The sequence below is a fragment of the Pseudomonas sp. TSO6 genome (assembly GCF_056098905.1).
In genome coordinates this window covers 283,632-397,594 of record NZ_JBLZWV010000033.1, presented here as the reverse complement: position 1 = coordinate 397,594, position 113,963 = coordinate 283,632, and the positions used below count along the sequence as shown (strand labels likewise).

General features: G+C 60.7%; 106 protein-coding genes and 1 pseudogene (2 of these 107 cut by a window edge). 54 read left to right on the top strand and 53 right to left on the bottom strand.

The features are described 5' to 3' along the window. The 25 genes from ACN6NG_RS14765 to ACN6NG_RS14645 form a co-directional block, all read left to right on the top strand. A protein-coding gene (locus tag ACN6NG_RS14765; RefSeq protein WP_063424338.1) for a DUF1302 domain-containing protein crosses the window boundary here: on the top strand, window positions 1-917 show its 3' portion. 760 nt of this gene lie to the left of the window's left edge; only the last 917 of its 1,677 coding nucleotides appear in the window; its start codon lies off the left edge, out of view; it ends in the stop codon at window positions 915-917. 139 nt (window positions 918-1,056) lie between these two features. Beyond that, window positions 1,057-2,268, top strand: coding sequence for a thiolase family protein (locus ACN6NG_RS14760; protein WP_353457229.1), 1,212 nt, complete (start codon window positions 1,057-1,059; stop codon window positions 2,266-2,268). A gap of 5 nt (window positions 2,269-2,273) precedes the next feature. Further along, window positions 2,274-3,221, top strand: coding sequence for a bifunctional OB-fold nucleic acid binding domain-containing protein/MaoC family dehydratase (locus ACN6NG_RS14755; protein ID WP_474314717.1), 948 nt, complete (start codon window positions 2,274-2,276; stop codon window positions 3,219-3,221). Window positions 3,222-3,415: 194 nt separating this feature from the next. After that, window positions 3,416-4,321 carry a VOC family protein gene (locus tag ACN6NG_RS14750; protein WP_474314715.1) on the top strand — a complete coding sequence of 302 codons (906 nt, stop codon included), beginning with the start codon at window positions 3,416-3,418 and terminating at the stop codon, window positions 4,319-4,321. Next, window positions 4,318-5,193 (top strand): CoA transferase subunit A, encoded by an 876-nt coding sequence (locus ACN6NG_RS14745; protein WP_474314713.1) that lies wholly within the window; start codon window positions 4,318-4,320, stop codon window positions 5,191-5,193. The genes ACN6NG_RS14750 and ACN6NG_RS14745 overlap by 4 nt, the downstream gene beginning before the upstream one ends. Window positions 5,194-5,204: 11 nt before the next feature. Next, window positions 5,205-6,002, top strand: coding sequence for a CoA-transferase subunit beta (locus ACN6NG_RS14740; protein ID WP_016499763.1), 798 nt, complete (start codon window positions 5,205-5,207; stop codon window positions 6,000-6,002). Window positions 6,003-6,018: 16 nt separating this feature from the next. Then, window positions 6,019-6,930 (top strand): enoyl-CoA hydratase, encoded by a 912-nt coding sequence (locus tag ACN6NG_RS14735; protein WP_024717888.1) that lies wholly within the window; start codon window positions 6,019-6,021, stop codon window positions 6,928-6,930. Further along, a complete protein-coding gene (locus ACN6NG_RS14730; RefSeq protein ID WP_474314709.1) occupies window positions 6,927-8,033 on the top strand; it encodes an NAD(P)H-dependent flavin oxidoreductase in 1,107 nt (368 codons plus the stop codon). The genes ACN6NG_RS14735 and ACN6NG_RS14730 overlap by 4 nt, the downstream gene beginning before the upstream one ends. Beyond that, window positions 8,030-8,782 carry an enoyl-CoA hydratase family protein gene (locus ACN6NG_RS14725; protein WP_043199974.1) on the top strand — a complete coding sequence of 251 codons (753 nt, stop codon included), beginning with the start codon at window positions 8,030-8,032 and terminating at the stop codon, window positions 8,780-8,782. Before ACN6NG_RS14730 ends, ACN6NG_RS14725 begins: the two co-directional genes overlap by 4 nt. Window positions 8,783-8,791: 9 nt before the next feature. Beyond that, window positions 8,792-9,952: an acyl-CoA dehydrogenase family protein gene (locus ACN6NG_RS14720; RefSeq protein ID WP_063424333.1), complete on the top strand. Its 1,161-nt coding sequence runs from the start codon at window positions 8,792-8,794 to the stop codon at window positions 9,950-9,952. Between the two features lie 9 nt (window positions 9,953-9,961). Next, window positions 9,962-11,020 carry an acyl-CoA dehydrogenase family protein gene (locus ACN6NG_RS14715; protein ID WP_474314707.1) on the top strand — a complete coding sequence of 353 codons (1,059 nt, stop codon included), beginning with the start codon at window positions 9,962-9,964 and terminating at the stop codon, window positions 11,018-11,020. Window positions 11,021-11,023: 3 nt separating this feature from the next. Further along, window positions 11,024-12,175, top strand: coding sequence for an acetyl-CoA C-acetyltransferase (locus tag ACN6NG_RS14710; RefSeq protein ID WP_474314704.1), 1,152 nt, complete (start codon window positions 11,024-11,026; stop codon window positions 12,173-12,175). A 33-nt stretch (window positions 12,176-12,208) separates the two neighbouring features. Next, complete coding sequence (locus ACN6NG_RS14705; RefSeq protein WP_028612891.1) at window positions 12,209-13,087, top strand: SDR family oxidoreductase; 879 nt, start codon at window positions 12,209-12,211, stop codon at window positions 13,085-13,087. Window positions 13,088-13,233: 146 nt separating this feature from the next. Further along, window positions 13,234-14,019, top strand: a complete 786-nt coding sequence (locus ACN6NG_RS14700; protein ID WP_474314702.1) for an SDR family oxidoreductase — start codon at window positions 13,234-13,236, stop codon at window positions 14,017-14,019. Window positions 14,020-14,028: 9 nt separating this feature from the next. Further along, a complete protein-coding gene (locus ACN6NG_RS14695) occupies window positions 14,029-14,499 on the top strand; it encodes a MaoC family dehydratase (RefSeq protein ID WP_474314699.1) in 471 nt (156 codons plus the stop codon). Window positions 14,500-14,507: 8 nt separating this feature from the next. Next, complete coding sequence (locus tag ACN6NG_RS14690; RefSeq protein ID WP_061203237.1) at window positions 14,508-15,716, top strand: acetyl-CoA C-acyltransferase; 1,209 nt, start codon at window positions 14,508-14,510, stop codon at window positions 15,714-15,716. 142 nt (window positions 15,717-15,858) lie between these two features. After that, window positions 15,859-16,902, top strand: coding sequence for a WD40/YVTN/BNR-like repeat-containing protein (locus ACN6NG_RS14685; RefSeq protein ID WP_474314817.1), 1,044 nt, complete (start codon window positions 15,859-15,861; stop codon window positions 16,900-16,902). Next, window positions 16,889-19,279: an efflux RND transporter permease subunit gene (locus tag ACN6NG_RS14680; protein ID WP_474314696.1), complete on the top strand. Its 2,391-nt coding sequence runs from the start codon at window positions 16,889-16,891 to the stop codon at window positions 19,277-19,279. Before ACN6NG_RS14685 ends, ACN6NG_RS14680 begins: the two co-directional genes overlap by 14 nt. A 48-nt stretch (window positions 19,280-19,327) precedes the next feature. Next, a complete protein-coding gene (locus ACN6NG_RS14675) occupies window positions 19,328-20,578 on the top strand; it encodes a helix-turn-helix transcriptional regulator (protein ID WP_353457238.1) in 1,251 nt (416 codons plus the stop codon). A gap of 132 nt (window positions 20,579-20,710) precedes the next feature. Continuing rightward, window positions 20,711-21,475: an SDR family oxidoreductase gene (locus ACN6NG_RS14670; RefSeq protein ID WP_059394832.1), complete on the top strand. Its 765-nt coding sequence runs from the start codon at window positions 20,711-20,713 to the stop codon at window positions 21,473-21,475. A 23-nt stretch (window positions 21,476-21,498) separates the two neighbouring features. Next, window positions 21,499-22,332 carry an SDR family NAD(P)-dependent oxidoreductase gene (locus ACN6NG_RS14665; protein WP_063424326.1) on the top strand — a complete coding sequence of 278 codons (834 nt, stop codon included), beginning with the start codon at window positions 21,499-21,501 and terminating at the stop codon, window positions 22,330-22,332. A 122-nt stretch (window positions 22,333-22,454) separates the two neighbouring features. Then, window positions 22,455-23,492: a 3-ketosteroid-9-alpha-monooxygenase, oxygenase component gene (locus ACN6NG_RS14660; RefSeq protein WP_016499746.1), complete on the top strand. Its 1,038-nt coding sequence runs from the start codon at window positions 22,455-22,457 to the stop codon at window positions 23,490-23,492. 24 nt (window positions 23,493-23,516) lie between these two features. Beyond that, on the top strand, window positions 23,517-24,704 hold the full coding sequence (locus ACN6NG_RS14655; protein WP_442120017.1) for an MFS transporter: 1,188 nt from the start codon (window positions 23,517-23,519) through the stop codon (window positions 24,702-24,704). Between the two features lie 129 nt (window positions 24,705-24,833). After that, window positions 24,834-25,655, top strand: a complete 822-nt coding sequence (nfsA, locus tag ACN6NG_RS14650; protein WP_474314692.1) for an oxygen-insensitive NADPH nitroreductase — start codon at window positions 24,834-24,836, stop codon at window positions 25,653-25,655. A gap of 101 nt (window positions 25,656-25,756) precedes the next feature. After that, a complete protein-coding gene (locus ACN6NG_RS14645; protein ID WP_474314690.1) occupies window positions 25,757-27,826 on the top strand; it encodes a hybrid sensor histidine kinase/response regulator in 2,070 nt (689 codons plus the stop codon). A gap of 39 nt (window positions 27,827-27,865) precedes the next feature. Here the strand turns inward: ACN6NG_RS14645 and ACN6NG_RS14640 are convergent, their stop codons facing one another. The 3 genes from ACN6NG_RS14640 to ACN6NG_RS14630 all read right to left on the bottom strand — a co-directional run bounded on the left by ACN6NG_RS14640 (window position 27,866) and on the right by ACN6NG_RS14630 (window position 33,360). After that, complete coding sequence (locus ACN6NG_RS14640; protein ID WP_474314688.1) at window positions 27,866-29,437, bottom strand: sensor domain-containing diguanylate cyclase; 1,572 nt, start codon at window positions 29,435-29,437, stop codon at window positions 27,866-27,868. Window positions 29,438-29,898: 461 nt separating this feature from the next. Continuing rightward, window positions 29,899-32,499: a bifunctional aconitate hydratase 2/2-methylisocitrate dehydratase gene (acnB, locus tag ACN6NG_RS14635; protein WP_474314686.1), complete on the bottom strand. Its 2,601-nt coding sequence runs from the start codon at window positions 32,497-32,499 to the stop codon at window positions 29,899-29,901. A gap of 282 nt (window positions 32,500-32,781) precedes the next feature. Next, on the bottom strand, window positions 32,782-33,360 hold the full coding sequence (locus ACN6NG_RS14630) for a DUF2889 domain-containing protein (protein ID WP_474314683.1): 579 nt from the start codon (window positions 33,358-33,360) through the stop codon (window positions 32,782-32,784). A gap of 175 nt (window positions 33,361-33,535) precedes the next feature. Between ACN6NG_RS14630 and ACN6NG_RS14625 the strand changes: the two genes are divergently transcribed. Together ACN6NG_RS14625 and ACN6NG_RS14620 are read left to right on the top strand one after the other, a co-directional pair. After that, window positions 33,536-34,633 carry a CaiB/BaiF CoA transferase family protein gene (locus tag ACN6NG_RS14625; protein ID WP_474314681.1) on the top strand — a complete coding sequence of 366 codons (1,098 nt, stop codon included), beginning with the start codon at window positions 33,536-33,538 and terminating at the stop codon, window positions 34,631-34,633. 8 nt (window positions 34,634-34,641) lie between these two features. Beyond that, window positions 34,642-35,523: an MBL fold metallo-hydrolase gene (locus tag ACN6NG_RS14620; RefSeq protein WP_474314678.1), complete on the top strand. Its 882-nt coding sequence runs from the start codon at window positions 34,642-34,644 to the stop codon at window positions 35,521-35,523. A gap of 31 nt (window positions 35,524-35,554) precedes the next feature. On the opposite strand, the gene ACN6NG_RS14615 is transcribed toward ACN6NG_RS14620, so the two are convergent. The 9 genes from ACN6NG_RS14615 to ACN6NG_RS14575 form a co-directional block, all read right to left on the bottom strand. Beyond that, window positions 35,555-36,379, bottom strand: coding sequence for an enoyl-CoA hydratase/isomerase family protein (locus ACN6NG_RS14615; RefSeq protein ID WP_474314677.1), 825 nt, complete (start codon window positions 36,377-36,379; stop codon window positions 35,555-35,557). A 57-nt stretch (window positions 36,380-36,436) separates the two neighbouring features. Then, window positions 36,437-37,879, bottom strand: coding sequence for a DUF1254 domain-containing protein (locus ACN6NG_RS14610; protein ID WP_474314675.1), 1,443 nt, complete (start codon window positions 37,877-37,879; stop codon window positions 36,437-36,439). 37 nt (window positions 37,880-37,916) lie between these two features. Next, complete coding sequence (locus ACN6NG_RS14605; protein WP_081237949.1) at window positions 37,917-39,389, bottom strand: DUF1254 domain-containing protein; 1,473 nt, start codon at window positions 39,387-39,389, stop codon at window positions 37,917-37,919. 58 nt (window positions 39,390-39,447) lie between these two features. Beyond that, window positions 39,448-41,016 (bottom strand): long-chain-fatty-acid--CoA ligase, encoded by a 1,569-nt coding sequence (locus ACN6NG_RS14600; protein ID WP_063424315.1) that lies wholly within the window; start codon window positions 41,014-41,016, stop codon window positions 39,448-39,450. A gap of 90 nt (window positions 41,017-41,106) precedes the next feature. After that, entirely contained in the window at window positions 41,107-42,252 is a 1,146-nt protein-coding gene (locus ACN6NG_RS14595) for an acyl-CoA dehydrogenase family protein (protein WP_063424314.1), read from the bottom strand. An 82-nt stretch (window positions 42,253-42,334) separates the two neighbouring features. Then, a complete protein-coding gene (locus ACN6NG_RS14590; protein WP_063424313.1) occupies window positions 42,335-43,165 on the bottom strand; it encodes an SDR family NAD(P)-dependent oxidoreductase in 831 nt (276 codons plus the stop codon). A 35-nt stretch (window positions 43,166-43,200) separates the two neighbouring features. After that, window positions 43,201-43,620, bottom strand: coding sequence for a MaoC family dehydratase (locus tag ACN6NG_RS14585; protein ID WP_063424312.1), 420 nt, complete (start codon window positions 43,618-43,620; stop codon window positions 43,201-43,203). Between the two features lie 10 nt (window positions 43,621-43,630). Then, window positions 43,631-44,068, bottom strand: coding sequence for a MaoC family dehydratase N-terminal domain-containing protein (locus ACN6NG_RS14580; RefSeq protein ID WP_063424311.1), 438 nt, complete (start codon window positions 44,066-44,068; stop codon window positions 43,631-43,633). A gap of 60 nt (window positions 44,069-44,128) precedes the next feature. Beyond that, window positions 44,129-45,316 carry a lipid-transfer protein gene (locus ACN6NG_RS14575; RefSeq protein WP_174369638.1) on the bottom strand — a complete coding sequence of 396 codons (1,188 nt, stop codon included), beginning with the start codon at window positions 45,314-45,316 and terminating at the stop codon, window positions 44,129-44,131. 290 nt (window positions 45,317-45,606) lie between these two features. Here ACN6NG_RS14575 and ACN6NG_RS14570 point away from each other — a divergent pair, with 290 nt between their 5' ends. The 3 genes from ACN6NG_RS14570 to ACN6NG_RS14560 are packed head-to-tail and all read left to right on the top strand — an operon-like array spanning window position 45,607 to window position 48,367. After that, complete coding sequence (locus ACN6NG_RS14570; RefSeq protein ID WP_063424309.1) at window positions 45,607-46,362, top strand: SDR family NAD(P)-dependent oxidoreductase; 756 nt, start codon at window positions 45,607-45,609, stop codon at window positions 46,360-46,362. A gap of 25 nt (window positions 46,363-46,387) precedes the next feature. Continuing rightward, a complete protein-coding gene (locus tag ACN6NG_RS14565) occupies window positions 46,388-47,176 on the top strand; it encodes an enoyl-CoA hydratase/isomerase family protein (RefSeq protein WP_063424308.1) in 789 nt (262 codons plus the stop codon). 39 nt (window positions 47,177-47,215) lie between these two features. Then, window positions 47,216-48,367, top strand: a complete 1,152-nt coding sequence (locus ACN6NG_RS14560) for an acyl-CoA dehydrogenase family protein (RefSeq protein ID WP_474314669.1) — start codon at window positions 47,216-47,218, stop codon at window positions 48,365-48,367. Between the two features lie 48 nt (window positions 48,368-48,415). Here the strand turns inward: ACN6NG_RS14560 and ACN6NG_RS14555 are convergent, their stop codons facing one another. Beyond that, window positions 48,416-51,115 (bottom strand): winged helix-turn-helix domain-containing protein, encoded by a 2,700-nt coding sequence (locus tag ACN6NG_RS14555; RefSeq protein WP_474314667.1) that lies wholly within the window; start codon window positions 51,113-51,115, stop codon window positions 48,416-48,418. Window positions 51,116-51,117: 2 nt separating this feature from the next. Between ACN6NG_RS14555 and ACN6NG_RS14550 the strand changes: the two genes are divergently transcribed. From ACN6NG_RS14550 to ACN6NG_RS14530, 5 genes are all read left to right on the top strand, one after another. After that, the gene (locus tag ACN6NG_RS14550; protein ID WP_474314665.1) at window positions 51,118-52,323 is read left to right on the top strand and encodes an acyl-CoA dehydrogenase family protein; all 1,206 of its coding nucleotides are present in this window, start codon (window positions 51,118-51,120) and stop codon (window positions 52,321-52,323) included. A gap of 265 nt (window positions 52,324-52,588) precedes the next feature. Then, complete coding sequence (locus tag ACN6NG_RS14545) at window positions 52,589-54,253, top strand: DUF1302 domain-containing protein (RefSeq protein ID WP_063424305.1); 1,665 nt, start codon at window positions 52,589-52,591, stop codon at window positions 54,251-54,253. Between the two features lie 17 nt (window positions 54,254-54,270). Continuing rightward, entirely contained in the window at window positions 54,271-55,614 is a 1,344-nt protein-coding gene (locus ACN6NG_RS14540; protein WP_474314663.1) for a DUF1329 domain-containing protein, read from the top strand. A gap of 70 nt (window positions 55,615-55,684) precedes the next feature. Beyond that, the gene (locus ACN6NG_RS14535; protein ID WP_474314661.1) at window positions 55,685-56,704 is read left to right on the top strand and encodes a WD40/YVTN/BNR-like repeat-containing protein; all 1,020 of its coding nucleotides are present in this window, start codon (window positions 55,685-55,687) and stop codon (window positions 56,702-56,704) included. Between the two features lie 25 nt (window positions 56,705-56,729). Then, the gene (locus ACN6NG_RS14530) at window positions 56,730-59,180 is read left to right on the top strand and encodes an efflux RND transporter permease subunit (RefSeq protein WP_474314814.1); all 2,451 of its coding nucleotides are present in this window, start codon (window positions 56,730-56,732) and stop codon (window positions 59,178-59,180) included. A gap of 62 nt (window positions 59,181-59,242) precedes the next feature. On the opposite strand, the gene ACN6NG_RS14525 is transcribed toward ACN6NG_RS14530, so the two are convergent. From ACN6NG_RS14525 to ACN6NG_RS14515, 3 genes are all read right to left on the bottom strand, one after another. Then, window positions 59,243-63,763, bottom strand: coding sequence for an autotransporter outer membrane beta-barrel domain-containing protein (locus tag ACN6NG_RS14525; RefSeq protein WP_474314660.1), 4,521 nt, complete (start codon window positions 63,761-63,763; stop codon window positions 59,243-59,245). 93 nt (window positions 63,764-63,856) lie between these two features. Then, window positions 63,857-65,551, bottom strand: a complete 1,695-nt coding sequence (locus ACN6NG_RS14520; RefSeq protein WP_474314658.1) for a response regulator — start codon at window positions 65,549-65,551, stop codon at window positions 63,857-63,859. Between the two features lie 65 nt (window positions 65,552-65,616). After that, window positions 65,617-65,787, bottom strand: a complete 171-nt coding sequence (locus ACN6NG_RS14515) for a hypothetical protein (RefSeq protein ID WP_019470887.1) — start codon at window positions 65,785-65,787, stop codon at window positions 65,617-65,619. Between the two features lie 181 nt (window positions 65,788-65,968). Between ACN6NG_RS14515 and ACN6NG_RS14510 the strand changes: the two genes are divergently transcribed. The 3 genes from ACN6NG_RS14510 to ACN6NG_RS14500 all read left to right on the top strand — a co-directional run bounded on the left by ACN6NG_RS14510 (window position 65,969) and on the right by ACN6NG_RS14500 (window position 69,036). Further along, window positions 65,969-66,388 carry a PA0061/PA0062 family lipoprotein gene (locus ACN6NG_RS14510; RefSeq protein ID WP_026034397.1) on the top strand — a complete coding sequence of 140 codons (420 nt, stop codon included), beginning with the start codon at window positions 65,969-65,971 and terminating at the stop codon, window positions 66,386-66,388. Between the two features lie 236 nt (window positions 66,389-66,624). Further along, the gene (locus ACN6NG_RS14505) at window positions 66,625-67,980 is read left to right on the top strand and encodes an MFS family transporter (RefSeq protein ID WP_155737835.1); all 1,356 of its coding nucleotides are present in this window, start codon (window positions 66,625-66,627) and stop codon (window positions 67,978-67,980) included. Window positions 67,981-67,992: 12 nt separating this feature from the next. After that, window positions 67,993-69,036, top strand: coding sequence for a hydroxyacid dehydrogenase (locus tag ACN6NG_RS14500; RefSeq protein WP_474314655.1), 1,044 nt, complete (start codon window positions 67,993-67,995; stop codon window positions 69,034-69,036). Between the two features lie 3 nt (window positions 69,037-69,039). On the opposite strand, the gene ACN6NG_RS14495 is transcribed toward ACN6NG_RS14500, so the two are convergent. From ACN6NG_RS14495 to ACN6NG_RS14450, 10 genes are all read right to left on the bottom strand, one after another. Next, window positions 69,040-70,155 (bottom strand): FUSC family protein, encoded by a 1,116-nt coding sequence (locus ACN6NG_RS14495; RefSeq protein ID WP_474314653.1) that lies wholly within the window; start codon window positions 70,153-70,155, stop codon window positions 69,040-69,042. Between the two features lie 50 nt (window positions 70,156-70,205). After that, a complete protein-coding gene (locus ACN6NG_RS14490) occupies window positions 70,206-70,811 on the bottom strand; it encodes a TetR/AcrR family transcriptional regulator (RefSeq protein WP_081237945.1) in 606 nt (201 codons plus the stop codon). A gap of 187 nt (window positions 70,812-70,998) precedes the next feature. Beyond that, the gene (locus tag ACN6NG_RS14485) at window positions 70,999-71,817 is read right to left on the bottom strand and encodes an HpcH/HpaI aldolase/citrate lyase family protein (protein WP_063424296.1); all 819 of its coding nucleotides are present in this window, start codon (window positions 71,815-71,817) and stop codon (window positions 70,999-71,001) included. Then, complete coding sequence (locus ACN6NG_RS14480; RefSeq protein ID WP_063424295.1) at window positions 71,814-72,656, bottom strand: HTD2 family dehydratase; 843 nt, start codon at window positions 72,654-72,656, stop codon at window positions 71,814-71,816. Before ACN6NG_RS14480 ends, ACN6NG_RS14485 begins: the two co-directional genes overlap by 4 nt. 13 nt (window positions 72,657-72,669) lie before the next feature. Next, window positions 72,670-73,599, bottom strand: coding sequence for an electron transfer flavoprotein subunit alpha/FixB family protein (locus tag ACN6NG_RS14475; protein ID WP_063424294.1), 930 nt, complete (start codon window positions 73,597-73,599; stop codon window positions 72,670-72,672). Further along, a complete protein-coding gene (locus tag ACN6NG_RS14470; RefSeq protein ID WP_474314650.1) occupies window positions 73,599-74,348 on the bottom strand; it encodes an electron transfer flavoprotein subunit beta/FixA family protein in 750 nt (249 codons plus the stop codon). The genes ACN6NG_RS14475 and ACN6NG_RS14470 overlap by 1 nt, the downstream gene beginning before the upstream one ends. A 52-nt stretch (window positions 74,349-74,400) precedes the next feature. Continuing rightward, window positions 74,401-75,597, bottom strand: coding sequence for a CaiB/BaiF CoA transferase family protein (locus ACN6NG_RS14465; protein WP_474314647.1), 1,197 nt, complete (start codon window positions 75,595-75,597; stop codon window positions 74,401-74,403). 56 nt (window positions 75,598-75,653) lie between these two features. Continuing rightward, entirely contained in the window at window positions 75,654-76,814 is a 1,161-nt protein-coding gene (locus tag ACN6NG_RS14460) for an acyl-CoA dehydrogenase family protein (RefSeq protein WP_353455484.1), read from the bottom strand. Between the two features lie 75 nt (window positions 76,815-76,889). After that, on the bottom strand, window positions 76,890-77,486 hold the full coding sequence (locus ACN6NG_RS14455; RefSeq protein WP_016499729.1) for a thiamine pyrophosphate-dependent enzyme: 597 nt from the start codon (window positions 77,484-77,486) through the stop codon (window positions 76,890-76,892). Further along, the gene (locus ACN6NG_RS14450; protein ID WP_019470870.1) at window positions 77,474-78,004 is read right to left on the bottom strand and encodes a thiamine pyrophosphate-binding protein; all 531 of its coding nucleotides are present in this window, start codon (window positions 78,002-78,004) and stop codon (window positions 77,474-77,476) included. Before ACN6NG_RS14450 ends, ACN6NG_RS14455 begins: the two co-directional genes overlap by 13 nt. A gap of 490 nt (window positions 78,005-78,494) precedes the next feature. On the opposite strand from ACN6NG_RS14450, the gene ACN6NG_RS14445 reads away from it, so the two are divergent. The 3 genes from ACN6NG_RS14445 to ACN6NG_RS14435 all read left to right on the top strand — a co-directional run bounded on the left by ACN6NG_RS14445 (window position 78,495) and on the right by ACN6NG_RS14435 (window position 82,504). After that, on the top strand, window positions 78,495-79,790 hold the full coding sequence (locus ACN6NG_RS14445) for a dicarboxylate/amino acid:cation symporter (protein WP_474314644.1): 1,296 nt from the start codon (window positions 78,495-78,497) through the stop codon (window positions 79,788-79,790). A 143-nt stretch (window positions 79,791-79,933) separates the two neighbouring features. Next, on the top strand, window positions 79,934-80,857 hold the full coding sequence (locus ACN6NG_RS14440) for a LysR family transcriptional regulator (protein WP_063424289.1): 924 nt from the start codon (window positions 79,934-79,936) through the stop codon (window positions 80,855-80,857). A gap of 276 nt (window positions 80,858-81,133) precedes the next feature. Further along, complete coding sequence (locus ACN6NG_RS14435) at window positions 81,134-82,504, top strand: MFS family transporter (protein ID WP_063424288.1); 1,371 nt, start codon at window positions 81,134-81,136, stop codon at window positions 82,502-82,504. A 45-nt stretch (window positions 82,505-82,549) separates the two neighbouring features. Here the strand turns inward: ACN6NG_RS14435 and ACN6NG_RS14430 are convergent, their stop codons facing one another. The 3 genes from ACN6NG_RS14430 to ACN6NG_RS14420 form a co-directional block, all read right to left on the bottom strand. After that, on the bottom strand, window positions 82,550-84,004 hold the full coding sequence (locus ACN6NG_RS14430) for an alanine/glycine:cation symporter family protein (RefSeq protein WP_063424287.1): 1,455 nt from the start codon (window positions 84,002-84,004) through the stop codon (window positions 82,550-82,552). Between the two features lie 86 nt (window positions 84,005-84,090). Next, window positions 84,091-84,900, bottom strand: a complete 810-nt coding sequence (locus ACN6NG_RS14425; RefSeq protein ID WP_063424286.1) for an alpha/beta fold hydrolase — start codon at window positions 84,898-84,900, stop codon at window positions 84,091-84,093. A gap of 89 nt (window positions 84,901-84,989) precedes the next feature. Continuing rightward, window positions 84,990-85,889: a LysR family transcriptional regulator gene (locus ACN6NG_RS14420; RefSeq protein ID WP_063424285.1), complete on the bottom strand. Its 900-nt coding sequence runs from the start codon at window positions 85,887-85,889 to the stop codon at window positions 84,990-84,992. A gap of 107 nt (window positions 85,890-85,996) precedes the next feature. Here ACN6NG_RS14420 and ACN6NG_RS14415 point away from each other — a divergent pair, with 107 nt between their 5' ends. The 7 genes and pseudogenes from ACN6NG_RS14415 to ACN6NG_RS14385 all read left to right on the top strand — a co-directional run bounded on the left by ACN6NG_RS14415 (window position 85,997) and on the right by ACN6NG_RS14385 (window position 90,310). Then, on the top strand, window positions 85,997-86,659 hold the full coding sequence (locus ACN6NG_RS14415) for an RraA family protein (protein WP_063424284.1): 663 nt from the start codon (window positions 85,997-85,999) through the stop codon (window positions 86,657-86,659). 1 nt (window position 86,660) lies between these two features. Next, entirely contained in the window at window positions 86,661-87,326 is a 666-nt protein-coding gene (locus tag ACN6NG_RS14410; RefSeq protein ID WP_474314640.1) for an RraA family protein, read from the top strand. Further along, the gene (locus ACN6NG_RS14405) at window positions 87,323-87,952 is read left to right on the top strand and encodes an RraA family protein (protein WP_474314638.1); all 630 of its coding nucleotides are present in this window, start codon (window positions 87,323-87,325) and stop codon (window positions 87,950-87,952) included. The genes ACN6NG_RS14410 and ACN6NG_RS14405 overlap by 4 nt, the downstream gene beginning before the upstream one ends. Beyond that, window positions 87,949-89,157, top strand: a complete 1,209-nt coding sequence (locus ACN6NG_RS14400) for a pyridoxal phosphate-dependent aminotransferase (RefSeq protein WP_474314635.1) — start codon at window positions 87,949-87,951, stop codon at window positions 89,155-89,157. Before ACN6NG_RS14405 ends, ACN6NG_RS14400 begins: the two co-directional genes overlap by 4 nt. A gap of 286 nt (window positions 89,158-89,443) precedes the next feature. Continuing rightward, entirely contained in the window at window positions 89,444-89,737 is a 294-nt protein-coding gene (locus ACN6NG_RS14395; protein WP_061203253.1) for a DUF6555 family protein, read from the top strand. 55 nt (window positions 89,738-89,792) lie between these two features. After that, window positions 89,793-89,873 (top strand): annotated as a pseudogene (locus tag ACN6NG_RS14390) (DUF2188 domain-containing protein); the annotation flags it as partial. 56 nt (window positions 89,874-89,929) lie between these two features. Continuing rightward, window positions 89,930-90,310, top strand: coding sequence for an HhH-GDP family DNA glycosylase (locus tag ACN6NG_RS14385; RefSeq protein WP_232106893.1), 381 nt, complete (start codon window positions 89,930-89,932; stop codon window positions 90,308-90,310). Between the two features lie 160 nt (window positions 90,311-90,470). Here the strand turns inward: ACN6NG_RS14385 and ACN6NG_RS14380 are convergent, their stop codons facing one another. After that, window positions 90,471-90,719, bottom strand: a complete 249-nt coding sequence (locus ACN6NG_RS14380; RefSeq protein ID WP_474314632.1) for a hypothetical protein — start codon at window positions 90,717-90,719, stop codon at window positions 90,471-90,473. 182 nt (window positions 90,720-90,901) lie between these two features. Between ACN6NG_RS14380 and ACN6NG_RS14375 the strand changes: the two genes are divergently transcribed. Beyond that, the gene (locus ACN6NG_RS14375; protein ID WP_474314631.1) at window positions 90,902-91,045 is read left to right on the top strand and encodes a hypothetical protein; all 144 of its coding nucleotides are present in this window, start codon (window positions 90,902-90,904) and stop codon (window positions 91,043-91,045) included. Between the two features lie 38 nt (window positions 91,046-91,083). Here ACN6NG_RS14375 and ACN6NG_RS14370 read toward each other — a convergent pair whose 3' ends face one another. The 3 genes from ACN6NG_RS14370 to ACN6NG_RS14360 are packed head-to-tail and all read right to left on the bottom strand — an operon-like array spanning window position 91,084 to window position 92,558. Beyond that, window positions 91,084-91,527 (bottom strand): DUF421 domain-containing protein, encoded by a 444-nt coding sequence (locus ACN6NG_RS14370; RefSeq protein WP_008091015.1) that lies wholly within the window; start codon window positions 91,525-91,527, stop codon window positions 91,084-91,086. Between the two features lie 9 nt (window positions 91,528-91,536). Beyond that, a complete protein-coding gene (locus ACN6NG_RS14365; RefSeq protein WP_061203256.1) occupies window positions 91,537-92,043 on the bottom strand; it encodes a hypothetical protein in 507 nt (168 codons plus the stop codon). Window positions 92,044-92,054: 11 nt separating this feature from the next. Further along, complete coding sequence (locus tag ACN6NG_RS14360; RefSeq protein WP_474314628.1) at window positions 92,055-92,558, bottom strand: CinA family protein; 504 nt, start codon at window positions 92,556-92,558, stop codon at window positions 92,055-92,057. A 181-nt stretch (window positions 92,559-92,739) separates the two neighbouring features. Between ACN6NG_RS14360 and ACN6NG_RS14355 the strand changes: the two genes are divergently transcribed. Further along, a complete protein-coding gene (locus ACN6NG_RS14355; protein ID WP_474314626.1) occupies window positions 92,740-92,904 on the top strand; it encodes a hypothetical protein in 165 nt (54 codons plus the stop codon). Between the two features lie 193 nt (window positions 92,905-93,097). After that, on the top strand, window positions 93,098-94,258 hold the full coding sequence (locus tag ACN6NG_RS14350) for an IS256 family transposase (protein WP_474314624.1): 1,161 nt from the start codon (window positions 93,098-93,100) through the stop codon (window positions 94,256-94,258). Window positions 94,259-94,475: 217 nt separating this feature from the next. On the opposite strand, the gene ACN6NG_RS14345 is transcribed toward ACN6NG_RS14350, so the two are convergent. The 13 genes from ACN6NG_RS14345 to ACN6NG_RS14285 all read right to left on the bottom strand — a co-directional run bounded on the left by ACN6NG_RS14345 (window position 94,476) and on the right by ACN6NG_RS14285 (window position 105,297). After that, on the bottom strand, window positions 94,476-95,648 hold the full coding sequence (locus ACN6NG_RS14345) for a M20 aminoacylase family protein (protein WP_180688097.1): 1,173 nt from the start codon (window positions 95,646-95,648) through the stop codon (window positions 94,476-94,478). A gap of 3 nt (window positions 95,649-95,651) precedes the next feature. Further along, on the bottom strand, window positions 95,652-96,941 hold the full coding sequence (locus ACN6NG_RS14340; RefSeq protein WP_474314622.1) for an MFS transporter: 1,290 nt from the start codon (window positions 96,939-96,941) through the stop codon (window positions 95,652-95,654). Between the two features lie 338 nt (window positions 96,942-97,279). Continuing rightward, on the bottom strand, window positions 97,280-98,197 hold the full coding sequence (locus ACN6NG_RS14335) for a LysR family transcriptional regulator (protein ID WP_014861909.1): 918 nt from the start codon (window positions 98,195-98,197) through the stop codon (window positions 97,280-97,282). 141 nt (window positions 98,198-98,338) lie between these two features. Further along, window positions 98,339-99,256 carry a LysR family transcriptional regulator gene (locus tag ACN6NG_RS14330; protein WP_474314619.1) on the bottom strand — a complete coding sequence of 306 codons (918 nt, stop codon included), beginning with the start codon at window positions 99,254-99,256 and terminating at the stop codon, window positions 98,339-98,341. A gap of 50 nt (window positions 99,257-99,306) precedes the next feature. Further along, window positions 99,307-99,984, bottom strand: coding sequence for an alpha/beta hydrolase (locus ACN6NG_RS14325; protein WP_474314616.1), 678 nt, complete (start codon window positions 99,982-99,984; stop codon window positions 99,307-99,309). Further along, window positions 99,977-100,819: a DODA-type extradiol aromatic ring-opening family dioxygenase gene (locus ACN6NG_RS14320; protein WP_474314614.1), complete on the bottom strand. Its 843-nt coding sequence runs from the start codon at window positions 100,817-100,819 to the stop codon at window positions 99,977-99,979. The genes ACN6NG_RS14325 and ACN6NG_RS14320 overlap by 8 nt, the downstream gene beginning before the upstream one ends. Before the next feature lie 20 nt (window positions 100,820-100,839). Beyond that, on the bottom strand, window positions 100,840-101,469 hold the full coding sequence (locus tag ACN6NG_RS14315) for an NADPH-dependent F420 reductase (RefSeq protein ID WP_047602736.1): 630 nt from the start codon (window positions 101,467-101,469) through the stop codon (window positions 100,840-100,842). A gap of 234 nt (window positions 101,470-101,703) precedes the next feature. After that, on the bottom strand, window positions 101,704-102,660 hold the full coding sequence (locus tag ACN6NG_RS14310; RefSeq protein ID WP_474314612.1) for an alpha/beta fold hydrolase: 957 nt from the start codon (window positions 102,658-102,660) through the stop codon (window positions 101,704-101,706). A 67-nt stretch (window positions 102,661-102,727) separates the two neighbouring features. After that, a complete protein-coding gene (locus ACN6NG_RS14305) occupies window positions 102,728-103,213 on the bottom strand; it encodes a nuclear transport factor 2 family protein (protein ID WP_180688093.1) in 486 nt (161 codons plus the stop codon). Between the two features lie 115 nt (window positions 103,214-103,328). Further along, a complete protein-coding gene (locus ACN6NG_RS14300; RefSeq protein WP_061203265.1) occupies window positions 103,329-103,943 on the bottom strand; it encodes a nitroreductase family protein in 615 nt (204 codons plus the stop codon). Window positions 103,944-103,966: 23 nt separating this feature from the next. After that, complete coding sequence (locus ACN6NG_RS14295) at window positions 103,967-104,320, bottom strand: putative quinol monooxygenase (RefSeq protein WP_047602739.1); 354 nt, start codon at window positions 104,318-104,320, stop codon at window positions 103,967-103,969. 76 nt (window positions 104,321-104,396) lie between these two features. Further along, window positions 104,397-104,594 carry a tautomerase family protein gene (locus ACN6NG_RS14290; RefSeq protein ID WP_014756768.1) on the bottom strand — a complete coding sequence of 66 codons (198 nt, stop codon included), beginning with the start codon at window positions 104,592-104,594 and terminating at the stop codon, window positions 104,397-104,399. A 301-nt stretch (window positions 104,595-104,895) separates the two neighbouring features. Further along, entirely contained in the window at window positions 104,896-105,297 is a 402-nt protein-coding gene (locus ACN6NG_RS14285; RefSeq protein ID WP_014861917.1) for a DoxX family protein, read from the bottom strand. A gap of 138 nt (window positions 105,298-105,435) precedes the next feature. Between ACN6NG_RS14285 and ACN6NG_RS14280 the strand changes: the two genes are divergently transcribed. Then, entirely contained in the window at window positions 105,436-106,335 is a 900-nt protein-coding gene (locus ACN6NG_RS14280; protein ID WP_474314607.1) for a LysR family transcriptional regulator, read from the top strand. Between the two features lie 155 nt (window positions 106,336-106,490). Beyond that, the gene (locus ACN6NG_RS14275) at window positions 106,491-107,285 is read left to right on the top strand and encodes an SDR family NAD(P)-dependent oxidoreductase (RefSeq protein WP_474314605.1); all 795 of its coding nucleotides are present in this window, start codon (window positions 106,491-106,493) and stop codon (window positions 107,283-107,285) included. A gap of 43 nt (window positions 107,286-107,328) precedes the next feature. Here ACN6NG_RS14275 and ACN6NG_RS14270 read toward each other — a convergent pair whose 3' ends face one another. Genes ACN6NG_RS14270 through ACN6NG_RS14255 form a run of 4 tightly spaced genes read right to left on the bottom strand, consistent with a single transcriptional unit; the run spans window position 107,329 to window position 111,021 of the window. Next, entirely contained in the window at window positions 107,329-108,315 is a 987-nt protein-coding gene (locus tag ACN6NG_RS14270) for an LLM class flavin-dependent oxidoreductase (RefSeq protein WP_474314603.1), read from the bottom strand. Between the two features lie 56 nt (window positions 108,316-108,371). Beyond that, window positions 108,372-109,181, bottom strand: coding sequence for a sugar phosphate isomerase/epimerase family protein (locus tag ACN6NG_RS14265; protein WP_474314601.1), 810 nt, complete (start codon window positions 109,179-109,181; stop codon window positions 108,372-108,374). 23 nt (window positions 109,182-109,204) lie between these two features. Beyond that, window positions 109,205-110,005 carry a sugar phosphate isomerase/epimerase family protein gene (locus tag ACN6NG_RS14260; protein WP_474314598.1) on the bottom strand — a complete coding sequence of 267 codons (801 nt, stop codon included), beginning with the start codon at window positions 110,003-110,005 and terminating at the stop codon, window positions 109,205-109,207. Window positions 110,006-110,028: 23 nt separating this feature from the next. Continuing rightward, complete coding sequence (locus ACN6NG_RS14255; RefSeq protein WP_474314595.1) at window positions 110,029-111,021, bottom strand: LLM class oxidoreductase; 993 nt, start codon at window positions 111,019-111,021, stop codon at window positions 110,029-110,031. A gap of 141 nt (window positions 111,022-111,162) precedes the next feature. On the opposite strand from ACN6NG_RS14255, the gene ACN6NG_RS14250 reads away from it, so the two are divergent. Beyond that, the gene (locus ACN6NG_RS14250) at window positions 111,163-112,056 is read left to right on the top strand and encodes a LysR family transcriptional regulator (protein WP_041167392.1); all 894 of its coding nucleotides are present in this window, start codon (window positions 111,163-111,165) and stop codon (window positions 112,054-112,056) included. 19 nt (window positions 112,057-112,075) lie between these two features. On the opposite strand, the gene ACN6NG_RS14245 is transcribed toward ACN6NG_RS14250, so the two are convergent. The 3 genes from ACN6NG_RS14245 to ACN6NG_RS14235 form a co-directional block, all read right to left on the bottom strand. Continuing rightward, on the bottom strand, window positions 112,076-112,402 hold the full coding sequence (locus ACN6NG_RS14245) for an ArsR/SmtB family transcription factor (RefSeq protein WP_041167393.1): 327 nt from the start codon (window positions 112,400-112,402) through the stop codon (window positions 112,076-112,078). A gap of 71 nt (window positions 112,403-112,473) precedes the next feature. After that, the gene (locus tag ACN6NG_RS14240) at window positions 112,474-113,394 is read right to left on the bottom strand and encodes a LysR family transcriptional regulator (RefSeq protein ID WP_119713603.1); all 921 of its coding nucleotides are present in this window, start codon (window positions 113,392-113,394) and stop codon (window positions 112,474-112,476) included. 16 nt (window positions 113,395-113,410) lie between these two features. Continuing rightward, window positions 113,411-113,963: the 3' portion of a LysR family transcriptional regulator gene (locus tag ACN6NG_RS14235; RefSeq protein ID WP_430757507.1), read on the bottom strand. It continues 320 nt past the right edge of the window; the window shows 553 of its 873 coding nt (coding positions 321-873); the start codon falls outside the window, past its right edge; it ends in the stop codon at window positions 113,411-113,413.

Below are 113,963 nucleotides of genomic sequence, written 5' to 3'. Positions count from 1 at the left end.
ATGTGGTCGGGCCAGGGCGAGAATTTCTCATCGGCGCCAATGGGGCGCGTATCAACTACCAGGGCACCGATGAGCCGCGTGACAGCGGTCAGTGGGGGGCACAGGTACGCTTTCGGCCCGTGCCCGCCCTGGAACTGTCACTGTTTCATGTCAATTATCATGACAAGAACCCAGCCACTGCCCTGGTGGGTTACCGGGCCGTCCCGGCCGGGCCAGGCGTGTTCTTCGGCACGCCGGATGGCTACCGCATTACCTACTTTGAAGACATCAAGCTGACCGGGATCAGTGCCTCGACCAAAATCGGCGAGACCCAGATCGGTGGCGAGTGGTCGTATCGCGACGGTGCTCCGGTGATGGTCAACACCGGCCTTGGCCCCACGCCTGCGCGTGGCAAGGGCCAGCAAATGCAGTTGTCGGCAATCCGTATTCTGGGTGACCGGCCTTGGGCGAGCCAGACCTCGCTCACCGCCGAGATCGTGCATGTGCGTGTCGACAGTGTTGACGAAGCCTCGGCCGCGCCGAACCTGTTGGGCCTGGGCAACAGCTTGATTCCGTCCATGCGCCCGCTGGTGCAACCGTCCGACGACTACACCTACAAGACCTCGACTGGCTGGCGCAGCAAGACCGCCAGTGCCTACACCTTGGGTGCGTCCTTCAGCTACCCGGGTGTGTTCGAGGGCTGGGACCTGGAAGTGCCGGTGAACTTCTCCAACGTGTTCAGTGGTGCCACGCCGATGGCCGGGACCATTTCCGGGTTGCAGGGTGATCGCCGGTTGAGCCTGGGCGCGACCTTCAAGTACCTGGGCAACCTGGAAGTCGCCCTGCGGGTTACCGGCTACCTGGGCGACGCTGACCCGGTCAAGCGCCTGCTGGCAGACCGCGACTACGGGACATTCTCGGTCAAATACAGCTTCTGACTGGCGCGACGGCGTCAGGGTTGAGTCAACCCTGGCGCCGGCCGGTGTTCTAGTCAAAATGGACGATCACTCGCCACGGCACCTGTGGCATGGTCGCAAGACAAAAACCTCAAGCACACAGCCTTCGAGTGGGGGATACATGGGTCTTAAAGGTCATGCGGCGATTGTGGGCGCCGCGCAATACAAACCCGAGAAGTACGCCACAGCGCCGCGAATGTTCCATCTTGAGCAAGTGGCCGACCTGGCAGCGCAGGCGCTGCGCGACGCCGGCTTGCGTGCCGAAGACCTGGACGGTCTGGTGATCAATGGCCCGCACTTCCACGAAGCTTCGGTGTTCGTGCCGGCCATGGCTGCCGAATACCTGGGTTTGTCTGTTAATTTCGCCGAAGTGGTCGACCTTGGTGGTTGTACCGCGGTGGGCATGGTCTGGCGCGCGGCTGCGGCGATCGAGCTGGGTCTGTGCCAGGCGGTGCTGTGTGTAATGCCGGCGCGCCTGGCGCCGATGGGCCCCGACGAAGATCCCGGGGCAATGGCCCGCGCCATGCGTTACGGCGGTCACAGCACCGCCTTTGGCGCGCCGGAGGCGGAGTTCGATCTGCCTTATGGCCACATGGGCCAGAACACCGGCTACGCCATGATCGCCCAACGCTACGCCGCGCAGTACGGTTACGACCCGATAGCCATGGCCAAGATTGCCGTTGATCAACGCACCAATGCCTTGGCCAACCCCCAGGCGATGTTCCATGGCCAGCCGTTGACGATCGAGCAGGTGCTGGCGAGCAAGCGCGTGGCTGATCCTTTGCACGTACTCGAGATTGTCATGCCGGTGGCCGGCGGTGCGGCATTGATCATTGCCTCTAAAGAAGTGGCCGCACGTGCACGCAAGCGCCCGGCATTCATCACAGGCTTCGGTGAGCACCTGGCGTTCAAGTCGCCTTCGTATGCCCAGGACATGCTCCACACGCCGATTGGGCCTGCTTCGCGCCGTGCCTTCGAGATGGCCAGGCTCAAACCGGGCGATGTCGATGCGGCGCAGATCTATGACTGTTACACCATTACCGCGTTGCTGACCCTGGAGGACGCCGGGTTCTGTGCCAAGGGTGAGGGCATGCAGTTTGTTCGCGAGCATGACCTGACCTGGCGCGGCGATTTCCCGATGAACACCCACGGTGGCCAGCTCAGTTTCGGCCAGGCCGGCGCTGCCGGGGGCATGTCACAGGTGATCGAGGCTGTCACGCAGATCAGCGGTGAGGCGGGGGAGCGCCAGCTTGAACGCTGCGACGCTGTCTACGTGTCCGGCACCGGTGGCGTGATGAGTGAGCAGGCCGCGTTGATACTTCAGGGAGCATGACCCGCATGTCGAACAATAAGCCAATGCCGGTGCCGACTGAAATATCCGCGCCGTTCTGGGAAGGCCTGAAGGCTCAGCGCCTGTTGATCCAGCACTGCAACGCCTGTGAACATTGGGTGTTCTACCCGCGCAGGCATTGCCCGCGGTGCCTGGCCCATGACCTGAGCTGGCGCGAAGTCAGTGGTGGCGCCACCCTGTACAGCTTCACCGTGGCACGCATTGCCACATTGCCGGATTTTGCCGATGAGATGCCACAAAAGCTGGCCGTCATCGAGCTGGACGAAGGCGTGCGAATCAACACCACCCTGGTGGGGCTTGAAGAGGATCAGATCCGCATCGGCATGCGGCTCAAACCGGTGTTTGCCGAAGTCGACGCCAAGGGTACGCGTTTACTGCGCTTTACCGGTCCGGACCAGGACAGCACGGCGCTACAGCGCTACAACGGCGCGCCTCAGGCGCAAGCGCCGGAGCAGAGTGAAGCCGCAGCTGTACGCTTGGTCGCCATGGATGATGAGGTGGCGCTGCAGAGCCTGGTCAGTGAAACCTTCAGCCCCTGGAGCAACCAGATTGTCATCGATCAAGCCCTGATCGATGCCTTCGCCGCGCTGTCGGGTGATGACTACTGGATTCACACCGATCCGCAGCGTGCACGCAAGGACAGCCCGTTTGGCGGCACCATTGCCCACGGCGCGCTGGTACAGGTGTTGCAGTCGCGGCTCAAGCTGGCGCTGGGTTATGAAATCACCGGTTTCAGCACCATGGTCAACTACGGCTCCGACCGCCTGCGCTTCCCGGCGCCGGTGCCGGCCGGCTCGCGGGTTCATGCGCGGGCCAGGGTCAAGCAGGTGGCGCGGGTCAAGCGCGGCACCCAGTTGACCCTGGAGGTGAATACCCACGTCGTCGGCAGTGATCGCCCCTCGGTCATCAATGACCTGGTGATCCTGTACATGTAACCCCTCCGATGGCGCGAGATTGCCCTGCGATGCGATGTGCCTGGCGCATCACTATCGCGGGGCAAGCCTGTTTCCACCGCCTGCATTTCAGTATTCCCGATAGATCAACTGCTTAGTCTCAACGGACGATGAGCACCAGGCCTGCCCTGAGCACAATGAAGACCAACAAAGGTCCGGTCATTGAGGAGCAGGGCATGATGGATATCCGGGGGCTGAGCTACTTCGTCGCTCAAATCGAAAACCTCAGTCAGTGGCAACGTTATGCCGAAGACGTGCTGGGCATGATGGTGGTACCCGCGCCCGGTGGCGGACTGTACGTGAAGATGGACGAGCGGCCGTTTCGCATGCTCATCGTCGAAGGCGCCGAGGCAGGCTACCTGGCCTCTGGCTGGGAACTGGCCAGCGAGCCGGCATTCAACGCCGCATTGCAGGCACTGGAGCAGAACGGTGTGCGCTGGCAAGCAGGCACTGCCGCCGAGATCGAGCAGCGTGGCGTACAGGCACTGGTCAGTGTCCTGGACCCCTCCGGCAACCGCCACGAGTTGAGCTGGGGGCACCGTTCCGACTGCCTGCCATTCGTTTCGCCGCAAGGCGTGCCGGGGTTTGTCACCGGCGACATGGGCCTGGGCCACACCGTGCTGCCGGCCCCGGACTTTGACGCGACCCTGGCCTTCGTCAAGGACGTGCTGGGCTTCGAGCTGTCGGACATCTTCAACTTTCGCCCCGACCCGGCAGCACCGCCAATCCGCATTCACTTCCTGCATTGCCGCAACAGCCGCCATCACTCGCTGGCGCTGGCGGAGTACGCGGTGCCTTCAGGCTGCGTGCACGTGATGGTTGAAGTGGGTTCGATGACTGAAGTGGGCCGCGCCCATGACCGGCGCCTGGCCCATCAGGTGCCGCTGTCGGCCACCCTCGGCCAGCACCTCAATGACCGGATGACCTCGTTTTACATGAAGACCCCGTCCGGCTTCGACCTGGAGTACGGCTACGGCGGCCTGCAAGTGGACTGGGCTGAGCACTCGGCCTTCGAATTTACCCGCGTAAGCCTGTGGGGGCATGACTTTTCCGTCGGCCAACAGCAAGGAGATGTGCAATGAACAAGCAAATGACGGCGGCCGATGCCGTTGCGCACCTGCGCGATGGCATGACCATCGGCTTCGGCGGCTGGGGGCCACGGCGCAAGCCGATGGCGGTTGTGCGCGAGATTCTGCGTTCCCCCGTCAAGGACCTGACTGTGGTCGCCTACGGTGGCCCGGAAGTGGGCATGCTGTGTGCGGCGGGCAAGGTCAAGAAGCTGGTGTTCGGCTTTGCCACCCTCGACGCCATTCCGCTGGAACCCTATTACCGCAAAGCCCGCGAGGCCGGTGGGCTGGAGTTGCTAGAGGTGGATGAAGGCATGTTCCAGTGGGGCCTGCGTGCAGCGGCCATGCGTTTGCCGTTTCTACCGACCCGCTGCGGCCTGGCCACCGATGTCACACGGTTGAACCCTGAACTTAAGACCATCCAGTCGCCGTATAACGACGGCGAAGTGCTGCTGGCCATGCCCGCCCTGAACCTGGACGTGGCGTTTGTCCACGTCAACGTCGCCGACCGCCTGGGCAACACCCTGGTGACCGGCCCAGACCCGTATTTCGACCACCTGTTCGCTCGCGCGGCTCAGCAGTGCTTCGTGTCTTGCGAGCAATTGCACGAACGACTGGAACTGACGACCGAACAGGCACGCTGCAACACCTTTGAGCGGTACCTGGTCAGTGGCGTGATCCATGCACCGCTCGGCGCCCACCCGACCGCCTGCCAGCCCGAGTATGGCTGGGACCTGAGCCACCTCAAACGCTATGCCGCCAGTGCCGGTGAAGAGGGCGGCTGGCAAGCCTATGTGGCGCAGTACGTGGCGGCCGGCGAGCGGGCTTATCAAGAGCAGAACGGCGGTGCCGAACGCATGGGCTCCCTGGCCCTGCCAGTGTTCTGAGGAGGATGAAAATGTCGACTACCTGTGAATTTACCCTCGCGGAACTGATGATTGTCGCGGCCAGCGAAGCCTGGCGTGACAACGGCGAGCTGATCGCCTCGGGCCTGGGCGTGATCCCGCGCCTGGGTGCCAGCCTGGCCAAACTCAGCCACAGTCCGCAACTGCTGATGACCGACAGCGAGGCGTACCTGGTCGAAGAGCCGATCCCGCTAGGGCCGCGTGGCGATCATGTGCCGAAATATTCGGGTTCGCTCAACTTCGAGCGGGTGTTCGAGTGCGTCTGGGGTGGCCGCCGTCACGCCATGATCGGCCCGACCCAGATCGACCGCTGGGGCCAGAGCAACCTCTCTTGCGTGGGCGATTACCACAAGCCCAAGGCCGCAATGCTCGGTGTACGCGGCTTGCCCGGCAACAGCATCAATCACATCAACTCGTTCTTTGTACCCAGCCATAACACCCGCGTGTTCGTCAGCGGCGAAGTGGACATGGTCTCCGGTGTCGGTTTCAAGGCCGACCGGTGGCCAAAAGGGGTACGCCGCGACCTGATGGACATCCGCCTGATCGTTACCGACTTGTGTGTGATGGATTTCGACGGCCCGGACCGCGCGGTCCAGGTGCGCAGCTTGCACCCGGGGGTGAGCTTTGAGCAGGTGCAGGAAAACACCGGTTTCCCGTTGCTCAAGTCAGCGTCGCTGAAAGAAACCGTACACCCGACGCCTGAGCAACTGGCGCTGATCCGTCGGCTCGACCCCCATGATCTGCGCAGTTCGGCGATCAAGGGCAACCCGGCTGGCATTCGCGTGGCGTAAGGCGAGGGACATGAGCATGAACAGCCCTGACAGTGAATTCGTCGAGCGTGCAGACCACTCGGTCTACGAAACGCAGGAACCGGTGTTGTACAGCGTGGCAGAGGGTATCGCCACGCTGACCATGAACCGGCCAGGCTTCAACAATGCGCAGAACTCGCAGATGACGTATGCGCTGGATGCGGCGCTGCGCCAGGCTGTCAACGATGACGCGGTCAAGGTCATTGTGCTGCGCGGTGCCGGCAAGCATTTTTCGGCCGGCCATGACATTGGCACGCCCGGGCGCGATATCAACAAACCGTTCGAGCGTGCACACCTCTGGTGGGATCACACCAACAAGCCCGGCGCCGAGCAGCTGTATGCCCGTGAGCAAGAGGTGTACCTGGGCATGTGCCGGCGCTGGCGTGAGCTGCCCAAGCCGACCATTGCCATGGTCCAGGGTGCGTGTGTGGCCGGTGGGCTGATGCTGGCCTGGGTGTGCGACCTGATCGTGGCCAGCGATGATGCGTTTTTCCAGGACCCCGTGGTACGTATGGGCATTCCCGGGGTGGAGTATTTTGCCCACCCGTATGAGCTGAACCCGCGCATCGCCAAGGAGTTTCTGTTCACCGGCGATCGCATGAGTGCCGAGCGTGCCTACCAGATGGGCATGGTCAACAGGGTAGTGCCCCGTGAGGAACTGGAGCAGGGCACCTATGCGCTGGCGGCCGGTATTGCCCGGCAGCCGCGAATGGGCCTTGCGCTGACCAAGCAGGCCATTAACCACGTCGAGGATCTGCAGGGTAAACGCACGGCGATGGACGCCGCTTTTGCCTGGCACCACTTCGCCCATGCCCACAACGAACTGCTGTCGGGTGACAAGCTGGGCGGCTTCGATGCCAAGGCCATGGCCCAGGCCAACAAGGCTGCCGCCAGTGGAGAGCAGGCATGAGCCGCTGGTTGTGTACGCCACTGACCCAAGCCTTGGGCTGCCGCTACCCGATCGTGCAGACCGCCATGGGTTGGGTTGCAGACGCCAACCTGGTGATTGCCACAACCCGCGCCGGTGGTTTCGGTTTTCTGGCCGGGGCCACGATTGCGGCCGATGCCCTGGAAGGCGAGATCAACAAGGTAATTGCCGCCACCGGTGGCAGCAATTTCGGCCTGAACTTTCATATGTTCCAGGAAAACGCGGCCCAATGCGTTGACCTGGCGATTCGCTACCGCTTGCGGGCGGTCAGTTACGGACGTGGCCCGGACAAACAGACCATCGCCCGTTTCAAGGCTGCCGGGGTGTTGTGTATCCCGACGGTGGGCGCACTCAAACACGCGCTGAAGGCGGTGGAGCTGGGCGCGGACATGATCACCATCCAGGGCGGCGAGGGCGGCGGGCATACCGGTGGTGTGCCCAGTTCGATCCTCTTGCCCCAGGTGCTCGCCGCGGTGTCGGTGCCGGTGATCGCCGCAGGTGGTTACTCCACCGGCAGAGGCCTTGCCGGCGCGCTGGCGGCCGGCGCCGTGGGTATTGCCATGGGCACGCGCTTTTTGATGACCCGGGACTCGCCTACGCCGTCGAGCACCTTGGTGCATTACCTCGAGGTCAACGACCCGCAACGGGTGCGGGTGACCACGGCGGTAGATGGCATGCGCCACCGCATGATCGAGAACCCGTTTATCAACCGCCTGGAGCAGGCCGGGTCTTTTGGGCGCCTGCGCATCGCGTTGCGCAGCGCCTGGAAATGGAAGCAGCAAACCGGAATGAGCCTGAGCCATCTGTTCGGTGTGCTGCGCCAGGCACTCAAGGAAGACCCCGGCGCGCTGTCGCAAACGGTGATGGCCGCCAACCAGCCGGTGCTGCTGCAGCGTTCGATGATCGACGGTGTTCCGGACGAAGGCATTCTGCCCAGCGGCCAGGTAGCCGCCGCCATTGGCGAACTCAAGAGTTGCCAGCAAGTGATCGAAGAAATTGCCCAGGAAGCCGAATGCTGCCTGGAAGCCCTGTTGGCTTGCCGTAGCGAGCATCAGCCTGCCGAACTTTGGAGAACACCCTCATGAGTCAAGCATTTACCACACAGATCGAGGCGGGCATTGCTGAGCTGGTGCTGGCCAAACCGCCGGTCAATGCCCTGGGCAGCCAGGAGTGGATGGACCTGGCCCATCAGGTCGAAGCCCTGGGCGCCAACCCCGACGTCCGGGTGATCGTCATCCGTGCCGAAGGCCGCGGTTTCTGCGCCGGTGTCGACATCAAGGAACTGGACGCCCACCCCGAACGCATCGTAGCGGTCAACGCCGGTAATTATGCGGCGTTCAAGGCGGTACATCGCAACCCTGTGCCGGTCATCGTCGCCGTGCACGGTTTCGTCCTCGGTGGCGGCGTCGGCATTACCGGTGCAGCCGACATTGTTGTGGCCTCCGAGTGCGCCACCTTTGCCTTGCCTGAAGTAGACCGTGGGGCCATGGGCGGCGGCGCGCACCTGCAGCGTTTGTTCCCGGTGCAGAAGGTTCGTTATCTGTTCTTCACCGGCGACAAGATCGGCGCCGCAGAGGCAGCGCAGTATGGCTTCATCGAGCGCGTGGTGCCCAAAGAGCAGCTGCGCGAAACCGCGCTGGAAATTGCCGGCAAAATCGCCGCCAAGAGCCCGGTGATGATCCGTATCGCCAAGGAAGCCCTCAACGGTATCGAGGACGGCAACCTGGAAGACAAGTACCGCTGGGAGCAGGGGCTGACCCTGCAGGCCTACACCAGTCCGGATTCTGCGCAAACCCGCCGCGCCTTCGTCGAAAAACGCGACGCCAAGTTCTGAGAGAGTGCCATGGAACTAGCTTATACCCCCAAGCAGAAGGCCTTCCGTGAGGAAGTGCGTGAATGGCTGGCGGCCAATCAGCCGACTACGCCCCTGGCCAACTATGACACCCGGGAAGGGTTCGAGCAGCACCGGGCCTGGGAGGCGAAGCTGTTCGAGCAACGCCTGTCGATGGTCATGTGGCCCAAGGCTTACGGCGGGCGCGGTTGCGACCTGATCGAGTGGCTGATTTTCGAGGAAGAGTACTACGGCGCCGACGCACCGATGCGTATCAACCAGAACGGTCAGCTGCTGCTCGGCCCAACGTTGATGGAGTTCGGTACCGAGGCGCAGAAGCAGCGCTTCCTGCCGCGCATGGCGTCCAGTGTCGACATGTGGGCCCAGGGCTGGTCCGAGCCCAATGCCGGCTCCGACATGGCCGCGATCACCAGCAAGGCCATTCGCGATGGCGATCACTATGTGCTCAACGGGCAGAAAACCTGGTCCAGCCGCGCACTGTTTGCCGACTGGCTGTTTGGCCTGTTCCGCAGCGACCCGGCCTCGACCCGGCACAACGGCTTGTCGTTCGTGATGGTGCCGCTCGATGCCCCAGGCGTGACCATTCGGCCGATCAAGGCGCTGAACGGCAAGAACACCTTCGCCGAAGTGTTTTTCGACGATGTGCGCGTGCCGGTTGAAAACTGCATTGGTGCCGAAGGCCAGGGCTGGCATGTGGCGATGGCCACCGCGGGTTTTGAGCGAGGTTTGCTGCTGCGTTCGCCGGCACGTTTCCAGGCCACGGCGCGCAAGTTGATACAGCTGTACAACGCCAACCGCCAGAGCGCCGACCGCGACCCGAGCATCCGCGATGCGGTTGTCGAGGCCTGGCTGGGCGCTGAAGGCTATGCGCTGTCGTCCTATCACACCGTCGGGCGCTTGAGCCGTGGCGCGCAGATCGGCGCCGAGTCGAGCATCAACAAGATCATCTGGTCGGAGCTTGACCTGAAGATGCACGAAACCGCCATGCGCATCCTGGGTGCGCACGGCGAGTTGTTGAGCAGTGCTGCGCAAGCGGTCGAAGGCGGCTGGCTTGATGGCTTCCTGTTCGCTCAGGCCGGGCCGATCTACGCCGGCACCAACGAAATTCAGCGCAACATCATCGCCGAGCGCATGCTCGGCCTGCCGAAATAGGAGCCGGCCATGGACTTTACCTTTACCGATGATCAGCTCACGTTTCGCGAAGCCATCAGCCGTTTCCTGATGACCGAGGCGCCGCCCGAAATGCTGCGCGAGATCTGGGAAACCGATACAGGCCGCTCCGCTGACTTGCGCAACAAGATAGCCGAACAGGGCCTGACGGCATTGTCGGTGCCCGAACAGTTCGGCGGCCTGGGCATGGACGATGTGGCCTGGGCACTGATGACCCAGGAGTTGGGCTACTACGCCATCCCGGACTCGCTGGCCGACACGGCTTATGTGGTCACTGGGCTGCTGAATGGCCTGCCAGACGACAACCCGGTCAAAGCCCGGCTGTTGCCGCGCATCGCCGATGGCAGCGTGCGCCTGGCGATCGGCCACCCGATCAACCCGTTGGTGCCTGACGCACCGCTGGCAGAGTGGCTGATCCTTGCCCACGGCGATGAAGTGCATGCGGTGCCGCGCGCGCAGGTCGATGTGCAGGCCAACGCCAGTATCGATGCCTCCAGGCGCCTGGGCCTGGTGAGCTGGCAGCCAACTCGCGACACCCTGCTGATCGGCGGCGAACAGGGGCGGGCCTTGTGGTCCGATACCTTGAACCGCGGCGCCCTGTCGGTTGCTGGGCAACTGCTGGGGCTGGCCCAGCGAATCCTCGACCTGTCGGTGGACTACGTGGCCCAGCGCAAGCAATTTGGCAAGCCTATCGGCAGCTTTCAGGCGGTCAAGCATCACCTGGCCGATATCGCCAGCAAGATCGAATTCGCCAAACCTGTGCTGTATCGCGCGGCCTATGCCCTGGCGCAGGGTGATCGCCGCGCCGATGTCTATGTATCGCAGGCCAGGCTGGCCTGTTGCGACGCCAGCTGGCTGGCGGCGCGCCATGGCATTCAGGTGCACGGTGCGATGGGTTACACCTGGGAAGTCGACCTGCAGATGTTCATGAAGCGCGTGTGGTCGCTGGACCCGTCCTGGGGCGACCGTGCCACCCATAAAACCCGCGTCGCCGCCTATGTGCTCAGCGATGAAGCCCGGCTTGGGCCGGGCGCTACCTTCGAGGACTGAGCCATGCCCCAAGCGTATATCGTCGATGCTCTGCGCAGCCCCACGGGCAAACGCAAAGGCAGCCTGGCCCATGTGCATGCCATTGACCTGGGCGCGCATGTGTTGAAAGCGCTGGTCGAACGCAATGCCATTCCTGCCCACGCGTATGACGACGTGATTTTCGGATGTGTCGACGCCATCGGCTCGCAGGCGGGTGACATCGCCCGCACCAGCTGGCTGGCTGCCGGCTTGCCGCTGAACGTACCGGGCACCACGGTTGACCGGCAGTGCGGTTCGTCGCAACAGGCGCTGCATTTTGCCGCGCAAGCGGTGATGAGTGGCATGCAGGAGGTGGTGGCTGTCGGTGGTGTGCAGACCATGACCCAGATCCCGATCTCGTCGGCGATGCTCGCTGGCCAACCGCTGGGCTTCAGTGACCCGTTTTCCGGCAGCAAAGGCTGGCAGGCGCGCTTTGGGCAGCAGCCGGTCAATCAGTTTTACGCCGCCCAGCGCATCGCCGATCACTGGCAGATCAGCCGCGAAGAGATGGAAGTGTTTGCCCTGGAAAGCCATCGTCGTGCCTTGGCGGCCGCAGACGCCGGCTATTTCGCCCGCGAGATCGTTGCCTGCGAAGGCCTGGCCTTTGATGAAACGCCGCGGGTCAGCAGCCTGGAGAAAATGGCCAGCCTGGAGCCTGTGAGCGCTGAGTTCCCGTCGATCACGGCCGCTGTATCGAGCCAGACCTGCGATGCCTCGGCGGCGTTACTGGTGGTCTCGGAGGCGGCGCTCAAGCGCTACAAACTGATCCCCAGGGCGCGTATTCATCACCTGTCGGTGCTCGGCGACGACCCGATCTGGCACCTCACCGCACCGATTGCAGCCACCCGTGCGGCGCTCAAGAAGGCAGGCCTGCGCATGGCTGATATCGACCTTGTGGAAATCAACGAAGCGTTTGCCTCGGTGGTCATGGCCTGGGCCAAGGAGCTCGATTACGACCCGGCTCGCACCAACGTCAATGGCGGCGCCATCGCCCTTGGCCACCCACTGGGCGCTACCGGTGCGCGCTTGATGACCACCTTGCTGCATTCGCTTGAACGCACCGGCGGGCGTTATGGCCTGCAAACCATGTGCGAGGGCGGCGGCCAGGCCAACGTCAGCATCATCGAACGGCTTTGAAGCCACCCACACTCAACAACAGGAAAACATCCTATGGGAATCTGTGCAGGTCGTACCGCGATCATCACCGGTGCCGGTGGCGGGCTGGGCCGCGCGTATGCGTTGGCATTTGCCGCTGAAGGCGCCAATGTGGTGGTCAATGACATTCGTCGCGAGGCCGCCGAGGCGGTGGTCGACGAGATTTGTTCCAGTGGTGGCCGAGCAATCGCCAACGATGGCGACATCACCACCCTCAGCAGCGCTCAAGGCATCGTCGAGGCTGCATTGGCGGCGTTCGACGAAGTGCATGTTTTGGTCAACAACGCCGGGGTCTTGCGTGATCGCATGTTTATCAGCCTGTCGGAAGAGGACTGGGACATGGTGATGCGCGTGCACCTGAAAGGGCATTACTGCCTGGCCAATATCCTCGGCCGGCGCTGGCGCGATCAGGCCAAGGCCGGTACGCCGGTGGCGGCGCGCATTATCAATACCAGTTCCGGCGCCGGCTTGCAGGGCTCGATTGGGCAGTCCAACTATGCGGCGGCCAAAGGCGGTATTGCTTCCCTGACCCTGGTGCAGGCGGCGGAACTGGCGCGCTATGGCGTCACCGCCAACGCCCTGGCCCCGGCAGCGCGTACGGCGATGACCGAAAGCGCAATGCCGGACATGGTCAAAAAGCCCGATGACGACAGCTTCGACGCCTGGGCGGCAGAGAACGTCGCGCCTTTGGTGGTGTGGCTGGGCAGTGAGGCTTCCGGACATGTCAGCGGCCAGCTGTTCGAGAGCCAGGGTGGCCGGATCTCCCTCGGTGATGGCTGGCGTACCGGCGTCACCCGCGACAAGGGCGCGCGCTGGCAGGTCGCTGAAGTAGGGGCGGCGGTCGATGCGATCCTCAGCGAAGCACCCAAGGCGCAAAAGGTCTGGGGCACGTGAGCGCGGCTTGATGCACAGGCGTCGGCGTTGCCGGCGCCTGCCTCTTGTTGCCTTGCCACAACCGACCCCGTCCGTTTTGACGATGTGCCTGCCCCCTGCGGCCTTTATACCTGTCGACAACCTGTTTTCTGTCAGAGGTATACCGCGTGAAACAAGCCCCTCCTTATGTGCCAGGCCACCAGTTGCTGGCTGGCAAATCCGTGCTCATCACTGCCGCCGCCGGCGCTGGGATCGGCTATGCCGCGGCCAGGCGCTGCGCCGAAGAAGGCTGCCGCGCCCTGATGATTTCCGATGTTCATCCCCGGCGCCTGGAGCAGGCGGTGGAACAGCTCAAGGCCGACACCGGCTTGCAGGCCGTGTACGGCCAGCTGTGCAACGTCACCGTCGAGGCCGAGGTGCAAGCCTTGGTCGCCGCCGCCGAACAGGCCCTTGGCGGCGTCGATGTGCTGATCAACAACGCAGGCCTTGGTGGCTCCAGGCGGGTTACCGAGATGACCGATGAGGAGTGGCTACGGGTCATCGACGTGACCCTCACCGGCACCTTCCGCATGACCCGCGCGATGCTGCCGCATATGGAACGCCGAGGGAGCGGGGCGATCGTCAACAACGCTTCGGTACTCGGCTGGCGTGCGCAGAAAGAGCAGGCGCACTACGCCGCCGCCAAGGCCGGGGTCATGGCGCTGACCCGCTGCAGTGCGCTGGAAGCCGCCGAAAGCGGGGTGCGCATCAACGCCGTGTCGCCCTCGATCGCCTTGCACGAATTTCTCAAGAAGGCCAGCAGCGAAGAACTGCTGGCCAAACTGGCCGACCGTGAAGCCTTTGGCCGCGCCGCTGAAGTGTGGGAAGTCGCCAACGTCATGATCTTCCTGGCCAGCGATTACGCCTCCTACATGGTTGGCGAAGTGCTGTCGGTCAGTTCACAACAAGCTTGAGGGCACCCCATGAGCACCCGATTCAGTAGCGCCGAGCACATGCTCAAGGCCCAGGGCCTGGACCTGGGCGTCACCGACTGGCTGCAACTGACCCAGGCGCGGGTCAATCTGTTTGCCGAAGCCACTGGCGATCAGCAGTGGATACATGTCGACCCAGAGCGCGCCGCCAATGGCCCGTTCGGGGCGTGCATCGCCCATGGCTACCTGACCCTGGCGCTGGCCAACCTGTTCATGCCGCAGTTGATGAGCATCGACAACATGGCCATGGGGGTGAACTACGGCACCGACCGCGTGCGTTTCCCCGCCGTGGTGAAAGTCGGCGCGCGGGTACGCGGCAGAGGCCAGGTTGTCAGCGCCGAGCTGATCGGCAGCGCGGTACAGCTGGTGGTGCGCATCAGCGTCGAGATCGAGGGCGCCGAACGCCCTGGCTGTGTGGTCGACACCATCAGCCGTTACACCTTCAACCCCATCACCGAGTGAGCCTGTTCATGGACAAGCAAGACGTTGTAATCGTAGCGACTGCCCGTACCGCGCTGAGCAAATCTTTTCGCGGCTCTTTCAACGACACCGAAGCCCCGGTGCTGGGCGGCCATGTGGTGCGCGCGGTGGTCGAGCGTGCCGGTATCGAGCCTGGCGCGGTGGATGACGTGATCATGGGCGCGGCGGTACAGCAGGGCACCCAGGGCTACAACATTGGCAGGCTGTGTGCCTACACCGGCGGTTTGCCCGACAGCGTGCCGGGCATGGCCCTGGACCGTATGTGCGCTTCCGGCCTGATCAGTATCGGCATGGCGGCGAAGAACATTCTGGCCGGTGAAATGAGCATTGTCATTGGCGGGGGGGTCGAGTCGCTGTCGCTGACCCAGAACAAGCACAAGAACACCTACCGCAACCAGTCGGAGGCGGTGCTGGCGTGCATGCCAAGCGCCTATATCCCGATGATCGAAACCGCCGAGATCGTTGCCCGGCGCTATGAGATCAGCCGCGCGGCCCAGGACGACTACTCACTGCAAAGTCAGCAGCGCACGGCGGCTGCCCAGCGCGATGGCCTGTTCGACGAAGAAATCGTACCGCTGCAAGTGCGCAAGCTGCGCTTTGACAAGGAAGGCCAGCCCGATGGCCATGAACAGGTGGTAGCCGAGCGCGACGAGTGCAACCGTCCTTCGACCCGCCTCGAAGACCTGGCGGCGTTGAAACCCGTGTGGAAGAACGGCCAATGGGTCGAGCAGGGCGAGTTCATTACCGCTGGCAACGCCTCGCAGTTCTCCGACGGCGCCTCGGCCAGCCTGCTGATGAGCCGCGCCGAAGCCGCCCGGCGTGGCCTGAAGCCGCTGGGGACGTATCGCGGCATCGCCGTGGCCGGCTGCGCGCCGGAAGAGATGGGCATCGGCCCGGTGCTGGCGGTGCCCAAACTGCTCAAACGCTTCGGTTTGAGCGTGGCCGACATCGGGTTATGGGAAATCAACGAAGCCTTTGCCTGCCAGGTCCTGCATTGCCGCGACGCCCTGGGCATCCCTGCGGAGCGCCTGAACGTCAACGGCGGGGCTATTTCGATTGGTCACCCGTTCGGCATGTCGGGTGCGCGTATGGTCGGTCATGGCCTGCTGGAAGGGCGCCGTCGCGGCGTGCGCTACGTGGTCGTAGCCATGTGCATCGGGGGGGGCATGGGCGCGGCGGGCCTGTTCGAGCTGGACTGACCCGCGGTTCTGTCTATCGGCACCGGGGTAGGCCATTTGGACGATGTCCCGCAGGTCGAGCAGACGGACTATCTACACACCTCAGACACCGCGCCCAGGTGGCGCGGTGATGCACGACTACAAGAACAAGAGGGTGGACCGTATGCCTATTGTCGAGCGCCTGGATGTCGCTGCACGCAGTCGCCCATGCGCCAAGCTTATTGCCTATTTCGTGTGCATTACGGTTGCCGCAATCGTTGCGCTGGCATTTACCCCACGCGGCGCGCTGGACATTGCCCAGACCACGCTGAATACCGAGCGCATGCAGATAAACGGCCTGCTCAATCTGGGCACCCGTCAGGTGGCGGTGGGTGAGCGCGGCACCATCCTGATCAGCGACGACCGCGGCCGCAGCTGGCAGCAAGCCACGGTCGAGCCGCAACGTCAGATTTCCCTCACGGCTTTGACCGCGTTGAATCCCGAGCAGTTGGTAGCCGTTGGCCAGGACAGCCTGATTCTGCGCTCCAACGACGCTGGCAGCAGCTGGCAAGAGGTGCATTTTGATCCCGCAGCAGGCGAGCCGTTGCTCGGTGCCTGGGCGGCCGGTGACGAGCAGGTTGTCGTGTTCGGCAGCTACGGCAAGTTCTACCAGTCCGACGATGCCGGGCGCAGCTGGCGCGCGGTGGCGCTGGAGGTCGACCGTGCTCATCTCAATGCGCTGGATGGCGGCAGCGATGGCCGGCGCATGCTGGTCGGCGAACAGGGCCTGGTCATGCGCAGCGCCGATAACGGGCAGCATTGGCAACAGTTGCCGGCGTTCTACAACGGCTCACTGTTTGGCGTGGTTCGCCTGAGCGCCCAGCGTTGGGTGACCTATGGCATGCGCGGCCATGTGTTTGTCACCGACAACTTCGGTGAGCAGTGGCAGGCGATCAAGGTTGGCAATACCCAGCCGCTTTATGGCCATGTTGTGCTACCAGACCACAGCGGCGTACTGATTGTCGGCGGCGGCAGCTCAATGGTGCGCCTGGACGCAGAAGGCCGCTTGATCGGCACCACCCGCCAACCGGGGTTGGGCACCTTGACCGCAGCCATCGTGGTGGGCACCGATCAGTTGCTGGTAGCCGGTGAACGGGGCGTTTTCCAGGGGAACGGTAACAGCGTTGCCGCTCTGGGCAAAGGAGAGCAAGTGCATGAAGTACGCTAAAGCCCGAGCCGGGCGCCTGGTCGAGCGTTGCGCCGACCTGCTGTTGGCACGACGCAAACTGCTGTTGACGGTGTTCCTGCTGCTGACCCTGGGCCTGGGCTACAGCGCCACGCATACCCAGCTCGACCCGGGCTTCAACAAGCAGATCCCGGTGCGACATGAGTACATGCTCAACTTCCTCGAATTCAGCCATTACTTCACCGGCGCCAACCGCTTTCTGGTGAGCGTCAGATGGAAGGGCGAGGGTGACATCTACAACCCCGAGTTCCTCGACACGATGCGCAAGGTGACTGACGATGTGTTCTTTATCAACGGGGTCAGCCGAGCCAGCGTAACCTCGCTGTTCACCGCCAACGTGCGTTACATCGAGATCACCGAAGAAGGTTTTTTTGGTGATGTGGTGGTACCGCCACGCTTTACCGCCAGCGCCGAAGACCTGGCTCAGGTGCGCAGTAACGCCGCGCGCTCGGGGCAGGTCGGGCGGCTGGTGGCCAATGACCTGAAGTCGGCCATGGTCCGGGCCGACTTGCAGGACGTGGACCCACAAACAGGCAAATCGGTCAGTTATGTTGAAGTCGCCAAGCGTCTGGAGGACATTCGCGACAAATACAGCAGCGATCAGATCGAGATCAACATCGTCGGTTTCGCCAAACTGGTGGGTGATGTTGTCGAGGGGCTGATGACTGTGATCGGCTTTTTTGTCGTCGCCTTCCTGATCACCGGCCTGTTGCTGTGGCTGTATTCACGCTCGTTGCGCCTGACCGTAGTCGCGCTGCTGGTGGCGTTGCTGCCGGTGGTATGGCTGTTGGGCTTGTTGCCGCTGATGGGCCTGGGTATCGACCCGATGTCGATACTGGTGCCGTTCCTGATTTTTTCCATTGGCGTTTCGCACGCCGTGCAGATGACCAATGCCTGGAAACAGGAAGTGCTCGCCGGCGAGAATTCGCTGCAGGCGGCGCACCTGGCCTTTTGCAAGATCTTCATTCCTGGCTCCCTGGCGTTGCTGATGAATGCCTTGGGCTTTGGCGTGATCATGCTGATCGACATCCCTATCGTGCATGAACTGGGGGTGACGGCCTGCATCGGCGTGATGCTGATGATCATCACCAACAAGCTGATGTTGCCGATCATTATTTCCTACCTGCGCCTGGAGCGTAGTGTGCTGAGCAAGGAACGCGTCCAGCAGCAGGGCAGGCACCCGCTGTGGTGGCGCTTGTCGGCGCTGGCCGAACCGCGCCCGGCCCTGGCGGTGCTGGTGCTCAGCGTGATGTTGCTGAGCGTGGCGGTGCTCAAGGCCCGGCAGCTGGAAGTCGGTGACATCGGTGCTGGCGCACCGGAACTGCGCGCCGAGTCGCGCTACAACCAGGACAACAGCAAAATTGTCAGCAGCTATTCCATCGGCCTGGATGTGCTGGCGGTGTTCGTCCAGGCCCAGGGCCTGGAAGAGGCATGCCTGTCACCGTCGGTGATGCGTGCGGTGGAAGCCTTCGACTTCCAGATGCGCAGCGTCACCGGCGTGCAGTCGGTGCAGTCGGTGGCCGGTTTTGGCAAGACGGTGATTGCCGGTAACAACGAAGGCAACCCACGTTGGGCGGCCATTCCCGGGTCGGCCCGGGGCTTGAGTCAAGGTGCCCGTGCCTACATGCCCGAGGACGGCCTGGTGACCGATGGCTGCCAGCAGATGCAGATTCTGGTGTTTCTCACCGACCACGATGGCGCCACGGTCTCGCATGTGGTCCAGGAGGCCAAGCGGATCATTGCCCAGGTCCAGGTGCCGGAAATCAAGTTCTTTCTCGGCGGTGGCAACGTCGGGGTAATGGCGGCATCCAACGACGCGGTCAAGCGCGCCGAGGTTCTGATGCTGGTGGCCTTGTTTGGCTCGGTGCTGTTGTTCTGCTGGTTGACCTTCAAATCGTTGCGCGCGGTGTTGTGCATCCTGGTGCCGCTGGCCATCGTGGCGGTACTGTGCAATGCACTGATGGCCATGCTTGGCATCGGGTTGAAGGTGGCGACCCTGCCGGTGATGGCGCTTGGGGTTGGCGTCGGGGTTGACTACGGCATTTACCTGTATGAGCGGATCCAGCACGAAATGGCCGAGGGCGCCAACCTGCGCCAGGCGTTCTACCAGGCCATGTGCCAACGCGGAACAGCGGCCGTTTTCACTGCTTTGACGATGTCGATCGGGGTGTGCACCTGGGCCTTTGCACCGCTGAAGTTCCAGGCCGATATGGGGGTCTTGCTATCGTTCATGTTTCTGGTCAATGTACTTGGGGCAATTTTCCTGCTGCCGGCTTTGGCCGCCTGGTTCAACCTCGGCAAACCCTTGGTTGCGGTCAAAGCCAACCGTGCAGCGCGCGCACACGTGTTTGAATCATAACAATAAAAGCGGGCACGGCCTGGGCTGTGCCCCGCGAGGAGACGGGCGATGGGAAATTCCACCCTGGGGTTTGAAGCGCTGGCAGAAATGGGTATGGAGCTGGCGGAATATGACACGCTCATCGGCGAGTTCTATGACGGCTCGCTGAACCACAAGTTGATGGCCAAGACCTTGCGCCACGTACGCAGCCTGTACCAGGCCAATTACGTCACCTTGATCTTGAGAGTGCCAGAGCAACCGGACCTGGGCCTGATGATTGTCGTTGGTGACATCGAAGGCGAGGGGGAGGTGAGTTACTGGGCCTACCCACAAGCTGTCACCCCCTTCAGCAACCCGCCGATGGACCAGGTGTTCACCGTCGAAGACCTGATGACCGAAGCGGAGTGGGCCAATTCGGTCTACTACAAGACCTACGGAACCGTGCACGACACTTACCACATCATGGGTGCCGACGTTTCCACACCCGATGGCGGCAAGCTGCGCTTTCGCATCACCCGGCCCAAAGCCGCGCCGAAATTCACCGAATCCGAGCGCACCCTGTGCGAAATGATCCTGCCGCATTTGCGCCGTGCGATGCACGTGCACAACCTGCTCGACCGCAGCGAGTCGATCAGCGAACTGTATGCCCAGGCCATCAGCCGCTTGTCAGTGGCCACCATCGTGCTTGACCAGAATGGCAGCGTGCTGCGCCTCAACCCGGTGGCCAGCGAACTGCTGGAACAGGCGGACGGCCTGAAACTGGTGGGTGGGCGTCTTGAAGCCACCTATCCCAGCGACAACCGCGAACTGCAACGCCTGGTACGTAATGCCTTCGCGCGTGACGTCAACAGCGAAAAGGTCAGCACGGCGGCCGAAGCGATGTCGGTGGCCAGGCCATCGGGCCAGGTCAACCTGGGGGTAGTGATCGAGGCCATTCCTACCCAGGACTGGGCCGAGGGCAAGAGCAAACCTGCAGTGGTGGTATACATCCGCGACGCGGTGGGCCGCTCCATGGCTAGCGAAACGGTAACCAAGCAACTGTTCAACCTGACCCGGGCCGAAACCGCACTGGCCATGGAGCTGGCTAACGGCCTGTCGCTTGAAGAGGCCGCCGAAGTATTGAATGTGCGCCGCAACACCGCACGGGCGCATTTGCGCTCGATCTTTTCAAAGACGGGTGTGCGCCGCCAGACGGAGTTGGTGCGCATCATTCTCAACAGTGTGGTTGCCTTGGGAAAGCCCAAACTGGCAGCACTGCCAAACGATAAGCCGGAAAAACCGGTGTTGAAGCTGGCCACCCCGGCGCGCAATAGCGCCTGAACTTCGCCCGGCTTACCCGAACGCCCCGGTCCTGCTTGCAAGGCCGGGGCGTTTTAGTCCGTGCGGACGATGTTGTGGGGTTTGCGCGGCACCAATACTAGCCAGCACCACCATTCAACAAGGAGCAACGTTATGCCAGTTACAGCGGTCAGCGGTTCTGCATCCGGTATCGGCGCGGCAGTCTGCCAGGCGCTACGTGCCGCCGGGCACCGCATCATCGGCATCGACCGGGCAAATGCCGAGGTGATTGCCGACCTGTCCAGCGCAAGCGGGCGCCAGGCCGCCATCAGTGCGGTGCTCGAGCACTGCGACGGGGTGCTCGACGGCCTGGTGTGCTGCGCCGGGGTCGGCTCCAGCGCGGTGTCCGATACCATCGTGTCGGTCAACTACTTTGGCGTCTGTGAGCTGCTTGACGGCCTGGCCGATGCGTTGGCCAAGGGCGAGCGGCCAGCCGCTGTAGTGATCGGATCGATTGCGGCCACCCACGTCAGCCCCGATCAGCAGCCGATGATTGCGGCCATGCTCGCCGGCAACGAAGCGCTGGCACTGGAACACGCCAATACCTTGGGGCAGTCACATGTGGCCTATGCCAGCTCCAAATACGCCGTGACCTGCAATGCCCGTAGCAAGGCGGTTGCCTGGGCAAAACAAGGCATACGCCTGAATGTGGTGGCGCCTGGGGCAGTCGAGACGCCGCTGCACCAGGCGTCGCTGAACGATCCACGCTTTGCCAAGGCGGTCCGTGAGTTTGTCGCACCGCTGGGGCGCGCCGGCAACCCTGAGGAGATCGCCCAGGTCGTGGCATTCTTGCAGTCGACTCAAGCCAGTTTTGTCCACGGCACTGTGATGTTTGTAGATGGCGGTATGGATGCCATGGTTCGTCCGGCACGTTTCTAGCCTATGTCCACGTGAGAACAACAATGACCAAAGTGGCATTCATTACCGGGGCAAGCCGCGGTATCGGGCGCGAGACGGCATTGGCCTTTGCCCGGGCCGGGTTCGATGTGGCGATCAGTGCCCGCACTGTAGAGGAGGGCGAAAGCACCGCGCATCGGCTGTGCGACGCCCAGGGCGTGCCCCTGGCGGGCAGCCTCAACAGTACGGCAGCCGCGATCCGCGCCATGGGGCGCAAGGCGTTGGTGGTGCCTATGGATCTGCTCGACAGCGCCTCGGTACTGGCCGCCGGCCAGGCAGTACTGGCGGCGCTCGGGCGCATCGATGTGCTGATCAACAACGCCATCTACCAGGGCCGCGATCTCAACAGCGCATTCATGTCGCTGCAGCCGCAGACCATGCAGCGGGTATTCCAGGGTTATGTGCTGGCGCCGCTGTTACTGACCCAGACCGTGTTGCCCGGCATGCTCGAACGGGGCGCCGGGGTGGTGATCAACGTCACCTCCGGTGCCGGTGAAGGCGACCCGCCGGTGGCTGCCGTCGACGGCGGCTGGGGCTATGCCTACGGTGCGGGCAAGGCTGCGGTCTCCAGGGTTTCGGGGGTGCTTGCGGCCGAACTGGGCGAGCAGGGGATTCGCGCCTTTACGCTTAACCCGGGGGTGGTCACCACCGACGCGCTGAAGGCTACCATCGGCGAAAACGGCCTGCTGGCCCTGCGCATCGGCACTGCGCCTCCCCAGGTGCCGGCAGAGGTGATGGTGTGGCTGGCCACTCACGATCAGGCAGCGCGTTTTCAGCGGCGCACCATCGCCGCGCAGGCGTTTGCGCTGGAGCACGGCATCGTCGCCAACTGGCGATGAGCATTGGCTGAAGAAGTACTCGTGGTGCTCACCTAGTCCATGCGGAGGATGAGCACCGGCGGCTGCTCGGTGAAGATTGACCGGGCAAGTTACCGGGGATTTCCACACGAGGAACAATAACAATGACCAAGCTCGCAGCAATCAATGTCGAAACTGCTCTGGCCCCGCGCTTCGGCCGAGGCTGGCACTGCCTGGGTGAAGCGGCCGACTACCGTGATGGCCAGCTGCACACCCTGAATATCTTCGGCACGCGCTTGCTGGCATTTGCGACTTCCAGCGGCCAGATCAGCGTCATTGATGCGCATTGCCCGCACATGGGCGCCGACCTCTCGCGCGGCACCCTGGAAAATGACCGGGTGGTATGCCCCTTTCATCACTGGCAGTACGACGCCAGCGGCAAGTGCGTGGAGATCCCGTACTGCAAGCGTATCCCCCCGAAAGCCAAGACCCGCAGCTGGCTGACCTGTGAAGAAAACAACCTGCTGTTTGTCTGGAACAACCCGGAAGGCAAGGCGCCGGCAGACGGCGTGGTGATTCCTCATCTGCCGGAACAGGACAGTGACGAATGGCTGCACGACTGGCACATGGACAAGCTGATTATCGAAACCAACCCACGCGAACTGGTCGATAACCTGGCAGATGCCCAGCACTTCGGGCCGGTTCATGGCACGCCAACCAAGTATTTCGCCAACGTCTTCGAAGGGCACATTGCCCAGCAGATTTTCCATGGCGACTCCGAGCGCCTGGGCGGTGATCTGGTGGCCGAGTCGGCGTACTACGGACCAGCCACGCACTTTACCCGCATGCGCGCGGTGTTCGAGGGCATGGAAATCCACTCGATCCTGCTCAACTGCCATGTGCCGATCACCGCCAACAGTTTTGAGCTGCGGTTTGGCTGCATGGTGAAGAAGGTGCCGGGGTGGAGCGAAGAACAGAACCGGGAAATGGCCAAGGACTATGTGATGCGCAACCGCGAATCCTTTTACCAGGACGTGGATATCTGGGCGCACAAGATTCGGGTGAACAACCCGGTTCTGGCCGAAGGCGATGGCCCGGTCTATCAGCTGCGCGAATGGTACGAGCAGTTCTTCATGGACGAAGCCAGCGTACCGGCTGCCATGGCCGAGCGCCGCGAAATCATTACCGTCGGCCAGCGCTGAAAGCCACCCGAGCAGGAGAGAGCAATGAACATGAGTGGCCGTAATACACTGGCGATCATGCTGGCCGCCAGCTTCGCTTCGACGATTGGCGGCTTGCCGTTCAATACCTTGCCTATCCTGCTCGGGTCGATGGTCGACAGCCTGGGCTTTACTGTCGAACAGATCGGCCTGCTGGGCTCGGTGTGTTTTGCCGGCTACCTGCTCGGCACGCTGCTGGCAGTGGTGCTGATCGACCGCATGAACTGGCGCTGGTTGACCCTGGGTTGTGCGCTTGGCGCTGCGGCGGCATATGGGATGTCGTCCTGGCTGCCGGCCACGGCCCAGCTGCCGCTGTGGGCGGTGATCGGCTTTTTTGCTGCGCTCATGACCTGCCTGGGCATGCGCATCATGGGTGAAATGGCCAACAAGGAACGCGCCCTGGGCATGCGCCTGGGCATTGAACTGGGGGTGGTGGCCGCGGTGCTGTTCGCCCTGCCGTCGCTGGTGATTGCCTATTTCCATTACACCGGCGCGGCCTTGATGCTGGCTGCGATCATTCTGCTGTTGAGCCTCAGCGCGCTGGCATTGCCCAGGCGTCAGGACTTCATTCACGAAGCGCAGCAGGCGCAAACCGACTCGTTGCTAGCACGCTTCAGGTTCCCGCCGGCGGCTTATGCAGCGTTGGCATTTTTCTTCCTGTTCGGCGCCGGGCAGATTGGCCTCTGGGCGTTCCTTGAGCGCTTGGGCCATGGCCTGGCGTTGCAGCCGGCGGAACTGGGTGTCGTCTTCGCCGTGCTGAAACTGCTGGGCGGCGCAGCCGCGCTGGCCTTGGCGGTGGTGGGTGACCGCCTGGGCGTACGCGTGCCCCATCTTGTCGTGCTCGCGGTACTGGGTACCGGGCTGTTGTTACTGGGCAACGCCGAAGGCTTTTTGATGTATGCCGCGGGCGCCTGGATCTGGGAGGTCGGCTTTACCTGGGGCTGCGTCTACCAGACCGCAGCGATTGCGCGGCTGGATCGCAGCGGCCGCTCGATCATGCTGATCCCAGGGGCCTTTGCCCTGAGCTCCATGGCAGGTCCGGCCTTGGCCGGGCAACTGGTTGGTGAGGGCTTCGGCATGCTGTTATGGCTGGCGGCTGGCTGTGCGCTGATCCCGGTGCTGGCGTTTACCTGGCTGCTGGCGCAACGTTTGCAGGGCGCTGGCACTGGCTGCGCAGTGGGTGTACAGGCGTGACGGCTGACACTCAGCGAAGTGGTAAGGCTGGTCGAGACGCAGGCGGCAGGGGCGGAAAATGAAAAATTTCGGGGTAGCTGTGTGGTAAACGCCGAATTTTGATAGCCTCCTATCATTTTGGAGGCTTCTATGACAACCCACGCTCAGGCAAAACTCGCTGCACGCTATGGCGCACCGAACATTTCTGCGCTGCAACAATGGAATGACACCATCGACCAACTGCTCGAACACCGCAGCGTCAGGGCGTTCACTGACCAGCCTCTGCCCGAGGGTACGCTCGAGACTTTAATTGCTGCCGCGCAGTCCGCGTCCACATCATCCAACCTCCAGGTCTGGAGTGTGGTTGCGGTGCAAGAGGGGGATCGCAAAGGCCGCCTCTCGGCGCTGGCCGGCAACCAGCCCTACATCCATCAAGCGCCACTGTTCCTGGTCTGGCTTGCCGATTTGTCCCGCGTCTCGCGCATCGCAGACCAGCATGGGGTAGAGCTGGAGGCTTTGCCATACCTGGAAAGCCTGTTGCTCGGCACCATCGACGCAGCGCTTGCGGCCCAGAATGCGGTTGTTGCGTTGGAGTCGCTTGGGCTTGGAAGCGTGTACATCGGCGGTATTCGTAACGACATCGAAGCCGTTGCCAAGGAACTGCAACTGCCGCCTCAGGTCTATCCGGTGTTCGGCCTGTGCGTTGGCTATCCGTCGCCTGATCGGCCAGCCAAGGTGAAGCCGAGGCTGCCACAGGCAGCAGTGCTTCATCACGAAACGTACTCGGCTGCCGACGAGCAGGGCGTTCTAGCGGAATACGACAAGCGCCTGGGTGCTTTCTATCAAGGCGAAGGCATGAAGGCTTCAGGCTGGTCGGAGCAGGTGGTCAGCAGGCTGCGGAACGTTTCTAGCCTGCATGGGCGCGAGGAGCTGCTGGGGGAATTGAGCCGGATGGGCTTTGGGCTGCGCTGAACAGATCAGGTGAAGGGCTTTGCTCGCCATAGCTCGGCATCACACTCTAGAATCTTATCCATTGGCTTGTCGTTCATGTGCGTAAGCAAAAGAGGCAATATATGGATCGCGAAGGCGCCGGCTTTTCAGGAGAGCTGGATGCTCCCGCATTACCCAGTCAGGAGTCCGCGTTTCCGACAACCGCTTTGGAGCGCCTGCAGTTGGCGCTCGATGCGGGCGCGATCATTGGAACGTGGGTGTGGGATATTCGGCACAATCAGGTGACCGCGGATGAGCGGTTCTCGCGATCGTTCGGGCTTCCTGCAGATAAATGCCTGGCGGGTATTCCGATCGAGGAAGCTTTTGCCTCGATTCACCCTGACGACCGTGATCGTGTCTCTGCCGATATTCAGGAGGCGATGAGCCGTGGCGGCACCTACCGGTGTGAATACCGCGTCAGACAGGATGACGGCAGCTACCGCTGGATTGAGGCCAATGGCAGAGCTGAGCTTGACGAGGGGGGCGAGGCTGTTCGGTTCCCTGGCATCCTCATGGACATTGAGTCACGCCGGTCAGCAGAGGCTGAACGCGACAGGATGTCAGCGTTGCTGCGTACCTTCACGGCTGCTGTTCCGGGTGTTGTCTACGCAAAGGATCTCGAGGGGCGGCTGATTGTTGCAAATGATGGTGTCACCCAACTGGTTGGCAAGCCACCAGAGCTCTATCTGGGCAAAACCGACCTGGAGTTTCTGGAAGACAAGGCTCAGGCACGCCAGATCATGGAAACCGATCGTCATATCATGCATGGCGGGAAGGGCGCGCTGCAGATCGAAGAGCGTGTCGACATGCCGGATGGCACGGCTACCTACTGGCTTTCTGTCAAAGCCCCCCTGTGCGACGAAGCAGGCGAGGTCATCGGGCTGATCGGCTCGTCCATCGATGTCACCGCGCGAAGAAATGCCGAGGCGCAGTTGCTTGAGCTTAACCGCACCCTGGAAGCGAAGATCGAACAAGCCGTGGCCGAGCGGGAAGCGGCGCAGGCGGCGCTACGGCAATCGCAGAAGATGGAAGCGGTCGGTCAGCTGACCGGAGGTATCGCTCACGATTTCAACAACCTGCTCGCGGGCATCACCGGAAGCCTTGAACTGATCAAGCTTCGCTTGAAGCAGGGGCGCACTACTGACGTAGAACGTTACCTGACGGTGGCACAGGGTGCAGCACAAAGGGCGGCATCGCTGACCCATCGACTCCTGGCGTTCTCTCGCCGCCAGACGCTGATGCCTGTTCATACCGATGTGAATACCCTGATCAGCGACATGGAGGAGCTGATACGTCGGACGGTAGGGCCAGCAATACAACTCAAGGTCGAGCTCCATGCAACCCCAAGTACTTGCCTGGTGGATCCGGCTCAAGTAGAGAACTCACTGCTAAACCTGTGTATCAACGCGCGTGACGCACTGGAAGGCGGAGGATCGATCGCCATCAGGACGTACAACGAGGAGCTGGTACAAGGGGCAGATCTTGACCCCGAACTGTCACCCGGCACGTACTTCACGATCTGTGTTGCCGATGACGGGGTAGGCATGAGCGCTGAGACGTTAGCGCGTGCATTCGAGCCTTTCTTCACCACCAAGCCTGTGGGGGCGGGTACAGGGCTCGGCCTGTCCATGATCTATGGTTTCGCCAAGCAGTCTGGCGGGCAGGTTCGGATCGAGTCAGAAGTGGGCCAAGGCGCCCGCGTATATCTGCAGCTGCCCAGCCATAAGGTTGAGGTCGATGCTGCAGGTCGTGCCGAGCCATCGCCTGAGTCAGAACTGACCTCGTCAGGCGAAACGGTTTTGGTCGTCGATGATGAGCCTTCCGTCCGCATGTTTGTGAGTGAGTCGCTGGGCAGCTGCGGATACATCGTCATTGAGGCGACCGATAGCCTTGCGGGCCTTCAGTTGCTCCGCTCCGATACCCGCATCGATCTGCTTGTCACAGACATTGGCCTGCCAGGAGGAATCGACGGCAGGCAAATGGCCAATACCGGCCGCAGCTTCAGGCCGGGCCTTCCCGTCTTGTTCATGACCGGGTATGCGCAACCGAATATATTGGACAACGCCCAGCTAGAGCCCAACACGGCTGTGCTGACGAAACCTTTCACACTCGAAGCGTTGACGTTGAACGTAAATGCGTTACTCATGAATTGATGATGCATAAGACACGCAAGCACCGTATCTCTTGGGGCATCAGAGCGTTACCCGATCTTCGGCCACTACCCGGTTACGTCCATTCTGTTTGGCCAGGTACAAGCGCTCGTCAGCGCGCTTGAGGATGGCCGGGGCACTGGGGGTGTCTGCGTCCCGACAGGCCACACCGATGGAGATAGTCAAGGTGCCGATCTGCGCCACCGCTGTAGCGTTGAGCGTGGTGCGGATCCGCTCGGCGACCTCGCAGGCCGTGCTCAGCGCGGTGTTCGGCAGCAGCAGGCAGAACTCTTCGCCACCGGCCCGGCACGGCAGGTCCCCGGCCCGCGTGCAGTCGCGGATCACTTGCGCGACCCTTTGCAACGCCAGGTCACCCACATCGTGACCAAAGTTGTCGTTCACCCGCTTGAAGTGGTCGACGTCCAACGCCAGTGCCGAATACGTCTGTTGAGTTGCGTCGAGTGCCAGGAGTGCCGCGTTCATCGCACGCCGGTTGGCCAGGCCGGTCAACGGGTCGGTGTCGGCCGCGGCGTTCAAGCTGCCGATCTTCTGTTGCAGTTGCTGCGACTGCACTACCAGCGCCTGGCGGATCGCCGCTGCCTCGGCGTACCAGGCGTTGATCGCGGACAGTTCAGCGGTGGCATTCGGCGTCGAAAGGTCGATGGCATGGCCGGCCAGCGCGCGCAGGGGGCGAGTGATCAGCATGACGCCCAGCAGTATCAGGGCCAGACCGATTACCCCAGCCGGGATGATCCTGACCAGCATGTCGCGCATCAGCTTGCCCAGTGGCGCCAGTGCTTGTTCCCGGGGTTGTTGGACGACCACGGCCCAGTTGGAGCCCTGCACGTGTGCGAACCCGGCGAGCATCGGCACCTTATGGTAGTTGACCGTCTCCAGCGTGCCGCTGTCACCGAGCAGGGCCTTGTCCACCGTCTCGCTCCAGCCGAGCACTTCACCGATTCGCTGCTGATCGGGGTGGTAGAGCAATCGGCGGTTGCCATCGGCGACGAAGGCGAAGGCACCATCGAGGTGGTGTTCACCAATCAACGAATGCATCACGCCACGCTGTTGCAAGAACACGGAGCCGCCGACCAGCCCGAGATACTCGCCTGTGGGGCTGAAGACAGGCTGGGAGACGAAGACGATCAGCTTGTCGCTGGTTGAGGTAAAAGCCTGGCTGACCATGGGCCGACGCACCTTGAGCGCTTGGTGTAGTTCGTCGGAGCTGACCGTCGAACCGATCGGCACCGCAGGCGGGTAAGCCTGCAGTACCTTGCCCGCAGGGTCGGTGATCAGCACGGTGTTCAACTCCGAGTCCTGGGCCTGCAGGCGGCGTGCTTCTTCCTCGAGCAACGCTCGATTGGCAAAGTCGTTGCCCAGGCGTTGGCTGCTGTACTTCAGGCGTTCATTGACCGAGTACAGAAACTGATCGATGCTCGATGCGACCTTGAAGGCATAGGCACGGTTGGCCTCCAGTGCCGAATGCACCAGCGCATCGCGTTGCACACTGTAGGCCGTGATCAGGCTGTTGCAGAGGGTACTCAGCACGGCGAGCAGGACAAAGCCAAGAACCAGGCCACGCAGGCCGATACGCGATGACAGCACCTTGCTCATGAGTACGCCTCGTCCCTCGATAGCTGGAAAGTTCGGCACAAGCTTAGACGGGTATTGCCGGGCAGGCGGGCTTTGGATAGCCACTGTGCTAGTGCGGTAGCCGTTTTTGCAGGATCCACACCAGACTCTTTTCCTGCTCCTGTTCCAGCGCTGCAGAAAGCGCCGTACGAGAGTGCATCGCCGGCAGCGCTGGACCAGGCCGACGCCACCGTAAAATGCACCTAGGTTGGACCTTTTGGAAGAGCAAATACATGATGTTTTCCACGAAACCTCCCACCGCACATGTTTGCGTGAATCTGACAGCGGATGCTGCTTTGCTGCCATCTTCACCCGAGCGGTGCAGTGGGGGGACCGAGCAATCACGAAAATGATGTAGTGAATGCACTACGGGGCGATGCTTATCCGAGCAACGGATAAACGCTGAACATCATCGTGATGACGGCGTTTACCCAGGACGTGACTCAGACCTGCACCAGGGCAATCCTGGCTTGCTCGGCACCTTCACGAAATGCCTCGACCTTGTCGAAACTCAGGTAACGGTACACCTCCGCCGCCATGCCATCGAGGTCCTGCGCATAAGCCATGTACTGCTCGACGCTAGGTATCGCACCCAGAATTGAGGCAACGGCAGCCAGTTCGGCCGAAGCGAGGTAGACATTGGCCCCGTCGCCCAAGCGGTTGGGGAAGTTGCGTGTCGAGGTAGACACCACCGTGGCATTTGCGGCCACCCGCGCCTGGTTGCCCATGCACAGCGAGCAACCCGGCATCTCCATACGCGCACCTGCGTTGCCGTAGATGCCGTAGTAGCCTTCTTCGGTCAGCTGTTGAGCGTCCATCCGGGTGGGTGGGGCAAGCCATAAACGGGTCGGCAGCGCGCTTCTGACCTTGGCCAATAGCTTGCCCGCGGCGCGGAAGTGGCCGATGTTGGTCATGCAGGAACCGATGAACACTTCGTCGACCGGGTGGCCCTGGACGTCGGACAGCAGACGCGCGTCATCCGGATCGTTCGGTGCACAGACGATAGGCTGGTTGATCTCGGCAAGGTCGATTTCGATGATTTCAGCGTACTCCGCGTCCGCGTCGGCCTCCAGCAGCACCGGGTTGGCAAGCCAGGCCTCCATTGCCTGGGCGCGACGCTCCAGGCTGCGGGCGTCGCCATAGCCTGCGCTGATCATCCAGCGCAGCAGGGTGATGTTCGACGTCAGGTACTCGGCAATGGCCTTTTCCGGCAGCTTGATGGTGCAGGCGGCTGCAGAGCGTTCAGCGGAGGCGTCAGACAGTTCGAATGCTTGCTCGACGGTCAGGTCTTCCAGTCCTTCGATCTCCAGGATGCAGCCGGAGAACACGTTGATCTTGCCTTTCTTTTTGACGCTCAGCAGGCCCCTCTTGATCGCGTAGTACGGGATCGCGTGCACCAAGTCCCGTAGGGTGATGCCAGGCTGGACCTTGCCTTTGAAGCGCACCAGCACCGATTCCGGCATGTCCAGCGGCATGACCCCGGTGGCTGCGGCAAAGGCGATCAGCCCCGAACCTGCCGGGAACGAGATACCGAGGGGGAACCGGGTGTGCGAATCGCCTCCGGTGCCGACTGTATCTGGCAGCAGCATGCGGTTTAGCCAGCTATGGATGATGCCGTCACCGACCTTCAGCGAGACGCCGCCGCGGGTGCGCATGAAGTCTGGCAGGGTATGGTGGGTGTTTACATCCACAGGCTTGGGATAGGCCGCGGTGTGGCAGAACGATTGCATCACCAGGTCGGCGGAGAACCCCAGGCACGCCAGGTCCTTGAGCTCGTCACGGGTCATGGGGCCGGTGGTGTCCTGTGAGCCGACCGTGGTCATTTTCGGTTCACAGTAGGTACCCGGGCGGATGCCGGCCACGCCGCAGGCCTTGCCGACTATCTTCTGCGCAAGGCTGTAGCCTTTGCCGGTGTCTGCCGGTGCCTGCAATTGCTGGAACAGCGAGGAAGGGGGTAGCCCCAGAGCGAGGCGGGCCTTGTCGGTCAATGCGCGCCCAATGATCAGCGCGATACGCCCGCCGGCGCGCACCTCGTCGAGCAGTACCGGCGTCTTCAGCGCAAAGGTGCTGAGGACGTCGTTGCTGCCATGCCGGCAGACCTTCCCTGCGTGGGGGTAGACATCTATCAGGTCACCCATGTGCAGGTTGGCGACGTCGAACTCGATCGGAAGGGCGCCTGCATCTTCCAGGGTGTTGTAGAAGATCGGCGCAATCTTGTTGGCGAAGCAGAAACCCGCGCCACGTTTGTTCGGCACCCAGGGGATGTCCTCACCGAAAAACCACAGCAGCGAGTTGCTGGCGGACTTGCGCGAAGAACCGGTACCTACGACATCACCGACGTAGACGATGGGGATGCCTTGTGCCCGCATGGCTTCGATCTGTCGCATCGGCCCGATGACACCGGGCAGGTCGGGCTCGATACCGTCACGGGCCATTTTCAGCATGGCCAGTGCGTGCAAGGGGATATCGGGACGCGACCATGCATCCGGCGCTGGCGAAAGGTCGTCGGTGTTGGTTTCACCGGTGACCTTGAATACCCGCAAGGTGATTTTTTCCGGCAGGCACGGGCGACGGCTGAACCACTCGCCGTCGGCCCAAGAGTGCAACACGGCCAGGGCCTGCCGGTTACCCGCGCTGGCCTTGGCAGTCACATCGTGAAAGGCGTCGAACATCAGTAGCGTGTGCTTGAGCTGCTCGGCGGCCACCGGCGCCAGTTCGGTGTCATCCAGCAGCTCGACCAGGGTGGCGATGTTGTAGCCGCCCTGCATGGTACCCAGCAGCTCGACGGCGCGTCGTTTGTCAATTAGGGGAGAAGCCGCCTCATCCCTGGCGACAGCGGCAAGAAAGGCTGCTTTGACGTAAGCGGCTTCATCAACGCCCGCGGGCACGCGCTGGCTGATCAGGTCGATGAGGGTTGATTCTTGGCCTGCCGGTGGACGCTTGAGCAGCTCGATCAGACCTGCGGTCTGTTCGGCATTCAAGGCCAGGGGGGGCAGGCCCTCTTCGGCACGTTGGTGGACGTGGCGGGCATAGGCTTCGAGCACGGGAAATCTCCTGTTGGCGCACCTGGCAGCGTTTACGGGAGCAAGGCCGGGATGGCATTGAGCCGGGCCAGGATAAAAAAAGCGGGGGGCAGACTTTCAGCCATCGAGAGTGACCACTCCGTAGACCACCGAAAGACTGCCTGCCCCCCGCAAAAACCTGGATTGTGGGATCGGTATGCGACCGGTCGGGTACTGGGATGAGCGATCGCGTGCGCTGAATCCTGCAGGAAAGTAGCACTGCGAATACCGGTCGCCTGCTACCCGAATCGGGTGGGCAACGGGTTATCTTGCCTCAGGCGGTGGCGGTGTCTGCGGCCAGATCAGCCGTACCGCATCACCTTCTGAACGGTAGGCATGGCAGGTATCGATGACCCAAGGCCGGGGCACCAGGTAGCCTGGGTTATCGTCATGCTTTTGCTGTTCAGCCTTGTGCTTGAGAAAAAAGGTGGTCTGGTAGGCGGTGGTGGCCATCGGGCCGAGCAATTCGGTCAAATGTGTACAGCCAAGGACACCGCCGACTTTCTGTATGACGCGCTTTTTGAACCCGGCCCCGATCTTTATCCCAACCAGTTGGTCATAGGCCGCGTTAATCTCGTGGCAGTAGGGGGTGGGCCCCGCTTCGGTGCTGGCTTCAACGCCATGGATTATGAGGTCCAGGTCAATGACCAGGGTGAGGTGCATCTGGTGGATCGGCTCGCCCGCGCGTATGTATTTGAATGCCATGTCGCTGTCATCGGCCTTGCTGTCGGTCAGGCGGCCTTCGATTTCATACAGACCATCGCTGCGCTCGTAGCCGGTACAGACCACCTGGCGAGTGTGCAGCAGCCGGCGAGTAGGGCGTTCAGATGGCGGACTTTTCATACGCGATACCTTGTCATGAAGGGGGAGGCTGGCTCGACGATCTGCAATTGTGCGGATGCAGCAGTCGTTGCAACACCACCTCTCCTGGGTTGGGTTCAAGCCACAGCGATTGATCTACGCTGCCCACCTATGGTGTTACCTACGCCAAAGCCAGAACAAAAAAGGAGTGCGTCCCATGTTGTCGGGTATCAAGGTCGTTGAGATTTGCGGTATTGGCCCTGGGCCATTTTGTGCCATGCACCTGGCTGACCTCGGCGCCGATGTGATCGCCGTCGAACGTGCCGACCAGGGCGCAGGCCGCACGAACCTGATCAATCGCGGCAAACGTTCGGTCGCCGCAGACCTCAAGAGCGTCGAAGGTCGTGAGCTGGTACTGCGCCTGATCGAGGACGCAGACATCCTGATCGAAGGGATGCGTCCGGGTGTGATGGAGCGCCTGGGGCTGGGGCCGGATGTTTGCCGCGCCCGCAACCCCCGGCTGGTGTTTGGGCGCATGACCGGCTGGGGGCAGCATGGCCCGATGGCCCAGGCAGCCGGGCACGATAACAACTATATCGCGCTGTCCGGCGCGCTCTACCACAATGGCGGGGGGAGCGAACCGCCGAGCACGGCCATTACCTTGCTCGGCGACATCGGCGGTGGCGCCCTTTACCTGGCCGTGGGCCTGTTGGCGGGTGTACTAAATGCTCGCCAGACCGGGCAGGGCACGGTGGTCGACGCGGCCATCCTGGACGGCTCGGCGCACATGATGCAGCTCATGCTATCGACCCGAAATGCCGGTTTTTTTGGCAACGGTTTCCAGCGCGGCAACAACCTGCACGACAGCTCGCATTTCTATTCGACCTATCGCTGCGCGGACGGTGAGTTCATCACCCTGGGGTCGATCGAGCCACAGTTCTACGGCCTGCTGCTCGAAAAACTGGACCTAAAGGATGACCCGCGTTTTGCCCGACAATGGGATAACAAGCACTGGAGCGAGATGCACGGCCACTTCGTCGAGCTATTCAACACCCGCACCCGCGCGCAATGGTGTGAGCTACTGGAGTACACCGATGTCTGTTTCGCCCCGGTACTGAACCCTGGCGAAGCGGCGCTGCACCCGCATAATGTCGCCCGTCAGGTGTACTTCGAACGCGACGACATGCTGCAGACCGTGGCTGCCCCGCGTTTTGACGACAAGGTCGTGGTGCCTGGCCCGATCCCGGCTTTCGGTGAACATACCGAGCAGGTGCAGGCCGCGCTTAGCGACTCAGCAGCGTCGGTCTGGCGGTGAGTTCAGGCATGTCCCCAAGGATCGTGGTGCCTTGTCGGCTGACCAGCATGGTGGGCGCCACCCGACAGCTCGACGGGGGTGTGCTTTTTGGCAGTACGCCTCGTCGGCGCTGGGCCCAGTGGCTTCAGCCCGACCAGCACAACCTGGTCGAGCTGCCCTCGCGAGCCCTGTTGGTTCAGGAACAGGGCCGCAATATTCTCGTGCTGGCGGGCAGCGAGTTGCTCTTGCCGTCAGCGCCACGCAGCTGCAGTTGCCAGCCCAGGCCCGTCAGCCTGCTGGACGGCCTGGCCAGGCTCGGGCTTGGCGAGAATGATATCGACCTTGTGCTACTCACTCACCTGCAGGCCTGGCCATCACCCGCGCTGAGCCGTTTGATCGACGACGGCGGTGTCCTCCGGGTGTTGTTCCCACGGGCACGTTACCTGACGGGCATGGAGCACTGGCGCAGAGCCCTGCACCCGCACCCGCACGATCGCAGTCGATTCATTCCGTGGTTGCTTCGCCAGCTCGAACACAGCGGTCGGCTGGTGTTGGCCGGAGAGGGGACGAGCCCGTACCTGGGCAGCGGTTGGCACCTGCACCTGAGCGATGGCCATACTCGAGGGCAGTTGTTGCCGGAAATCACCCTGCCCGGAGGGCCGCTGCTGTTCGCCGGCGATCTGATCCCGGCCAGCCCCTGGCTCGACTTGTCGGTTACCAGTGGCTGCGATCGCAACCCCGAGGCGTTGATCGGGGAAAAAGAACGCCTGCTCGATTACCTGGTGCACAACCGTGGACGGTTGTTCTTGCCGCGCGACCCGCAGCACGCAATCGTTCGGGTATTGCGCGACCGGCAATCACGTTACGCCGCTTACGATCACACTGAAAGTTACAGTCGCCAAGAGGCGTAGCCCGGGGCACAGGCCCCAGGCTTTTGGTTGATCAGGTGGTTTTGTGGTGTTTTGCGGCTTGTTCCTGGCGAAACCTTTCAAAGACTGCCTGCATTTCATGCGAGCGCGCCGCCAGTGCTTGCGTGCGGTTTTCGAGCTCGATGGCTGCCTGTAGCGAAGGGGAGTCGACGTTCAACTGCAGGCCTTGCTTGGTAAGGCGCATGGCGAAGGCTGAATTGCGGGCTATCTCACGCGCGAGTCCATAGGCCGTATCGAGCAGTTCATCAGGGCCGACCACATGGTTGACCAGGCCGATCCTGCTGGCCGTTTGTGCATCGAGGATACGACCGGTCAACATCAGTTCGCTGGCATGCGCCAGACCCACGATGCGCGGCAACAGCCATGACATGCCGACGTCGCAGGCAGACAGGCCCAGACGCACGAATGCAACACCGAAGCGGGCGCGCTCGCTGGCCACCCGGATGTCTGCGACCAGTGCCAGCGCCAGCCCGCCACCGGTAGCAGCGCCATTGACCGCGGCAATCAATGGTTTGGACATCAGGCGCAGAGTGCTGACCGCGCTACCGGCCAGCTCCTGGATCTGCATGTAGGCCTCTATGCTCAGGCTCGATAAACGCCCGGCCACTTCCAGGTCCAGGCCTGCGCAAAACCCACGGCCTTGGCCGGTAAGGATCAACGCTCGTACCTGGGGGTCGGCTTCGGCGATCTTCGCCATCTGCTTGAGCTCCTCGAACATCTCCAAGTCGATGGCGTTAAGGCTTTCCGGGCGATCGAGGGTGACAAGGACGATACCATCGGCATCGGGCCCGCTGATCTGCAGACGCGTGAATGCCGTACAAGCGAGTGAGTCGCTCATTGTTCAATACTCCATTGGCAGGTTAGGGCAGGTAGGGGAACCGTGTCGGTGACGCGGTCAGTCGATCGCTTCCAGGTCATTGAGCACCCAACTGCGGTCCTTGATGGCAGGCTTGGGGCCGTAGATGCGAAAGAGGGTGAAGAAGCGCTGGCCCGGCTGGGTACTGATCCAGTTGCTCTCATGCCCGGGCGGTGGCTCGGGCGCGAAATACAGGTCCACACTGCCATCCGCATTGCGTTTCAGGCGCTGATCGTAGGAGTCGAGGCCGACCACTGTGGCTTGGCGGATGAAGCCCCCGGTGCTTGCATCATAGGCGTCAACAGACCAGAACTCCTCGGCCGGCGCATCGGCAGGGATGCGCAGACGATAGCGCTTGCTCCCCTCAAGGGGCTGGCCTCTCGCCGTCTCGTAGCTTTTCATGTAGACATGCGGCGACGGTGGTACGACGGGGCCAAACATGGCGAACCAGGCAAAGGCGCGCTCGTCCAACAGCAGCCCTTGATCGGGCAGCACGAAGGTGACGTTGGAGGGCAGGGTCGTCTGGGGGTTGGCCAAGGTTCGCCACCGCCGCCGCTCACCCCAGACGGCCAGCCCGGATTGCCTGTAGCCCTCCATCATGTACGCCCGAGCCTGCCGCGCGGCGAGGGTGAGCATCTGTCGACGCTGCGCGTCGGGTTTGAAGTCCAAAGTCTTGCCGATGTCCAGTGAGCGCAACTGGCCCATGATTGCAACGTCGCGCTCTTGCAAGGGCTCTTCCTTGACCATTTCAGCCAAAGAGTCGTAAAAGCTGTCGTCGTAGTGGGCGATGGCGTCATAGACCCTGTCAGCCATGTCGATGTAGCGATTTTCTGGCGGGCTGTCGGCGCTACCCAGCGGATAGACCTTAAGGCCCTTGAGGTAGCCGACGCCGTCGGCCAGGTCGCTGTCGGCAGTGGAGCGGCTGATTACCCGCAGCAGGCTGTAGTTGTTGAAGGTTTTGCTTTGCACGGCCAGGTAGCCGGGCGGAACTGGTCCCTGGTAACCGGGCGGCAGGATCAGGTAGCGCCCGCCCTTGCCCTGATCCTGGCCTTTGTTTCCAACGTTGACCATCGGTGTGGTCCAAGCGTCGATCAACGTGCCGTACAGGCCTGCCTGGCGGGTCGCGGGGATGTCGACTACCACCGGCCCCTCCTTCAAGTTGACGAAGAACATCACATAGAGCGTGGAGTGGTTAGGTGTGGTGGTCTGGTTGCGCCAGTCCGATGGGCGCGACCAGAACATGATGTCGTTATACCGGGCATTGGCGTTGCGAAAATACGCCTGGCGCATCGCATCGAAGTTGACCAGGGGCATGCCCCATAGAGCTGCTTCCAGAGCGCGTCCCTCCAGTACCCGGGTGGCAACGTCGGTCGGGCTGGCCGACGCAGGTGCTTTTTGCAGCACTACCGGCACCAAAGCGAGCAAGCCAAGGATCGCCGCAACCTTGGCGCGGCGAACGGGGAAATATCCATAAGTGCTCATGACGGAACCTTTACCTCGCAGAGTCGGTATGGCCGGATCAGTTCACCGGGCTGAAATCACCGGGTTTCCAGGCACCGTCGAAGGCTGGTTTGTCCGGGCCATAGATGCGCAAGTAGGCGAACCAGCCCCTGCCAGGTGTGGTCTGGATCCAGTGGCTGGCCTTGCCCGGGGGCGCGGTCGGGCCGAAATACAGCTCGGCAGTGCCGCTCTGCTCTTGGTCCTTGAGCTCCTCCAGCGAGCGCAGTGCTGCCTTGGCCTGCGGCGTTTCGATCTGCGAACGGGTCTGGCTGTCGTAGACCGTCACCGACCAGAACAGCTTGGCCGGCAGCGGCAACGGCACGCTCAGGGTGTATGACTTGCCTCCATCGAGGTACTCCCCCTGGGCATCACGGCTGCCTAGCCAGTACAGGGAGCCTGCGCCCGGTGCACGCCGGAACATCGCCGGTGAGGCGATCATGGCCTGGTAGAACCACTTCTCCCTGGCCACCAAGTCGGTGTAGTCGGGGGTCGAGAAGGTACCGTTTTCTGGACGCAGCACTGCCCACTCCCACTGGCGATCAGGCCAGACCACCCGGTCTGGTCGGCGATCGGCAAGCGACTGCACGCGCATCTGCACAGCGCCCGTCTGGGCGGCCTGGGTAAGGATCCGCTGCATGCGGGCATCAGGCGCGAATGGCTGGCCCTTGATGATCCCCAGTGCTGCCAACTCGCCGTAGTAGTTGCGATAGGCTGGGTTGGCAGGTTCGCTGTCCAGCAGGGCATGCAGGGTACGCCAGTACCCCAGGTTGTCCTCGATCTTTAGCGGCGTCAGGTCGGCGGCATGCGCGCTCAGGTCGACCCATTTCGGCGGCGTCCAGCCCGCAGGCGGCTTCAGTGGATGAATGGCCACGGTTTTCATCCGCTCGATGGCGCCCGCGGTATCGCCCTTGAGCGGTAGCGCCCGCAGCAACAACATGAGCTTGTGGGTGGTCGAGTGCCCAACGAAAAACCCCGCTGGGATTGGGCCGTCATAGCCGGGAGGAAGCAGCAGGTGCTTGCCGCCCTTGCCGGCGTCCGGGCCGGGCACGCCGAGGTCCATAACCCAGCTCTGGTTCAGGTCGTTGGCAACGCTCATGATCGGCCCCGGCGGGACTTCCACCACCATGGGCCCGGCACTCAGGTCGATCAGAGCGCCGGCATAAGGCGTGTCGGAATTGGCGGTGAGCACCCGTTTCTCGGGGCTTCCCTGCAGCAGGGCGAAGACCTTGTTGGGGCGCATGCCGTCGGCGATGTTTGCCTGCCACAGGTTCATCATTGCTACATTGGGGTAGAAGAACCGATAGGCCTGGACTGCGCGGTTCAGGTCGATGTCGTCATACACCTGGTTGATGGTGGCCCTGGTCGGGTAACCATTGTGCAACGCGTAGGGCTGCGAGGCTGGTTGTGCCCAGGACAAGTGCGGGGCGCCCAGGCCGAGTAGTGCCAGGGCGCATAGGGTACGGCGATGGGGTACGGCAAAGCGTATTGTCATTATTAGGGCTCCGCATGGGGCAGGCTCGCCCCCTGCGCATCCGGCAGAGGGCGCAGGGTCAGGCGATATTTCGCTGGTGGCCTTTCCAGAAGGCCATGCGCAACTCGTTCTTGAGCACTTTGCCGACACTGGACAGCGGCAAGGTCTCGCGGAACTCGACGCTGCGCGGGCACTTGTAGCCGGCAATGCGTTCGCGGCAATAGGCGATGATCTCTTCGCTGCTGGCGACGGTGCCGGCCTTGAGAATGATGACCGCGTGCACGCTCTCGCCCCATTTCTGGCAAGGAATGCCGATGGCCGCTATCTGGGCCACGGCCGGGTGGCTGGCGATGGCAGTTTCGACCTCGGCGCTGTAGATGTTCTCGCCGCCGCTGACGATCATGTCCTTCAGGCGGTCGCAAACATGAATGAAGCCGTCTTCATCCATGTAACCGCCGTCGCCGGTATGCATCCAGCCATTGCGCAGCGCCTGGGCGGTCTCCAGCGGTTTGTTCAGGTAGCCAAGCATCACGTTCGGCCCACGGACCACGATCTCCCCCACCGTGCCGCGCGGTAGTTCGTTGTCGTCGGCATCGACGATACGTACCTCCACACACACCGCCGGGCGGCCCGCCGAGTACATCTTGCCGCTCAGATGGTGTTCATGGGAGTGGTATTCCGGGGCCAGCATGGTGGCCATCGGTGCGAGCTCGGTCATGCCGTAGCCTTGAAAGAACCCGGCGGACGGAAAGGCTTGGCGGGCGCGGTCGAGCAGTGCCGGGGTGATCGGCGAGGCGCCATAGCCGATGCAGCTGAGCGAGCCAAGGTCCAGCTTGCCGGCTTCGGGGCAGCTGTCGCGGCTGTCCAGCAGCATCTGGATCATGGTCGGGGCAAGCAGGATCTCGTTGATACGTTCCTGGGCAATGGTTTCGAGCACGGTCCTTGGGATGAAGGAGGGCAGGACGACGTGGGTGCCACCGCTGAAGAACAGCGCGGTCATGGCCGCAAAGTCGGCCAGGTGGAACATCGGCATCACGTGCAGGAACACCGCTGAGGGTCCATAGCTGCCATTGTTCAACGTGGCCAATGCCGAGAAGGCGACATTGGTATGGCTGAGCATTACCCCTTTTGGGAAACCGGTTGTGCCGCCGGTGTAGAAGATCCCCAGTAGTTGATCACCGCTGCGGCGTGCATCTTCAATCGGCGTCGCGGCCGCCAGCAAGGCTTCGTAGTCGAGCATGCCCGCGGGCGTTTCGCCATCACCGGCATAAATCAAGGTGCGGATGCTGCTGGTCTGGGCTGCGACTTTGCTGCCCAGTTCCTTGAACGTCTCATCGACGATAAGCACCGAAGTCTCGGAATCTTCCAGCGAATAGATGATCTCCGCCGCGCTCCAGCGGATGTTCACCGGGTTCAGCACGGCGTCAGCCCAGGGTACCCCCAGGTAATACTCGATATAGCGCTGCGAGTTGAGCGACAGCATCGCAACGCGATCGCCACGGCCGACACCCAACCCCTGGAGGACGCACGCCAGGCGTGCCACGCGGTCGGCGAGCTGCGCGTAGCTGATGCTGCGGCCCGCATAACGCACAGCGGTAGCGTGTGGCCTGGCTTGCAGGTGACGGTGCAAACCTTGAGTGATGTACATGGGCTACTCCAATCTTGTTGTTATCGTTGGTAGTTGTATCGTCACAATTGCGCCTGTCGGCAGACGCCCTCCCTGGCAGGAACGGCTAGTTCAGAGGGAGCGCCCCACCAGCTCGCGCTGGATCTCGTTGGCACCGCCATAAATCTGCGCAACGCGGGCATCTGCCCACATCCGTGCAATGGGATATTCGTTCATGTAGCCATAGCCGCCGAAGAACTGCAGGCAGCGGTCGAGTACTTCACTGTTGCGCTCGGTGAGCCAGAACTTGCCCATCGAAGCGGTCGCCGAATCCAGTTTGCCATCGACCCATTGCTGGATGAGATGGTCGCAGAATGTACGCGAGGCCAGGACCGTAGCCTTGACGTCGGCCAGGGTGAAGCGGGTGTTCTGGAAGTCGAGCACGGCCTTGCCGAACACCTTGCGGTCGCGGGTGTATTCCAGGGTCAGTGCCAGTGCACGCTCCATCTGGGCGGCAGCGCACATGCCAATCTGCGCACGCTCGTAGGGGAGTTGCTTCATCAGGGTATAGAAGCCTTGGCCCTCGACACCGCCCAGCAGGCAGTCTGCACCCACTTCGACATCATCGAAGTACATTTCCGAGGTGTCGGAGGACTGCAGACCGACCTTGTCCAGGCATTTGCCGCGACGAAAGCCCGGGAGGCGGGTGTCTACCAGAAAGATCGAAACGCCTTTGGACCCGGCACCCTGGTCGGTCTTGGCGACTACGGCCACCATGTCACTGAGCTGACCATTAGTAATGAAGGTCTTGGCGCCATTGATAATGTACCGGTCACCCTGCCTGACGGCGCGAGTACGCACGGCCTGCAGGTCGGAGCCGGTACCGGGCTCGGTCATGGCTACCGAGCAGATGACTTCACCCGAGGCAATCCGCGGCAGCCAATGAAGCTTTTGCGCCTCGGTACCGTCGTCGAGAATGTAATGGCCGACGATATGGTTGATGGTAAGTCCCAGGCCGGACACGCCTGCGTAGTTGAGTTCGTTGATCACGGCAGCGACGTGTGCGGCGTTACCGCCTGCACCGCCGTACTCAAGCGGCACGTCGGGCAAAATCATGCCCATTTCGCCGCAGGCCAGCCAGGACTGGCGGTCCGCCTGATGCTGTTCACGCCAGGTCTCTTCGCGCGGGGCAAGGGTCTGGGTCACGAAGCGCCGCACACTGTCGGCGAAAGGTTGTACGTCTTCGGTCATCCACGGTGAACGGTAGTTTTCCAGCATGGCATTTCCTCTGAATCAGCGAAAGTTCAAGGCAGATCACGCCTGCCCCATGGGGCAGGCGTGACGGGAAAGGCCGCGTCGATCAGAGACTGCCCATTCCGCCACCACAGACCAGGGTCTGGCCAGAAACGTAATTGGCCTCCGGCAGGCAAAGCATGACAACGGAGCCTGCGGCCTCGTCTGCCGTTCCTGGACGTCCCAGCGGGATGTTCTGGCTGGCACCGTCGATCATCGCCTGCTGTACGCCAACCTTGATCTGGCGGCCTTCGATATCCACGGTCTTGCTCTCGGCGCCGGCAAGCGCCTGGGTAAGACGTGTATCGATAAAGCCGAACGCTACGGCGTTGACACAAACCTTCATCCGCCCCCATTCACGTGCCAGGGTCTTGGTCATCCCCAGTACACCGGCCTTGGCCGACGAGTAGTTGGTCTGGCCGGCGTTGCCGCCAGCAGCCACCGACGAAATGTTCACCACCCGGCGGAATACTTCCTTGCCTTCGGCCGCTTCTTTCTTGGCCTGCGCACTGATGATCGGCTGCGCCGCGCGCAGGATACGGAACGGCGCGGTCAAGTGACAGTCGACGATCGCATACCACTGTTCGTCGGTCATCTTCTGGATCACGTTGTCCCAGGTGTAGCCGGCGTTGTTGATGATGATGTCGATGGCACCGTAGTTCTGCACCGCGGTCTGCACGAACCGATCGGCAAAATCGACAGCAGTGACACTGCCAACGCAGGCAACGGCTTCGCCACCGGCGTTGCGAATCTCTGCCACGACCTCTTCGGCAGGGCCAGCGTCCAGGTCGTTGACGACCACACGGGCGCCATAGGCGGCCAGTTGCAGGGCGACGCTGCGGCCAATGCCACGACCGGAGCCGGTGACCAGGGCGACTTTACCTTCGAGCTTTTTCATCATGTACTCCAGTGGATTTTTGTTGTTTTTCGAGTTCAGACCAGGGCGACGATGGCTTCGCCGGCCAGTTTCTCTTCGCCGTGCTGGTTAGCGCAGCGGATTGCCAGACGTACGAGCTTCTCGCCGTCCTTCTCGAATTTTTCGGTGACTTTGCCGGTGCAGACAGGGATGTGGCCCAACTGCGTGATGCCGGTGAAGCGAATCGACAGCTTGCGGACCTGCTTCTGCGGCACCCAGTTGGTCAGCAGACGACCCAGGTAGGCGGCCGAAAGCATGCCGTGGGCGAACACATCGGGCATGCGCGCCTTGCGGGCAAAATCGATGTCGATGTGGATCGGGTTATGGTCGCCCGAAGCGCCGCAGTAGAGTGCCAGGGTGGTGCGGTTGACCGGTTGAAGCTTGAGCAGCGGGATTTCGTCGCCAAGCTGGATATCGGAATACTGAACAGGGGTCATCGAGGGCTCCTTAGCGCTGGACGAGCGAGCAGCGGATGTCGGCGACGTGTTCGCCATCCTGGTTGGTGACGCGAAGTTCGTTGACCACGAACTGCAACGCACCGCCTTTTTTCTCGTAGACATCGACGACCTTGCTGTCGAAGGTCAGGATGTCACCGGCAACGGCAGGCTTGTGGTAGATAAACTCCTGCTCGGCATGCAGGATGCGCCCGAGGTCGAAGCCATAGAGGTTCAACTGTTCGGTCACATCGCGGCCTTCGCCTCCGAGGCACATCAGGAAGGTCGGAGGCACCGGGAGCGAGCGGTAGCCAGCTGCCTTTGCTGCGGCTTCGTCGGTGTACACCGGGTCGGTTTCGCCGATTGCCTTGGCGAAGAAACGCAGGCGGCCTTTTTCGACTTCGGCGGTGGTGATGCCAAGCGAACGGCCGATCAGACTCTTGTCTGCCATATCAGTGGATTCCTATCAGGAGTCGGGAAGGCGCGCCGGTTGCCCGGCGCGTGTCGTGTGTCAGCCGCGGCCGAACAGGGTGACGATGCAGGCACCCCCGAGGCCGAGGTTGTGTTGCAGGGCAAAATTCACCCCGTCGACCTGCCGGGCCTCGGCCGTGCCGCGCAGCTGGTGGGTCAGTTCATAGCACTGCGCCAGGCCCGTGGCCCCCAGCGGATGCCCTTTGGAAAGCAGGCCTCCCGACGGGTTGGTGACCACCTGGCCGCCATAGGTGTTGTCGCCGTCAAGTACGAACTGCTCGGCTTCGCCCACCGGGCACAAGCCGAGCGATTCATAGGTCAGCAGTTCGTTGTGGGCGAAGCAGTCGTGCAGCTCGACCACCCGGATGTCCCGCGGGTCGACCCCGGCCTTTTCATAGACTTGCCTGGCTGCACGCTGGGCCATGTCGAAGCCGACCATCTGGATCATTGAGGGTGGCTCGAACGCGATCGGCTTATCGGTGGTGAGCGCTTGGGCGAGGATGACGACGTCAGTGCGCAGCCCATGTTTTTTGGCGAAGGCCTCGCTGCAGACAACAGCCGCAGCCGCGCCACAGGTCGGTGGGCAGGCCATCAGGCGGGTCATGACACCGGGCCAGATCACCTGGTCATTCATGACATCTTCAGTGCTGACCACCTTGCGGAACATCGCCAGAGGGTTGTTGGCAGCGTGGCGGCTGGCCTTGGCGCGAATCGCAGCAAAGGTGCTCATCTGCGTGCCGTACGTTTCCATGTGTTCACGGCCGGCGCCGCCGAACATTTTCAGGGCCATGGGCAGCTCGGCGGCGTCGGCGGCCAGTTGGTCGACGATGGCGATGCTCTTGCCCATCGGGCCGGGGCGATCATCCCAATGGCTCTTCAGCGCACCGGCTTGCATCTGCTCGAAGCCGACTGCCAGTGCGCACTCCACCGCGCCGCTCTCTACCGCCTGACGGGCCAGGTAAAGGGCGCTTGAGCCGGTGGAGCAGTTGTTGTTGACATTGATGACCGGAATACCGGACATGCCCACCTCGTACAAGGCGGCCTGGCCACAGGTGGAGTCGCCATAGACGTAGCCTGCATAAGCCTGCTGAACCAGGTCGTAACCAAGACCGGCATCCTTGAGGGCCAGGCGCACAGCCTCAGCTCCCATTTCGATGTAGGTCCCACTGGTCCCCGGCTTGACGAAAGGAATCATGCCGACGCCGGCCACGTAGGTTTTCTGCGACATCTTTATCTCCACGCTCAAGTTGATGTTGCTTCGCCATGCGCTCCAGGCGAGGCGCCAGCGGCAATGGATGCCGCCCACACTTCAACTCTCCCCGATCATGCGGGCTGCGTAACCTGATCCGGATGGGTGGGGTGCGCCTCCTCGCATGCCTGGCGAGGCCCCATCCGTAGTGGGTGGTCAGGTGGGGGCAGGCGCTGTAATAACCTTGAGGCCTGAAGGCTCAGTGCCTCCGATAAACCACGCAGGCCGGCTCAGGGCCTGCATCACCCTCGCGGCAGACAGGAGCAGTCATGAATCTATTGCAGGGCAAAGTCGCCATCGTCACTGGCGGTGCCTCCGGTATCGGCAAGGCCACGGCGCGGTTGTTCGCCGGCGAAGGCGCGCAGGTGGTGGTGGCCGATACCAACGCGTTAGCCGGTCAGGCTGTGGTTGACCTGATCGAGCAGAGCGGGGGGCAGGCGTTTTTCCAGGCGCTGGACGTGCGCAGCGACGAAGATTGCGCTGCCCTGGTGGCCGCGACACTGGAGCGTTACGGTCGGCTGGACATCGCCTTCAATAATGCCGGCATCAGTGGTACGCCCGCCTTGATCGAGGCGCAGCCACTGGCGCAATGGCGGCAAGTGCTGGATGTCAACCTGACCGGTGTATTCAACTGCCTGGTGCATCAGGTGCAGGCCATGAAGAAAAAGGGCGGAGCAATCATCAATACCGCTTCGATCATGGGGCTGCAGGGGGCGCCGGGCGCGGCTGCTTACGCGGCGTCCAAGCACGGTGTCATTGGCCTGACCCGAAGCGCTGCACTCGAATATGCCAAACACGGCATCCGCATCAACGCGCTGTGCCCCGGCTATGTGGTAACGCCAATGACCACCGGCCCTGAAACCGAATTTGATGCCCGCGTTCTCGATACCGCACTCAAGCGCTTGGCCATGCGGCGCCTGGGAGAGCCACACGAGCAGGCCGAAATGGTCCTGTGGCTGGCTTCGGACAGCGCTTCGTACGTAACCGGCGCCCACTTTGTCGTTGATGGCGGCGCAACTGCCTGAACCTTGCACAACCTGCGGAGACTCCATGAATTACGCACATTACCAGTTCATTACCTTCCACTTGGACAATGGTGTGTTGACCCTGCGCCTGAACCGCCCGGAAGCGATGAACGCCATCAACGCCGGGCTGCATGAAGAGCTGTCGCGGGTCTTCGCCGACGTGGCAGCTGATCCCGAGGTACACGCGGTGGTACTGACCGGCGAAGGCCGAGGCTTCTGTGGTGGCGGCGACCTGAGCTGGTTTCGCGACATCACCCCGCAGGGGGTCGATAAGCTGTTTCGCGAAGCACGCAAGCTGATCATCGACCTGCTCGAGTTGCCACAGCCAATCATCGCCGCAGTCAACGGTCACGCGGCCGGGCTGGGGGCCACCCTGGCGCTGTTCTGCGACATGATCTTCGTTGGCGAGTCGGCAAAGATTGCCGACCCGCACGTGCGCATCGGCGTGGCTGCCGGTGATGGCGGGGCGGCCATCTGGCCCTGGCTGGTAGGCCCGGCGCGGGCCAAGCAATACCTGTTTACCGGCGACAGCCTGAGCGCGGCCGAAGCTGAGCGCATTGGCCTGATCAATCAGGTGGTTGCCGATGCCCGGGTGCTTGAGCAGGCCACCGCCATGGCCCGGCGTCTGGCGGATGGGCCTCGCCTGGCGATCAAGGCGAGCAAGGCTTCGGTGAATAAAATCCTGCGCGATACGGTGAACCTGGTGCTCGATACCTCGCTGGCACTGGAGAAGGAGAACTTCTACAGCGCCGATCATAAGGAGGCGATCAACGCATTCCTGGAAAAGCGCGCTCCGGTTTACTGCGGGCGCTGATTGACGGCCCTTCTGACCATGACTTTCAAAGGTATCGCGATGACCCCGCAATTGAATCGACACCCCTGGATGACCGATGAACTGGAGATGTTCCGCCAACAGGTCCGGCGCTTTGCTGAAGCGCGCATGATGCCGCAGGCGGAAAAATGGCGCAGTCAGGGCTTTATCGATCGGCAGATCTGGCGCGAGCTCGGCGAGCTGGGCATGATGCTGCCGGAAATTCCCGAGCAATATGGCGGTTCCGGTGTGTCTCTGGCCTACCAGTTGGTGGTGGTCGACGAGCTGGCCAGGGCTGAAATGCCCATGAAGCACTCGGTACATTCGATCGTTGCCCATTACCTGTTGACCTACGGCACAGAGGCGCAACGCCAGCGCTGGTTGCCCAAGCTGGCCAACGGTGAATGGCTGACCGCCATCGCCATGACCGAGCCCGGTTGTGGTTCCGACCTGAAAACCTTGCGCACCCATGCGCAGCGCCAGGGCGATCACTACGTGCTCAACGGTTCCAAGACCTTCATCACCAACGGCTCTACAGCGCAGATGATCGTCGTCGCCTGCAAGACCGATCCAAGCCTGGGCGCCAAGGGCGTTTCGTTGCTGGCGGTGGAAGTGGACAATCCGCCGCCGGGCTTCCGGGTCGGCCGCCTGCTGGACAAGATGGGGCAGAAATCGGCCGACACCTGCGAACTGTTCTTCGATGACGTGAAGGTGCCGGTCGAGAACCTCATCGGCGGTGTAGAAGGCCAGGGGTTTGCCCAGATGATGAGCGAACTGCCCTGGGAGCGGTTGATAGTGGCGGTGGCCGCCGCAGCCGTCATCGAGCGGGCGGTCGAACAGACAGTGGAATACACCCGCGAGCGCAAGGCATTCGGGCAGAGTATCTTCGACTTCCAGAACACCCGCTTCAAACTTGCCGAGTGCGCCTCAATCGCCCATATCGTGCGCAGTTTCGTCAACGACTGCACGCAGCGCTTGCTCGATGGCACGCTCGACCCCGAAGCATCCTACATGGCCAAGTGGTGGTGTTCGGAGCAGCAATGCAAGGTGCTTGACGACTGCCTGCAGTGCTATGGCGGCTATGGCTACATGAATGAATACCCCATTGCACGCATGTATGCCGACGCGAGGATCCAGCGGATCTATGGCGGGACCAACGAACTGATGAAAGAGCTGATCGCCCGCAAGCTTTGAGGCGACGCGCGCCCGGCAATGCCCCTGGTGGCATTGCCGGGCGCAGGCTCAGCCGACTTCGCTTCTGCTTGCCCGTTTACGGGCGATGATGATCGCCTCATAGCGGCTGGAGACGCCGAACTTCATGAAAATGTTGCGCAGGTTCCATTTAACCGTCTGGTCACTGATGTTCAAGGTTCGGGCAATGCGTTTGTTGGGCATCGATTGTTCGAGCAGGTTGAGAATGTCTTCTTCGCGTTTGGTCAGGGCCACCTCTGCGGCCGGGGCCGGGGCGTTAGCGCTGGCATGTGATGCACTCCCCGGTGCAGGCAGGTCGAACGCGGCACACAGCTGCTGCTGGTAGACTTCCAGTGCTTTGCCAGGTAGCCCTTTGATACTGCCCAGCAACCCACAGGCCGCGGGACCTTCGTCAAGGAGCGTGCGCAGCAGGCCAAGTGCATAAGCGTCCTGCAGTGCCTGTGTCAGGCAAAGCTGCGCCTCATCGTCCTTGCCAAGCTGCATCAGCGCCTGCCCCTTGAGCAAATTGGCCTTGACCAGCAGGGCACCTCTTCCGAGTGCCTGACCGATGCCGAGCACCTCTTCAAGCGCAGCAAGTACCGCCTCCGGTGCTTGGCTAGCCTGAGCCAGACGAGCCCTGGAGAAGGCGGCAATGGCGACGATTTCGCGGTCCCGGGCCTTGACTCGGGGGCGGTACGCAGCCAGCTCATCGAGTTCGCTCTGCAGCATCTGCCCGTGCCGCCACTCACCGCGCTGCCAATCGTCGCCGAGCACCACGATGCGTATCTGCTCGGCGAGCATCAGGGCGATGCCGCGATCCAGCCGACGCACACGGAAATGCTGGGCGCGTTTATCCAGATAATCCAGTGCAGTGCGCGGCGACTCCTGCAGCAGCTGCAGGCGGGCGTGGACCAGGGCGGCACTGTAGGTACATGCGGGCACCGAGAAACTCAGCATGTCCAGGCGGTTGACCAGGCTCTCACGGGCATCGTCGATGCGATTCTGCTCGTATTGCACTTCTGCCAGAATCGCCGCGCAGGTACACGCGGTGATCGAGCGCCGGCCATGGGCCGCCTCAGCCAACGACAATACCGGCGCGGCATAGCGTTCGGCTTCCAGCACTTTGCCTTCGAGCAGCGCCGCAACCGCCATGGAGCTGCGCGCGATCAGTGCAGGTTCATCGTCATTGGCCACGTTGATCGAGCGGAACGTGGCGCGGGCCAGGGCATAGTTGCCGAGCATTGCCTGGTTGCCAATGATCAGCCCAAGGCGGAAATGCTCCAGCATCGGATTGCGCAACGGCTGGTCGTTCAAGGCCTCGATCGCCAGCAGGCTGCGTTCCGAGTCGTCCTGCTGGCCGGCGATCATCGCCTTCACCAGGCTCATGTGTAACGTGTACCGGGGATCGCTGGTCGAGTTCTCCAACTGCTTGAGCCAGCGCTCACTCTGTTCAAGGCGGGCACTCAAGGCATAGCCCCAGGCGCCGAACAGGGCCAGGCGTGGATGCTGGGCGAGCAGGGCAGTGGGGACCTTCTCGATCCAGCGCAGGAAGGTACCCAGGTGGGTGATGTTGGTCAGTGGTTGGAGCGAGTGCTCCAGCAGCTGGATGACGGTGTCGAAATCCTCACTCAGCAACCCGTGGCGCAGTGCCTCGATCACCAGGTCCTGGCTGACGAACCAATGCGCTGCGCGCTGGTGCAGGGTGCGGACGTCGGCGCCGCTGTGTTGTAGTTTCTGGTTGAGGAACTCGGCGAACATGGGATGCAGGCGGTACCACTGGAAGCGGTCTTCCATGTCGACAGGCAGCAGGAACAGGTTGAGCGCTTCGATTGTGGCAATGCGTTGCGCCGCGTCGTCGCAGCCCGTCAGGTGTTCGGCGAGATCGGCATTGAAGCGGCGCAGAATGGAAATCTGCTGAAGGAACTCGATCAGGCCTTCCGGCAGGTTGGCGATAACGTCTTCAGAAAGGTACGCGCTCAGGTCCGCGCTGTTCGGGGCCATCAGGCCCACGCCAGCGCGCTTGCGCGGTCCCGATTTGAGGGAAATGGCCATGAGTTGCAAGCCAATCGGCCAGCCATGGGTCTGCCCATGTATCGCGTGGGCCGCCTCCATTTCGATTTCTGAATCCAGATGGGCTTTGAGAAACGCCAGCGATTCCCGGAAATTGAACGACAGTTCATGGCCGTTGATTTCGCATAACTGCCCCATGGCCCGCAGCCTGCCCAGCAGCAACGAAGGGGTCACGCGCGACGCGATCACGACATGCAGGTGGCCCGGCGCATTGTCGATCAGCACTTGCATCAGCTGGGTGATGCGCGGTGTGCCGACATGGTGAAAGTCGTCGAACATCAGGTAGAGCTCACGATCGTCGCGTGCCAGGGCGTTGATCAATGCCCTGGCCAAGGACTGCAGGTCTTCATTGTCGTCACTGTCGCCAAACAGCAGCAGATCATCGGACAAGGGCAGGCCGACGTGCTGCAGGGCGCCGACCAGGCTGCCGCAGAACAGCTGGAACGTACTGTCCTCGGCCGTCAACGACAACCAGGCTACGACGGCGCCCTGCCTGATGAGCTCCAGCCGCCATTGGGCAAGCACGGTAGTCTTGCCAAACCCCGCGCCGCCGCACGCCAGGGTGACCCTGCTGTGACGAGCCTGAAACAACTGAGTTGCCAAGTCTTCGCGCAGGATGCTGTTGAGCGAAATGCGCGGCGGAGCAAATTTGGTGGTGACCAGGAGGGAAGTCGACTTCATGGATGTTCAAAGTTCTTTTGTTCTTGTTATTCGCCAGTATGGGGTACCCCGCACCAACCTTTCCCACCCCGTTATGGGTGGGCCATTTTTTCTGTGTTTTTGGCTACTTTTGCACTTTCTTCGCCGTTCGCGAGCTCAAGTTGAAGATTCCACAACTCACTGACATTCAGCAACTGTCAATCGACAGCATGCGCACCTTCGTTCAGCAGGAAGTGAAGCCGAACGAAGCCTTGTTGCGCTTTGGCCCGGCGTCTCGCGAGCAACTGCTGGAGTTCACCCAGGCAGTAGCCGAGTTCGGCCTGCCTGGCCTGGCTGTGCCAAAGGCCCTTGGGGGTTCAGGCATGGACTGGGTAACCCAGGCGCGGTTGTTCGAAGAGCTCGTCAAGGGCAGCCTGGAGCTGGCCAGCGTGGTATTGGTCAACATGCTGGCCGTAGAACTGCTGATGGAAAGGCCGGCGCTGTGCAACCAGTATCTCCCCGACTTGCTTGCCGGGCGTACCATCGCCAGCCTGGGGCTGATGGTGCGGAGTGATGGCCATGCGCTGCGGGCGCAACGGTTGGCTGACGGTTTGCTGATTGATGGCAATATCGACGAGGTCGCCGGTGGCCTGTGGGCCAATCTCCTGATCAGCAGCGTTCTAGTAGATGATCAGCATGCTTGCCTGGTGCTGCTCGATCGTCGACGGGACCGCTATGAAACCCGCGGCATTCGCCTGGAGAGCAATGCTGCCAGGGTGCTGGTGACGGCCGCATGCGTGGAAAAGGAATACTGCCTCGGCGAGGCGCAGCCTGGCTCGGCGCTTTCGCGCAAAATGCTCGATTTTGTCCGCTTGCATGAAGCCATCGCCCAGGTCGCCCAGGGCCAGGTGATTGTCGAGGATGCTCTGGCGAAATCGGCCCAGGGCCTCTGCTCAACATCGGAGCGGCTGGTGTCATTGCACTTGGCCGAGATGATCACACAAGTGGAGGCTGCTCGCCTGATGTGCCAGCACGGCTTGTCGCTGGCGCAAGATCACAGGGATTGTGAGATCGAGTCGAACATGGCGCTGTTTTTCGCCCAAGGGGCGATTGAGCGGATCGAGCGTCACGCGGCCTGGGTGAACGGGCCGGGAGGGGGCCGAAACACAGTGGGCACATTGCAGTTAGGCCCGCTCTGCGCCAGCAAAACGCTCACTGCCTGCGATATTGTGCGGCAACGGCCGGCCTAGCCCGCGCCGTCAACTCCCTTGTCGCTCAGCGCCGCCGTCCCAATCGGGACGGCGGCGTTGTCGTGCTTGCGTGGCTGCCGACAACGATGGGTGGGTTGGCTTCCCCCCCCAATTATGGCTGGTCCCCACCTGCCGCTAGTGGGTGGTTTCAGTGGGCCAGTTAGCCCGTAGGCTGAGATCAAGGCATGCCGCTGGCCGGTCTGTCCCGTCCCTGAACCAATCCAAACAATGAATAAGAAAGTGCTTCGCACAAGATGGAGGGGTAATGAAGTCCGCTCAGTTGTGGGTGCGAGAAGGCCGGCTGCACAAGGCTGCTCTCGGTATTGCTGTAACCGCTATTTCCACAGGCTTGCTGCAGAACGCCAACGCGATCGCCATTGATACTGGCAACCCGGATGTGCAACTGCGCTGGGACAATACCCTACGCTACAACCTGGGTTATCGGGTCGAGCCCCAGAGCAAGTCCATCCTGGCCAACCCCAACTTCGATGATGGCGATCGAAACTTCGAGCGTGGCCTGGTCACCAACAGGCTTGACGTGCTCAGCGAGGCCGATCTGGTTTTCAACCAGCTTTATGGTGCGCGGGTCAGCGCCGCTGCTTGGTACGACCAAGCCTACGAACACCTGGACAACGACAATGTAGCGACGTCCAACCACCTCAAGAATGGCCAGCCGGCGCTCGGCCTCAGCCGCTATGCAGACCGCTACTACAACGGGCCCTCCGGTGAAATCCTGGATGCGTTCGTCTTTGGCCAGTTCGAGCTGGGGAGTGCCCAGGTCAATGGCAAGCTCGGCCAGCATTCCCTGGCTTGGGGTGAGGCGTTACTGACTGGCGGTGCGGTGCATGGTGTGTCCTACAGCCAGAACGCGCTGGACCTGGGCAAGGCCCAGGCATCGCCGGGTATCGAAGCCAAGGAGCTGTACCGGCCTCAACCGCAGGTTTCCACCCAGCTGCAACTGACACCTGAGCTGTCGGTCGCCGCGCAGTACTTCTTCGATTGGGAGCGCATGCAGATGCCCGAGGCAGGTACCTATTTCGGTGCCCAGGACATCGTCAACGAAGGTGCGCAGAGCCTGGTGGCTGTGCCGGGGGTACCCGGTGTGCGCTTGCTGCGTGGCGCCGACATCATCAAGGAAAAACACGGTGACTATGGAGTTGCCATGCGCTGGCGCCCGCAGTGGCTGGACGGCACGCTGGGCTTCTACTACCGCAACTTCACCGACAAGCTGCCCCAGGTGTACCAACAGGCGTCCAGCCGCACCTTTGGCCTGGCCTATGGCGACGATGTCGACCTTTACGGTGTAAGCCTGTCGACCGTACTGGGCGGCTTGAGCGTCGGCGTCGACCTCAATTACCGCACCAATATGCCCCTGGTCAGCAACGTCGCGGCATTGCCCGCTGGTGCGTTGCCCGATGATACCCCGGGGGCGCGCGGCAATACCGTGCATGGTCTGGTCAATGTGGTGGGCACGCTGGGCGATACAGCGCTGTTCGACTCCGCCGCGTATGCCGCAGAACTGACCTGGAACACCTGGACGGCCGTTACCGACAACAAGGCGCTGTTCAAGGGTAACGACAGCTACAACGCTGTCGACAAACCGGACAAGAACGCTACCGCCCTGGGCCTGAATTTCACGCCGACCTGGTTCCAGGTGTTCCCCGGCGCCGACCTGTCCTTGCCCTTGAGCTTTTCTCAGGGCTTGCACGGCAACTCCGTGGTGACCCTGGGCGGCAACGAAGGCACAGGCAGTTATTCGGTGGGCGTGGGGCTGGATTACCTGTCGCAGTACCGCTTCGACCTGAAATATGTCGACTTCTTCGGCGATGTCGACAAGGGCAGCAATGGCGCGGTGAGCGTCGCCAATGGCACCTCGGCGATTCTCAAGGACCGCGGGCTCATCACCTTCACCTTCAAGACCACTATCTAAGTGGCGAGGACGAACCTATGAATGCATCACATAAAGTGCTGGTTGCAGGATTGTTGTCGCTGTATGGCAGCGTGGTATTCGCAGGCCCTGACTTCAGCCAGCTGGGCAAGAGCCTCACGGCGATGGGCGCTGAGCAAAGCGGCAACCAGGACGGTAGCATTCCGCCCTATACCGGTGGCCTTACCACTGCGCCAGCCGGCTTCGACAAGAAAAGCTTCGTCCGGCCTGACCCGTTTGCCACTGAAAAGCCTCTGCTGTCGATCGACCAGAGTAATGTCGAGCAATACGCCGGCAAGCTCACCGCAGGCACGATTGCCCTGATCAAGCGCTACCCAAGCTTCCGCGTCGACGTGTACCCCACGCACCGCACTGCGGCCACGCCAAAATGGGTGCAGGACAACACCATCAACAACGCCGGCAAGGCCACGCTCGAAGCTGGCGGGACCTCTGTCGCCGGGGTGCACGCGAGTATTCCGTTCCCGATCCCGCAAAACGGCAATGAAGCCATGTGGAACCTGTTGATGCGCTTCAACGGCGATACCATGGATTTTCGCAAGTTCACGGCGTTCAACGTCACCTCCGCCGGGCAACTGACGATTTCTACTCAAGGGCGCTTCCTGGTCGAATCCGAGTACTACAACACCGGCAAACCGGACAGCAACCTCCTGCAGCGCAACCGTGCCGACTACGTAGGGCCGGCACGCCGGGCAGGGGAGTCGTTGATGGTCCTGGAGCCGGCCAACTATGAACGGGTCGAGCGCCGCGCTTACCAGTATCTGCCGGGACAACGCCGGGTGAAACTAGCGCCCGACGTAGCCTACGATACGCCGAATACCACCACTTCCGGGATGTCCACCATGGACGACGTCGGCCTGTTCAATGGCAAGCAGGACCGGTTCGATTTCAAGTTGGTGGGCAAGAAGGAACTGTACGTGCCCTACAACACCTACCGCATGGTGTATGCCGACAATCCGCAGGATGTGTTCAAGCCTAACCACATCAACCCCGACATGGTCCGCTGGGAGCTGCATCGCGTATGGGTGGTTGAGGCGACGCTCAAGCCCGGAGCCCGGCATATCTACAAGAAGCGTGAGTTCTATCTGGACGAGGACAGTTGGGCACCGCTGGCGGTCGACCAGTACGATGCCCGCGACACGCTCTGGCGCGTCGGTTTCAACTACCCGACACAGAGCTACGACGTGGACACCTTCAGCAGTTGGACTGCCGGACACTATGACCTGATCGGCGGGAATTACTACATCAACCTGTGGCCAGGAAAAAGCGGGCTGCGCATTGTCGCAGAACACCAGCCGGACAACTTCTGGTCGCCAGACTCGCTCGCCGGCAGCGGCATTCGCTAAGACCCGCCAGTGTCCCTGCGCCGGCGCGCTGGCGCGGGGGTTCTCGTTCATCCCAACAAGGACTTTCGCCATGTTCGAACAGTGGCTTCGCCCTGTATTAGCCGTGGCTGCGCTGAGTTGTCTGCCGGTGCTGGCCCAACCGGGATACCGTGACCCGCTCGACGTGCCGCCGTTGCACAGCACGATGGCAAGTGCAGCTGCGCTCAATGGTGTGGCCAGGGCAGGGGATAGGTTGGTCGCCGTAGGGTTGCGCGGCACCATCGTCTACAGTGATGACCTCGGCGCCAGCTGGCAGCAGGCTACAACGCCCAGCAGCCTCGACCTGACGGCGGTGTACTTTGCTACGCCGCAGTCGGGCTGGGCAGTGGGGCATCAGGGCGTGGTGTTGCACAGCAGTGATGGCGGCCGCAACTGGGAGCGCCAGCTCGACGGCGCGGCGATCGCGCAGCTGTTGCGACAACCGAAGGCGCAAGGCCAGGAAAACGCAACGCAGACTCAGCCGAACAGTGACTTCCCGTTGCTGGACGTGTGGTTCGAAGACGCTGACAAGGGCTTCGTGGTAGGTGCCTTCAACCTGATCCTGCGAACCGAGGACGGCGGCAAGAGCTGGCGTTCCTGGTCATCGCAAACACCCAACCCGCAAGGCTTGCACCTGTATGCCATCCGGCCGGCCGGAGCGGACCTGTTCATTACCGGGGAGCAAGGGCTTCTACTGCGGTTTGAGCCACGCAGCCAGGCGTTCCAGGCCCTCGATTCGCCCTACAAGGGAAGCTATTTCAATCTGGTCGGGACAGCGCAAATGGTCCTGGCGATCGGGCTGCGAGGCTCCGCCTACCGCAGTACGGATCGCGGCCGGACCTGGCAGAAAGTCGCGACGGGACTGAGCAGCAGTCTTTGCGCCGGTACGGTGCGTGCCGACGGCTCGATCGTGCTCGTCAGCCTGGCGGGTGACGTACTGGTCAGCCACGACCAGGCACGTACCTTCACGCGCTGGCCGCTTGCCCATCCTGCGCCCTATTTTGCGGTGGCCGATGCTACACCTGCCGGGCTCAGCCTGGTCGGCTTGCGTGGCGTGCGCCTGCTCAAATAACAAGAAAGCGGAGACAACCGTGGCTATTGGCCCCAGCAGCATCAACGAAATGCCTGTCGTCAAGACACTCGACGGGTTCGACGCCCGTTCCGGAAACCTGCTCGAGCGGCTGATATTCAATCACCGGCTGCTGGTCATCATGCTGTGTGCCGCGGTCAGTGTAGTGTTGGCCTATTCAGCGACCCGTCTGGTGCTCAACGCCAGTTTCGAAAAGACCATCCCGCAGAGCCAGTCGTATATCCGCAATTACCTGGATAACCGCAACGACCTGCGCGGGCTGGGTAACGCCGTACGCGTGGTGGTTGAGAACCCGCATGGCGATATCTTTGACCCGCACTACCTCGAAACCTTGCGCCGTATCAACGATGAGCTGTTCCTCACCCCCGGGGTGGACCGGGCCTGGGTGAAGTCGTTGTGGATGCCTGCGGTGCGCTGGAACGAGGTGACAGAAGAAGGTTACTCTGGCGGCCCGGTTATGCCTGACAACTACGATGGCTCCGCCGCCAGTATCGATAGTTTGCGGCAGAACATTGCCCGCGCGCAGTTGCAGGGCAACCTGGTGGCCGGCGACTTCAGGTCGAGCATGATCGTCCTGCCGCTGCTCGACCGTGATCCTGGGACGGGCCAGGCGCTGAACTATCAGCGGTTGTCCGGGGCGCTGGAATTGCTGCGCAGCAAATACGAGCAAGGCGCAGAGCCGGGCGCCGTGCCGGTGCGCCTGCACATCGTCGGTTTCGCCAAGGTCATGGGGGAACTGCTCGACGGTGTGCTGCAAGTCATGAGCTACTTCTTCGCTGCAGCACTGATCGCAGCGTTGATCATCTTTCGCTACACGCGATGCATGCGCAGTACGCTGCTGGTGCTAAGTTGTTCGCTGGTGGCGGTTATCTGGCAAATGGGCCTGATCCGTGCGCTGGGCTATGAGCTCGATCCGTATTCGATGTTGGTGCCGTTCCTGATTTTTGCGATTGGCGTGTCCCATGGGGCACAGAAGATGAACGGCATCATGCAGGATATCGGGCGGGGGACTCACAAACTGGTGGCCGCACGCTACACCTTCCGGCGACTGTTCATGGCTGGCCTGACTGCGCTGCTTGCCGATGCGGTGGGCTTTGCGGTACTGATTTTCATTGATATCCCGGTGATCCAGGATTTGGCCATCACTGCCAGTATCGGGGTCGCGGTACTGGTGTTCACCAACCTCATCCTGCTGCCGGTGATGCTGTCCTATTCCGGTGTGCGCCCGGCTGCAGCGCAGCGTGCCTTGCGCAGGGAGGGCAGGGAGTCGGCGATTTGGTCGTTGCTCGAGCGCTTCACTCTGCGACGTTGGGCGATCATTACCCTCGGTATGTGGTTCGCCCTGGCCGCGGCGGGCTTCATCATCAGCTTGCAACTGAAGGTCGGTGACCTCGACCCTGGGGCACCGGAGTTGCGCCGTGATGCACGCTACAACCTCGACAACGCCTACATCACCCGCCATTACGCACTGTCCAGCGACCAGTTCGCGGTCATCGTCAAGGCCGGTCCGGATGGTTGCCTGCATTACCCGACCCTGGTCGAGATCGACCGGCTGAGCTGGACGCTGCAGAACACCCCGGGTGTCCAGACCACCAGTTCCTTTGCCGATGCCGCACGACGGATCACTGCTGGCTCGTTCGAGGGCAACAATAAATGGCTGACCTTATCCCCCGACCAAGGGGTGCTCAACTATGCGGCGCGCTCGGCAGCGGCGAACAACCCCGAGTTGTTCAATGACGATTGCTCGGTGATTCCGGTGGTGGCTTACCTCAAGGACCACAAGGCGTCGACCCTCGATCGGGTGGTCGAGGCCAGCGAAGCGTTCGCCGCGGCGCACAACACCGATGAACGCCAGTTCCTCCTGGCAGCCGGCAGCGCCGGTATCGAAGCGGCCACCAACATCGTGGTCCGCGAGGCCAACCGCAGCATGCTGTTGTTCGTCTATGCGGCGGTTATGGTGCTGTGCTACGTCGCCTTCAGGAGTTGGCGCGCGGTCGTGGTGGCCGTGGTGCCTCTGGTCATCACTTCGATCCTCTGCGAGGCGCTGATGGTGACGCTGGGCATGGGGGTGAAGGTGGCGACCCTGCCTGTCATCGCGTTGGGCGTAGGCATCGGGGTCGACTATGCGCTGTACCTGGTCAGTGTGCAGCTGGTGCAGCAGCGCGCGGGTGCGAGCTTGCGTGAGGCCTACCGGCATTCGGTCGACTTCACAGGCAGGGTGGTGGCGTTGGTTGGCCTGACCCTGGCCGCCGGCGTGGTGACCTGGGCATGGTCGCCGATCAAGTTCCAGGCCGACATGGGCATCCTGCTGACCTTCATGTTCGTCCTCAACATGGTCGGCGCACTGGTACTGATTCCGGCGATGTCGCACTTTCTGCTGTCCGATGGCTATTTCCGGGGCAGCCGCTGTGGCTTGAGCGAAGCATCGGTCACGTTGCAACCCAAGGTGCAGGTCTGAATAACGGTCAGCGGTGCAGGGCGATGCCCCGGCCACACCCGGACGGGGCATCCTGAGCAGGTTCAGAACTTCACCTTGATCCCCAATATGCCTTCATAGCTGCGGCCTTTGCCATCAAAGGCCTTCTGGTAACCGAGCGAGCCGGTCACCGTGGTACGGCCGTTGACTTCATAGTCCACGCCGAGGTTGACCTCGCCCCAGGTGCCGCGCATGTCGTTGGTGAAGGGAATGTAACCATCGGCCGAGGAGAATTCGGTTTTCGGCTTGCTCTTGAACTCATGCCAGACGCTTGGCCGTACCCAGACGTTGGTCCGCTGCAGCTTGCCTTTGGCGTCTTCGCGGAACCAGTCCTTGTCGATACGTACGCCCAGACGCCCGGTCAGCGAGTCGATATCGTCGAAACGCACCTTGGCGGCGTCATCGTGGGCATCCTCGAAGCGCGACTTGCTGTAAACCACCTGTGCCTGCGGTTCGATGTACAACTCCTTGTCGTGATCGAGCACGAAGGGCCGGCCGACTTCCACCGATGCGGTAACACCATGGCCACGGGTTTTCAGCCGGTCCATGCCATCGGGCTGGGCCTGGGCCTTGAACCGGTGCAGCAGCAACACGCTGTCGATATAGCTGCCGCTCGGCGTGTAATGGGTCCAGTAACCCCCGAGGCTGAACGCCCGCAGGCCGTCATCGCCTGCCAGGCGGCCGTCGCTGTGGTGCAGGCTGCCATCGATGGTACCAATGCCCAGGCTGAGCCCCGCCTGGTTGGTGCGGCCCTGGGTGTCTTCGCTGCGGTACAGGTCGAGGCCGACCTGGAACGCGCGCATCTTGTAGTCGTAGTCAGCATTGCCCAGGGTGTCGTCGCCGTTGCGGTAGATCAGCCGACCCCAGCCCAGTGTTGGGCCATATTCCTGGGCGTTTTCCTCCAGCAGCGGGTCTACCGTGGCGCGGCGGCGTTCTTCGCCGACACGCTCATGCAGGGTATCGACCATGGCTCGGCTGTAGTGCAGGGCCAAGGCGGGGATGCCTTGGTACAACGAGGTTTCCGGCCGGTAGTTCGGTTCTTGTGGTGGCACTACCGGTGGTTTGACCGGTGGCTCGACGTCGGGGCCTGGATCAGGTTGAGGCACAGGTTTCGGGTTCGGGCCCGGGTCCGGGTCCGGCTTGGGATCAGGCTTGGGATCGGGGTCTGGGGCCGGGGCCGGGCCAGGTAGATCCTTGGTCGAACGCAGGTACCAGGCCTGATCATTGCTATCGTCCAGGCTGGCACGGTGCAGGGTGTACTCGTAAGGCCCGGCCTTGACCTGGTCGAGCAGGCGAAACGCCTGACTTTCGGTCATGCCGCCATTGACCGCGTCGACCACCATAATGCCGTTGCCGCTGGTCAGTGCACCGGCACCGCCGGCATTGTTGATCTGCAGGTTGGTACTGCCGCTGGCCAGGCCACCGTCCACCACCAGCCGGTCGGACGGCGAGGCGTCGTCGAACAGGTGGGTGTTCAGGGCGATGGTGCCGTTGTTGCCGGCATAGCTGTGCACATTCAGACGCTTGAACGCGTTGCCCACGGGCGCACTGAAGGCGATGAGGCTAGCGCTGTTGCTCAACTGTGTGAGGTTGGAGTCTGCGGTCATGCGCCAGATGCTGGTGTCGCGCAGCGCAACATCGGAGGTGCTGCCGGCGGCGGTGCTCGCCGAGCCGGTGACCACCGAGCCGGCCACATCTACCCGTGCCTGGCCCGCTACGTTGGCTGCGGCGCCGATATCCAGCCAGTGGCCACTGCCGCCGACGCTGCTGGCGGAAAGCGCCACGTCTGCCGGCCCATGCAGGCTCAGCGTGCCGCCGTCGACGTTGCGTAGCACGCTGTCGGCGATACGCGCCTGTGGCGTATGCAGCGAGTCCCCCTGCAATGCGAGCGCAGCGGCATCGGCGCCCGCTGCATAAAGCGTGACGCGCTCGGCATCGATGTGGCCGTCATTCTCAGCCATGGCCGCATGGGCCTGGGCGCCGCTGCTGGTGCTGCTAACGTTCTCCAGGCTGATCAAGCTTGGCACTCCAGCTCCGGACGCTTCGTTGCTCAAGCTGTATACCCCGTGAGCGGCGGTGCCGCTGGTACTGACCACCGAGTTGGTGGCGGCCAGCACACCACCGTTGACGCCCTGCAGGCCGGGGGCATTGGCACCCAAGGTCGTCACCGAGGTGTTGTCGAGGGTGAGAGTGGACTTGCGTTCGCCGACGGCGACGCTGTCCTGTTTGACCATCGCCCCCGCAGCGTTGTCGCCCAAGGTGCGCACATTCACATTGCTGGCCCACAGCCCGGCCACATACTGGTCGCCTGGCCACTCGACCAGCGAGTACAGGCCGTGGGCCGAGCGCCCTTCGGTGGTGACCGACAGGTTGTCCAGGTAGGCAACACTGCCGTCATCCACGCCCACCCCATGGGCGGAGCTGCCATAGGTGTGCACGTTGGTGCCAGTGGCCCACAGCGTGGTCGGCTTGCTAGCATCGAAACTGGGCTTGAGGGCGATACCGATAGAGCGGGTGCCGGCGCGCAGGTCGGCCTCGCCGTGGGTAGTCACCGAGCCCCCTTCGAGCCGGGCCTGGGCGCCTGTATTGAGTACCAGGCCTTCGGACTCGCCATTGCCGTGGGTGTCGATCCGCAGGTTGCGGGCGATCAGTGTGGAGGGTGCAGCATTGGCATCCTGCACGCCGCCATTGATGCGGATGCCCTGGGTGTTGTCCTTGTGGGTGGTGACCGACCCGCCGTCAACCTCCACCCGCGCCTGAGACTGGGCGTAAATACCGGTCGCTGCGGCTTTTTCAGAGATGATGTCGGTGTTGCGCAAGGTGATCTGGGAACCTGGGTCATAGGCATAGATGCCCTTGCTGGCGCTCCACACGTCTTCCTTGATGGTGAGGCGGCTGTCGGCCAGGTTGACCGCGCCGCCGCCATTGGCGACGACGCCGTGGGACAGGCCGTTGGCAGTGCCGCCGGCCAGGCCATGCATCGTGATATCGGTGTTCTCCAAGGCAATGGCGGCGCCTGCGCCTTTGGCGTAGAGGCCGTACATGCCGGCGCCGGTCACCTCGATCGAGTTGGTCGGGCCGAACAGGGCGATACTGGCGCCGGTCTCGGCATGCACCACACCTGTGCCGTTGCTTTTCACGTCGTTGAGGTTGCGGTAAACCAGCTGGCTGCTGCCCAGGGCTATCGCACCGCCAGCTTCTGCCCTGGCTGCGCTGGTGTTGCTGCCGGCTACTGAGACCTTCACGCCCTGGCCGTCGATGCGGCTGTCTGTGCCCTGTGCCAGCAGCCCGTGGGCGCTGCCGGCACTTGTGGTGATTTGCACGGTATCCAGGCTGATCTCCCCACCTTGGGTCGCCCGTGCGCCTTGGGCCACATTGCCGCTGGTGGTGATCTGCAGCTGCTGAGCGGCGATGGTGCTGCCCGGGCCGTTCGCGCTCAGTCCATGACTTCCGGTTGCCGAGCTGTTCCCGCCCTGGGTGTTGATGGCGGTGCCGTGCACCTGCGCCGTGCCGCCATTGTTAGCCAGCACCCCAACACCGCCGGTGCCCTTGGTGTCGATGCGACCGCCGCTGAGTTGCAACTTGCTGCCGGCACCGTCCACGGATACGGCGGCGGCATTGCTGGCCAAGGTTTCCAAGCTGCTATCCACGACCTGCGCCTGGCCTGTACTGTCGACCCTTATGGCGTTGGCGCCAATACCGGCAGTGTTGACCGAGATACGGTCGGCGCTGATCATGCTGCCCACACCTTCAGCGTGCAGGCCATGGCTGGCCGTCGTGGTGCTGCTGGCGCCGTTGGTCTGCACCTGGGTGCCAGCGCTCAGGTAAACCTGCCCGCCGTCAGTGGCCAGTACGCCACGAGAACCCTTGGAGACGGTACTGACGCTGCCGCCGCTGAAATCCACTCGGCTACCCGCATCGCGAGCGAGAAGGCCGGTATTGTTGCTGCCTGACGCCCCTCCGCCCAAGGTCACTGCCGCGTCGGTGAGGTCAAGCTTGCCGCCGCGCTCGGCGGCTGCGCCGGTCAGGTTGTTGGCCGTGATCGCGACATTGCTGGTGTTCAGCGGTACCAGGCTAACCCGTGCAGCGCGCGCCTCGATCACGCCACCATCGGCTGCATGCAGGCCGCGCTGGCCGCTAGCGGTAGCAGCAGTGGTCGAGGCGCTGTCCACCGTGCCACGGTCAAAACTGATCACGCTGCCTGCCAGGGCTTGCACGCCAGTGCTGTTGGCGGCGCGCAGGACGATCGATTCATCATCGTGGGTACCGCTGGTGCCCACACCGACACCGCCAGCAGTGCTCACCGTGGCGCCAAGGAGAAACGCCTGCGGTGCGGTCTGCACCGCCTGCAGGGCAATCTGCAGGTAATACGGCGGTGGATTGCTGACCGCGGGAAGCTGATCGATATCGAGCGCCACGCTCGAGAGGGGTTTCGAGCCTCTGGCCTGGGCCTCTGCCACGTTGGCCTGAAACAGGCCAGCAATGACCACGCTGATCGCATAGGCTAGCTTGTTGCGGCGCAGCCTGGCGAACAGGCCGGCCGCGTGGTTGTTGTGGGTGTTCATGGTAAAGACCCTGCTAGGAGGAGATAGGCAGAGTCTTCGCTTGCAGGGCCGCGCGGTCTGTCGTGGCGCCCTGAATGTCGTGTAGTGCGATCCCTACAGAGACCCGGCGCGATCCAGGTGCAGGCTGAGCCGCGCCAGTGGCTCGCCTTGATCGAGCAGGTCGAACCTGCCGCCCATCATGTGCGCCAGGCGTCGGCACAATGAGGCTTGCGCCGTTGCCGCGTCGGCGAGAGCAGGGGGAGGGCGCGACGCCTCGTTCGACGTAAGGGTCAGCGCCCATTCCAGCTTGCCTTGCGCCAGCCATTGCCCACGTGCGGTCAATGCTTGCGATGTCGCCCCGCATTGGCCGCCATGGCGCAACATTTCACGCAGCAATTGACGGTAGCGGGATACATCGACCCAGGCGTTGAAGTCCGGGCCGTCAGTGAAAACCTGTACATCGAAGCCCAATTCACCGGCCAGGGCCTGGCAAAGTTGCCGGGTGATGGCCTGCAGGGGCGTCGATCGGGGCGAGAGCAGGTGTTCGCCATTTTCCAGGCGCGCCAGGTCCAGCAGCGCCTGCAGGTCTTGCTGAAGGTGGGTGAGGGTGTGCCGGGCGCCGGCCAGTACCTCATCGCTTCCTTCCTGCGCCTGCTCCAACTGTTGCGACAGGGCTTCGAGCGTGCCCAAGCTCCGCTTGCCCACATCGACCAGAAACCGCCGGTGGCGATCCTGTACCGCGATCAGCTTGTGGTTGGCTTCCTTGAGCAACAGCAGCTGGTGCTCATGTTGGCTGATGTCCACGCCCGTGCAGATCATCCCCAGCAGTGCGCCGGCGTGATCATGGTAGGGCGCGCCCCAGTGCAGCAGCGAGCGCATCGGCGGGCCTTGGAGCACAAGGTGGCGAAAGTAGGGTTCCCCGTCCAGGTAGGCCCGGCGATAGGTGTGGTGCAGCTCCAGGGCTTGTTCAGGGCTCAAGCTGATGCTATCGGTGATGCGGCTGCCCAGCTGGGCCGTTTCGCTTATGGCATGGAAGCTGAAGAATGCACGGTTACCCGCCAGCAGCCGGCTCTCGGCATCGCGCAGGCTGACTGCCAGTTGCAGGTCATCGAATTTGGCATGGAACTGTTCGCTCAGTGGCTGCCGGGGGTCGCTGCTCAGTTGCGGCAGCACCTGCGGCACTTGGCCGAGCAAGTGGTTGCGCCACGCCAGTTCGAGCAGTTCGGCCAGTGAGCCGACGTTGAGCTTTTCGAGCAGCCGGGTCTTGTAGGTGCTGACGGTACGGTCGCTGAGCGCCAGCTCCGAGGCGATGCGCTTGATGCTGCTGCCGCTGGCCAGATAGCGTAGAACAGTCATCTCACGCGCCGAAAGGCTAGCCAACTGGACCTTTTCGTCCTGAGGGCCGCCCTTGGTCAAGCTGTCCAGGGCTTGGCTGGGGAAGTAGCTGTGGCCGCCCAGCACGCTGGCGACGGCGCTGAGCAGCTCATCGAGTGATTGCTGCTTGCCGATGAAGCCCGAACTGCCTGCTTGCAGGCTCAGCCCGGCGAAGTGTTCGGTGTCCTGCGCCGTGAGTACCAGCGTGCGACTCTTGCTGCCTGCCTGACGCAGGCGCCGCAGCAGCTCCAGGCCACCGAGGCGCGGCAGGGCCAGCTCGAGGATTAGCAGGTCCGGGCGCTGCAGCAGCGTTTCCTGCAACGCTGACGGGCCGTCGGCGCATTCTGCCGTTACCTGATGGCCCACGGACTCGAGCATCGCCCGTAACGCCTGGCGGGCCAGCGGCTGCTCGTCGGCGATGAGTATCCGTTTCATTCATCCCGCTCTTGTGCCGGCTAATGTGCGATGCAGTGTAGTGCGGCTGCGCAAGGAGTGACCGGTCAGGCCAGAAACTCCGAATCTGCAGGGCAAGCCGGCTGCTTGTCCTGCTGGATGTTGCTGTACACGGCAACCCCGCACACGCAAGCCAGGCCGACACTGGCAAGCAGGATATCGCCCAGCAACATGCCTGCGACCAACACCAGCACGCTGATGCGAAAGAGGGTTGTCATGACTGCCTCCGATGCAGTTCGATATCAGAACCCTGACCATACCGGCGCAGCCGAAATTGTGCAGCCCACTTGCGCGCCTGCGGCCGTGTTTACCTGTGAAATGGCAGAACGGACCTATTAGGCAGGGTATGGAATGCTGGTTGGCGGTATCCTGAAAGCCCCAGCCCCAGGTGCACCGATCATGCGCACAATGATGCTTTTATTGGCAATCACGGCAGTTACCGGTTGCCAGTCGCCGCTGCCAAGCGCCAATCCGCAGATGGCCTGGGTCGATTTCTCGGTGCCATTTCCCAATGACAGGTTACTGATGGCCGAGCGGCTGGATAAGCAACGGTTGAGCGACGGGCGCTTCTTTCAAGTGAGCCCGGGCAGCCATGAGCTGATCGTCAGGTTCGATTATGAAGTGGGCGGTGGCGGGGGGCTGAGCCTGATGGGCGGCACCACTGTGCGCGAATGCTACCTGACGGTCCCTTACGCCAACTTCCAGGCAGGCCAGCGCTATGTGCTGGAGGGGAGGTCGATGGCGCTCACACCCGAGGCGCGGTTGTACGATGCCAAGGGGGAGGTGGTTGCAGAGGTCAGCGAGTTCTATTGCCTGTAAGGGGCAGGGCTTCCTGCAACACGTGGTAGAGCGAGCAGGCGTTCGGCTGTGTGCTTAGTGGCAAGCACAAAGTTGCCCTTATATCAGCCCGGCTTGGTTTGTTTGAAGTAAACGGCCATGCCCGCAAGGCATAGCTGTTAGATCTGCGGCAGGTCTTCCGTCACACCATCGCTGTGCAAAGCTGTACCCGAGTTGGCAAAACAATAACAACAAGGGTAGCGATCATGAATGCAGATATGAGCACGGCTCGTCCGTTGACTCGCAAAGAGCGTACAACTGCAATTGTAGGTGTCTGTTCCGGCAACCTGGTGGAGTGGTACGACTTCTTCATCTATGCCTACACATCAATCTATTTCGCCTCACTGTTCTTTCCGGCGGGCGATCAGACCAGCCAGCTATTAGCCACCGCTGGTATTTTTGCGGTCGGTTTCTTCATGCGCCCGCTGGGTGGCTGGATATTCGGTTACATCGCCGATACGCGTGGTCGCAAGATATCGATGATCATCTCCGTGTTCATGATGTGCGGTGGGTCATTGATGATCGCTGTCATGCCAACTTACGCCACTGTCGGTGTCGCGGCGCCGGTCCTGTTGGTGGTCGCCCGCTTGATGCAAGGGCTATCGGTCGGTGCAGAGTATGGCACCGGCGCGACCTACATCAGTGAGGTCTCACGCGCTGGGCGCCGCTCGTTCTACGGCTCGTTCCAGTACATGACCATTATCGCAGGGCAACTGCTGGCGCTGTTGACGGTGGCAGTGCTGCAACTGGTGCTGTCCGAACAGGACCTGAAAGCCTGGGGTTGGCGAGTGCCGTTCCTGATCGGCGCGCTGGCCTCGATCGTGGTGGTGTACCTGCGCCGGACCATGCGCGAAACAGCCACTGCGCAAGGTATGAAGAGCAAGGAGGCGGGTTCGCTCAGGGGCCTCATGCAACACAAGCGCGCTGTACTGCTGACTTTCACCATTACCATCGGTTGTTCTCTGTACTTCTATACTTTCACGGCCTACATGCAGAAATTCCTGGTGGTCAGCGTCGGTATTCCGGCACCGACAGTGAGCATCATCATGGCTTCGGCGCTGGTGATCTTCATGTTTGCCCAGCCGGTTTTCGGCATGCTTGCGGACAAGATCGGCGTACGCCGCAACATGATTATTTTCGGTCTGCTGTCCACGTTCCTGGTCATACCCCTGTTGTCAGCGATCAAGTCTGTTCAGGACCCGCTGAGTGCATTCGCGCTGGTGGTCGCCGGGTTGCTCATTGCAGCCTTCTATACGCCGGTTACTGGCGTGCTGAAAGCAGACTTCTACCCGCCAACCGTTCGGGCCCTTGGTGTAGGGCTGCCTTATGCGGTAGGTGCTGCAATGTTCGGGGGTTCCGCTGAATACGTAGCACTGAGCTTCCGCTCGCTGGGCATGGAGCAGTACTTCTATCTGTATGTCGCTGCTATCGCTGCCATCACCCTCGTTTCCTCCCTGTTAATGCCAGACCTCTCCAGACATGGTTACCTGGATGGCGATGGCAAGGTCGAGGAGAACATTGGGGTGCGCAAGTTCATGGGACGCAAATCCACGCCATCCCACATCAGCCATTGAGATGAGGCGAGCATGAATAGCGAAGTGAAGAAGATCGTACGCTTCGACGTCTGGTACCACCCGGTGATGGCCCAGACGCTCGAAGCCTCAGCCGATGTGGTGTTGCAAACCGTACCTCGTGACCAGGCGCCCGGGCTGATCATGCAAGCGCTGCGCAGTTGCCAGGTCTACCAGGTGCCATCCGCACGCGATGAGCTGCCACCTGCATGGCATGTGACGGAACGTTTACTCAACCAACTGCCAAACCTGCTCTGTGTCTCAACCAATGGCGCCGGTTATGACACCGTCGACGTCGATGCCTGCACCCGTGCCGGAGTTCTGGTGGTGAACCAGTCCGGTGCCAATGCCCAATCGGTAGCGGAGGCAACCATCGGACTGATGCTCGACAGTGCGCGGCGCATCAGTGAATCGGATCGGCGGTTGCGCAGGGACCGAGGTTTCTCTCGCGAAGATTTGATGGGCTTCGAACTCTCAGGGAAAACGCTGGGTCTGGTCGGTATCGGTGAGATAGGTACACGGGTAGCGAGTATCGCCCAGGCCCTGGGCATGCGGGTCATCGCCCATGATCCGTTATTGACAAGCGACCAGATCAATCAACGGGGCGCAACAGGCTGCGAACTGGGGGCGCTTTTGCAGCAGAGTGATGTCGTGTCGTTACATTGCCCCCGCCTGGCTTCGACGCTGAACATGATGAACGCAACAACGTTTGCGTCGATGCGCAAGGGCGCCATTTTCATCAATACGGCGCGTGGCGGCCTGCATGACGAGGCCGCACTTTATGCGGCGCTGGCCTGTGACCACCTTGGGGGGGCGGGTATCGACGTCTGGGACGAAGAGCCGCCAGCCCTCGATCATCCATTGCTTGGGCTTGATAACGTGGTAGGCCTTTATCACACCGCAGGTGTAACCCGCGAGGCCCGTCTGCGCATGGGGCTATGGGCAGCGGAGCAAATACTGCAGGTGCTGCGCGGCGAGGAGGGGCCACGTATGGTCAATCCTCAAGTGTTTCCAGCCTATCGACAACGGCTGCAGGCCAGTAATCATTCGTCAGCCTAGGGTTCATCGGGACGCGCCCTGGCGGATCAACTGATTCGCCAGGCGTATTACGCCGATCAGGACGAAACCTGCCAACACCCCCTCCAAGCGGATGAACCCGGGCGCAGGGCTGACGTTGACGTAAGTATCAGGCACCATCACTACCAGATACACGAGGGAAAATTGGGTGCCGGCGTAAGCGTATGAGCGGTTGCTGTTCTCGATGTGCCGCCCGACCATCACGCCGATGCACATTGCCAGGGTCATGGCGATCCAGTTCGAGCCTACCAGCCATAAAGCCAGCCCCGCACAGGCAGCGCCCGCGCAGCAGCCTGCCAGGCGATGAACATTGCGCAGCGTGACTGCGCGGCTACCTGGCAAAAGCGCCCCTGGTGGCACCATCATCACGGCCATGACGGTGATAGCTGCCTGGCTCAACCCCCCCACGTCCAGCCAGATACCCAAGGAAGGGATCAACGCCAACGCCAGGCCTGCCTGCAGCACATGACCTAGCAGGCAACGGTCAAGGTCCGGTTCGCTCACGCGCGCGCCAGATCGGGAAGATAACGCGCCATCGGGAAACATCTTGCGTACAGTCCGGCCGGACAGCATGGCTACGAACCAGCAGGCAAGGGTGCCGCATGCCACTTCCTCCAGGCGGGTTCTGGCTATATCGATCACGGATGGGCCGCCCGTCGCGTCAAATCCGGAGATAGCCACCATGGCGAATGTCAGTCCGGCAAACAGCCAGGCGTAACCATGCTCATGGCGGATGGCGCACCACAGCGTGCCTGCGCCGACCAGCCCTATGACGGGACCAAGCCAATGCACGCTTATTTGCATTTGAGTCAGTAGCGCTGCTGCGGCCAAGCCGCCTGCGGCAGTGCCGATGATCCGGAGCCCGCCACGGTAAACGCAGTCGTGCAGACTTGAACGCATCACCATGTAGCCACTGAAAGCAGCCCAGCCGACATTATCGACAGCCAGATAATGCGCCATGCCGATAGCCAACAACACGGATAGCAGCGTCTCCGCTTCGTCCAGCAAGCGTTGGGGGAGGCGGTCCGGGCTGGAGAACTCTTTACGGATCCCCTGGGTGAACTGCGCGAAGCTCGACCACAGCGTGAATCTGAATGGCATGATCTAGGTCCTGATCCGTTCCGTCCGGGGGTGCTTGCAGACAGGATAGGTCAAGGATGATTGCGGTGGCCCGAGCACCAGAGCGCGTGTTGGTGAGGTCGCAGCAATGCATTGCACGCCTGCAGGATGTGCTCCTGGATCCAGGTTTCATCGAAAGGCGCCTTGCTGAGCCGCAGGCTGTTGGCGCTTTCGATAATCGCAATGATCGCCACCGATGCTTTGGAGGGGGCGTCCACGCGGTACTGGCCTGTCGCACAACCTTTCTGAATGATGCATTCCACTGGCTGGGCCAGCCGTGCACTCGCCCGGTCCAGCCAGCGCCGGTGGCTGGCTTCAAGGTGCCTGACCTCGTGTCGCAGGATCAAATCTTCCTGTGGGACGGTGACTTGCCGATCGAGTGAGAAACACACATAACCCTTCAGGTCGCGTGGGCATACGCTCTCATGCCACGCCTGAAGACGTTTTTCGACGATGTCCAGGACCACATTGAGCAGGAGATCCTGTTTGCAGTCGACGTGATGGTAAAGGCTGCCTGGGAGTATTCCGACACGTTGCGCCAGTTTTCGCATGGTCATGGCGGTATAGCCTATTTCAACCATCAGCTCTGACGCGGCCTGCATGACAGGTGGAGGGCATGTACGGGCGGCGTCAACCATACGCCGGCAACCTGGATAGGGCACGCAGCAGCCGGCAGATCAAGCGTTTGCAGCACTTGCGCGGTGGCAGGGCTGCGCCATTCATCAACCACATACGGCACCTCTTCGACGGGTGCCCCCGATACAGATTACCCCTGCGCGTCAGAACAGTGGTCGCGTGCTGAAACGGGAGCATGAACTGAACCCTTCAACCCGCCTGTAGCAAGATTGCCCGGGCACGCAGGATCACCGGAGCGTCGACCATCTGGCCATCAAGGGTGAATACGCCGGCGCCAGCTTCGGCCTGCTCGACCACCCGTCGAGCCCAATCCAGCTCGTGATGCGAGGGCTTCAGGGCATCGTGGATCACCTTGACCTGGCTTGGGTGGATGCACAAGGCGCCGCCAAAGCCCATGTCCCGTGCAAACCGGACTTGACGCTGCAAGCCGTCGATATCCTGGATGGCGGGGAACACACCGTCCAAGGGCGCTGCCAGTCCCGCGACACGGCTATGTAGCAGCACTGCGTAACGGGCATGCCCCAGCACGTGCTCGGCTGCTGCGCTACCCGAGCTGAGGCCAAGGTCCAGGCCCAGGTCCAGGCTGCCGAATGACAACCTGTCTACGCCAGCCGCTGCCGCCAGGGATGGTAGGGCAGCCAGGCCCTTGGCGCTTTCGATGATTGGCCACACCGCTTTGCCAGTGGCATGGGCGCGATCAATCTGGTCGACGCTTTCAGCCTTCGGCAGCAGAATGCCGATGACCCCGGCATGACGCCGGCAAAGCGACAGGTCAGCCTCGTGGGCCCAATGACCAGGCGCATTCACCCGTACCAGCACCTTGGCCTGCGGATGATCGTCGAGGAACTGGTCGAGATTGTTGCGCGCCTGCTCCTTCAGCGTCTCTTCCACAGCATCCTCAAGGTCGACAATGACCCGGTCCGCACCACTGGCCAATGCTTTCGGAATGCGTTCTGGGCGAGTCGCGGGAACGAAAAGCGCGCTACGGACTACGGGTTGTTGTGTCATTGGCGTGCCTCCTGGACGAATTCGATCTCGCCGACCTGGGCCTGACCTGCCTGATTGCCAGCCCAGACCTGGGCTTTACCCTCACCGATCAATCGGCCACCGACCTCGAACGCGTCAGGGCAGATCAAGGGACGAACACCACGGAAGCTGAATCGACGCACTGTCAATTGCGGGTTCGCCCGTACGAATGCTTGCACGTTCAGCGTTGCGATCAGGGGGCCGTGCACCACCAGGCCAGGGTAACCTTCGGTTTCGGTCACATAAGGCCAATCATAGTGAATGCGGTGGCCGTTGAACGTCACCGCCGAATAGCGGAACAGCAGCGTCGGGCTTGGCTGAACGTGAAGATGCCAGTCTCCCTGCGGCATCGGCTCGGTTCCGCCCAGTTTGGGTGGCGATGGCTCACGATAAACGATGTCCTGTTCCTCGATGAGCGCCCGCTGGCCGTCTTGCACGTACTCATGTTGTACCGTGACAAACAGCAAGGACCCCGTACGCCCATGCTTTTCCTGAACGTTGAGGATGGTCGAGCGGCGAGATACCTGGGCATCCACGCGCAGCGGGTGCAGGAACTCCAGGCGACCACCTGCCCACATGCGGTTGCGGTTATCCGCCGGGGGCAAGAAGCCGCCTCGCGCGGGATGGCCGTCCCCGCCGAGCCCGGAGTGCTCGACGGCGTCCTGGAAGAATGCCCAGTGCCAGAGTTCGGGCAGGGGGGCACCCGGAGCTGGCGCTGGCTCACTCAGGGTTGCGGCAATACGTTTTACCAGGTTATGGCTGATGCAATCGTGCACGGTCTCACTGCGACCGATCCAGGTTTCAGGTGCTGATGGGGTCATTGTTTTTGTCCTGTTACAGCGTGGAGGTGAGTGCTGGCACGATATCGAACAAGTCGCCGACCAGTCCGTAATCGGCCACCTGGAAGATCGGCGCTTCTTCATCCTTGTTGATCGCGACAATCACCTTGGATTCCTTCATGCCGGCCAAATGCTGGATCGCGCCGGAGATACCGACCGCGATGTACAGCTGCGGGGCCACGATCTTGCCGGTCTGGCCGACCTGCATGTCGTTGGGAACAAAGCCTGCGTCTACTGCCGCGCGTGATGCCCCAACTGCCGCGCCGAGCTTGTCGGCCAGGCGGTACAGGTGGCTGAAGTTGTCACCGTTGCCCATGCCGCGGCCACCGGAAACAACAATGTCTGCCGCAGTCAGCTCGGGGCGATCGGACGTGGCCAGTTCTTCGCCGACGAACGCCGATATGCCTGTATCACGGGCGCCAGCCAATGCCACGATCGGCGCACTACCGCCTTCTGCCGGCAGGGCCTCAAAGCCGGTGGATCGAACGGTGATGACTTTGACTGCGGCGTTCGACTGCACGGTGGCGATGGCGTTGCCCGCATAGATCGGGCGCTTGAAGGTATCGGCAGACTCGACCGAAATGATTTCGGAGATCTGATCGACATCCAGCAACGCTGCCACCCGTGGCAGGATGTTTTTGCCGTTGCTGGTGGCAGGGGCGAGTACATGGCTGAAGTCGCGACCCAGGTTGGCCACCAACGGCGCAACATTTTCCGGGAGCTGGCGCGCGTAGGCAGCGTCGTCTGCCATTAGCACCTTACTCACTCCAGCGATCTGCGCAGCCGCGAAAGCGACACCGGAAACGTCCAGCCCCGCGACCAGGACCACGACTTCCCCTCCGATCTGGCGGGCTGCAGCCAGAGTATTCAAGGTCGGCGCGGCGAGTGTGTGATTGTCGTGTTCAGCTACTACCAGGATAGACATCAGATTACCTTCGCTTCGTTCTTCAGCTTCTCGACCAGTTCGGCCACCGACTTGACCTTGATACCCGCGCTGCGCGCAGCTGGCGCTTCGACTTTCAGGGTCGTGTTGGTGGAGGCGAGGGAAACGCCGAGGTCGTCAGGCTTGACGGTCTCCAGCGGCTTCTTCTTGGCCTTCATGATGTTCGGCAGCGACGCATAGCGTGGCTCGTTCAGGCGCAGGTCGGTGGTGACGATGGCTGGCAGGTTCAGCGACACGGTCTGCAAGCCGCCATCGATTTCACGAGTGACGTTCAGCTTGTCGCCAGCAACGATGACCTTGGAGGCGAAGGTGCCCTGGGCGTAGCCGGTCAGCGCGGCCAGCATCTGGCCGGTCTGGTTGTTGTCGCTGTCGATGGCCTGCTTGCCAAGGATGACCAGCTGCGGCTGCTCCTTGTCGACAACGGCTTTCAGCGCCTTGGCCACAGCCAGGGAGTTCAGCTCGTCAGCGGCTTCTACCAGGAGGGCACGGTCGGCACCCAGTGCCAGGGCGGTACGCAGTTGCTCCTGGGCGGCGGGCGGGCCCACGGAGACGACCACGATCTCGCTTGCCACGCCTTTTTCCTTCAGGCGTACGGCTTCTTCCACGGCGATTTCGCAGAAGGGGTTCATGGACATCTTGACGTTTGCAAGGTCGACGCCGGCGTTGTCCGCCTTGACGCGGACTTTGACGTTGTAATCGACCACACGTTTGATAGCGACCAGCACTTTCATAAGCAGTAATACTCTGTTCTTGAGCTCTCACAACAGGCGGTAATAAGAGGGGTCAGATGACCCCTGAAGCGCGCAGCTGTTGAATTCGTTCATGCGTCAGGCCAAGTTCGGCAAGGATACTTTCGCTGTGCTCGCCAAGCGCGGGCACCGGGCCCATGCGGGGTGCAAAGGCATTGCTGGTGGCGGGCGGGAGCAGGCTGGGAACGCTGCCTGCGGCCGTGTCGATGCGCCGCCAGCGGTCTCGGGCTTTTAGTTGTGGGTGCTCCCAGACACCCTGCATATCGTTAACCTTGGCGTTGGCAATGCTGGCCTGGTCCAGCCGCTGAATAACGGTATCGAAGCTCAATGGGGCGAAAGCCTCGATGATCAACGCTCGCAGGGCGTCACGGTTGGCCACGCGTTTGAAGTTGGCAGAAAACCGATCATCATCCGCAAGCTCTGGCCGGATCAGCACACGCTCGCAGAACAGCTGCCACTCCCGTTCGTTCTGCAGGCCGAGCATCACGGTGCTGCCATCGCCAATAGGGAATGGGCCGTATGGATAGATCGTGGCGTGCGCTGCACCAGCGCGAGGCGGTGGCGGGGCACCCTCGTAGGCGTAATAGAGCGGGTAATTCATCCACTCCACCAGGCTCTCCAACATCGAAACTTCAACGTGGCTGCCGATGCCGGTTTTTTCCCGCAACAGTACGGCCGAGAGGACGCCCGTATAGGCATACATACCGGCAGCGATATCAGCTATCGAGTTGCCCGCCTTGGCCATCCCGTCTTCGCCGGGCCCACCGGTGACCGAAAGAAAACCGCCTTCGCTCTGGATCAGCAGGTCATAGGCTTTTTTCTGCTCGTAGGGGCCCCCAGCGCCATAGCCGGAGATGTCGCAGACGATGAGCCGCGGGAAGCGCTCGTGCAATTGCTCGAAGCTCAACCCAAGGCGGGCGGCCGCGCCTGGCGCCAGGTTCTGCACCAGCACATCGGCTTGCTCCAGTAGCTGGTCAAGGATGTCCCCGGCGATATCCTGCTTGAGGTCAAGGGCCAGGCTTTCTTTCGAGCGGTTGGTCCAGACGAAATGCGAGGCCAGGCCGTTGACCCGCTGATCGTAACCACGGGCGAAGTCGCCACTGCCCGGGCGTTCGACCTTGATCACCCGGGCGCCCAGGTCAGCCAGCTGACGGGTACAGAAGGGCGCTGCGATCGCATGTTCGAGGCTGATGACGGTAATGCCGTCAAGTGGGCGAATGGGCTGACTCATGATTGATGTCTCTCTTGTTATGGCAGGCCCCTCACGGTTGGCGAGGGGGACCCGGGTCAGAACGAACGCGGCAGTTCCAGCAGATGTTCGGCCACGTAGGACAAGATCAGGTTGGTTGAAATGGGCGCGACCTGATAAAGGCGGGTTTCGCGGAACTTGCGCTCGACGTCATATTCATTGGCAAAGCCGAACCCGCCGTGGGTCTGCAAGCATGCGTTGGCGGCCTCCCAACTGGCTTTGGCCGCCAGGTACTTGGCCATGTTCGCGGCGGCGCCAGCGTTGCGACCGCTGTCGTACTCGGCGCAAGCACGCCAGCGCATCAGGTCGGCGGCTTCGATCTCGATGTAGGCTTCAGCGATGGGGAACTGCACGCCCTGGTTCTGGCCGATCGGGCGGCCGAATACCACGCGATCACGGGCGTACTGGCTGGATTTCTCGATAAACCAGCGGCCATCGCCGATGCATTCGGCGGCGATCAAGGTACGCTCGGCATTGAGCCCGTCGAGGATGTAGCGAAAACCCTTGCCTTCTTCGCCAATCAGGCTGCTGGCAGGGATTTCCAGGTTGTCGAAGAACAGCTCGTTGGTTTCGTGGTTCACCAGGTTGGCAATCGGCTGTACGGTCAGGCCGTTACCGATGGCTTCACGCAGGTCGACCAGGAAAATCGACATGCCATCGACCTTCTTGGTGACCTCGGCGAGCGGGGTGGTACGCGCCAGGAGGATCATCAAGTCAGAATGCTGGACGCGAGAGATCCACACTTTCTGGCCATTAATCACGTACTTGTCGCCTTTGCGAACCGCCGTGGTCTTGATCTTGGTGGTATCGGTGCCGGTGGTCGGCTCTGTTACGCCCATCGACTGCAGGCGCAGCTCGCCACTGGCCAATTTGGGCAGGTAGTAGCGCTTTTGTTCTTCGCTGCCGTTACGCAGCAAGGTGAACATGTTGTACATCTGGCCATGGATGGTGCCGGAGTTGCCGCCGCAGGCGTTGACTTCTTCAAGGATAACCGACGCCTCGGCCAGACCCAGGCCGGAGCCGCCAAACTCCTCGGGTATCATCGCCGACAGCCAGCCGGCCTCAGTCATGGCTTTGACGAAGGCTTCAGGGAAGCCTTTTTCTTCGTCGATCTTACGCCAGTATTCGGCCGGGAAATCGCCACACAGGGCGCGTACGCCCTCACGAATGGCGTTGAGTTCTTCTTGATTGTTGTCGATCATCATCATTCTCCAGGGTGGGGCAGGCCGGCAGCGTCATCGTGGTCCGGCCGCCGGCCCGACCCTGTAACACGGTCAAATAGGCTGGAAGCCAAGGGCGGCGCGGAAACGGTTCTTGATGTATTGGCCATCACGCGGCGGCAGTACACGTGGCGGGTTTTCGGCTTTGATCTTCACCGTGGCCAGCTTGACCCCGTCCCGATTGGCGAAACGCTCACGCAGGGCATGGACCCCGTCCATTTCACGGATTTCCTGGGTCCAGGCAAAGCCACAGGTTTCAGCGACCCGGTCCAACTGGATGCCGAAGCCGGCGTGGCTGACTTGCATGCCGGTTTCACCAAAGTGGCCGTTGTCCAGCACCACGATGGTCAGGTTTTTCGGCTGCTGCAGCGCAACAGTGGCCAGTGCGCCGAACCCCATCAGCAGCTCACCGTCCCCGGTGACAACCACCACGCTTTTGTCCGGCTGCGCATTGGCGAGGCCCAAGCCCACGGTAATGGCACTGCCCATGGCCGCCCAAAGGTAGTAGTTGTTGTCGTGGTCACCCGCGGCCATCACATCATAGGAGGCAGAGCCCAGGCCGGTGACGACGAGCACATCATTGCGATCGGCGAGCAAGGTACGGACGACCTCTCGGCGGCAAAGCACGTGGTTGGCGCTTACTTGACCCATTTCTTTTCTCCGATCAGGCGCTGACCAAGCAGCAGGGCGGTGGCGGCATCGCCGTTGAAGGCCATGGTGGCGGCGCCATGGAGCAGGGGGGCCACATCCTCAGGTTTGTCAGCGCGCCAGGTCATCACTTTCATCAGGTTCAGGGAGGCTTCAGTGGCCTGACCCATCGGGTTTTGCCAGGCGTTGAATTCAGCCCAGTCCCCCCGCATGGTCACTACCATCAGCAGGGGGAAACCAGCGCAGTTCTGCAAGGCGAGGGTGTTGATGCAGTTGCCGACACCGCTCGACTGCATCAGCAGGGCGCCACGTTCACCACCCAGCCAGGCGCCGGCCAGGTAGCCAATGCCTTCTTCTTCCGTGGTGAGCACAACGGCCTTGATGTCGGGGTCTGCATAGGACATGCGAATGGACGCCGAGTGGCCAGCGTCCGGTACGAATACGACGTGCTTGACGTCGTGGGCCTTGAGAACACGGAACACGTCCTCTTGCCAGTTCTGTTCAGCTTCTTGCGATGACATGGGTATCTCCCGGCAGTGCTGCTTTTGTTTTTCCTCATCATGCGGCGAGATGCAGCGCAGGACGACTACCGTTTTTTTCTTTGAGATATGCCGTAGCGGCATAGGTACGCCCATGCCACAGGTCATCGACGTTGAGTGCGACTGACTGCCGCGTCGTGTGAAGCATGGCCGGGGCACGCCCGCAGTGGCTATATAAAGCGGGCATAGCTGATAGACGCGCTCAGCGCTTCTGGGCAGCAGGTGAAAACGTTAGGTTGCCTGCTCGGTCGCGGCTGCGTCGCTGTCGAATCAAAACAACAATAAGATCGAGGGTTGTCCATGTTGCTTCGTTACCTGCGCACGCTCGCCGGGTGGCTCACCACTGCAGAGTCGCCATTGGCCGATACACCATCCTCACCATCCTGTTTTCGGCATCTTGCACTGTCCTACTTCGTTCCGTAGTGCACCGCTCTGGCGGTGACGGTCCCTATTGGTTGAATAAAGGTGCTCAATGAAATTCAGACTACCGCTGGCGGGCTGGATACTGCTCGCAATGTTCCTTGGCGTGGTGATCGGCTATGTCATTTTCCTCACCAGCCCTGACAAGGCAGCTGCTACCGAGACTGCCGGGTACATTTCGGTGATATCGGACGTATTCCTGAGGCTGATCAAGATGCTGATCGGGCCGCTGGTGTTTTCCACCTTGGTGGTAGGGATTGCTCACATGGGCGACGCCGGTGCGGTGGGCAGAGTCTTTGGCAAGGCGATGATGTGGTTCCTGACGGCTTCGCTGCTCTCATTGGCGGTGGGCCTGATGATGGCCAACATCCTGCAGCCAGGGCATCATCTGGCACTGCCTTTGCCGGACGTGAGCGCAACCACGTCCCTCCAGACATCTGCCTTCACCCTCAAGGCGTTTGTCACGCATCTGGTGCCCAGGTCGTTCGTCGAGGCCCTGGCGAACAACGAGATCCTGCAGATTGTGGTGTTCTCACTATTCTTTGGTGTAGCCCTGGCGGCCCTGGGCGAAAAAGCCAAGGGCCTCGTGCGCCTTGCCGACGAATTGGCCCAGGCCATGCTTCTCATCACGAGCTACGTCATGAAGCTGGCACCGCTGGCTGTCATGGCTGCGATGGCCGCCACAGTCGCGGTTAACGGCCTGTCGATCCTCGCAACGTTCGCGGTGTTCATGCGCGACTTCTACCTGGGGCTGATCCTGCTTTGGCTGTTGCTGATAATGGCTGGGGCGCTGTTCCTGGGGCGGCGGGTTTTCGCACTTCTGGCGCTGATCAAGGAGGCCTTCCTGCTGGCGTTCGCTACGGCGAGTTCCGAGTCGGCCTATCCAAAACTGCTCTCGGCGCTGGACCGATTCGGAGTAAGCCGCAAAATTTCCAGTTTTGTCATGCCCATGGGCTACTCCTTCAACCTCGATGGCTCGATGACGTACTGCACCTTCGCTGTGCTGTTCATCGCCCAAGCGTACGGTATCGAGATGACCCTTGGTACGCAGATCCTGATGCTGTTGACGTTGATGCTTACATCCAAGGGGCTTGCCGGGGTGCCGCGTGCATCACTGGTGGTCATTGCGGCGACGCTGGTGCAGTTCGATATTCCCGAAGCGGGGCTGCTGCTGATTCTGGGCATCGATACATTCCTCGATATGGGGCGCTCGGCCACCAACGCCGTAGGCAACTCGATCGCCACGGCGGTGGTCGCCAAGTGGGAAGGGGAGCTGCAGGACCCGGATACACAGCCGGCAACCGCTCGTGGCACAACCCAGGGGGCTGCAGGCTCTTCAACAGTGTGAGGCATCGATAGCCAATTCGCGTCGTGGCGTATGCCTTTGGTGCTAGCTGCTATGCTCAAATTCTATAGCTGGTCCCTGAACCTGTCTTTAGACTGTGAAAAACGCCGTTCAGAGGCGCCCCTTTCTTTGCCAGTGGTTGACCGATGGACGTAGTGCAACTGAAAACCCTGATCCATGTGGCCGAGCTTGGCAGCCTGAGCAAGGCTTCGGACCGGCTCCATGTGGCGCAACCTGCATTGAGCCGGCAGATTCGGCAGTTGGAAAAGGAACTGGGCGTCTACCTGTTCGAGCGGCATGGCCGCGGTATGGAAATCACCGCTGCTGGCCTCGAGGTTCTTGAACGGGCCACCCGAATCATGAACGAGCTCGAGTCCATCCGTACCTCGGTAGCCGGCGGTCGTGCCGCGTTTCGCGGCATGGTCGCCATCGGTACCACGCCGACCATCGCCGAGATTGTCACTGTGCCGTTGGTACAACGCATCCGCGACACTCACCCGGACCTCTCGATCCGCTTTTCATCGGCGTTCAGCGGCTATTTGCTGGACTGGTTGCAGCGGGGCGAGCTGGAGCTGGCCATCTCATACGATCCGCAGCCACTGCATACGTTGCGAATCGAACCGGTAATGATGGAGAACCTGGTCCTGGTTGGCCCTCCCGAGGCCAGGTTGAACCTGGACACGGCCGTGTCGTTCGCAGAGTTGGCCAATGAACAGATGGTGCTGCCCAGCCCCCGCCATGGGCTGCGCAAGATCATGGACCAGTGCGCCCTTGAGCGAGGCTTCAAGATCACCACCAGTGTCGAGGCGGACTCCTTTGGCGCGATGATCGACCTGGTGCGCAATGGATTTGGCTATACGGCATTGCCACTGGCCTCCATCTACTCCCGCCTGAATGACGGCACGCTATGCGCCGCGCCGCTGGTTGACCCGACGCCAATGCGCAAGCTGGTGCTCGTGCTGCCCGCCGATCGGCAGGTAAGCCCTGCAACGCGCTACGTCGGCCAGACCTTTGTGGACATTGCCAGCGAGCTGGTGGCCCAAGGCATCTGGGCGGGGCACATGCTCTGAAACGGCTGCGCCAAGCTATTCAATCGCGGCATAACTGCTAGAGGGCAGCGGGTCTGGCCGCTACTCAGGTGAGGGCGTAGCTTTGCCCGGGATAAAAGTCAGTGCGCTTTCGCTGGCTTGTAAAATAATAGATCCCAGAAGGTGCCCCCAATGATGTGCGTTCCATCGCCCCGCGTACTGCCGCCTGCTTTTCCTGTGATGACTCCAAGCCAGTAGCTCGACGCAGACCAACGCTGTTGTTCTTGCCTCGCGTTTGCCTCAGATCTGGAGTTCCCCATGCACGCCAACAATCACAATCCTGCTGCGCCTGATATCCGTAACCTGACCAATCGCCAACGGATCCGCGCCATTCTCGGCGCCTGTTCCGGAAACCTGGTGGAGTGGTACGACTTCTTCATCTACGCCTACACCTCAATCTACTTTGCCGCGCTTTTTTTCCCTCAGGGCGACCAGACCACACAACTTTTGGCAACGGCCGGCATTTTTGCTGTCGGCTTCTTCATGCGCCCCCTGGGCGGGTGGATTTTCGGTTACCTCGCTGACACGCGTGGCCGCAAGTTTTCCATGATCATCTCCGTCTTTCTGATGTGTGGGGGCTCGCTGATGATCGCGGTGGTGCCCACCTACGAAACCATTGGCATGGCCGCGCCGGTTCTGTTGCTGATTGCCCGCTTGATGCAGGGCCTTTCGGTAGGGGCTGAATACGGTACCGGTGCTACCTACATCAGCGAGATTTCCAGTACGGGCAAGCGCTGCTTCTTTGGCTCGTTCCAGTACTTCACGATCATTGCCGGGCAACTGCTGGCATTGCTGACTGTGGTTGTGCTGCAGAACCTGCTGCCCATCGAAGAACTCAAGGCCTGGGGCTGGAGGATTCCATTCTTCATTGGTGCAGTGAGTGCACTGGTAGTGGTCTACCTTCGCCGCTCGATGCTTGAAACGGCAAGCCACCAAGGTGCCAAACACAAGGAAGCGGGCTCCATAAAAGCGCTGATGAAGCACAAGAAAGCAGTGCTGCTGACGATTGCCATCACTGCGGGTTGCTCGCTGCACTTTTATACATTCTCCACCTACATGCAGAAATACCTGGTGGTTTCGGCGGGCTTCGATCCGTCGACCGTGAGCTTCATCATGACAGCCGCGCTGGTGGTGTTCATGTGCCTTCAGCCGGTGTTTGGAATGATGGCTGACAGGATTGGTTCGCGAAACAGCATGATTGCCTTCGGCCTGCTGTCGAGCCTGTTGATCGTACCGTTGCTCACGGGGCTCAAGAGCGTCAACAACCCGTACGAAGCCTTCGCGCTGGTCATGCTGGGCCTCCTGATTGCTGCGTTCTATACGCCGGTCACCGGCGTGCTGAAGGCGGACCTGTACCCCGCCACGGTCCGCGCGCTGGGCGTAGGGCTGCCCTATGCCTTGGGCAACGCGCTGTGTGGCGGTACTGCCGAGTACGTGGCGCTGTCCCTGCGCGGCGCGGGCGTGGAGTCGTACTTCTACTACTACGTGGCGGCGATGAGCGTCATCACCCTGATTGCCGCAGTGCTCATGCCCGATCTACGCAAGCACGGTTACCTCGACGGCACGGGGGCTGTGGAAGAAAACACCGGCTTGCGTCCTGGGGCTCATTATTCGAATGCACGAAGCTGAAACCAAGCCCAGGCAACCACTACGGTTGCCTGGGAATCCTGCTCATCAAGATATTTTTGGTGGCTCAGGTTCGAGTACACCCAGCCCCTGATCTTTTTCGACCTGCTCTGGAGCATTGCTCCAGATGGTCCTGTCTATGTTGAGGTCGTGGAAGGCACTGGCGGTGAGAACCGGCTCGGCAACGCCGGCTTTGCGCTGTGCGTCATAATCTGCGAGCAGTCGCAGGCCAACTCGGCATAGCAGGACCAGGGCGATGAGGTTCACCAGCGCAGAAAGGGTCATGGTGATGTCGGCGAAGGCAAACACCGTGGACAGATCCTGAACCGAGCCCCAGAGAATCAAGGCCAGCACCAGGGCGCGATAGCTCAGCAGTGCCTTGCGGTTCTTGCCCAGAATAAACCTCAGGTTGTTTTCGCCCAGGTAGTAGTTGTAGAGAATCGAGGTGAACACGAACAACGCAAGTGCAACGCTGATGAAGATGCGGCCCCAGTCACCGACCACTGCGGCAAGCGAGTTCTGGGTCAGCACGATGCCGTCACCCGCGAAACCAGCGGTATAAAAGCCCGACAGCAAGATCAGCAAAGCGGTGCAGGTGCAGATGATGAACGTATCGAAAAACACGCTGAACGCCTGCACGACACCTTGTGAGACAGGGTGCCGAACTTCGGCCACCGCTGCGACGTTTGGTGCACTGCCCAGGCCAGCTTCGTTGGCGAATACGCCACGCTTCACACCCATCACGATTGCGCTGCCGATCAGGCCACCGAAGGCTTGATCGAGCCCGAACGCGCTTTTCACGATGGTCAACAGCATCAAGGGCACGTGATCAAATTGCAGCACAATGACGTACAGGGTAACCGCTATGTAGGCCAGCGTTTTCACCGGTACCAGCAGGTCTGCCACCCTGGCGATGCGTTTGATGCCACCCATGAACACCAGCGCTAGCACGGCGGCCAGGGCGATGCCGGAATAGGCGGGGTCAAAGCCAAAGGCATTTTGCAGTGAATGGGTTACCGCGTGTGACTGCAGGCCATTGAAGGAAAAACCGAACGTGACGATCAGCAGTACCGCCATAACAACGCCCAGCCAACGCTTGTTCAGCCCGTATTCGATGTAGAACGACGGGCCCCCATGAAACTGGCCGCTACCGTTGTGGCGCTTGTACAACTGCGCCAGGCTGCATTCGAACAATGTGGTGGCCATCCCGACCAGTGCGGTAACCCACATCCAGAACACCGCACCAGGACCGCCCAAGGTTACAGCCACGCCGACGCCGGCGATGTTGCCCGCCCCGACACGGCCGGCCAGGCTGAGCATGAGGGCCTGGAAGGAACTGATTTGAGTCGAACTGCTGGTAAGGCTGTCCTTGAACACCTTGAACATGTGCAGGAAATAGCGAAGCTGCACAAACCGTGTCTTGACGGTGAAATAAGCGCCCAGGCCGACGACCAGGACGATAAGCAGCTTTCCCGAGAGAAAGCCATTGATGGCTTCGAGCATGACGCAACCTCATTGTTATTATGACTGGGTGTGCGGGTACACACGGCCGCAAGCAGCCGTGTAGGGGTTGGAGCCGGTGAACGGGGTCAGGCGCGGTCTTGCAGTGCCTTGATGTGCTGCCACATCAGCGCCGGGTTGGAGTACATCGGGAAGTGGCCACAATCAGGGATGCAAGCCAGTTGCACCCCTTGGGCAGCGATGTCGTCCAGATAGGAAAGGTGGGCGTTGGTTGCGCCGTACATGTACTGGCGCGGGAAGGGTAGCGCCAGGAACTTCTCCATCAGACCGCCGTTATCTGACAGCTCAACCATGGACTCGAAGATGCCGCGCACCGCCCCGGTACGTACCTTGTGCGCCAGGCTGGCCGCATAGAGTGCGCTGGCAGGGTCGGCGGCAAGCCGGGTGCGCTCGATGAAGTCGCGGAAAAAGCGCAAATCGTCTTCGCGCGGGTGATCGTGGATCTGCCGGCTGAGGAAGCAATCTTCGGGCGCAATATTGCCCTCGATGTCGACGAAACTCAGCACTCGATCCGGGGCGGCATCAGCGAGCATCAGCCCGGTCAGGCCACCCATGGAGTGGCCGACCAGGTGAAATTGGTCGACGCCAAAATGTGCAAGTACGGCCTGGGCAGTCTTCACCAGCAAGGGGATGTTGATGCGGGCGAGGTCGGCGCATTCGGTTTCGCCGCAACCAGGCGCATCGTAGGCAATGAAGGGATGACCTTCGAATGCGGGCTGCAGCGTGATGTCGGCATAGTCTTCTTTGGTAGAACCGAACCCATGCAGGAAGAGGATAGGTGCCTTGGGGCCGGAACGATGGATCACCGCCAGATCCAGCAGCACGCCGTCGATGTTCAACGGCAGTTTCTCGTGAGTGAAGCGAGCAGGGTTTGCCACGGTGGGAACTCCTTTTACAGAGGCCCCAATGTCGGGCCCACCCAGAATTTTGTAAAATACGAAGCCGCGAACCTTGTCATATGCCCAGCCTATGACGCAAAAACCTGCTTGGCCTGGTCAATCATCGCATCCACCAAGGGATTACCGTTTACGCCGTGCCATGCCATGGCGGTGGTGACAACCTTCACTTCTGGCTGCAACGGCCGCACCAAAACATTTTCAGGAGCAAGCTTGTCCATGGAGGTGGGCACCAAAGCGATGCCCTGGCCACAACTGACGAACGCTACCTGCGCCGTGACAGAACGGACCTGATGCACGATACGCGGCGCGAAGCCGCTGGCCTTGCATAGCCCCACCAGATAGTCGAAATACACCGGGCTGACGTCTCGTGAGGCCATCACCAGGGTTTCATCGGCAAGTGCCTTGAGCTCAATGGCTGCACTGGCGGCCAGTGGGTGATCCTTGGGCATCGCGACTGCCAGGCGATCCTCTGACAGCGGCATGGACTGCAGATGCCGGCCGAGGTTGCCTTCAAGGCGTGCAAAGGCGATGTCGATATCGCCGGCCTCAAGCGCGGGTATCGCCTCTGCGCTATCGATCTCTCGAACCGAAACCGTGACCAACGGGTGGTCTTGCTTGAACCGCTCGATCAACTGGGGCAGCACATCGATCATGGCCGAGGTGATGGCCCCGATGGTCACCACGCCGGCGTGGCCGGCCACTGCCTCGTGAACCGCCAACTCCAGCCGCTCCAGCTGATCAGCAAACTTGCGCACAGCGGGGAGAATTGCAGCCCCGGCGGCAGTGAGCTGAGCGCCACGGCGGGAGCGGGTGAACAGTTGAATACGAAGGGACTGTTCAAGCGCCTGGATCTGCTCAGTCAACGGCGGCTGTGACATGCCCAGCCGCTTGGCCGCGCGGCTGAAGTTCTGGTCCTCGGCAACGGCCAGGAACAGCCACAGGTGACGTATCAAGCGAAAGTTGATCACGGCATTCTTCCATAGGTTTGGGATATGACAAGCTTAGCTTCTTCGTAATATACGTATCAAATGCTCGCGCAGATACTCAAGCCTCACTTACAAGAGGCCTGCAACCGATGAGCTTGAAAGCCCCGCTTGAGCGCCTGGCTGTGCTCGATACCAATACGGTGTCGGACGCGCTGGACTTCCTCCAACTGCCTGGAGCCACCAACGGCCTGATGCCGCTCTGGAACTGCCCGAAGATTGTTGGCCGAGCCAGCACGGTGCAGCTAGGGCCAAAGCAGGACGTGGCACCCACCGTTCACCTGATTACCCCAGTCATCGAGCAGGTCACCACCGATGACCGCGTGCTGGTGATTGCGGGTGGCGTTGACGGTATTTCCAGCTGGGGCGACATCTTGGCCAACGCCGCGCGGCGCAAAGGCATCCGTGGCTCGATCATCGATGGCTTCAGCCGCGACATCTGCGGCAGTGCCGACATCGGCTACCCGGTCTACGGCCGTGGCGTGACCATGATCAGCGCGCGCAACAGGCTCATCCAGATCGACGCGGCTGTCACCGTTCGCATGGCTGGCGTTGACGTGGATGAAGGCGACTACGTGATTGCCGACGCATGCGGCACCGTTTTCGTCGCGGCCGGTGCCATCGAGAAGGTGCTTGACCTGGCCGAGCGTATCGACCGTCGCCAGGCCGGCATGGTGGACGCCGTCCGCGCAGGCCGTTCGGTCGAGGAAGTGATGCACGACACCCAATTCGAAGCCATCAAGGTGGAGCACTGATATGAGCCTTTCTGATAAAGACCTGGTCGCCTTGTTCCAAGGCCTGGATACCCCGGGGGTGTCCGACGCGATGGACAAGCTGGGCCTTCCCGGTCAGGCCTTTGGTATCGCGCCGCTGGCCAACTACAGCCAGGTCGTGGTCGGCCCGGCCTTCACTGTCCAGTACGTCAGTGCAAGTACACCGCCAGGCACCGTGGGTGACTTCATTGATGAAGTAGCACCCGGCGACGTTGTGGTCATCGCCAACGAAGGCCGTACCGATTGCACGGTGTGGGGCGACATCATGACCCAGTACGCCCTGGCCCGCGGTATTGCCGGCACGGTCATTGATGGTGTCTGCCGCGATGTGAACAAGGCGCTGGGCGAAGGCTACCCGCTGTTCAGCAAAGGCCGCTTCATGCGTACCGGCAAGGACCGCGTCGAGGTCGTGGCCGTCAACCAGCCGGTGTCGGTTGGCCATGCCCGGGTTTGTGCCCGCGACATCGTCATCGCTGACGCCAATGGTGTCGTCATTGTCCCGCGTGACCGTGCCCAGGAAGTTGCTGAAACGGCACGTCGCATCGAACACGTCGAAGCGCAAATCCGCGAACAGATTGCCACTGGCAAAAGCCTCAAAGAGGCTCGTGCCGCCCTCGGTTACCACTCCCTGCAGAGCAAGCAATCATGAGCCTTCCACACGATTACCAGAACATTGCAAAGGTCCTGGGCACCTCCACCCTGTACGAGGCGTCCGGGCTGCCGTGCGCTGTCGACCGCGAGATCCGCGCTGTCTGGAAAGGCGCATTCATCGCCGCGCCGGCTTACCCGCTGCAGTGTTCACCAGGTGACAACCTGGGCCTGCACCTGGCCGTGGCCAAAGCGCCACGCGGCAGCGTGCTGGTGTGTGATACCGCCGACTTCGTCGCCGGCTATTGGGGTGAGGTGCTCACGGTGGCGGCGGAAACGGCAGGCATCGTTGGCCTGGTGATCAACGGTGGTGTGCGCGACATCGCCGCGCTCGAAGCACATGGTTTCCCTGTATTTGCGCGTGGCATCTCGGTCAAAGGCACCGTCAAGGCCACCACGCCTTCGGTCGGCAAGCCGTTCGATTTCAGCGGTGCGCAGGTCAGCGCCGGCGATCTTGTCGTCGCGGACGAGGATGGTGTGATCATCATCCCGGCCAATGCCGTTGAACATACCCTGCGGGAGGGGCAGAAGCGCGCGGACAAAGAGGCCGTTTTCATGGGCAAGCTGCGCGAAGGCAAAACCACCATGGACCTGATGGGCCTCTCCCACCCGGAGGAGCACGTGTGAGCCTGGCAACGCTGAACCGTCGCCTGGAGGCTGCCAAGCCTTCGGCGACCTACAAGATCATCGACCGCGTCGCTGCGCGCCGCGCGGACGGGGCGAAGATCATTTCGCTCTGTGCGGGTGAGCCTGACTTCGATACACCGGAGCACATCCGGGCCGCGGCCATCAGTGCGATCGACAACGGCCATACCCGCTATACCCAGGTAGCCGGCCTTCGCACGCTGCGTGAGGCCATCGCACGCAAATACCAGCGTGAGAATGGTCTTGATGTCAGCTGGCAGGACACGCTGGTGTGCAGTGGCGGCAAGCAGGTCATCTTCAATGCCCTGGCCGCAACCCTGAACGAAGGAGACGAGGTAGTGATCCCCGCGCCATACTGGGTCAGCTATCCAGAAATGGTTGAGCTGTGCGGTGGCGAGTCGCGGATCGTCGCTTGTGGCGCCGAGTCTGGCTTCAAGCTGACCCCGCAAGCGCTGGCCGAAGCCATCGGGCCGAAAACCCGCTGGCTGATCCTGAACTCGCCGTCCAACCCCACGGGCGCCGTGTACGACCGCGACGAATTGCAGGCACTTGCAAAGGTGTTGCTGGCCCATCCGCAAGTACTGATTCTGGCGGACGATATCTACGAGCACCTGATATTCGACGGCCGTGACTTCCTCACGCTTGCCCAGGTTGAACCACGCCTGGCTGCGCGGACATTGACCATGAACGGCGTGTCGAAGGCCTACGCCATGACGGGTTGGCGCATCGGGTTCGCTACCGGTCCTCGCTGGCTGCTTGAGGCGATGGAGAAGCTTCAGGGTCAGCAGACCTCGGGCGCGTGTTCCATCTCCCAGCATGCCGCCATCGCTGCCCTGGACGGTCCGAAAGACTTCATCGTCCACAGCCGCGAAGTATTCCAGCGGCGCCGTGATTTCATGGTCGAGTTGCTCAACCAGGCGCCGGGCATCAGTTGCGAGGTGCCAGGCGGGGCTTTCTACGCTTTTGCCGACTGCTCTGGGCTGATCGGCAAGCGCTCACCTGCTGGGCGCGAATTGGTCAATGACGAGGCTGTGGCCCTGGCGTTGCTGGAGGAGGCCAATGTTGCAGTCGTTCAGGGCAGTGCTTTTGGTCTACCGGGCTATTTGCGCATTGCTTACGCGCTGGATGACGAGTCGCTGCGTGCGGCTTGCCAGGCCATTCACCGCTTCTGCGAGGACGCACGGTAGATATAATCCCTGTATCAGTGGCTCATCATGGCTCTGTGCTCTCTTGGCAATCTCAGGCAGCGTTATCTGAGCGTTGATGAAAGCGCTCTGTAAGGTACTTTACCCAGACGGGGCTGGCGCAATGGCCGCTTCGCGGAAAATGCGACGTTCTGAATTGATTGAGCGTGATGAGCCTGCCATCGATGAGGTTTGAGAGAGACGGCGGCACCGAGCCGCTGCGCTTCTCAACTGAATTTTTCTCACATTCGATACCTCCATAAGACATGCACTATAGGGAGGGATTCTTGTGTCAGCACTTCAACTGTACGTGATCGAGTATGAACTGCACGGCGATCATCGGACATTCATCATCCGCCTCGAGAAGATGGATAACGCTAATGCTTGGCACTGGGCGAGCTGCGATGCCGGTGTCGGCATCATTCCGAGGTTTGGTCAGCACAATATCAAGCTGGTGAGCCGGCCTATGGCGGAGCGCTATGGCATTTCCGAGGTGAGATGGAGGTTAGCGGGGCAGGGGCCGGAGTTCATACCTACCCCTGTTGATTTTAAGAAGTTTTCGGAAGGGGCAGGTGGCGCGTAGCGCCAGGCAGATCACACTGGAGGTAGCTATGCAACCTAAGACTGAGGGCCCGGAAGAGATCCACAAGGCGGATGGCACCCTCGAAGAAGAACGCACCTCCCCGCGGTCTGCTGATCCGAGGCGTTCAAAGGGGTGATCCCAGTAAACGCTAGGGACCTTGGGATTGAGCTCAGCGAAACGAGCAGTCACGGTTTGTACAAGTGGCTGCTCGCAAGCTTTCTCATCGGTAAAAGGATTCGCTCAACTGTCGCGGTGGAGACCTATCGGAGCTTGGTTGATCGGCATGGCCTGGACACACCCGCCAAGCTTGCCCGATGCTCTCACCAACAGCTGGTCGAATGGCTTGGCCAGGCTGGTTATGCCAGATATGACCAGTCCACTGCGAGACGGCTGCATACGTTGGGGGCTGGGCTGTCCAGTCATCTGGATGCTCAGCTTATCGGCTTACGCCAAGGTCTCATTGACCTGCCCACATTCGAGCGCTGGCTTTTAAGTTTTGAGGGAATTGGCAGTAAAACTTTGGAGATTTTCATGCGAGAAGCGGCCGCACTGCTCGATAACGAGAGGCAGTAAGGACTCCTGAGCTGACTGCGACAATCGGCGAGGCTTTGCGTCGCAAGCCCGATTTTATGCAGCGATCGCGCTCGAAGTAGGGCCGGTGAGTACGACACGCGGCTAAGCGCAGACTCGATTATCAATACCGCCGATAAGAAGGGGTATTACAGCCGGACGGTCATGACCGCAGCTCGGCTGCTGTGTTCTTCTTCCAACCCCTAAAATTCATAAGACACAGCACTACTTGAAGCACAATCAATGCCCAAGCTTGGGCATGCCATCCCCAGACCGTCCATAAAATGTTGCTTGCGATAAAGCAACAGAAGCCCAATTTGCGCCGCCCAGGGCGGTGCGATCCAATACACCAGGCTGCCAGTACTGTGACCGCCATCGCTGGCCATTTCAGCAGCTCAATCCAATGTTCCATCAAACCATTCCAGACCGTTTCCATAAACCTAGAGCCATTTTCCGTCAGTCAATGCGCTTGCGAGTAACCCGGATCCCTTTGGATTTGGAGTTCATCCTGGAGGACTGGGTTCCGCATACGATAACGAGGAATGTGCGACGGGGTGGGAAGAGCGGCATTGTTCGGAGTGCGGAGGCTATCGCATGTCCCAATCACTCATTTTGCCGATGATGGAGCAGGGGCAGATCTTCGACACCAGCAAAATGCGAGAATGGCTGACCACCCAGCGGAGTCTGATGCCTACTCCAAAATTGAGCCTCACCACGCCATTCTCCTTAGTTAAATAGGCGGGGCGCCGTGGCCGGCCCGAGGCTCCTAGAGGATGTCACTCGTTGGGAATGATCGAGATCTTGCCGTTGCGCTCGACAATGGCAAATTTGATCTGCTCCACTTTTTCGATTCCTTGGCTATCGCGCGCAGATTCAAGAATATCGTCTTCAGTGAGCCGCGCTCGGTGCATACGGTGGTGCAGAAAACGGCCATGCTCAACGACCAGCGTAGCGTGGCCGTCCAGCAGTCGCGCCAAAGGCTTGGAATTGAGTTTCGCGAGCGACAGTCCGACATCCAGGACGATCAGCGTCGCGATGACCAACATGGCATTGGTGAAGGAAAAATCATCGCCCAGCAAAGCCTGTTGGGTCGCTTCGCCGATGATTAACAGCAGCACAAAATCAAAGGTCGTCAAGTCAGCTAAGGAACGTCTGCCTGCAACGCGAAACAACAGCATGAGGGCGATGTACATGCCTGCTGCGCGAAGGATTGAATCCATTACTCGCTCCTAAGGGAATAGGAAGGTAGAGAAGTGGACTGCACTGGATGGGCCTGCGCGCACCGCGCATTCCAGTGTTCCAACATACTCGCTGCGTAAGGTCAGATAGAGCGTGGCAATGCCATCCTCGCTGGTTCCCAGTTGCAGCAAGATGGCCTGGCCCTGTGAGAGCGAGGCTTGTGGTTGAGGTTGTAAGGTTTCGATGCTGGCTTCGCGCAGTAGTGAACCATCTAGCTGCACCATGATGGGTTCTCGGGCGCTGCCGCGTACAGTGATGCGCAAGCTGTCAGTTGTGCCACTGCGGCTCAGGCGTTGATACTCAACATGCAGACGGCCATCAGCGCTCGTGACCTGAGCATTGCTGAGTGGGCCATTACCGAATACGCCGGCCAATCCAAGTAAGACAATGACGACCAACAGGTACCAACCCACGCGTTCGAAGCGCCAGACGCGCTGCTGCATGGTCATGTCTTCCTGGACAGGCTGCTGTCTCGACACCAGTTCATCATCCGCCATAGCCCTAAACCTCAGGCGCGCTCCCCACGAAGCCAGCGCTCGTGATAATGGATCAGGCGGGTCAGTCCGTAGACAGCCCCGTCATGCATGACCTGCGCTCGCTCTCCAAAAAAACGCTGGGTACCGGTAAATACGGCAATTGGTTCCCCGGCAAATGCCCACGCAAAGCACAGCGTGCCGGGTAGAACTCCAGATGCTGGGCTAGGCCCGGCTACACCGGTAGTTGCAATAACGACATTGGCATCGCTGTCCTTCAAAGCCCCTAGAGCCATCTCCCAGGCGACTGGTTCGCTAGTCAGCCCGTATCGTTCGATGGTCTCCGCGCTTACACCTAGCAGACGCTTCTTGGCGGAGGGGGAATACACTACGTAGCCGCTTTCGAGCACCTCGCCTGTACCTGGGAATGCCGCTAGCAGAGCGACCATGCAGCCTGCTGTGCAGGACTCGGCAGTGGTAAGTACCAGATGGTGGTCTTTGAGGTATCCAAGCACGGCCAGTACGGGATCACTTGCCATTTTGATGTCGACTCGTTGTTCTTTTGTGGTGGACGTGTCAGCTATGTAAATGGTTCACCGGTTCAGCGTAGGTTCGCTTGGGTTCTTGACTTGAACTTCATTGCCCGCGTCAGCATCAATTTAGGTAGCACGCCGGGCTCCGAAGTGTTATTTGAATGACAGAGATAAGGGTAGGGTAGCCATGAAAAAGCACACCGACACCGGGCATAGGCCACAGGCCCCATCAAAATCCCAAGGTGAAGAAGAACGCGACAACGATGCACATAGACCGGATGGCTCATCAGGCACCGATCATGATTCGACCGCGCAGAAAACAGCGCGTAATGAAGGGGAGAAGAAGCACTGAGGCCAGCAACGTTGACGCCTGCCAGCTTCTTTGTCAGACCAGCACGCCGATGCATGGATCTTGAGTTAGATCGTGTCCCGGGAAGTGGTGTAGCTGAACCAGCCGAAGGCGCCCTGCGGGCGAAAGAGGATGGTCATCGTGGTTCTTGGCTAACGTTGAGTTTGCGGACTTAACCTTCACCAGAGAAACCACGATGACCAAGCCCACTATCGCATTGACCGAGTTGGTTGAGAAAGGGGCAGATGCTGATCTGCTCAAGCAAATGATCCAGTTCGTTGCCCAGCGCATGATGGAGTTCGACGTCGAAGGCCTGTGCGGTGCTGGCTTCGGCTACCGTGACCGCCTTTGGCAAACCCGCGCCGGCGACGTCGACCTGAAGATCCCCAAGCTGCGCCAAGGCAGCAACTTTCCTGGCTTCCTCGAACCTCGACGCACCGCCGAAAAGGCCATGGCGGCGGTCATTCAGGAGGCTTACATCCAAGGCGTGTCAACACGCTCGGTGGACGAGCTGGTGAAGGCCATGGGCATGACCGGCATTTCCAAAAGCCAGGTGTCACGGCTGGCATGCGAGATTGACGAACGCGTTCACGCGTTCCTTGATCGCCCGCTTGAAGGTGACTGGCCCTATCTCTGGATTGATGCCACCTACGTCAAGGTGCGGGAGGCCGGGCGGATCGTCTCGGTCGCCGTAATAATTGCCGTGGCCGTAAACACTGACGGTGGTCGCGAAGTGCTGGGCATGCGGGTCGGCCCGTCTGAGGCCGAGCCGTTCTGGACAGACTTCCTGCGCAGCCTCATGCGCCGAGGTCTGAGGGGCGTGAAGCTGGTCATTTCCGATGCTCACGAAGGCCTGAAGGCAGCTGTTTCTAAGGTCTTCAACGCGACTTGGCAGCGCTGCCGTGTGCACTTCATGCGCAACGCCATGGCCCATGTCGGCAAGGGCCAGCGCACCATGGTAGCGGCGCTGCTGCGCACGGTCTTCGCCCAGGACAGCCGTGCCGAATGCCATCAGCAATGGCGCTTGGTCGCTGATCAACTGCGCGAAAAATACCCCAAGATCGCGACACTCATGGACGGCTGCGAGGATGAAGTGCTGGCTCACATGGCGTTTCCAAAAGCCCACCGACAGCAGTTACACAGCACCAACCCGCTTGAACGGCTCAACGCTGAAATCAAACGCCGCACCGATGTCGTGGGGATTTTTCCCAACGATCCGGCCATCACACGGCTGGTAGGCGCGATGCTGCTGGAGCAGAACGACGAGTGGTGCCTGCAAAGACGCTACTTGCAGTTGGAGGCCTTCGAAGCGGTCAGCGATAATCCACAGGCCAAGCTGTCGGCCGTGATCAACTAAACGACAAACTCAGTGGCCAGAGCCATGATGAGTTACACCACTTCCTGGGACACAATCCTTTCGGCAGTGTTCAGATTCTGAACATGCCAGGTGCTGAATGCGCACATGGACATGTGGGGGCTTGGGCGTTGAAATGTGCACGTAGACCGATCAGTGCCAAATGCACTCGTCAGAGTGCTCCCCCTGAGCGAAAGCTTGGGGGAGCATCCGTGACAGATCAGCTCAGGTACCCTTGCACAATCTTGACCCAACAATCCGACCCCAAACGAATCAGTTCATCATTGAAGTCATAATGCGGGTTATGGACTGAGCAGCCGTGAAACTCACCCTCGCCATTGCCCAGGAAAAAATAGCAACCCGGAACTCGGGCCAACATCCACGCGAAATCCTCCGTGGCCATGATTTTTTTACCTTGCGAGAGCAGGGTGCCTGGGGCGAATAGAGGCTCAAGGCACTGGCGGACCTTGTGCGTTTCGAGCGTACTATTAACCAGCGCCGGCGCCAGTTGGACGGTTCGCAGATTGATGGTCACGCCGTACAGCTGCTCGTGTCCACGCACAATTTCTTCCAGCCTGCGATTGATCTTCTGCTCTGTTTCCGGTGTGTCGGTTCGCACGCTTAACAACATCGAAGCTGTATCCGGGATGATGTTGTAAACAGTGCCCGCCTTTACCATCCCGATACTGATGACGGCATGTTCATCGACCGCCAGGTTGCGCGACTTGATGGTTTGTATGGCATTGATGAGGCTGGCGATGACCGGGAAGGGATCGACGCTGCGTTCAGGCATGGCACCATGGCCACCACGCCCTTGAATTTCAATGCTTACCTGCTGCGAGGCCGCCATGGTAGGCCCTGTTTGCACAACCGCTGTACCGACAGGAATACCGGGTAGGTTATGAAGGGCGAAGATGGCATCACATGGAAAACGTGTGAACAATCCGTCTTCCATCATCTTTTTCGCGCCGCATAGTCCTTCTTCATCTGGCTGGAAAATCAGATTGAGGGTGCCATCAAAATCCACAGAGTCGGCGAGCCGCCAAGCTGCCGCAAGCAGAATGGCGGTGTGGCCATCATGGCCACAGGCATGCATGCGACCCGCTATCTGGCTTGCGTGTGCAAAGCGGTTTTCTTCCTGCATGGGGAGCGCATCCATGTCGGCACGCAAGCCGATGCTGCGTGGGCTGCTTCCCTTACGCAGCACCCCGACCAGCCCATGCCCGCCGATGCCGCGATGAACTTCGTAACCCCAAGAGGCCAGTTTTTCGGCGACCAGCGCTGCCGTGGCAGGCGTCTCGCCACCCAGCTCTGGCATCATATGAATCTGACGACGAAGGTTTACGAAGGCTTGTACCTCGGAGGTTGGATTGATTTCTGTAACCGCGTTCATGGGTTAGTCCCTTCCAGGGTTTTCAGGATAAAGCGCCAGACACAGCAGGCTTATGACGCCGCCTGCGAGTAGATAGAGCGCTGGCGCCAGCGGGCTTTCCAGTGCGCCGGTAAGCCATGTAGCGATCAAAGGGGAGAAGCCACCGAATAGGGTCACACCGAAGCTGTAGCTAACGGCCGTACCGAGGACGCGCGATGGTTTGGGAAAACCTTCCATGATCAAGGCGAAGAACGCCCCTGAGCCGATGCAGCCAGGCAAAACCAGAATTGCGATCACCAACATCGCCAGGAACAGGTTGGTACTCAGGCTCAGTACGTACAGGGCCGGACCCGCGAGCACTACTGGCAACGCAATGGTCCAGAACAGCAGCTTTTTGCGCAGAACGTGGCGGTCGGCAAATCGTCCTGCCAAGGGGGTGATCACCGCCAAGCATGCGCTGGCAACACAGGCAACAGCGAGGGCACTGCGCTGTGGGTAGCCGAGCGCAGAGGTCAGATAGGCCGGCATGTAGAAAATGAACAGGTAAATGCTGATGGTCGCGCTGGCCATGAGGCCAATGGCGAGCAGCGTGTGACGCAGGTCGAAATGATCACGCCAGAGTCCTTCGCTGGCCGCGGGTTGCGATTCATGCGTTTCAGGCAAGCAGCGGCGGATATACCAACCAACCGGTCCGATAAGCAGACCCAGCATGAACGGGATACGCCAGCCCCATTGCTCGAGATCTTCTGCGGTCAAGAGCGTGCTCAATAGAAGCCCGGCGCCAGCCCCAACCAATGCGGCATAGCCTTGGCTTGCAGCCTGCCAACTGACATTCTGACAGCGATTGGCGGTGCTGCTGGATTCCATGAGGAATACTGATGCGGTACCAATTTCTCCACCCGCTGAGAACCCTTGCGTCAACCGGCCTACGATGAGTATCAACGTACCCGCCACGCCAATCTGGTGGTACGTCGGGGCAAACGCGATCATCGCTGTGCCCAGAGTCATCAGTCCGATGGTCAAGCTAAGCGCTGCTTTGCGGCCATGCCGATCGGCGAACCGGCCGATCACCACCGCCCCGACGGGCCGCATCAGGAAGCCCACGCCAAAGGTTGTCAGCGACAACAGTAACGAGGCCATTTCTGATTGCGCGGGGAAGAAGTTTCTAGCGATCACCACAGCAAAAAAACTGTAAATGGTGAAGTCATACATTTCCAACGCGTTGCCCAGGGCGCACGCAACGGTGGCCTTTTTCGACGCTGAGCGGGCGGTAGCGGGGTCGCAAGTGAAAGCGGGTGCAGGGAGAGTGGACATCAGGGTGGTCCCGTCTTGTTCTGGTGTACCCCGACTATCATTTAATTTTTACTGCCTGGCACTTACGCTTTTAGGCGCGACTTAACCGATGGTTAATCCCTGTAGTGTTTGCCGGAGCCAAGCGCACTGAAACTGAGCCCAATGGTTCGATAACCGCACAGACGCACTTTTTGCGCCCGCCTCAAGCGGCTAATACGGAAAAATCTGACGCAACGATGCTGTAAGAGCCCCTACACGTACACCTTTCAGATGACTTTCAAGGGCCCTTAACCAAATCGCAAGCCCTTGCGATATTTCTATGGCTGATCTTGTGTTCTATCCACCAACGGTATGAATACTCAGGTGCGCAGAGGCTCACTCGTGCTTAACGATGCACGGACCTCGTAGTACAGGTCGCGGGCTGAGGTGGTCAGCGAGTGGCGGTCAGTACAGACCAGATAAATGGGGTATTCAGGAATGCTTTCCTCTACCCGAACCTGAACCAGTTCATTGCTCAACCCCTGAGTGAGCATGTTGTCCAGACCCGCTTCGCTCAATGTCATGAACGCGTCGGAGTGATGGAGTAGATGAAGCGCCAGCAGCACCGACGAGCACTCGGTTATGCGCGCAGGCGGTTGAATGTGGTTGTCTTCGAACATCTGGTAGAACTGCGAAGAGTGATCGTGGATCGCATCGAGGCTGACCCAACTGGCCTGAAGCAGGTGGCGAAGCGAGCGTGCAGCCCTGAGTGGATGGGTTTTTCGGCAGACGACCAAACCGGGCATCCGGCTCAGCGATTCCCAATCCAGGTTGAGCCGCTGCGTGTGCTGTTGCGAAGTGATGGCGAAATCCAGCGTGCCGTCGCGTATCTGCTGGATGATCTGGTAGGGGCGTAGTTCTATCAGCCTTATGCGCACTCTCGGGTTACGTATCTGGAAGGCAGTGATACTTTCACCCATCCCTTTCAACACGGCCGTCAAGGAAGTTACGCCAACGGTGACTTCACCGACCTGCATATCCTTGATGTTCTCAGCTTCCAATTGCAGCCGACGCAAGCTCTCCATGGAGGACTGCGCATGGCGAATCAGGCGCCTTCCCTCATCGGTAAGGGTCATGCCTTTGTGCGACCGTTGCATGAGCGATAGACCGAGCTCGCCCTCCAGTTCCTTGATCGAACGGCTCAATGCAGGCTGCGTGACATGCAGCGCTTGAGATGCCTCGCTAAGGCTGCCGGTTTGGTGAACAGCTACCAATGCTTTTATTTGATGAAATTTCACGGGCAGTCGGGTCCTTACTCATGCGTGGTTAGCGAGCCTGAGTCAGTGGCCCCAGGCGCCGACATGCTCAAGGATTTATCTACCGCTATCAAGAGCATCGATGCTCAGGTGCTTGTTCCTAACCTGTCCGGTAATGGGCCATCAACGGAGTGACGCTGGGTTGGGCGATGCTGCAAAAAGGCCCAGTAGCTCATCGACCAAACAACGAATCTTAGGTCGTAGATGATTGCTTCTGGACCATAGTGCATGAACCTCGACAGGCTCCGGCTCATAGTCCTGCAGCACCGGCACGAGTGCGCCCTTCGCGATCGATTGTTCCAGCAGGCAGATGGGCATCTGGCAAATCCCCAAGCCAGCCACGGCTGCCGCGATCATGGCCTCTGCGTCATCGAACTGGTATGTCGCAGGCGGCGAATACTTCATAGGCTGGCCCGCCTTGGTCATCTTCCACGGCAACAAGCCGCCACGACGATAGCCAACGATGGCGCGGTGGCCGGCCATGTCTTCGAGTGTCTTGGGACAACCGAATTCGGCGAGATATTCCGGGGACGCGCAGGTTACCCAGCGGTGTGAGGTCAAGCGCCGCGCGACCAAACCTGGCACGCTGTCGACGCTGCCGAATCGGATGGCCAGGTCGATTCCCTCGTCCGTCAGGTTCACCAACTGATCGCTGAAGGTCAAGGTCAACTGCAACTGCGGGAAGCGGCGACTCATGCTCAGCAATACGGGCAGCACCACTTGTTTGCCGAACGCCACGGGCATGTCCACCCTAAGCCGACCTGCTGGAACACCCAGCTGACTGCCAAAGCTGCTCTCGGTTGAACGTATCTCCTCCAGCGCCGATGACCAGACGGCAAAGTAGGCTTCGCCATCAGGCGAGAGGGACAGTTTCCGCGTGGATCGATAGAACAGACTCGTCCCTAGCCGCTCTTCCAGCCTGGCAATGGCTTTGCCAACTGCAGATTTCGAGAGCCCCAAGCGCTCAGCGGCTTCGGTGAAGGTAGCTGAGCGTGCTGTTACCAGGAATATATTGATTCCGCTGAACGTGTCGTCAGTCATGCAGACTTACCAGGTAGACGAAAGTGCTACCCAAGAGGATACCTGAGTGCTCAACGCCCAGGGGGGAGTGCAAAGGTTTTGTCCAGCCATTGCGAGAAGTCAGCCAGCTCTGGCGCAACGATTTCGTGACCCATGTTGTAGTAGTGCGTTTCGTGGGCGACCCCAAGCGTGCTCAGCCAGGCGTCAGCTTCTTTCGCCCAGCGCTCGGGCAGCACGTTGTCGTCGTGGCCGTGGGCAATGAATGCGCGCAGATGTGTGCGACGATACGGTTCGGCGATGAGGGGAGCCAGCTCACGCAGCATACGGCCGCTGAGGATCGCAAAGCCTGCCACCCGCTCAGGCTCGGTGAGGGCAACGCTGGCACTCATGATGCCGCCCTGGCTGAAGCCGGCAATCACAGTCGGCAACGCGGGGAGGGCATCAATGAAGCGCAGGAGAAGTTGACGGCTCGTCTCAGCCTGCACTTCATTGTACGAGGGGCCGTCGTTGGTAAACGTTACCTGGAACCAGGCAAATCCTTGGGGGCTGAGCTGCAAAGGACCACGAAGCAGAATCACTTCGAGCTCTTCGGGCAGCGAGGCAGCCAGGCTCGCCAGATTGGCTTCGTTGGAACCAACGCCGTGCAGCAGGATAAGGCGTCCTTTAGGCGCCGAAGCGGTGCACGCCTTACGGAAAATCAGACCCGTACCTGGTTCGCGAGCGGGGTCGGAGAACGTAGTGTCACGCATTGTTGGCATTGCCTCTGTTGAACTGAGTCGGCTCGGTGCGCGCTTGTGCCACCGAGTTGAAAAGATAACTGTCCATCGCCAGTACACCGTAGGTGATGCCACCCTCTAGAACCCGTGTCTGGTAGGTTTCCCCCGCAGCGCCTAAGGCAATGAGCAATGGCAGGAAGTGCTCGTCGGTGGGATGTGCCCGCTCGGCGGCAGGTGCCAAGCGCCGATAATCCAGAACTTGTGCGGTATCTCCAGCCGTAAGTGCCTGCGCTGTCCAGGCTGCAAATTGCTTGACGTACGCCTCGCCTTGAGTACTTGCACCCCTGAATTCGTAAAGGTTATGGGTCAGGCTGCCCGACGCGACGATCAACACGTTCATGTCGCGCAGGGGCTTCAATGCCTGGCCCAGCCTCAACGCGCTATGTGTATCAATTGGCATCGGCATGGAGACTTGGATCACGGGCGTGGACGCTTCGGGCGCAAGGTATAGAAGTGGTACCCATGCGCCGTGATCAAGCCCGCGGCGGGCATCCAACCGTGCCTTCCAGCCGGCATCGTTCAAAAGGTCCGCGATCTCCTGTGCCAGAGGCGGTGCACCGGGTGCTGGATATTGCAGCTCGTACAGCGCGTCTGGGAAACCACCGAAATCATGGATGGTTTCCGGATGAGTGCTCGCCGTGACGCAGACTTCGCCGCGGGTCATCCAGTGCGGCGAGATGACCACAATGGCCCGAGGTTGCGTCAGCTCGCGACCGAGCTTGGCCAGTTGTTCGCCAGCTTGGCCGGGCTCGATTGCGAACATGGGAGCACCATGAGACACAAAGAGAACAGGTAAAGACGTGTTCATGGCATATCCTCAATAAACGATTACTTGCTCAACCACACTGGGGCAATCGACGTCCCCATGCCGGCGCCATAGCCGAGATAGATGTTGAACCCGGCCAAAGGCTCCAGGTACCGCGCATTGATCAGCCCACCGGCGTCAGTGGTGTTCCAGCCCATGCTTTGGGCCAGTGCCATGGTGGTTTGTTTGGCGCGCTCATGGTCGGCGGCAACAAACACAGTGCCGCGTTGGTTGTCGGCGAATTCTGGGCCGTCGGCGAGCACCTGGGCGAACAGGGTGTTGAAGGCTTTTACGATGTGCGCTTGTGGCACCGCCTTGGCAATTTCCTCAGCAGCGCTGGATGAATGGCCAATGGTCAGCGACATGTAGCTAGCGCTGAGAGGGTTGGTGATATCGATCACCACCTTACCGTTCAGGTCGCCCAGACCGTGCAACGCAGGGACTGCATCTTCGTAGGCGGTCGCAATAATCACGGCATCGCTGTCGCCCAAGGCTTCGGATGCGGCGTACGCGGTGACATTCGGATACTGCTCTGCCAGCGCTTTGGCCTTGGCGAGATCGCGGCCGGCTATGCGCACGGTATGACCTGCCTTGGAGAGTTGTTTGGCAAAACCCGAACCCATGTTGCCGGTGCCAATTACTGTGATTTTCATAGCTACCTCTCATCGTTGGTTTGCGTTTTCGATGAGCCCATTCTATAGGCTAGAAAAATGAGATAAATAAGCCAAATTGTGATTAATAATCTCGTTTGGTGAGATTATTGGTAGCGGCCGAAATAGAAAAGCCAAGACTTCAGGTCTTGGCTTTTCGCGGCAATCAGGCAGTCGATCGCGGAGACTCAGTTCTCGTTTAAGCTGGCAAGATAGTAAGGTTGCGAACCTCATCCATCAGGATGCGCCTGCTATGAAAGCGTGCAGATCCGCGCTGAATTTCTCAGGGTTCTTGAAGGCCAGAAAATGGTCGCCGTGCTCGGCTTTGGTATAGACATGCAGTACTGAATCCGGGATTACGCTGCACATCCATCGCTGGCTTTCCAGCCAATCACTGTACTCACCTGAGAATACTGCAGTCGGTACATCTATTTTTGTACGAATGACGTCGCGCCAATCATTGGTGGCATGGTCGAAGAGTACGCGTCCGGTGAATGCCATGTCGTCTTCGACGACCGCCTCTACCAGGCTCATTGCATTGTGATAATAGGGCGAATCAAGTGCCATGGCGCGCTCGAACACATGATTGGCCGAAACCAGCTGGTTGGTTGGGGTCATGCTCGTATACGACGCGATCATGCGTTCAACGGAGCTGGTGAATGCGCCAGCCTCAAGACGCTCCTGCTCCGACCAGTCCGCATGGCAGTAGATCGAAGGCGCCTGGTCAATGATGCTCAGTGTACGGATGCCTTGGGTGCCAAACAGGTCGATGTAGGCCCACATCACGGAGGCGCCCATGGACCAGCCGCAGTAATCTGCCTGGGCGATGTTCAAATGCTCGGCAAGTTCTTTCACATCCATGGCGAAGCGGGAGATGCGAGTCCCGTAGTTGACACGTTGCGAAAGACCCTGGTTACGAACGTCCAGCACATACACGTGATAATGCTTGCTTAGGATGTGCATGAGGTGGAAATACAGCGCGCCGTTCGCCGACCATCCCGGTATGAAGATCAAGGGGCGGCCGCTACCTGCTTCCCAGTAGCTCAAATGCACATCGTCACTGGTACGAAAGCTGCTGATCGTCAGCGCTTGGAAGTCAGCAGGACGCAGAGGCTGACCAACGATTTCGTGGGGTAAATAGAAGCCGTCTCCTACGAGTGATCGAAGGGACAGTTTATTGATCGGGAAAGTCAAGATTCAGTCCTCAGGGGAAGGTTGAAAGCTCGCTTCAGCAAACACCCGGACGTGTGGGTACATGCAATTACGCGTTGCTGAAGGTTCCTGAGGGGTCATGTCCCATGGCCCAGTTCCTGCGTAGCTTGTGTCGGGCGATCTTCCAGCCCGCGTTAGTTCTGCGCAGGGTGAACTCATAGGGGCCGCCACAGGCGTAGCACTCGAAAGGCTTTGAGGTATCTGGCGCGGCGAAGAAGATCAACGAGGCGTTTGCAATTGCGGTATCTGTCCCTGTGATCTCGATTTGGAGGTTGGTGATCGAGTGCTGCAGGCCTTGGATATTGCCCTCGACGCTGGCGGCTTTGGCAATTTCTGCAGGGCCGTGAATTTCCCCCCACTCCTCATAATGCAATACGCCATCTTCGGTAAACGTATTACCAAAACTTTCAAAGTCATGCGTGTCGCAGACACGGCAATAGTGATTGAGTAGGGTGGTGATTGCTTCTTTGTCTTCAAGCCGCTGAAGACGCTGCTGCAGCGATTCCAAGACGGAGATCAGATTAGTGTCGTTCATGAATGGGTATCCTTCTTGAAAACGTACCGAGGTCGCCATACCGGTTCATCCAGGCCCAAAGCGGCTGTCCATCGATAATCAAACGGGCAGCCTTGGTCGGATGGGGAGCCGGGCATCAAACCAGCTGCAGAACCTCTTGCACCGCCTTGCGGGGTTTCTGAGGCCAGTTCGAGGCGCCCGGATAACCCACGGTGACCAGCATCACGGGGACATCATTCGCGGTGAGGCCGAATGCTTTGGCAACCTCGGTGGCGTCGAAGCCAATCATCGGGGTCGACGCCAGCCCTTGACCCTGAGCTGCCAGCATCAACGTCATAGCGGCGAGCGAACCCGAGCGAATCGCCTCGTCACGTTGCAGTTGCAGGTTGTCCTGGTACATGCCAGTAGCAGCCTGTACCCACATGTCATAGACCGACTGGTCGATGATGCCAGCAGTGCGCGCGGGCTCCAGGGCATGCGGCAACGACTTGTGGGGCGCGAGCGTGCCGCACACGATGAACGTTACAGCCGCGTCCACTACTTTTTGCTGACCAAAGGCCAACGGCAGCAGTCGGGCTTTTTCTTCTGGGCTTCGCACCGCCAGGAATCGCCAGTTCTGCGAATTGAACGCCGAGGGGGCGAGTGTCGCCAGTTCAACCAGGTTGGCGATCTCTTGGTCAGTCAGGCGACGCTCGGTGTCGTACTGATTGACGGACGTGCGCGACCTGATGGCTTGAACAATCGTCGACATGAAGAACTCCTTGAATAAATCGATTAACGGCTGAAACCGTCGAATGGTGTCATGTACACGGCGCCGAACGGGTCGAGGCGCTTGCGGATTTCAGCATCTGGCGTGCCGTAGACGACCAGCCCTTTCACCGTGCACAACTCCAGGAAACGCGCGCCGAAAGGAGCGAAGGTGGTGTCTACATGACTAACGACTGCGTCGGCGTTGTAACGCTCGAGAATATGGACGGTGCTGGCGTCTTCATTCACGCTGTACTCATAAACCAGCGTGCCAGGCTCTTGTTGAGTGACCGCTACGATCTGGCTGATCAGCGCTTTGAATTCTGCAAAGTCGTGCGGTTTGACAGCGAGTGTAAACAGGCAGGAAATGTAGGGATGCATAGGATGTACCCGAGGTGATCTGACATTGAAAGAAGCGCGCCGCGACGGGGCAACGGCGCGAGGCTGGTCCCAGGGCTCAAGTGTTTTCGGGATTTTCCCCAAACAACTTGCCGGCACCCGCCCAATCGGAAGGTTTGACATCTTCGAAGATGACATAGATGTACTCGGCGGGAGTGCCGGTGTTTTTTACGATCGTCTCGGTAATATCTGCGGCAACTGTGGCTTTTTGCGCATGATCTTTACCTTCGAACCAGCTGACACGTACTACAGGCATGTGAACGACCCTCTTTGAGTAATGATTAGGCGAATGCCTCAAAGCATGGGCTGACGGCAAGAGAGCAGGCGCTACGTCAGCAGAAGAGGCAAGTGATGTCTGCTCTCGAATCAAGCGATGCATTTATCGTAATGTAGAAATTGAAAGCGATAAATGGCTTAAATATCCGAGATTTGTAGAAATGGATTCTACCTAGGCCGAGGCGGGGAGCGGGGCATGAAAATCCCGGCCAGCGAAACGGGAGCGAGCATCTGGCCGGGCAAAAAGGGCTAATTGAGGGAGCTTTGAGCTAGCAGTAAGCTCACACTTTGACGCCAGGTTTGGCTGCGAAGGGGCCTTCACCCAGAAGCGCCACGACCAACGCACTGATGGTCAGGAACACCGGGTATTCCCAGCCGCCGTTAGCATTGGTGAAGCTCCAGCCATTACCAAAATGGACGGTCGCGGCGACGAACAGCTGAATCACGGCAATCGCAGCCACCCAACGAGCATACACACCCAGCACCAGCATCAAACCGCCAATGACTTCGAATGCCATGACCGGGTAAGCCAGAAAGCCCGGGAAGCCAATTGACTCGAAGAAGCCAGCAGTACCGGCAGGTGTGAAAACGAAGACCTTGGTAAGGCCATGTGCAATGAACATGATGCCCAGGGCCAGTCGCATGGCAAGGGCGGCGTAGGGGGCGGTACGAGTATCGATCATGATGGTTATCCGCTTTCTAAATTAAGTTGTTGGTGCGTTCGATCTGCCTGGACAAGGCCGATGAGCACAGTCTATAGATTTGATTTTTGGGATAAACTCACTTAAATGTGACTTACCGTTCCACTTAGTGAGATAAAAATGGATCGCGCACTTGAGATGCAGGTGTTCTGCACTGTCGTGGACAAAAGCAGTTTCATTGGCGCTGCAGAACCGCTGGATATGTCCAAGGCGGCAGTGTCGCGTCATGTCAATGCGTTGGAAGAGCGCCTCGGGGTGCGGCTGATTCAGCGCACGACCCGGCGGCTGTCGTTGACGGACGAAGGGCGACAGTTCTATCACCAGGCCCGGGAAGTGCTGGCATTGATGGACCAGGCAGAAGAGGCAGTGACCTCAGCCTCGCCTGAACCCGCAGGGGTACTGCGTGTCAATGCGCCCGTGAGCTTTGGGGTGCTTCACCTTGCGCCGGTCTGGGCTGACTTCATGCGGCTGTATCCAAAGATCGAGTTGGATATCAGCCTCAACGACAGGCAAGTCGACTTGGTTGACGAGGGCTTCGATGCCGCTGTCCGCATTGCCCGCATGGAAAGCTCATCGCTTGTTGGCCGGCGGCTTGCCAGTACACGGATGCGACTGTGCGCTTCCCCCGATTACCTGTCTGCCAACCCGCCAATAACCACGCTGTCGGACCTGGAACAACACGGTGCAGTCGCCTACACGAATTTCTCGAGCGGCAATGAGTGGCATTTTACAGGGCCCTCTGGCCCTGAGAGCGTTCGCACCCGCTCGACGGTGCGTTGCAACAATGGTGATACCTGCCGCAGCATCACAGTGGGCGGGGGCGGTATCTCGCTGCAGCCGAGCTTCATGGTCAGTGAAGACTTGCGCACGGGCCTGCTGGTGGAGCTGTTACCTGAGTACCAGTCCATTGAACTGGGTGTCTACATTGTTTACCCCACACGCAAACATCTGGCCCCCAAAGTTCGAGCGCTTATCAATTTTCTGGCAGACCGCTTTGCTACGCCGCCGTGGGCCGACTGAACGCTTAGGAAGGTAGAGTCCAGGGCTACCAATTTTGGATTTATAGCTAGTTTAAAGTCGTCAAGCTCTACATTAGGATGGATTCCTCTCTGCGCGACTGTCCATCTCTCAAAATTGGGCGGCGTGTCATCGTCAATCTGGAGTAAGAACGCGTTATGCATATTCGACTCGACGGTAAGACTGCACTGGTGACTGCATCGACCGGTGGAATCGGTCTGGCTATTGCCAGAGGCCTGGCTGGCACTGGCGCTCAAGTGGTCATCAATGGTCGCAGTGAGGCATCAGTGGCCAAGGCGAAGGCCCAGTTGCTGGCGGAAGCGCCAAGCGCAAGTATTGTTTCGGTGGTGGCTGATCTTAGTACTGCCGACGGGGTTGAGCAGCTCATTGACGCCCTGCCTCACATCGATATCTTGGTAAACAATGCCGGCATCTATGGTGTTCGGGACTTTTTTGAAACCGACGACGCCTGCTGGGATGAATACTGGCAAACCAATGTGATGTCGGGGGTTCGCTTGAGCCGCGCACTGGTGCCGGCAATGCAGGCACGCGGCTGGGGGAGGGTGGTGTTCATCGCTTCGGAGTCCGCGCGCAATATTCCGGCAGATATGGTCCATTACGGGGTCTCGAAAACGGCCCAATTGGCACTTTCCCGCGGGCTGGCAAAGCGATTGGCGGGTAGCGGCGTTACGGTAAACAGTGTGTTGCCTGGCCCGACGCTTTCCGATGGGCTGGCGCAGATGCTGGAAGAAGAGCGCGCGCGCACAGGTAAAACTGTCGAGGCGCTGGCGGCCGAATTCGTCATGGCGCATCGGCCCACCTCTTTGATTCAGCGTGCAGCAACGGTGGACGAGGTTGCCAACATGGTGGTCTACGTCTGTTCGACACTGGCTTCAGCGACCAGCGGCGCTGCACTTCGTGTGGATGGCGGGGTGGTTGACGACATTGTCTGAATGCACGTCGGAGCGGGATCACTCTCGCTCCGGACCTGGGTTATCAATCGTTGAGCAGGTCTGCAATGGACTCTGCAGCTAACTGATAGGATCGGCAGCGTGCGACAGGGTCATGGATTCGCGCATCAATCATCAGCTCATCGACTTGCGTGGTGGCGATGAACTGACGAAGCCAGGTGCCGACGTCGGCAATATCCCCTATCGCGGAACAGGCCATGGCCTGGTTCAAACCTTCGCGGTCGAAGTTGGAAATCTTGTCCAAGTATCCTTCTTCGGGCAGTGGCAGCAATCCGGCCCGCCCAGCGTGCAGCTTCACGACCCATTGCTGGTGCGAGCTCGCCAGCCAATGCGCTTCGGCCCGTGTGGGGGCTGCAATCACGTTCACGCCTGCCATTACGTAGGGTTTGGCAAGGAACTCCGAGGGGCGGAAGCTCGAACGGTAATGCTCGATTGCCTGCATCAGCATTTGCGGTGCGAAGTGTGAAGCGAATGCGTAAGGAAGCCCCATTCTGGCAGCCAGATCTGCGCCCTGCAGGCCAGAACCCAGCACCCATACCGGTACGTCGTGGCGCCCTGGAAGGGCCCGGACCGGCTCGCGTCCGTTGTTTTGCAGGTAATTGATCAGCCGGGAAACATCCTGGGCAAAGTCGCGTTCTTGCGCCACGCCGCGAATGGCGCGAATGGTCGGTCCGCCACTGCCAGGAGCACGACCCACGCCCAAGTCGATGCGGCCAGGGAACAGCGTATGCAGCGTGCCGAACTGCTCGGCGACGATCAGTGGCGAATGATTGGGCAACATGATGCCCCCGGCGCCGACGCGCAGTGTCGATGTCGATGCAGCCAGGTGCTGGATGATCAACGGCGTGGCCATTGAGCCGATGCCGGGGAGATCGTGATGCTCAGCGATCCAGTAACGGCGATAGCCGTGCTGCTCGACATGCCGGGCCAGCAACCGGGCGCCTTCGAGCGTATCGGAAAAGGTGTTGCCTTCCCCGATCATCATCAAATCAAGTACTGAAAGTGCAGTCATGTGAGCTCCTGGTAGAAGGAGGAGGGCGCCGGCTTCGCTGCGCAGCACCCAGAGTGTTAGCGAGCAAGCGGAATGTCTGCCCAGGTTGGGTGTTCTGCCAGGCGCTGCTGGATGCCGCGCATGGCGTTGAGCGATCGCTGAAGCTTGAGATAGACATCACCGCAGTAATCCCAGCCCAGCAGGCCGATCCGGCCGTCGTAGCCCATGCGCTGAAGGGCGCCGAGCAACGCGAAATTGTCCAGCTCGCCTCGGTCTGGCGGCTCCATGGTCGCAACGCCACCCCAACCCAGCTGTGAAAGGGTCGAGCCTGAAGTGGTGACTTGCATCAGCCACGGCTTCATGGCGTCCAGACGCCCTTGCAGGTCACCTTCCTGGCTGGCATACCAGTGGTAGCCGTTGAACACCGCACCGAGTCGAGGGTGATCGAAAAATCGACAAATCTCCACGACATGGGATGTGGTTTCGGTGACATGGTTGCGATGTGGGTAAAGCGCAAGCTTCAGCCCTCGGCGCTCGACAACGGGTAGCAACCGCTCGATGGACTGCAGGATTGCCTTGACGCCGTTGACAGAGGTTTGAACCGCCAGTTCGATGAGTTCCACGCCCTCGACCGACTCGATGATCTGCCGGACCAGATGATCATTGCGTCCTTCATGCAGTACCAGGTACAGGGCTGCTACATCCAGCCCATGCTTATCCTTCACCTGCGGCAGTAGTTTCAAATCCGTGAGGGGATGTCCGCTCCAGGCCGCCACGGTTATGGCGTCATAGCCGACTTCAGCGACCATCTCGCATTGCGACTGGAAACTGTAGACCCCCATTGAGGTGTAGAAAAACGAGTCCAGCGCGTGGATGGGGTTGTTCATAGGGTTCATCGGTTACCGCCGAATCATCGTGGAAGATCGGTCATGAGTGCCCAGTGCGGGTTACGTGCCAGGCGCCCCTCCATTGAGCGGAAGGCCGTAAGCGAACGCTGCAGGTTGCCGTGTACGTCGCCGCCCATGCTTTCCCACCCGAGGAACCCATAGCGCCCTTCGTATCCACGGCGCTCCAGCGCGCCGAGCAACACGAAGTTGTCCATTTCCCCTTCGTCCAGCGGCTCGATGGTTGCCGCGCCACCCCAGCCAAGCGGGGACAGGCGGCAACCCGCGATGTTCACTTGGCGCAGCCAGGGCATCACCGCATCCAGCCGCTGCTCCAGCGCCCCTTCCTGGCAGGCATACCAGTGGTATCCGTTGAAGACGATACCCAGGTTGGGATGATCGAAACGCTCACAGAGGTCCACGGCCTCCTGAGTGGTCTGCATGCCATAGCGAATATGCGGATACAGCGCGATCTGGATGCCGCGTCGCTCGCAGATAGGCAGCAGCTGGTCGAGCATGCGCAGGTCCTGGTCCTGCACGCGGTCACCGGAGTGCAGCGCCAGTTCTACCGAGCTACAACCCTCCAGTGTCTCGAACAGGTTGATCAAACGTGCCTCCAAGCCTTGGCGGTAGATCGCATAGATGGCGCCTACATCAAGACCCCACTCGCGCTTCACCTTTGGCAAGTCCCTGAGTTCAGAACTCCAGGAAGACACGGTGATACCTTGGTAACCCAGTGAGGCGAGCATTTCGCATTGCACCGCCAGCGGGTAGGTCCCCAGCTTGGTCTGAAAGATGAAATCCATCGCATGGACAGCGTGTTGCATCGTGAAAACTCCGTGGGGATGGGCTATATGCCTGCCGGTACATGGCTAGGAAAATGCGGAAGCACGTACTCACCAAGCTCATCGATGACTTCAGAGGCAGGGCGGCGTTGCGGCTTGAAATTCAGTGCAACATGCGAAACGCCTTGGTCCTGCTGACGCAACCATAAATCGATGAGGGTATTGCGGCCGGCGCGCATCACCCGCCCTTGCTGCAGAGGGGCATTCGGTTCTGGATCAAGGTCGAAGAAGGTGCCGTAGCCGTACGGTTTGAACGGTTTACCGGCAGAGGCCTGGTGCCACTGGGAGACGATGCTCGGGACGCGGATGGGATCATTGAGGTAGCCGATCATCCCGTCAGTGTGTTCGGCAATCCATGCGGGCGTTTGTCCGGCCATGCCCACAACCAGCGTTGGCAGCCGCGGCGCCAGTGGTTTGGGTATCAGGTCGAGGTTGCCATTAAGCTGCCCGTGGAACAGTGAAGAAAAGGTGGGCCAATCCTGTTCAGTGGCCGCCCTGAGTACCGCGAGGGCATCACGGAAGCGATCGGCGCGGCTATCGAATTCAACGCCGAATGCCGGATATTCGATGGGCCGATCGCCCCCTGCGAGGCCAAGAATCAAGCGCCCTCCCAGGAGCTGATCGACGCTTGCAGCCTGTTTTGCCACGATGAGTGGATCGCGCAGAGGGAGCACTATACCGGCAGTGCCGATCGCTATATTGCGCGTGACTGCGGCGAGATACCCCGCGTACACCAGTGGATCCAGCACCTGTGCGACATCACCGAAATGCGGGTCGTAGAAAGGCACGTCCCTCAGCCAGATGGCCGAGAATCCCGCCTCATCGACTTTTTGAGCCATAGCCGTGTGGTCGGCCAAGGTTGGGCCAGGCGTATCAGGGTAGCTTTCCAAGGGTGCAATGAAGCCGAACGTCAGGTGCCCGGGGCGAAATATTCTTGCAAAGCCCCGATGGCTGGACAGCTCGTCCGGCAAAGCGGCGTAGGACTGTTTAAAGCTCATCTTTACCTCGTCGATTCGATCGAGCGCATCATCACTGCTCGATCACAGCGTTTGAACGACTATAAAGAGGAAATCCTGCGAGAAAAATAAGCTACAATTCCGATCATTCCGGAATATTTGGACCTAATCATGCCTGCAATGATGGACCAGTTGGGTGCCTTGGGGGCGTTTGTCCATGCTGCAGAAGCCCGCAGTTTCACAGAGGCGGGGAGGCGTCTGGAGGTGTCCTCATCCGCTATTGGCAAAGCCGTGGCCCGTTTGGAAGAGCGGCTTGGCGTTCGGCTGTTTCATCGCTCTACCCGAGCCATCACCCTCACGCCTGAAGGCGCGCTGTTTCTGGAGCGCTGCCACCGAATCTTTGCCGAGCTGGAAGTAGCTGAGCGTGAGCTGCATCAAGCGGCGGCCAAACCGCAAGGAAAGTTGCGGCTCAGCTTGCCGCAGTTGGGTATGCGCCTGATGCCCCATTTGATTGCATTTCAACAGACCTACCCGGCCGTGGAACTGGAAATGGATTTTAGTGATCGTCTGGTGAATGTGATCGAGGAGGGGTTTGATGCGGTCATGCGCATCGGTGAAGTGGAAGATTCCAGGTTGATGATGCGCAGGCTGCAAGGGTTCAGCCATCGCATTGTCGCCACCCCAGAATATCTGGAGCAACGTGGAACGCCGAAGCACCCCTATGACCTGGCAAGCCACGCGTGTTTACACTACCGCTATCCCTCAAGCGGCAAGCTGGATGCCTGGCCGTTGACTGAAGACGGCAAGCCTGTGCATCTGGACCTCCCTCAAAGTGCCGTTGCCAATGCCATCGACCCGTTGATGGCAATGGCTGAAGCCGGGCAGGGGATCGCTTGCCTCCCCGACTTCATATTGGTTGACGCGCTTGCTGGGGGGCGCTTGATATCTTTGCTGGAAGCGTATGTATCTGACCGGCGCAGTTTCACCATTTTGTGGCCGTCGAGCCGTCAGCCGTTACCCAAAATCAAGGCCTTTGTCGACTTCATGGTCGCACGCCTTCCGGCGGACCGCGGCTAAGTCAAGGCAGGCAGTGCGTTTACAGCGTGTCTTGCAGGGCCTTCAACATGCTTTGGATCAGCGCTTCGTTACGGCTGAAGAATTTGCTTCTTCCTTGCTGATTAACCAATAGCAGACCCACGCCCTGCAACTGCGCCAAATGCGTCGACATGGTTGATTGGGCGAGATCGCAGCGCTGAAAGATCTGTTGCGCGCAGACGCCGAATGCGTGGCCATAGGACTGATCAGGAAAGTGCAGCGCAGGCTGTTTCAGCCACGTGAGTATCTGGCGACGGATCGGATGTGCCAACACTTTGATCAACGCATCAAGGTCTTCAGCTGCTACCGGGGTGCGCGGGTCGGTCAAGGCATAGCTCCTGTGCAAGGGAATGAGGCAAGGGTGTTCAGGACGCTTGTGAAGCGTCACGCCAGCCATGGCTACCGGGTGGGTGTTTCCTGATCCGAGAACAGGTCGAACATCAACTGTCGCAACCAGCGATTGGCGGGGTCCTTGTTGAAACGGGCATGCCAGAAGAGGTTGATTTCGATGTTTGGAAGTTCAACCGGGGGCGGCAATATACACAGATTGAAAGGGCCTTCACAGCTTGTTGCGAAACGCTCGGGCACGGTCGCAAGCAGGTCGGTTCGCTGCAGAATGTGGCCTACTGCGACGAAGTGCGGCACTTCCAGGCGAACGTTGCGGACAACGCCTGCTCTGGCATAAAAAGCGTCGACTTCCCCATGGCCGGTATTGGCGGCAACGACCTTGACGTGGTCATAGCGAGTGAAACGCTCCACGGTCAATGGTTCTTGTGTGGCGGGGTGACCTGCACGGCACAGGCACACGTAGCGATGATGGAACAGGCGACGCTGGAAGAAACCTGCTTGCAAATGAGGCAGCAGGCCGACGGCCAAGTCGATGGTGCCGTTTTGCAAACCTTCGGCCAAGGTATCTGCGGTATTGCGCAGTGTGCTGATAGTGCAGCCTGGTGCGAGCTCCGCCAAAGCGTCCATCAGTTTAGGCATGAAGTAGATTTCGCCGATGTCGGTCATGGCCATGGTGAAGCGCCGATTGCACGTGAGGGGGTCGAAAATATCCTGTCGACCCAGTGCATCTCGCAGCGTCTGAATGGCGAGTGTGACCGGTTCAGCCAACTGCAGCGCATAGGGCGTGGGCTCCATACCCTGATAGGTGCGAACGAACAGCTCATCTTGCAGCGCCGTGCGCAGCCGTTTGAGTGCATTGCTCATCGCAGGCTGGGTCAGGTCAAGGTTTTCTGCTGCGGTGGACACCTTGCGGTCGATCAGCAGCTGGTTGAACACCAGTAGCAGGTTCAGGTCCAGGTCGCGTAATTCCATGATGCCTCTTCAGAACTTATCGATTGATGGTCGAGATGATTGCCAGGCAACGCTGTGTAATCGGGCTGATGTCATTGGCTCGACGACTGAGAATGATCGGGGAGACGGCCTCGCTTTCTTCCAGCCGTGCGTAGGTCAAGTCAGCGCGATGCTGCTGCTGGACCGAGGCGGGAACGAGGGTAATGCCAAGCCCTGCCGCGACAAGACCCAAGGCGGTCTGCAACTCGTTGGCCCATTGGGATACCTGTATGCCCATGCCATGGTTGGCGAACAGCGCCAGCACATGGTCGGCGTAACTGGGCCGAGGGTTGGCCGGGTAAAGTACAAAGCGTTCCTTTGACAAACGTTCCAGCGATATCGGCTGGCCTATCAAGGGATGCCCAACAGGCAATACCGCCACCAATGGGTCCTCACGCAACACTTCCTGATAGATAGCCGCGTCGTCGAAATGAATTCGGCCAAAGCCAATATCGATGCGGCCGCTCTTGAGCGCCTCGATCTGCTGCAACGTGGTCATCTCTTGCAGCCCCAGTTCCAGGTCTGCATCGCGCCGAAGTTCTCGAATCAGT

Excerpts from the sequence above, each read along its gene's own strand:
- ACN6NG_RS14760 (WP_353457229.1), top strand. The coding sequence starts at position 1,057 with ATGGGTCTTAAAGGTCATGCGGCGATTGTGGGCGCCGCGCAATACAAA.
- ACN6NG_RS14755 (WP_474314717.1), top strand. The coding sequence starts at position 2,274 with ATGTCGAACAATAAGCCAATGCCGGTGCCGACTGAAATATCCGCGCCG.
- ACN6NG_RS14750 (WP_474314715.1), top strand. The coding sequence starts at position 3,416 with ATGATGGATATCCGGGGGCTGAGCTACTTCGTCGCTCAAATCGAAAAC.
- ACN6NG_RS14745 (WP_474314713.1), top strand. The coding sequence starts at position 4,318 with ATGAACAAGCAAATGACGGCGGCCGATGCCGTTGCGCACCTGCGCGAT.
- ACN6NG_RS14740 (WP_016499763.1), top strand. The coding sequence starts at position 5,205 with ATGTCGACTACCTGTGAATTTACCCTCGCGGAACTGATGATTGTCGCG.
- ACN6NG_RS14735 (WP_024717888.1), top strand. The coding sequence starts at position 6,019 with ATGAACAGCCCTGACAGTGAATTCGTCGAGCGTGCAGACCACTCGGTC.
- ACN6NG_RS14730 (WP_474314709.1), top strand. The coding sequence starts at position 6,927 with ATGAGCCGCTGGTTGTGTACGCCACTGACCCAAGCCTTGGGCTGCCGC.
- ACN6NG_RS14725 (WP_043199974.1), top strand. The coding sequence starts at position 8,030 with ATGAGTCAAGCATTTACCACACAGATCGAGGCGGGCATTGCTGAGCTG.
- ACN6NG_RS14720 (WP_063424333.1), top strand. The coding sequence starts at position 8,792 with ATGGAACTAGCTTATACCCCCAAGCAGAAGGCCTTCCGTGAGGAAGTG.
- ACN6NG_RS14715 (WP_474314707.1), top strand. The coding sequence starts at position 9,962 with ATGGACTTTACCTTTACCGATGATCAGCTCACGTTTCGCGAAGCCATC.
- ACN6NG_RS14710 (WP_474314704.1), top strand. The coding sequence starts at position 11,024 with ATGCCCCAAGCGTATATCGTCGATGCTCTGCGCAGCCCCACGGGCAAA.
- ACN6NG_RS14705 (WP_028612891.1), top strand. The coding sequence starts at position 12,209 with ATGGGAATCTGTGCAGGTCGTACCGCGATCATCACCGGTGCCGGTGGC.
- ACN6NG_RS14695 (WP_474314699.1), top strand. The coding sequence starts at position 14,029 with ATGAGCACCCGATTCAGTAGCGCCGAGCACATGCTCAAGGCCCAGGGC.
- ACN6NG_RS14690 (WP_061203237.1), top strand. The coding sequence starts at position 14,508 with ATGGACAAGCAAGACGTTGTAATCGTAGCGACTGCCCGTACCGCGCTG.
- ACN6NG_RS14685 (WP_474314817.1), top strand. The coding sequence starts at position 15,859 with ATGCCTATTGTCGAGCGCCTGGATGTCGCTGCACGCAGTCGCCCATGC.
- ACN6NG_RS14680 (WP_474314696.1), top strand. The coding sequence starts at position 16,889 with ATGAAGTACGCTAAAGCCCGAGCCGGGCGCCTGGTCGAGCGTTGCGCC.
- ACN6NG_RS14675 (WP_353457238.1), top strand. The coding sequence starts at position 19,328 with ATGGGAAATTCCACCCTGGGGTTTGAAGCGCTGGCAGAAATGGGTATG.
- ACN6NG_RS14670 (WP_059394832.1), top strand. The coding sequence starts at position 20,711 with ATGCCAGTTACAGCGGTCAGCGGTTCTGCATCCGGTATCGGCGCGGCA.
- ACN6NG_RS14665 (WP_063424326.1), top strand. The coding sequence starts at position 21,499 with ATGACCAAAGTGGCATTCATTACCGGGGCAAGCCGCGGTATCGGGCGC.
- ACN6NG_RS14660 (WP_016499746.1), top strand. The coding sequence starts at position 22,455 with ATGACCAAGCTCGCAGCAATCAATGTCGAAACTGCTCTGGCCCCGCGC.
- ACN6NG_RS14655 (WP_442120017.1), top strand. The coding sequence starts at position 23,517 with ATGAACATGAGTGGCCGTAATACACTGGCGATCATGCTGGCCGCCAGC.
- nfsA (WP_474314692.1), top strand. The coding sequence starts at position 24,834 with ATGACAACCCACGCTCAGGCAAAACTCGCTGCACGCTATGGCGCACCG.
- ACN6NG_RS14645 (WP_474314690.1), top strand. The coding sequence starts at position 25,757 with ATGGATCGCGAAGGCGCCGGCTTTTCAGGAGAGCTGGATGCTCCCGCA.
- ACN6NG_RS14640 (WP_474314688.1), bottom strand. The coding sequence starts at position 29,437 with ATGAGCAAGGTGCTGTCATCGCGTATCGGCCTGCGTGGCCTGGTTCTT.
- ACN6NG_RS14630 (WP_474314683.1), bottom strand. The coding sequence starts at position 33,360 with ATGAAAAGTCCGCCATCTGAACGCCCTACTCGCCGGCTGCTGCACACT.
- ACN6NG_RS14625 (WP_474314681.1), top strand. The coding sequence starts at position 33,536 with ATGTTGTCGGGTATCAAGGTCGTTGAGATTTGCGGTATTGGCCCTGGG.
- ACN6NG_RS14620 (WP_474314678.1), top strand. The coding sequence starts at position 34,642 with ATGTCCCCAAGGATCGTGGTGCCTTGTCGGCTGACCAGCATGGTGGGC.
- ACN6NG_RS14615 (WP_474314677.1), bottom strand. The coding sequence starts at position 36,379 with ATGAGCGACTCACTCGCTTGTACGGCATTCACGCGTCTGCAGATCAGC.
- ACN6NG_RS14610 (WP_474314675.1), bottom strand. The coding sequence starts at position 37,879 with ATGAGCACTTATGGATATTTCCCCGTTCGCCGCGCCAAGGTTGCGGCG.
- ACN6NG_RS14605 (WP_081237949.1), bottom strand. The coding sequence starts at position 39,389 with ATGACAATACGCTTTGCCGTACCCCATCGCCGTACCCTATGCGCCCTG.
- ACN6NG_RS14600 (WP_063424315.1), bottom strand. The coding sequence starts at position 41,016 with ATGTACATCACTCAAGGTTTGCACCGTCACCTGCAAGCCAGGCCACAC.
- ACN6NG_RS14595 (WP_063424314.1), bottom strand. The coding sequence starts at position 42,252 with ATGCTGGAAAACTACCGTTCACCGTGGATGACCGAAGACGTACAACCT.
- ACN6NG_RS14590 (WP_063424313.1), bottom strand. The coding sequence starts at position 43,165 with ATGAAAAAGCTCGAAGGTAAAGTCGCCCTGGTCACCGGCTCCGGTCGT.
- ACN6NG_RS14585 (WP_063424312.1), bottom strand. The coding sequence starts at position 43,620 with ATGACCCCTGTTCAGTATTCCGATATCCAGCTTGGCGACGAAATCCCG.
- ACN6NG_RS14580 (WP_063424311.1), bottom strand. The coding sequence starts at position 44,068 with ATGGCAGACAAGAGTCTGATCGGCCGTTCGCTTGGCATCACCACCGCC.
- ACN6NG_RS14575 (WP_174369638.1), bottom strand. The coding sequence starts at position 45,316 with ATGTCGCAGAAAACCTACGTGGCCGGCGTCGGCATGATTCCTTTCGTC.
- ACN6NG_RS14570 (WP_063424309.1), top strand. The coding sequence starts at position 45,607 with ATGAATCTATTGCAGGGCAAAGTCGCCATCGTCACTGGCGGTGCCTCC.
- ACN6NG_RS14565 (WP_063424308.1), top strand. The coding sequence starts at position 46,388 with ATGAATTACGCACATTACCAGTTCATTACCTTCCACTTGGACAATGGT.
- ACN6NG_RS14560 (WP_474314669.1), top strand. The coding sequence starts at position 47,216 with ATGACCCCGCAATTGAATCGACACCCCTGGATGACCGATGAACTGGAG.
- ACN6NG_RS14555 (WP_474314667.1), bottom strand. The coding sequence starts at position 51,115 with ATGAAGTCGACTTCCCTCCTGGTCACCACCAAATTTGCTCCGCCGCGC.
- ACN6NG_RS14550 (WP_474314665.1), top strand. The coding sequence starts at position 51,118 with ATGTTCAAAGTTCTTTTGTTCTTGTTATTCGCCAGTATGGGGTACCCC.
- ACN6NG_RS14545 (WP_063424305.1), top strand. The coding sequence starts at position 52,589 with ATGAAGTCCGCTCAGTTGTGGGTGCGAGAAGGCCGGCTGCACAAGGCT.
- ACN6NG_RS14540 (WP_474314663.1), top strand. The coding sequence starts at position 54,271 with ATGAATGCATCACATAAAGTGCTGGTTGCAGGATTGTTGTCGCTGTAT.
- ACN6NG_RS14535 (WP_474314661.1), top strand. The coding sequence starts at position 55,685 with ATGTTCGAACAGTGGCTTCGCCCTGTATTAGCCGTGGCTGCGCTGAGT.
- ACN6NG_RS14525 (WP_474314660.1), bottom strand. The coding sequence starts at position 63,763 with ATGAACACCCACAACAACCACGCGGCCGGCCTGTTCGCCAGGCTGCGC.
- ACN6NG_RS14520 (WP_474314658.1), bottom strand. The coding sequence starts at position 65,551 with ATGAAACGGATACTCATCGCCGACGAGCAGCCGCTGGCCCGCCAGGCG.
- ACN6NG_RS14515 (WP_019470887.1), bottom strand. The coding sequence starts at position 65,787 with ATGACAACCCTCTTTCGCATCAGCGTGCTGGTGTTGGTCGCAGGCATG.
- ACN6NG_RS14510 (WP_026034397.1), top strand. The coding sequence starts at position 65,969 with ATGCGCACAATGATGCTTTTATTGGCAATCACGGCAGTTACCGGTTGC.
- ACN6NG_RS14505 (WP_155737835.1), top strand. The coding sequence starts at position 66,625 with ATGAGCACGGCTCGTCCGTTGACTCGCAAAGAGCGTACAACTGCAATT.
- ACN6NG_RS14500 (WP_474314655.1), top strand. The coding sequence starts at position 67,993 with ATGAATAGCGAAGTGAAGAAGATCGTACGCTTCGACGTCTGGTACCAC.
- ACN6NG_RS14495 (WP_474314653.1), bottom strand. The coding sequence starts at position 70,155 with ATGCCATTCAGATTCACGCTGTGGTCGAGCTTCGCGCAGTTCACCCAG.
- ACN6NG_RS14490 (WP_081237945.1), bottom strand. The coding sequence starts at position 70,811 with ATGGTTGACGCCGCCCGTACATGCCCTCCACCTGTCATGCAGGCCGCG.
- ACN6NG_RS14485 (WP_063424296.1), bottom strand. The coding sequence starts at position 71,817 with ATGACACAACAACCCGTAGTCCGTAGCGCGCTTTTCGTTCCCGCGACT.
- ACN6NG_RS14480 (WP_063424295.1), bottom strand. The coding sequence starts at position 72,656 with ATGACCCCATCAGCACCTGAAACCTGGATCGGTCGCAGTGAGACCGTG.
- ACN6NG_RS14475 (WP_063424294.1), bottom strand. The coding sequence starts at position 73,599 with ATGTCTATCCTGGTAGTAGCTGAACACGACAATCACACACTCGCCGCG.
- ACN6NG_RS14470 (WP_474314650.1), bottom strand. The coding sequence starts at position 74,348 with ATGAAAGTGCTGGTCGCTATCAAACGTGTGGTCGATTACAACGTCAAA.
- ACN6NG_RS14465 (WP_474314647.1), bottom strand. The coding sequence starts at position 75,597 with ATGAGTCAGCCCATTCGCCCACTTGACGGCATTACCGTCATCAGCCTC.
- ACN6NG_RS14455 (WP_016499729.1), bottom strand. The coding sequence starts at position 77,486 with ATGGGTCAAGTAAGCGCCAACCACGTGCTTTGCCGCCGAGAGGTCGTC.
- ACN6NG_RS14450 (WP_019470870.1), bottom strand. The coding sequence starts at position 78,004 with ATGTCATCGCAAGAAGCTGAACAGAACTGGCAAGAGGACGTGTTCCGT.
- ACN6NG_RS14445 (WP_474314644.1), top strand. The coding sequence starts at position 78,495 with ATGAAATTCAGACTACCGCTGGCGGGCTGGATACTGCTCGCAATGTTC.
- ACN6NG_RS14440 (WP_063424289.1), top strand. The coding sequence starts at position 79,934 with ATGGACGTAGTGCAACTGAAAACCCTGATCCATGTGGCCGAGCTTGGC.
- ACN6NG_RS14435 (WP_063424288.1), top strand. The coding sequence starts at position 81,134 with ATGCACGCCAACAATCACAATCCTGCTGCGCCTGATATCCGTAACCTG.
- ACN6NG_RS14430 (WP_063424287.1), bottom strand. The coding sequence starts at position 84,004 with ATGCTCGAAGCCATCAATGGCTTTCTCTCGGGAAAGCTGCTTATCGTC.
- ACN6NG_RS14415 (WP_063424284.1), top strand. The coding sequence starts at position 85,997 with ATGAGCTTGAAAGCCCCGCTTGAGCGCCTGGCTGTGCTCGATACCAAT.
- ACN6NG_RS14410 (WP_474314640.1), top strand. The coding sequence starts at position 86,661 with ATGAGCCTTTCTGATAAAGACCTGGTCGCCTTGTTCCAAGGCCTGGAT.
- ACN6NG_RS14405 (WP_474314638.1), top strand. The coding sequence starts at position 87,323 with ATGAGCCTTCCACACGATTACCAGAACATTGCAAAGGTCCTGGGCACC.
- ACN6NG_RS14380 (WP_474314632.1), bottom strand. The coding sequence starts at position 90,719 with ATGGAACATTGGATTGAGCTGCTGAAATGGCCAGCGATGGCGGTCACA.
- ACN6NG_RS14375 (WP_474314631.1), top strand. The coding sequence starts at position 90,902 with ATGTCCCAATCACTCATTTTGCCGATGATGGAGCAGGGGCAGATCTTC.
- ACN6NG_RS14370 (WP_008091015.1), bottom strand. The coding sequence starts at position 91,527 with ATGGATTCAATCCTTCGCGCAGCAGGCATGTACATCGCCCTCATGCTG.
- ACN6NG_RS14365 (WP_061203256.1), bottom strand. The coding sequence starts at position 92,043 with ATGGCGGATGATGAACTGGTGTCGAGACAGCAGCCTGTCCAGGAAGAC.
- ACN6NG_RS14360 (WP_474314628.1), bottom strand. The coding sequence starts at position 92,558 with ATGGCAAGTGATCCCGTACTGGCCGTGCTTGGATACCTCAAAGACCAC.
- ACN6NG_RS14355 (WP_474314626.1), top strand. The coding sequence starts at position 92,740 with ATGAAAAAGCACACCGACACCGGGCATAGGCCACAGGCCCCATCAAAA.
- ACN6NG_RS14350 (WP_474314624.1), top strand. The coding sequence starts at position 93,098 with ATGACCAAGCCCACTATCGCATTGACCGAGTTGGTTGAGAAAGGGGCA.
- ACN6NG_RS14345 (WP_180688097.1), bottom strand. The coding sequence starts at position 95,648 with ATGAACGCGGTTACAGAAATCAATCCAACCTCCGAGGTACAAGCCTTC.
- ACN6NG_RS14340 (WP_474314622.1), bottom strand. The coding sequence starts at position 96,941 with ATGTCCACTCTCCCTGCACCCGCTTTCACTTGCGACCCCGCTACCGCC.
- ACN6NG_RS14330 (WP_474314619.1), bottom strand. The coding sequence starts at position 99,256 with ATGACTGACGACACGTTCAGCGGAATCAATATATTCCTGGTAACAGCA.
- ACN6NG_RS14325 (WP_474314616.1), bottom strand. The coding sequence starts at position 99,984 with ATGCGTGACACTACGTTCTCCGACCCCGCTCGCGAACCAGGTACGGGT.
- ACN6NG_RS14320 (WP_474314614.1), bottom strand. The coding sequence starts at position 100,819 with ATGAACACGTCTTTACCTGTTCTCTTTGTGTCTCATGGTGCTCCCATG.
- ACN6NG_RS14315 (WP_047602736.1), bottom strand. The coding sequence starts at position 101,469 with ATGAAAATCACAGTAATTGGCACCGGCAACATGGGTTCGGGTTTTGCC.
- ACN6NG_RS14305 (WP_180688093.1), bottom strand. The coding sequence starts at position 103,213 with ATGAACGACACTAATCTGATCTCCGTCTTGGAATCGCTGCAGCAGCGT.
- ACN6NG_RS14300 (WP_061203265.1), bottom strand. The coding sequence starts at position 103,943 with ATGTCGACGATTGTTCAAGCCATCAGGTCGCGCACGTCCGTCAATCAG.
- ACN6NG_RS14295 (WP_047602739.1), bottom strand. The coding sequence starts at position 104,320 with ATGCATCCCTACATTTCCTGCCTGTTTACACTCGCTGTCAAACCGCAC.
- ACN6NG_RS14290 (WP_014756768.1), bottom strand. The coding sequence starts at position 104,594 with ATGCCTGTAGTACGTGTCAGCTGGTTCGAAGGTAAAGATCATGCGCAA.
- ACN6NG_RS14285 (WP_014861917.1), bottom strand. The coding sequence starts at position 105,297 with ATGATCGATACTCGTACCGCCCCCTACGCCGCCCTTGCCATGCGACTG.
- ACN6NG_RS14280 (WP_474314607.1), top strand. The coding sequence starts at position 105,436 with ATGGATCGCGCACTTGAGATGCAGGTGTTCTGCACTGTCGTGGACAAA.
- ACN6NG_RS14275 (WP_474314605.1), top strand. The coding sequence starts at position 106,491 with ATGCATATTCGACTCGACGGTAAGACTGCACTGGTGACTGCATCGACC.
- ACN6NG_RS14270 (WP_474314603.1), bottom strand. The coding sequence starts at position 108,315 with ATGACTGCACTTTCAGTACTTGATTTGATGATGATCGGGGAAGGCAAC.
- ACN6NG_RS14265 (WP_474314601.1), bottom strand. The coding sequence starts at position 109,181 with ATGAACAACCCCATCCACGCGCTGGACTCGTTTTTCTACACCTCAATG.
- ACN6NG_RS14260 (WP_474314598.1), bottom strand. The coding sequence starts at position 110,005 with ATGCAACACGCTGTCCATGCGATGGATTTCATCTTTCAGACCAAGCTG.
- ACN6NG_RS14255 (WP_474314595.1), bottom strand. The coding sequence starts at position 111,021 with ATGAGCTTTAAACAGTCCTACGCCGCTTTGCCGGACGAGCTGTCCAGC.
- ACN6NG_RS14250 (WP_041167392.1), top strand. The coding sequence starts at position 111,163 with ATGGACCAGTTGGGTGCCTTGGGGGCGTTTGTCCATGCTGCAGAAGCC.
- ACN6NG_RS14240 (WP_119713603.1), bottom strand. The coding sequence starts at position 113,394 with ATGGAATTACGCGACCTGGACCTGAACCTGCTACTGGTGTTCAACCAG.